The organism is Pseudomonas sp. GW821-FHT03C07, assembly GCF_059420925.1.
The window spans coordinates 1-115343 of sequence record NZ_JBWKUQ010000003.1; the positions used below are offsets into that span (position 1 = coordinate 1).

Annotated in this window: 104 protein-coding genes and 3 pseudogenes (1 of these 107 running past the window's edge); 36 read left to right on the forward strand and 71 right to left on the reverse strand. The window is 59.6% G+C overall.

Annotated features, from left to right (window positions below; all coding sequences use genetic code 11):
- Together AC07VG_RS06170 and AC07VG_RS06175 are read left to right on the forward strand one after the other, a co-directional pair.
- Positions 1–387 (forward strand): annotated as a pseudogene (locus AC07VG_RS06170) (ethanolamine permease); the annotation flags it as partial.
- A gap of 121 nt (positions 388–508) precedes the next feature.
- On the forward strand, positions 509–676 hold the full coding sequence (locus AC07VG_RS06175; protein ID WP_494999865.1) for a DUF2897 family protein: 168 nt from the start codon (positions 509–511) through the stop codon (positions 674–676).
- Between the two features lie 17 nt (positions 677–693).
- Here AC07VG_RS06175 and AC07VG_RS06180 read toward each other — a convergent pair whose 3' ends face one another.
- Together AC07VG_RS06180 and AC07VG_RS06185 are read right to left on the reverse strand one after the other, a co-directional pair.
- On the reverse strand, positions 694–1545 hold the full coding sequence (locus AC07VG_RS06180) for an urea carboxylase-associated family protein (RefSeq protein WP_495020658.1): 852 nt from the start codon (positions 1543–1545) through the stop codon (positions 694–696).
- 15 nt (positions 1546–1560) lie between these two features.
- Positions 1561–2214, reverse strand: coding sequence for a GntR family transcriptional regulator (locus AC07VG_RS06185; RefSeq protein WP_495020659.1), 654 nt, complete (start codon positions 2212–2214; stop codon positions 1561–1563).
- A 163-nt stretch (positions 2215–2377) separates the two neighbouring features.
- On the opposite strand from AC07VG_RS06185, the gene AC07VG_RS06190 reads away from it, so the two are divergent.
- A complete protein-coding gene (locus AC07VG_RS06190) occupies positions 2378–2938 on the forward strand; it encodes a TetR/AcrR family transcriptional regulator (RefSeq protein ID WP_495020660.1) in 561 nt (186 codons plus the stop codon).
- Between the two features lie 65 nt (positions 2939–3003).
- Here AC07VG_RS06190 and AC07VG_RS06195 read toward each other — a convergent pair whose 3' ends face one another.
- The 5 genes from AC07VG_RS06195 to AC07VG_RS06215 all read right to left on the reverse strand — a co-directional run bounded on the left by AC07VG_RS06195 (position 3004) and on the right by AC07VG_RS06215 (position 8572).
- On the reverse strand, positions 3004–3342 hold the full coding sequence (locus tag AC07VG_RS06195; protein ID WP_494999861.1) for a ComEA family DNA-binding protein: 339 nt from the start codon (positions 3340–3342) through the stop codon (positions 3004–3006).
- Positions 3343–3455: 113 nt separating this feature from the next.
- The gene (locus AC07VG_RS06200; protein ID WP_495020661.1) at positions 3456–5450 is read right to left on the reverse strand and encodes a polysaccharide biosynthesis protein; all 1995 of its coding nucleotides are present in this window, start codon (positions 5448–5450) and stop codon (positions 3456–3458) included.
- Between the two features lie 78 nt (positions 5451–5528).
- Positions 5529–6548 carry an MraY family glycosyltransferase gene (locus tag AC07VG_RS06205; RefSeq protein ID WP_495020662.1) on the reverse strand — a complete coding sequence of 340 codons (1020 nt, stop codon included), beginning with the start codon at positions 6546–6548 and terminating at the stop codon, positions 5529–5531.
- A 205-nt stretch (positions 6549–6753) separates the two neighbouring features.
- Positions 6754–7599: an NAD-dependent epimerase/dehydratase family protein gene (locus AC07VG_RS06210; RefSeq protein WP_495020663.1), complete on the reverse strand. Its 846-nt coding sequence runs from the start codon at positions 7597–7599 to the stop codon at positions 6754–6756.
- Between the two features lies 1 nt (position 7600).
- Positions 7601–8572: a glycosyltransferase family 2 protein gene (locus AC07VG_RS06215; protein WP_495020664.1), complete on the reverse strand. Its 972-nt coding sequence runs from the start codon at positions 8570–8572 to the stop codon at positions 7601–7603.
- 282 nt (positions 8573–8854) lie between these two features.
- Here AC07VG_RS06215 and AC07VG_RS06220 point away from each other — a divergent pair, with 282 nt between their 5' ends.
- The 13 genes from AC07VG_RS06220 to AC07VG_RS06280 all read left to right on the forward strand — a co-directional run bounded on the left by AC07VG_RS06220 (position 8855) and on the right by AC07VG_RS06280 (position 25486).
- Positions 8855–9673 carry an ABC transporter permease gene (locus tag AC07VG_RS06220; protein ID WP_495020898.1) on the forward strand — a complete coding sequence of 273 codons (819 nt, stop codon included), beginning with the start codon at positions 8855–8857 and terminating at the stop codon, positions 9671–9673.
- Positions 9663–11015 (forward strand): ABC transporter ATP-binding protein, encoded by a 1353-nt coding sequence (locus AC07VG_RS06225; RefSeq protein WP_495020665.1) that lies wholly within the window; start codon positions 9663–9665, stop codon positions 11013–11015. The genes AC07VG_RS06220 and AC07VG_RS06225 overlap by 11 nt, the downstream gene beginning before the upstream one ends.
- Positions 11016–11055: 40 nt before the next feature.
- On the forward strand, positions 11056–13503 hold the full coding sequence (locus AC07VG_RS06230) for a glycosyltransferase (protein WP_495020666.1): 2448 nt from the start codon (positions 11056–11058) through the stop codon (positions 13501–13503).
- A gap of 51 nt (positions 13504–13554) precedes the next feature.
- On the forward strand, positions 13555–15972 hold the full coding sequence (locus AC07VG_RS06235; protein WP_495020667.1) for a phospholipid carrier-dependent glycosyltransferase: 2418 nt from the start codon (positions 13555–13557) through the stop codon (positions 15970–15972).
- 3 nt (positions 15973–15975) lie between these two features.
- Positions 15976–16998 carry a glycosyltransferase family 2 protein gene (locus AC07VG_RS06240; protein ID WP_495020668.1) on the forward strand — a complete coding sequence of 341 codons (1023 nt, stop codon included), beginning with the start codon at positions 15976–15978 and terminating at the stop codon, positions 16996–16998.
- Positions 16999–17030: 32 nt separating this feature from the next.
- Positions 17031–17786 (forward strand): class I SAM-dependent methyltransferase, encoded by a 756-nt coding sequence (locus AC07VG_RS06245; RefSeq protein ID WP_494999852.1) that lies wholly within the window; start codon positions 17031–17033, stop codon positions 17784–17786.
- On the forward strand, positions 17783–18190 hold the full coding sequence (locus tag AC07VG_RS06250; RefSeq protein ID WP_495020669.1) for a GtrA family protein: 408 nt from the start codon (positions 17783–17785) through the stop codon (positions 18188–18190). Before AC07VG_RS06245 ends, AC07VG_RS06250 begins: the two co-directional genes overlap by 4 nt.
- Positions 18187–19476, forward strand: coding sequence for an NAD-dependent epimerase/dehydratase family protein (locus tag AC07VG_RS06255; protein WP_494999850.1), 1290 nt, complete (start codon positions 18187–18189; stop codon positions 19474–19476). Before AC07VG_RS06250 ends, AC07VG_RS06255 begins: the two co-directional genes overlap by 4 nt.
- Positions 19466–21040, forward strand: coding sequence for an FAD-dependent oxidoreductase (locus AC07VG_RS06260; protein ID WP_495020670.1), 1575 nt, complete (start codon positions 19466–19468; stop codon positions 21038–21040). Before AC07VG_RS06255 ends, AC07VG_RS06260 begins: the two co-directional genes overlap by 11 nt.
- A gap of 295 nt (positions 21041–21335) precedes the next feature.
- Positions 21336–22445 carry a non-hydrolyzing UDP-N-acetylglucosamine 2-epimerase gene (wecB, locus tag AC07VG_RS06265; protein ID WP_495020671.1) on the forward strand — a complete coding sequence of 370 codons (1110 nt, stop codon included), beginning with the start codon at positions 21336–21338 and terminating at the stop codon, positions 22443–22445.
- Positions 22436–23575 (forward strand): glycosyltransferase family protein, encoded by a 1140-nt coding sequence (locus AC07VG_RS06270; protein ID WP_495020672.1) that lies wholly within the window; start codon positions 22436–22438, stop codon positions 23573–23575. The genes wecB and AC07VG_RS06270 overlap by 10 nt, the downstream gene beginning before the upstream one ends.
- Before the next feature lie 63 nt (positions 23576–23638).
- Positions 23639–24238 (forward strand): adenylyl-sulfate kinase, encoded by a 600-nt coding sequence (gene cysC / locus AC07VG_RS06275; protein ID WP_494999846.1) that lies wholly within the window; start codon positions 23639–23641, stop codon positions 24236–24238.
- Positions 24239–24361: 123 nt separating this feature from the next.
- Positions 24362–25486, forward strand: a complete 1125-nt coding sequence (locus AC07VG_RS06280; protein ID WP_495020673.1) for a DUF4915 domain-containing protein — start codon at positions 24362–24364, stop codon at positions 25484–25486.
- Positions 25487–25510: 24 nt separating this feature from the next.
- Here AC07VG_RS06280 and AC07VG_RS06285 read toward each other — a convergent pair whose 3' ends face one another.
- Together AC07VG_RS06285 and AC07VG_RS06290 are read right to left on the reverse strand one after the other, a co-directional pair.
- Complete coding sequence (locus AC07VG_RS06285; protein WP_494999844.1) at positions 25511–26602, reverse strand: hypothetical protein; 1092 nt, start codon at positions 26600–26602, stop codon at positions 25511–25513.
- Entirely contained in the window at positions 26568–28154 is a 1587-nt protein-coding gene (locus AC07VG_RS06290; protein ID WP_494999843.1) for an MBOAT family O-acyltransferase, read from the reverse strand. The genes AC07VG_RS06285 and AC07VG_RS06290 overlap by 35 nt, the downstream gene beginning before the upstream one ends.
- 220 nt (positions 28155–28374) lie before the next feature.
- Between AC07VG_RS06290 and AC07VG_RS06295 the strand changes: the two genes are divergently transcribed.
- Entirely contained in the window at positions 28375–29520 is a 1146-nt protein-coding gene (locus AC07VG_RS06295; protein ID WP_495020674.1) for a hypothetical protein, read from the forward strand.
- 184 nt (positions 29521–29704) lie between these two features.
- On the opposite strand, the gene ihfB is transcribed toward AC07VG_RS06295, so the two are convergent.
- The 10 genes and pseudogenes from ihfB to mtnA form a co-directional block, all read right to left on the reverse strand.
- The gene (gene ihfB / locus AC07VG_RS06300; protein ID WP_121138149.1) at positions 29705–29998 is read right to left on the reverse strand and encodes an integration host factor subunit beta; all 294 of its coding nucleotides are present in this window, start codon (positions 29996–29998) and stop codon (positions 29705–29707) included.
- Positions 29999–30120: 122 nt separating this feature from the next.
- On the reverse strand, positions 30121–30402 hold the full coding sequence (locus AC07VG_RS06305) for a hypothetical protein (RefSeq protein ID WP_494999841.1): 282 nt from the start codon (positions 30400–30402) through the stop codon (positions 30121–30123).
- Positions 30403–30589: 187 nt separating this feature from the next.
- On the reverse strand, positions 30590–32281 hold the full coding sequence (rpsA, locus tag AC07VG_RS06310) for a 30S ribosomal protein S1 (RefSeq protein ID WP_100939090.1): 1692 nt from the start codon (positions 32279–32281) through the stop codon (positions 30590–30592).
- A 120-nt stretch (positions 32282–32401) separates the two neighbouring features.
- Positions 32402–33091 (reverse strand): (d)CMP kinase, encoded by a 690-nt coding sequence (gene cmk / locus AC07VG_RS06315; RefSeq protein ID WP_218224151.1) that lies wholly within the window; start codon positions 33089–33091, stop codon positions 32402–32404.
- Positions 33092–33096: 5 nt separating this feature from the next.
- A pseudogene (locus tag AC07VG_RS06320) lies at positions 33097–34047 on the reverse strand (prephenate dehydrogenase/arogenate dehydrogenase family protein); the annotation flags it as partial.
- Positions 34040–35152, reverse strand: coding sequence for a histidinol-phosphate transaminase (gene hisC, locus AC07VG_RS06325; RefSeq protein WP_494999840.1), 1113 nt, complete (start codon positions 35150–35152; stop codon positions 34040–34042). The pseudogene AC07VG_RS06320 and the gene hisC, both read right to left, overlap by 8 nt.
- Positions 35153–35163: 11 nt before the next feature.
- A complete protein-coding gene (pheA, locus tag AC07VG_RS06330) occupies positions 35164–36258 on the reverse strand; it encodes a prephenate dehydratase (protein ID WP_017129662.1) in 1095 nt (364 codons plus the stop codon).
- A complete protein-coding gene (gene serC / locus AC07VG_RS06335) occupies positions 36258–37343 on the reverse strand; it encodes a 3-phosphoserine/phosphohydroxythreonine transaminase (protein ID WP_495020675.1) in 1086 nt (361 codons plus the stop codon). The genes pheA and serC overlap by 1 nt, the downstream gene beginning before the upstream one ends.
- A gap of 197 nt (positions 37344–37540) precedes the next feature.
- A complete protein-coding gene (gene gyrA / locus AC07VG_RS06340; protein ID WP_495020676.1) occupies positions 37541–40186 on the reverse strand; it encodes a DNA gyrase subunit A in 2646 nt (881 codons plus the stop codon).
- Positions 40187–40513: 327 nt separating this feature from the next.
- On the reverse strand, positions 40514–41590 hold the full coding sequence (gene mtnA / locus AC07VG_RS06345; RefSeq protein WP_495020677.1) for an S-methyl-5-thioribose-1-phosphate isomerase: 1077 nt from the start codon (positions 41588–41590) through the stop codon (positions 40514–40516).
- Between the two features lie 110 nt (positions 41591–41700).
- Between mtnA and AC07VG_RS06350 the strand changes: the two genes are divergently transcribed.
- The 5 genes from AC07VG_RS06350 (at position 41701) to AC07VG_RS06370 (ending at position 46623) form a co-directional block, all read left to right on the forward strand.
- Positions 41701–43032 (forward strand): TRZ/ATZ family hydrolase, encoded by a 1332-nt coding sequence (locus AC07VG_RS06350; RefSeq protein WP_495020678.1) that lies wholly within the window; start codon positions 41701–41703, stop codon positions 43030–43032.
- 89 nt (positions 43033–43121) lie between these two features.
- On the forward strand, positions 43122–43820 hold the full coding sequence (ubiG, locus tag AC07VG_RS06355) for a bifunctional 2-polyprenyl-6-hydroxyphenol methylase/3-demethylubiquinol 3-O-methyltransferase UbiG (protein ID WP_100939083.1): 699 nt from the start codon (positions 43122–43124) through the stop codon (positions 43818–43820).
- 3 nt (positions 43821–43823) lie between these two features.
- On the forward strand, positions 43824–44495 hold the full coding sequence (gene mupP / locus AC07VG_RS06360; protein WP_494999835.1) for an N-acetylmuramic acid 6-phosphate phosphatase MupP: 672 nt from the start codon (positions 43824–43826) through the stop codon (positions 44493–44495).
- Between the two features lie 185 nt (positions 44496–44680).
- A complete protein-coding gene (locus tag AC07VG_RS06365; RefSeq protein WP_495020679.1) occupies positions 44681–45421 on the forward strand; it encodes a YciK family oxidoreductase in 741 nt (246 codons plus the stop codon).
- A gap of 275 nt (positions 45422–45696) precedes the next feature.
- On the forward strand, positions 45697–46623 hold the full coding sequence (locus tag AC07VG_RS06370) for a GGDEF domain-containing protein (protein WP_495020680.1): 927 nt from the start codon (positions 45697–45699) through the stop codon (positions 46621–46623).
- Between the two features lie 171 nt (positions 46624–46794).
- Here AC07VG_RS06370 and AC07VG_RS06375 read toward each other — a convergent pair whose 3' ends face one another.
- From AC07VG_RS06375 to AC07VG_RS06405, 7 genes are all read right to left on the reverse strand, one after another.
- Positions 46795–47559 (reverse strand): iron-containing redox enzyme family protein, encoded by a 765-nt coding sequence (locus AC07VG_RS06375; RefSeq protein WP_494999880.1) that lies wholly within the window; start codon positions 47557–47559, stop codon positions 46795–46797.
- Positions 47560–47638: 79 nt separating this feature from the next.
- Complete coding sequence (locus tag AC07VG_RS06380) at positions 47639–50098, reverse strand: EAL domain-containing protein (RefSeq protein WP_494999832.1); 2460 nt, start codon at positions 50096–50098, stop codon at positions 47639–47641.
- A 213-nt stretch (positions 50099–50311) separates the two neighbouring features.
- Entirely contained in the window at positions 50312–52192 is a 1881-nt protein-coding gene (locus AC07VG_RS06385) for an ABC transporter ATP-binding protein (protein WP_494999831.1), read from the reverse strand.
- Positions 52122–52724 (reverse strand): DsbA family protein, encoded by a 603-nt coding sequence (locus tag AC07VG_RS06390; RefSeq protein ID WP_494999879.1) that lies wholly within the window; start codon positions 52722–52724, stop codon positions 52122–52124. The genes AC07VG_RS06385 and AC07VG_RS06390 overlap by 71 nt, the downstream gene beginning before the upstream one ends.
- Before the next feature lie 36 nt (positions 52725–52760).
- Positions 52761–53699: an oxygen-dependent tRNA uridine(34) hydroxylase TrhO gene (gene trhO, locus AC07VG_RS06395; protein ID WP_494999830.1), complete on the reverse strand. Its 939-nt coding sequence runs from the start codon at positions 53697–53699 to the stop codon at positions 52761–52763.
- A 117-nt stretch (positions 53700–53816) separates the two neighbouring features.
- On the reverse strand, positions 53817–54113 hold the full coding sequence (locus tag AC07VG_RS06400) for a BolA family protein (protein ID WP_494999829.1): 297 nt from the start codon (positions 54111–54113) through the stop codon (positions 53817–53819).
- A 12-nt stretch (positions 54114–54125) separates the two neighbouring features.
- Positions 54126–54650, reverse strand: coding sequence for a DUF2059 domain-containing protein (locus AC07VG_RS06405; protein ID WP_494999828.1), 525 nt, complete (start codon positions 54648–54650; stop codon positions 54126–54128).
- Positions 54651–54840: 190 nt separating this feature from the next.
- Between AC07VG_RS06405 and AC07VG_RS06410 the strand changes: the two genes are divergently transcribed.
- On the forward strand, positions 54841–56235 hold the full coding sequence (locus tag AC07VG_RS06410) for a class II fumarate hydratase (protein ID WP_494999827.1): 1395 nt from the start codon (positions 54841–54843) through the stop codon (positions 56233–56235).
- Positions 56236–56384: 149 nt separating this feature from the next.
- Here the strand turns inward: AC07VG_RS06410 and AC07VG_RS06415 are convergent, their stop codons facing one another.
- Positions 56385–57347, reverse strand: coding sequence for a DMT family transporter (locus AC07VG_RS06415; protein WP_494999826.1), 963 nt, complete (start codon positions 57345–57347; stop codon positions 56385–56387).
- Positions 57348–57558: 211 nt separating this feature from the next.
- Here AC07VG_RS06415 and AC07VG_RS06420 point away from each other — a divergent pair, with 211 nt between their 5' ends.
- A complete protein-coding gene (locus AC07VG_RS06420) occupies positions 57559–57768 on the forward strand; it encodes a DUF6316 family protein (RefSeq protein ID WP_494999825.1) in 210 nt (69 codons plus the stop codon).
- A 185-nt stretch (positions 57769–57953) separates the two neighbouring features.
- On the opposite strand, the gene AC07VG_RS06425 is transcribed toward AC07VG_RS06420, so the two are convergent.
- Positions 57954–59138: a thiolase family protein gene (locus tag AC07VG_RS06425; RefSeq protein ID WP_494999824.1), complete on the reverse strand. Its 1185-nt coding sequence runs from the start codon at positions 59136–59138 to the stop codon at positions 57954–57956.
- Between the two features lie 108 nt (positions 59139–59246).
- Positions 59247–60755: a polyphosphate:AMP phosphotransferase gene (pap, locus tag AC07VG_RS06430; protein ID WP_494999823.1), complete on the reverse strand. Its 1509-nt coding sequence runs from the start codon at positions 60753–60755 to the stop codon at positions 59247–59249.
- Positions 60756–60895: 140 nt separating this feature from the next.
- Here pap and mnmC point away from each other — a divergent pair, with 140 nt between their 5' ends.
- Positions 60896–62908: a bifunctional tRNA (5-methylaminomethyl-2-thiouridine)(34)-methyltransferase MnmC2/FAD-dependent 5-carboxymethylaminomethyl-2-thiouridine(34) oxidoreductase MnmC1 gene (gene mnmC / locus AC07VG_RS06435; RefSeq protein ID WP_495020681.1), complete on the forward strand. Its 2013-nt coding sequence runs from the start codon at positions 60896–60898 to the stop codon at positions 62906–62908.
- Between the two features lie 20 nt (positions 62909–62928).
- Here the strand turns inward: mnmC and AC07VG_RS06440 are convergent, their stop codons facing one another.
- From AC07VG_RS06440 to AC07VG_RS06450, 3 genes are all read right to left on the reverse strand, one after another.
- Positions 62929–67794, reverse strand: a complete 4866-nt coding sequence (locus tag AC07VG_RS06440; protein ID WP_494999821.1) for an NEL-type E3 ubiquitin ligase domain-containing protein — start codon at positions 67792–67794, stop codon at positions 62929–62931.
- Between the two features lie 15 nt (positions 67795–67809).
- On the reverse strand, positions 67810–71700 hold the full coding sequence (locus AC07VG_RS06445) for a dermonecrotic toxin domain-containing protein (RefSeq protein ID WP_495020682.1): 3891 nt from the start codon (positions 71698–71700) through the stop codon (positions 67810–67812).
- A 219-nt stretch (positions 71701–71919) separates the two neighbouring features.
- Positions 71920–72744, reverse strand: a complete 825-nt coding sequence (locus AC07VG_RS06450) for a DNA/RNA non-specific endonuclease (protein ID WP_495020683.1) — start codon at positions 72742–72744, stop codon at positions 71920–71922.
- A 174-nt stretch (positions 72745–72918) separates the two neighbouring features.
- Between AC07VG_RS06450 and AC07VG_RS06455 the strand changes: the two genes are divergently transcribed.
- Positions 72919–73146, forward strand: coding sequence for a YheU family protein (locus AC07VG_RS06455; protein ID WP_248802340.1), 228 nt, complete (start codon positions 72919–72921; stop codon positions 73144–73146).
- Positions 73147–73149: 3 nt separating this feature from the next.
- Here AC07VG_RS06455 and csrA read toward each other — a convergent pair whose 3' ends face one another.
- The 7 genes from csrA to AC07VG_RS06490 form a co-directional block, all read right to left on the reverse strand.
- On the reverse strand, positions 73150–73350 hold the full coding sequence (gene csrA, locus AC07VG_RS06460; RefSeq protein ID WP_494999818.1) for a carbon storage regulator CsrA: 201 nt from the start codon (positions 73348–73350) through the stop codon (positions 73150–73152).
- Positions 73351–73518: 168 nt separating this feature from the next.
- On the reverse strand, positions 73519–73851 hold the full coding sequence (locus tag AC07VG_RS06465; protein ID WP_495020684.1) for a YnfA family protein: 333 nt from the start codon (positions 73849–73851) through the stop codon (positions 73519–73521).
- A gap of 65 nt (positions 73852–73916) precedes the next feature.
- Positions 73917–74732, reverse strand: a complete 816-nt coding sequence (locus AC07VG_RS06470) for an SDR family oxidoreductase (protein WP_495020685.1) — start codon at positions 74730–74732, stop codon at positions 73917–73919.
- Between the two features lie 214 nt (positions 74733–74946).
- Positions 74947–75822: a polyamine aminopropyltransferase gene (gene speE / locus AC07VG_RS06475; protein ID WP_494999815.1), complete on the reverse strand. Its 876-nt coding sequence runs from the start codon at positions 75820–75822 to the stop codon at positions 74947–74949.
- A gap of 177 nt (positions 75823–75999) precedes the next feature.
- Positions 76000–76188, reverse strand: a complete 189-nt coding sequence (locus tag AC07VG_RS06480) for a hypothetical protein (protein WP_191488733.1) — start codon at positions 76186–76188, stop codon at positions 76000–76002.
- Between the two features lie 245 nt (positions 76189–76433).
- Positions 76434–76628, reverse strand: a complete 195-nt coding sequence (locus AC07VG_RS06485) for a PLDc N-terminal domain-containing protein (RefSeq protein ID WP_494999814.1) — start codon at positions 76626–76628, stop codon at positions 76434–76436.
- A gap of 88 nt (positions 76629–76716) precedes the next feature.
- The gene (locus tag AC07VG_RS06490) at positions 76717–77247 is read right to left on the reverse strand and encodes a hypothetical protein (protein ID WP_494999813.1); all 531 of its coding nucleotides are present in this window, start codon (positions 77245–77247) and stop codon (positions 76717–76719) included.
- A 272-nt stretch (positions 77248–77519) separates the two neighbouring features.
- Here AC07VG_RS06490 and AC07VG_RS06495 point away from each other — a divergent pair, with 272 nt between their 5' ends.
- The 7 genes from AC07VG_RS06495 (at position 77520) to AC07VG_RS06525 (ending at position 84462) form a co-directional block, all read left to right on the forward strand.
- Positions 77520–78296 (forward strand): ABC transporter substrate-binding protein, encoded by a 777-nt coding sequence (locus AC07VG_RS06495; RefSeq protein WP_494999812.1) that lies wholly within the window; start codon positions 77520–77522, stop codon positions 78294–78296.
- Between the two features lie 90 nt (positions 78297–78386).
- A complete protein-coding gene (locus AC07VG_RS06500) occupies positions 78387–79076 on the forward strand; it encodes an ABC transporter permease (protein ID WP_494999811.1) in 690 nt (229 codons plus the stop codon).
- 13 nt (positions 79077–79089) lie between these two features.
- The gene (locus tag AC07VG_RS06505) at positions 79090–79788 is read left to right on the forward strand and encodes an ABC transporter permease (RefSeq protein WP_494999810.1); all 699 of its coding nucleotides are present in this window, start codon (positions 79090–79092) and stop codon (positions 79786–79788) included.
- A 9-nt stretch (positions 79789–79797) separates the two neighbouring features.
- Positions 79798–80910: a succinylglutamate desuccinylase/aspartoacylase family protein gene (locus AC07VG_RS06510; protein ID WP_495020686.1), complete on the forward strand. Its 1113-nt coding sequence runs from the start codon at positions 79798–79800 to the stop codon at positions 80908–80910.
- 19 nt (positions 80911–80929) lie between these two features.
- Positions 80930–81694, forward strand: coding sequence for an ABC transporter ATP-binding protein (locus tag AC07VG_RS06515; protein ID WP_494999808.1), 765 nt, complete (start codon positions 80930–80932; stop codon positions 81692–81694).
- A 123-nt stretch (positions 81695–81817) separates the two neighbouring features.
- Complete coding sequence (locus AC07VG_RS06520) at positions 81818–82726, forward strand: MurR/RpiR family transcriptional regulator (RefSeq protein ID WP_495020687.1); 909 nt, start codon at positions 81818–81820, stop codon at positions 82724–82726.
- A 1295-nt stretch (positions 82727–84021) separates the two neighbouring features.
- Positions 84022–84462: a hypothetical protein gene (locus tag AC07VG_RS06525; RefSeq protein ID WP_495020688.1), complete on the forward strand. Its 441-nt coding sequence runs from the start codon at positions 84022–84024 to the stop codon at positions 84460–84462.
- Here the strand turns inward: AC07VG_RS06525 and AC07VG_RS06530 are convergent.
- Complete coding sequence (locus AC07VG_RS06530; protein WP_100939051.1) at positions 84389–84907, reverse strand: ankyrin repeat domain-containing protein; 519 nt, start codon at positions 84905–84907, stop codon at positions 84389–84391. The genes AC07VG_RS06525 and AC07VG_RS06530 overlap by 74 nt on opposite strands.
- Before the next feature lie 326 nt (positions 84908–85233).
- On the opposite strand from AC07VG_RS06530, the gene AC07VG_RS06535 reads away from it, so the two are divergent.
- Positions 85234–85509 (forward strand): DUF3509 domain-containing protein, encoded by a 276-nt coding sequence (locus AC07VG_RS06535; protein WP_494999806.1) that lies wholly within the window; start codon positions 85234–85236, stop codon positions 85507–85509.
- A gap of 78 nt (positions 85510–85587) precedes the next feature.
- On the opposite strand, the pseudogene AC07VG_RS06540 reads toward AC07VG_RS06535, so the two are convergent.
- The 6 genes and pseudogenes from AC07VG_RS06540 to aroC form a co-directional block, all read right to left on the reverse strand.
- A pseudogene (locus AC07VG_RS06540) lies at positions 85588–85767 on the reverse strand (helix-turn-helix domain-containing protein); the annotation flags it as partial.
- A gap of 427 nt (positions 85768–86194) precedes the next feature.
- Complete coding sequence (mtnC, locus tag AC07VG_RS06545; RefSeq protein WP_494999805.1) at positions 86195–86878, reverse strand: acireductone synthase; 684 nt, start codon at positions 86876–86878, stop codon at positions 86195–86197.
- A gap of 29 nt (positions 86879–86907) precedes the next feature.
- Positions 86908–87453 (reverse strand): 1,2-dihydroxy-3-keto-5-methylthiopentene dioxygenase, encoded by a 546-nt coding sequence (locus AC07VG_RS06550; protein ID WP_494999804.1) that lies wholly within the window; start codon positions 87451–87453, stop codon positions 86908–86910.
- 101 nt (positions 87454–87554) lie between these two features.
- The gene (locus AC07VG_RS06555) at positions 87555–88175 is read right to left on the reverse strand and encodes a methylthioribulose 1-phosphate dehydratase (protein ID WP_494999803.1); all 621 of its coding nucleotides are present in this window, start codon (positions 88173–88175) and stop codon (positions 87555–87557) included.
- Positions 88172–89332 (reverse strand): MFS transporter, encoded by a 1161-nt coding sequence (locus AC07VG_RS06560; protein ID WP_495020689.1) that lies wholly within the window; start codon positions 89330–89332, stop codon positions 88172–88174. The genes AC07VG_RS06555 and AC07VG_RS06560 overlap by 4 nt, the downstream gene beginning before the upstream one ends.
- On the reverse strand, positions 89332–90423 hold the full coding sequence (gene aroC, locus AC07VG_RS06565) for a chorismate synthase (RefSeq protein WP_494999801.1): 1092 nt from the start codon (positions 90421–90423) through the stop codon (positions 89332–89334). Before aroC ends, AC07VG_RS06560 begins: the two co-directional genes overlap by 1 nt.
- Positions 90424–90547: 124 nt before the next feature.
- Here aroC and AC07VG_RS06570 point away from each other — a divergent pair, with 124 nt between their 5' ends.
- On the forward strand, positions 90548–91504 hold the full coding sequence (locus AC07VG_RS06570) for an alpha/beta hydrolase (RefSeq protein ID WP_494999800.1): 957 nt from the start codon (positions 90548–90550) through the stop codon (positions 91502–91504).
- Positions 91505–91625: 121 nt separating this feature from the next.
- The gene (locus AC07VG_RS06575; RefSeq protein WP_494999799.1) at positions 91626–92420 is read left to right on the forward strand and encodes a hypothetical protein; all 795 of its coding nucleotides are present in this window, start codon (positions 91626–91628) and stop codon (positions 92418–92420) included.
- Between the two features lie 54 nt (positions 92421–92474).
- Here AC07VG_RS06575 and AC07VG_RS06580 read toward each other — a convergent pair whose 3' ends face one another.
- From AC07VG_RS06580 to AC07VG_RS06700, 25 genes are all read right to left on the reverse strand, one after another.
- Positions 92475–92867 carry a DUF2802 domain-containing protein gene (locus AC07VG_RS06580; protein ID WP_495020690.1) on the reverse strand — a complete coding sequence of 131 codons (393 nt, stop codon included), beginning with the start codon at positions 92865–92867 and terminating at the stop codon, positions 92475–92477.
- Positions 92868–93350 carry a chemotaxis protein CheW gene (locus tag AC07VG_RS06585; RefSeq protein WP_040069887.1) on the reverse strand — a complete coding sequence of 161 codons (483 nt, stop codon included), beginning with the start codon at positions 93348–93350 and terminating at the stop codon, positions 92868–92870.
- Between the two features lie 73 nt (positions 93351–93423).
- The gene (locus AC07VG_RS06590; protein WP_495020691.1) at positions 93424–94317 is read right to left on the reverse strand and encodes a CheW domain-containing protein; all 894 of its coding nucleotides are present in this window, start codon (positions 94315–94317) and stop codon (positions 93424–93426) included.
- An 84-nt stretch (positions 94318–94401) separates the two neighbouring features.
- Positions 94402–95190 carry a ParA family protein gene (locus tag AC07VG_RS06595; RefSeq protein ID WP_177092543.1) on the reverse strand — a complete coding sequence of 263 codons (789 nt, stop codon included), beginning with the start codon at positions 95188–95190 and terminating at the stop codon, positions 94402–94404.
- A 51-nt stretch (positions 95191–95241) separates the two neighbouring features.
- On the reverse strand, positions 95242–96129 hold the full coding sequence (gene motD, locus AC07VG_RS06600; protein ID WP_494999796.1) for a flagellar motor protein MotD: 888 nt from the start codon (positions 96127–96129) through the stop codon (positions 95242–95244).
- A 10-nt stretch (positions 96130–96139) separates the two neighbouring features.
- The gene (locus AC07VG_RS06605) at positions 96140–96880 is read right to left on the reverse strand and encodes a flagellar motor protein (protein WP_494999795.1); all 741 of its coding nucleotides are present in this window, start codon (positions 96878–96880) and stop codon (positions 96140–96142) included.
- Positions 96880–98013, reverse strand: a complete 1134-nt coding sequence (locus tag AC07VG_RS06610) for a protein-glutamate methylesterase/protein-glutamine glutaminase (RefSeq protein WP_495020692.1) — start codon at positions 98011–98013, stop codon at positions 96880–96882. The genes AC07VG_RS06605 and AC07VG_RS06610 overlap by 1 nt, the downstream gene beginning before the upstream one ends.
- Before the next feature lie 52 nt (positions 98014–98065).
- On the reverse strand, positions 98066–100342 hold the full coding sequence (locus tag AC07VG_RS06615) for a chemotaxis protein CheA (protein WP_495020693.1): 2277 nt from the start codon (positions 100340–100342) through the stop codon (positions 98066–98068).
- Positions 100343–100356: 14 nt separating this feature from the next.
- Entirely contained in the window at positions 100357–101145 is a 789-nt protein-coding gene (locus AC07VG_RS06620; RefSeq protein WP_494999792.1) for a protein phosphatase CheZ, read from the reverse strand.
- Positions 101146–101167: 22 nt separating this feature from the next.
- Positions 101168–101539: a chemotaxis response regulator CheY gene (locus tag AC07VG_RS06625; protein WP_003183998.1), complete on the reverse strand. Its 372-nt coding sequence runs from the start codon at positions 101537–101539 to the stop codon at positions 101168–101170.
- 172 nt (positions 101540–101711) lie between these two features.
- Positions 101712–102452, reverse strand: a complete 741-nt coding sequence (gene fliA, locus AC07VG_RS06630) for an RNA polymerase sigma factor FliA (RefSeq protein ID WP_177092549.1) — start codon at positions 102450–102452, stop codon at positions 101712–101714.
- The gene (gene fleN / locus AC07VG_RS06635) at positions 102449–103282 is read right to left on the reverse strand and encodes a flagellar synthesis regulator FleN (protein WP_040069867.1); all 834 of its coding nucleotides are present in this window, start codon (positions 103280–103282) and stop codon (positions 102449–102451) included. The genes fliA and fleN overlap by 4 nt, the downstream gene beginning before the upstream one ends.
- Positions 103283–103403: 121 nt before the next feature.
- Positions 103404–104732 (reverse strand): flagellar biosynthesis GTPase FlhF, encoded by a 1329-nt coding sequence (gene flhF, locus AC07VG_RS06640; RefSeq protein ID WP_494999791.1) that lies wholly within the window; start codon positions 104730–104732, stop codon positions 103404–103406.
- An 11-nt stretch (positions 104733–104743) separates the two neighbouring features.
- Entirely contained in the window at positions 104744–106873 is a 2130-nt protein-coding gene (gene flhA, locus AC07VG_RS06645; RefSeq protein WP_495020694.1) for a flagellar biosynthesis protein FlhA, read from the reverse strand.
- A gap of 159 nt (positions 106874–107032) precedes the next feature.
- The gene (gene flhB, locus AC07VG_RS06650; RefSeq protein WP_495020695.1) at positions 107033–108172 is read right to left on the reverse strand and encodes a flagellar biosynthesis protein FlhB; all 1140 of its coding nucleotides are present in this window, start codon (positions 108170–108172) and stop codon (positions 107033–107035) included.
- A gap of 3 nt (positions 108173–108175) precedes the next feature.
- On the reverse strand, positions 108176–108958 hold the full coding sequence (gene fliR / locus AC07VG_RS06655; RefSeq protein WP_495020696.1) for a flagellar biosynthetic protein FliR: 783 nt from the start codon (positions 108956–108958) through the stop codon (positions 108176–108178).
- A gap of 1 nt (position 108959) precedes the next feature.
- Positions 108960–109229, reverse strand: coding sequence for a flagellar biosynthesis protein FliQ (fliQ, locus tag AC07VG_RS06660; RefSeq protein ID WP_100939027.1), 270 nt, complete (start codon positions 109227–109229; stop codon positions 108960–108962).
- A gap of 15 nt (positions 109230–109244) precedes the next feature.
- A complete protein-coding gene (gene fliP, locus AC07VG_RS06665; RefSeq protein ID WP_495020697.1) occupies positions 109245–109997 on the reverse strand; it encodes a flagellar type III secretion system pore protein FliP in 753 nt (250 codons plus the stop codon).
- On the reverse strand, positions 109997–110428 hold the full coding sequence (fliO, locus tag AC07VG_RS06670) for a flagellar biosynthetic protein FliO (RefSeq protein WP_495020698.1): 432 nt from the start codon (positions 110426–110428) through the stop codon (positions 109997–109999). The genes fliP and fliO overlap by 1 nt, the downstream gene beginning before the upstream one ends.
- Entirely contained in the window at positions 110429–110896 is a 468-nt protein-coding gene (gene fliN / locus AC07VG_RS06675) for a flagellar motor switch protein FliN (protein WP_495020699.1), read from the reverse strand.
- 56 nt (positions 110897–110952) lie between these two features.
- The gene (gene fliM, locus AC07VG_RS06680) at positions 110953–111921 is read right to left on the reverse strand and encodes a flagellar motor switch protein FliM (protein ID WP_494999786.1); all 969 of its coding nucleotides are present in this window, start codon (positions 111919–111921) and stop codon (positions 110953–110955) included.
- Between the two features lie 9 nt (positions 111922–111930).
- Positions 111931–112437, reverse strand: coding sequence for a flagellar basal body-associated protein FliL (gene fliL, locus AC07VG_RS06685; protein ID WP_494999785.1), 507 nt, complete (start codon positions 112435–112437; stop codon positions 111931–111933).
- A 255-nt stretch (positions 112438–112692) separates the two neighbouring features.
- Positions 112693–114180, reverse strand: coding sequence for a flagellar hook-length control protein FliK (locus AC07VG_RS06690; RefSeq protein ID WP_495020700.1), 1488 nt, complete (start codon positions 114178–114180; stop codon positions 112693–112695).
- A gap of 116 nt (positions 114181–114296) precedes the next feature.
- Positions 114297–114641: an Hpt domain-containing protein gene (locus tag AC07VG_RS06695; protein WP_494999878.1), complete on the reverse strand. Its 345-nt coding sequence runs from the start codon at positions 114639–114641 to the stop codon at positions 114297–114299.
- Positions 114642–114682: 41 nt separating this feature from the next.
- Positions 114683–115343 carry the 3' portion of an ATP-binding SpoIIE family protein phosphatase gene (locus AC07VG_RS06700; RefSeq protein WP_495020701.1) on the reverse strand. It continues 1046 nt past the right edge of the window, so 661 of the gene's 1707 nt are visible here — the last part of the coding sequence; its start codon lies beyond the right edge, outside the window; its stop codon occupies positions 114683–114685.

Here is a 115343-nt window from a genome sequence, read left to right on the forward strand (position 1 = left end):
CGCGCCATCATCGCCGGCGGCGTGGTCGGCATCGCGGCAATCTACAGCGATGGCCTGGTCAACCTGCAGGGCATGAGCCTGACGGCGGCGATGATCACCATGTCGGTATTCGGTGCCATCGTGATGTACATCATCAGCATGCTGAGCCTGTTCAAACTGCGCAAAACCGAGCCGAACCTGGAGCGCAGCTTCCGCGCGCCGGGCTACCCGATCGTCCCGGGGATCGCGCTGGTATTGGCGGTGGTGTGCCTGATCGCGATGGCCTGGTTCAACACCCTGATCGGCCTGATTTTCCTCGGTTTCATGGCGCTGGGCTTCATCTACTTCCAGTTGACCGGGCAACTACGTGCCGCCGCACCGGCCGATGCGATGCTGACCGGGCTTTAAGGGCTATTCAGGCGGATCGGGCTTACAATGGAACCACTGAGAAATCTTTTGACTCAAAGTGGTAAGGGCCAACGTTGCGGATGAAATGCTCATCCGCAAACGGCCCCTCAAGGAGAACCTTATGCCCTGGTATGCCTGGCTGATCATCGTCATCGCCATCGGCTCCATCGTCGGCAGTCTGATGATGTTGCGCGACACCGCGAACAAAGTGGAACTGACCGACGAACAGCGTCGGCGCATCCAGGAACGTAATGCCGAGATGGACGCCCAGGACGCGAAAGATCGCTGATCGTCCATTCCCGCCGGTTATTTCTCCCAGGCCGCCTTGGCGATATGCAAACCATGCTGGCCTTTGTAGGCCGCTCGCTCGGGCGAGCTCCAACCGTCGAGCAATGACGGCTCCAGCCGATAGACCTCAACCCCCAACGGACGACAGACACTGAGCGGGTCCTGCGCCTCGGGCCCCCACATCGGCAGCGAGAGGTCACCGCCCGGACAGGTCGACAGCGCACACAGCAGATCGATCTCGGCGAAGAACTCCAGGTAATCGCCCTGCTGTGCCGGGCAGGCCTTCATGAAATACATGTCATCGTGATTGAGCCCGGTGCACTGGAAGATATTCAACACGTCGTGGACATCGAACTCGGTCAAGCCATGGGGCAGGACGGCACGGGTCAGATTCGAGTGGCAGTGATGGTGGAAGTCCTCCCCGGTCAGCATCTTGTTCACATAGGGATCACAGCGCGTTCCCAGGAGATCGTGCAAACGCCCGCCATGCTCGTCGATCCCGTAGCCGGCCAGACTGTCGTCGGTGATGGTCACCAGCGGCCGCAGGAACGGCAGGTTCGACCAGAGCCGGTCATGGGTGCTGACATGGGCCCCTTGCAACTGACGGGTGCGAGCCGCCCAAAGGCGCTCGCGCGGGTCGTTGGCATTCCAGACGTTGAAGTCGCCGACCTGCGGGCCGACTGGCGTGGTCACCCGGAACACATGACCGGCCGGCACCTTCCAGGCGCGCCCGGTACGAATCGGCACCTCGAACTGTTCGATCAGCGTACGCCCTGCTTTTTCCTCGCGGATGCGCTCATAAAACGCAGTGTCCACCTGCAAGGCCGAGCCTTTGCTGACCTGATAGGCGGCGGGATAGTCTTTATACATGCTCAAGATCCTCGATCAGTGATGGGGAGAACGGCTTAAAAAGTCGAGCAGCATCTGCTCGGAATCGTCGAGGTAGAGGCTCATCGCCTCCCCGGCGGCGCGCTTGTCCCCCTCGACGAGCAGGTCGTGGATATAGCGGTCTCGCGCCAGCCAGGGCGCTTGAAAACGCTGCTCATCGGGGGCCGCGCAAAACACCAGGCGCAACTGCGCGACGATGTTGGTGAAGAACTCATCGAACAGCGGGCTGTGCATCAAGCCGACGATATGCTGGTGAAATGCCAGGCTGTGGGTGCCCAGGGCTCGCCAGTCCTCGCGCTCGCGGGCCAGCTCGGCGGCCTCGATGGCTTCGAGCATGCGGTCGGACTGATATTCGCGCAGGGGCTTGCTGAGGCTGATGGCCTGCTGCTCCAGGGTGCGACGGACCTGAAACAGATCGCGCACCTCATCGAGGCCCAGGCGGCGCACCATCACACCCTTGTTCCGGACGTAACGGGCCAGGCCTTCCTGGCCGAGCCGATGGAGCGCCTCGCGAATCGTGTTGCGCGAGGCGTTGTAGGTATTGACCAGGTCGCTCTCGACCAGCGGCATACCCGGCAGCAGGCGGCCGCCGATAATGTCGGCGCGCAACTCCAGGGTAATCTGGTCGGCCAGGGACAACTCTGCACTCATGATCATCGCCTTGGATTGTTCAACAATCGTAGATAAATGGGTAATCATTATTCATGCCAAGTCTTCGCTTCCCACTCCGATTAGTCATTCCTCCCCCGGAAAAAACATGACGAATCGTCTATAAGTCACGGTTATCATGGCTTAATGATTTGGAGAGCCCGCCATGCGGTATTCGCAAGACCACAAAGCCCAAACCCACGAACGCATCATCAAGGAGGCTGCCGCACGCTTCCGACGTGATGGTATTGGCGCTACCGGCCTGCAACCACTGATGAAGGCGCTGGGGCTGACCCATGGCGGCTTTTACGCGCATTTCAAATCCAAGGACGAGCTGGTGGAAAAGGCGCTGCAGGAAGCCGCGGCCGAGCTGGACGTGCATTGCGATACGCTGTTCAGCCAGGACAAACCGCTGCAAGCCTTTATCGACAGCTATCTGTCCGAGTGGCACCTGACCACCCCGGATCACGGCTGCCCACTCCCGACCATGTGCCTGGAACTGGGGCAACGAGGGGAACCGAGCTCGACGACGGATACAGTGATCGAGTCGCGACTCAAGCAGGTAGAAGACGCCCTGGGGTCAGGGCCGGATGCACAGAATCAGAGCATTGTCATGCTGGCGACGCTGGTGGGGGCGCTGGTGCTGTCCAGAAGCGCCGAGGACGAGGCGTTGGCGCAGAAGATATTGGCGGTGACAAAGGCGCACCTGAAGAATCAGGTGGAGTAAACCGCGGCCTTGCGCCTGGAGAAGAGACCGATCACGGGAAAGGCCTCCTCTGCCGACGGCCGTATTCAGTTGATATCAAGCTTGTCGCGATTCTTGTCGAGCAGCGACTTGCCGATGCCCTTGACTTCGAGCAACTCGTCCACTGAAGAGAAAGGGCCGTTCGCTTCACGATAGGCCACAATGGCCTGGGCTTTTGCCTCACCTATACCTGAGAGCTGGTGCTGGATGGCTTGAGCATCGGCGGTGTTGAGGTTGAGCTTGTCGGGCTTGGCGGCTGCCGCCGCCGAGCTTGAAGCGGGAGCCGCCGGGTCGGTCTTGGCGGTCGCGGCCGGCGCCGCATTGACCACACCCGTGATGCCCAGTAGCAGGGTGAACGCGAGGGACGAGAGAAAGCCTGTGTGCATAAGTGACACTCCATGACATCGTGAGAGGAAAGCAGCTTTTCCGAAGCTGCTTTCCAAACCTAGATGATGGGGCTCTCCTGTCAAAAATCACGTCATTACCAAGTGTGTAGCGATCAGGGGTCCATCCGCCGCTGCTGGTAAATCCAGTCGACAATCTCACCGTCGGGAGCGTAACCGCTTACGGTATCGCGCAACACTTGCCGTACGCGTACGTAATCATCGTTTTCAACGGCAGCCGTCAATTCATGCAGCCTGGACTTGAGCGCATCCCATGAAAGCATATCTTCGCGGGCACTCATGATCATCGGGTGCTGGGTCGCAGCGACGTTGTCACCGATCAGCAATTCTTCGTAAAGTTTTTCACCAGGCCGCAACCCGGTGAACTCGATCGCGATATCCCCATGAGGACTCTTGTCCGTGCGCACACTCAGGCCGGAAAGATGAATCATCTTTTCCGCCAGCTCGACGATCCTGACAGGCTCGCCCATGTCCAGAACAAAGACGTCGCCACCCTGCCCCATCGAACCGGCCTGAATGACCAATTGGGCGGCCTCTGGAATCGTCATGAAGTAACGCGTGATCTTCGGGTGAGTAACGGTCAGTGGTCCGCCTGCTTTTATTTGCTTGTGGAACAGCGGAATGACCGAGCCCGATGAACCAAGCACATTGCCAAAGCGAACCATGGTGAAGCGGGTCTTGTTTACCCGCGATACCTTGGCCTGATCGCCAAACAGCACAGGTGCAAGCTCACGACTGAGCGCCTGGAGCGTCATTTCGGCCAGGCGCTTGGTACTGCCCATCACGTTGGTTGGACGTACGGCCTTGTCGGTGGAAATCAGTACAAAGTTGGCAACACCCGCCTGCAAGGCAGCTTGTGCAGTATTCAAGGTACCGATCACATTGTTCAGTACGCCCTCGGCGATATTGTGCTCAACCATCGGCACGTGCTTGTAGGCCGCCGCATGGTAGACCGTCTCGACATGCCAGGTTTTCATGACCGACAGGAGTTTGTTCTGATTGCGCACGGAACCCAGGATCGGTAGCAAACGCAACGACAACGACTCTCGAGCAATACGCTGCTCAAGCTCGGAGAGGATACTGTAGAGATTGAACTCACTGTGCTCGTAAAGCAGAAGCATGGTAGGACGAAGCGCCAGAATCTGTCGGCAAAGCTCGGAACCGATTGAACCGCCGGCCCCGGTCACCAGCACCGAACGCCCGCTGATGCAGCGTTCAAGCAGCTCCTCCTGAGCGGGAACCGTATCGCGCCCAAGCAAATCCGCGATATCGACTTCCTGAATATCGTCGACCTTGACCCGCCCACTGGCCAGATCCATGAAGCCCGGCACACTTCGCACATGGAGCGGATAGCGTTCCAACAACGCCAGTATTTCACGGCGCCGGCCACGCGAAGACGACGGGATCGCCAGGAGTATCTCCTGCGCCCCCGTGGCATCGATCATCTGCTGGATATGCTTGGGCTTGTAGACCTGCAAGCCCGCGATATTGCGCTCGGCAATACCGCTGTCGTCATCGATAAAAGCCACAGGCCGCATGGCACGCCCCATGCGCAACGCGGCAACCAGTTGATTCCCCGCCGAGCCGGCGCCGTAAATCGCGACTTTGGGCAAACCATCATCACGATTGCTGAACGGCATATGCTGCGCGGTACCAAACCAGTCACCCAGGAAGTACTGACGCATCGCAAGCCGCAGACCGCCCACCATGACCAGACTCAGCCACCAATAGTTGAAAATGATCGAGCGCGGAACAACCACTTGGTGGTTGCTGTAGAGATAGACCACCACCCCCAGGATCAGCGACGAAAGGCTCACCGCCTTGGCAATGGTGATCAACGCATCATTGCCGAAATAACGCATCACCGCTCGATAAAGACCGAACCGAATGAAAAGTGGAATTGCGACAACCGGAGCGGCAATAAATAGCCAGCGGTGCTGGGTAAATGGATTGATCAGGTCGTCCACCCCCAAGCGCACGACAAACGCCATCCACAGTGCCAACCAAACCATGACGATATCGGTGAGCACCTGCAAAACGCGCTTCTTTCGACGTGGCAGACTTACCAAATAGGCTCGTATCTTATCCATAACCCCTCTATAGCTTACCTGCACAATGTCGTCGTCCTGGATCGACCATCAGCCAAACCTGTCCCAGGTCACGACAGATTAACCAACTCTCTCCAACTCACCCGCATGAAATCTGACCGCGATAAACACCAAAGGGACGTAAGCCAGCAGCATACCGGTGAAACCGTCCAGGACAGACAAGCCGACACACAAGCCGATGGGCAGCAACCAGACGACATTGATCCCGAGCACAGCCAGGGTCACGGGTAAATGACGCCCCACCTGACGCGAGGCAAATTGATAGGCGTGGCTACGGTGAGCTTCATACACCTTGTCTCCACGAAGCAGGCGCCGCCCCAGTGTAAAAGTCGCATCGACGATAAATACGCCCAGCAGAATCAACCATACCCACAGCAAATGGGGCGCCTGCCAAGCGGCTTGGAGCGAAAGCCCTCCCAGCATGACGCCCAGAAAACCGCTGCCCGCATCGCCCATGAAAATGCGAGCGGGTGGAAAGTTCCAATAAAGAAAGCCGGCAACGGCCATTGCCAGGCACAGCGGAGCCCAGAGCAAGCCCTCATACCCTCCCAGCTCATAGACAAGACAAGCACCGAGACATACAAAAATAGCCTCGATACTGGCAATCCCATCAATTCCGTCCATGAAATTATAGAGATTGAGCATCCACACCAAGTAAAAAGCCGCCAGGATATGACCCAGCCAGCCCAAATTGACCTCTGCTCCGAACAGATTGAAGGCTGGCGCGCCTCCCAGACAAAGCAGGATCCAAAAAGAGGCGAAAAAGTGCGCCAATAGGCGCCAACGAGCGGCTATATGTCCATGATCATCGAGAAATCCCACTATCGCGACAACAGCACCGGACGCAAAAAATGCCCCGAACACCGGCCCTGGCAGCAGGCCCGCCCAGGCTAGAACCGGCAAAGCGATCAAGAAACCGAGCACGATCGCTACACCACCACCACGCGGCGTAGCAACAGAATGAGAACTACGCCCATTGGGGACATCCATCAAACTGCGCGCCAATGCATATCGGCGTAACACACCGGTCAACAATAATGAGCAGACCAGTACGAACGCACACAGCAGCAAAATCATCATCTAGTTCAAAATTCCTGAAACATTGGCCACCCACAAGCCAAGGCAAAGAGCAAAGCCCGCGAACGCAGTCGGCTATTCTACGCAACATCGCAATAGCGCGTCAGGCTCTGTCTGCCAGCAGAAAGCATTGGAATGCTCGCGGCCGGTATCGAGTCATCCGCCGTCCGGTGATGAAGCCAGCCTGGTCATGAGCCGCTGGCGAGTCTCAAGGCAAGTCTGTATCGCTCAACTCAAAGGGGCGGGGCAGGAAATCGAATTGGCGTTGAGCCTCGGCATGATCAAACACCAGATCCTCAACCATTCGCGAAGCCATGGCGGTGGATAGATGTCGATAACGAGGCAGACAACGCACCACCGAAATGGCCAGGCGCAGAAAAACCACGGGAATACTGACAACACGCACCGGCAACCGTTGCGCCTCAAAGATACGTACCACCATCGCCCGATAAGAAAGCACTTCTCCCCCGGACAGGTTGTAGCCTCCCGCAACGACAGCGGGTGCGGTCAAGGCCCGCAAGCAGACCTGTACCACATCCTCGACATGTATCGGCTGACGCAACCCCATACCACCGCCAGCCAGCGGAAAAAAACCAAATCGACGAATGAAGCGGGCCACTTCAAAAATATTCTTGTCCCGCCCCAAGCCATAAATCATGGTGGGACGTAACACGATCCACTCGACCCCATGATCTCGAGCCCAATGCTCCAGCAACGACTCACTCGCCGCCAGGCGATCAGCCAGCTCACGTTCGGCAAGGTCCGGTGATTCGCACTTGGTATATCGACTGGTTGAGGAGAGCGCAACGATACGTGTGACCTTGCTTCGAGCAAGATGCCGCAGATACTCGGGAAGGACCCAGATCGGCGCCAGGGAAACAAGGGCGTCAAACTTCAGGTGTGGCCAATCATCAATGTGCCGCCACGGCACCAACGAGGAGGAAAGTCGGGAACGGTCACGCGTAAAGGGGGTCACCTCAAAACTGGACTGCTGCAACAACGGAATCAGCCGCTCCCCGAGAAAACTCGCCCCCCCCAAGATCGCGACACGCACGTTATGCGTCTTTTTTCTGTTTAAAAAAGGCGACCACGCTCATGACCAAATGGCGAACAACCACCAAACTGAAGCGTAGCCAGACGCCAGCCGCCACACCCACCCACAAAATCCCGGGATATTGGCGACGGAAAAATTTTTGATAAAAACGCAGCATTCCACGATGTTTGTGCCACTCCACAAAATAGGGGCGACTACGGCTACACGCGCCAAACTGATGGCTTACCTTGGCACTCGGCACATACAAGACATCCCAACCCGCCTGCCGAAAACGCATGCACCAATCCAGATCCTCGCAGTGGAGAAAATAGCCCTCATCCCACAGCCCTACATCCTTGATGGCCTCACGCCGAACAAGCATGCAGGCACCGGAAATGGCCTCCACCACCACAGGTTGGCGTGGCAACGGTTGCTCGTGCAGCAAGAAGTCGGAAAATGAAGCCGGCAGGAACTTCGAAAACCGAGAGAGCCCGAATGCCCGCAACAAAGCCCTCTTGGGCGTCGGGAAAACGCGCCGGCCACCGGGCTGCTCCGTACCATCAGGGTTGCAGAGGAAGCCCCCCACCATCCCCGAATGCGGATAACTCACCAAGGCCTGAATCATGCCATTCAACGCATCGGCAGCCAGCACACAATCCGGATTGAGAAATAACACATAAGGGGCCGATGTATGGTGGGTACCGATATTGCAAGCGGCAGAAAACCCGAGATTGGAGGCATTGCGCACAACGTGCAACTCTCCCCCCTGAACCGGCATCAAGGTGTCCAAGCTGCCATCCTTTGAGGCGTTGTCCACCACAATGACGCGGGAAGCGCCTGCCCGCCATGCGGACAAGACACTTTCAGAGAGAAATTCGCCTGCATTGTAGTTGACAATAACAACATCGCAATTATTGCCTAACGGTGCAGGCGACATTTCTGAAGAGCCCGACTCAAATGAAGCCAGCTCACGGCGGGTCAATAGAGAGTTCAAAACAGTTCAAATCCATATTCGACAGAGTAACAATTCCGATACCCACCTGTTACCTACTGCTAAAATCGTCGGCACGACGGTCAATGCGAATACTTCCCTGCAACCACAGTCCAATATATAGTAGCCACAGGCCTTGAAAATAGCTAATGGTCGATAGATAAAGTGCATCGCCACTGAAATGACGCCACCGGAATGGCACCACAAAAAAAATAAACATTTCAACATCGACCCATAAACGCATCCCCCATGAGTCGATGCTTGATCACGCGAGACACCAGCCTGATGCAGTCGTTCAACTCGTCCCCCCTCTCAATGCTGCGCAGCATTTTGAACAACAAGAGCCTGATCCGAGCGCTCATTTTCCGAGAGGTCACGGGTCGTTATAAAGGTTCAATATTCGGCCTTTTCTGGTCTTTCGCCACCCCGTTATTCATGTTATTAGTTTATACATTTTTCTTCAGTGTGGTCTTCAAGACCCGCTGGTCAGGAGGAAGCGACTCGAAGAGCGAGTTTGCACTGGTACTGTTTGCCGGCCTGCTACTCTTCAATCTGTTCTCCGAGTGTGTAAACCGTGCACCTGGCCTGATCTTGAGCAACCCCAATTACGTCAAGAAAATTGTCTTCCCCCTGGAAATCCTCCCGATCGTATCGCTCGGTGCCGCCTTATTTCACACCGCCATCAGCCTTCTGGCCTGGCTGCTTTTCTATGTCGTGCTGTTTGGCACGCCGCCTGTGACAGCCCTTTCACTACCGCTGATCATTTTCCCATTGAGCTTATTGATACTCGGGCTCAGTTGGTTCCTCGCAGCCCTGAGCATATACCTGCGTGATATTAGCCAGCTGATCGGCATCCTGACCACCGCGCTGTTGTTTATGTCACCTATTTTTTATCCTTTATCAGCACTCCCTGAAAATTATCATATCTTTCTCAAATCCAACCCCCTGACTTTTCCGGTGGAAATGGCCCGCAATGCTCTATTCTGGGGAACGTGGCCGCACTGGGAAGGCCTGGCAATCTATTATGTCGTCACATTCCTGGTGGCTTGGCTAGGTTTCGCCTGGTTTCAAAAAACACGAAAGGGTTTCGCTGATGTCATCTGAAATGGCGATCAGTGTTGAAAACCTATCAAAGCATTATCACCTCTATGAAAAACCCTTTCACCGTTTGCTTCAAATGTGTGCGGGTCGACGCAAACAGTATTTCAAAGCCATTCCGGTCCTGGATGATATTAGCCTTCAAATAAAGAAGGGTGAAACCGTCGGCATCATCGGTCGCAATGGCAGTGGCAAATCCACCTTGTTACAAATAATTTGCGGCACACTCAACCCCAGCAGCGGCAGTATCAAAACTCATGGCCGTATCGCTGCACTGCTGGAGTTAGGAGCTGGTTTCAATCCCGAATTCAGCGGACGTGAAAATATTTATCTCAACGGCATCATGCTGGGTTTGAGTGTTGAAGAGATCGACGAAAAATATGCCGCCATAGAAGCTTTCGCCGAAATTGGCGACTACATCGAACGACCGGTAAAAATGTATTCCAGTGGCATGTATGTCCGCCTGGCGTTTGCCATCCAGGCCAATATTGACCCCGAAATACTTGTCGTCGATGAGGCCCTTGCCGTTGGAGACGCCTTTTTCATTCACCGATGCATGGACCGCCTGCATCAGCTGCAGGAGCGCGGAACCTCCATCCTGCTGGTGACCCATGACAGCCTGCTGGTCAAGCGTTTTTGTAACCGCGCCATCTGGTTGGAGCAGGGTCGGATTCGCGCCATAGGCGCCTCCAGTCCGGTAGTGGATGAATATTTGACCTCACTGTTCCAGATTCAAAAGCCCGTGGAACCACCCTGCGCAGAACTGGCACACACGGCATCCGGTGTGGACATTGAAGAACACATCCCCAATCTAGGTCGACGCCTGGGGGACCAGAAATGCCAGGTCGTCGGTGCCCGGCTTTACGATAACCACAGAAATCCGATCGATAACGTCCAAGGAGGCTCGGATGTCATCCTCAGATTCACGGTGGCCAACGTAAGCCTCACACCCGAGAATCAGCTGGTCTTCGGCTACATCGTCCGGAACATTCGAGGCGAGGAAATCGCCTCGACCAATACCCGTCTGGAGCAGATGGTACCGATGTCTTTTACCTCAATGCGCGAACGGATGACGGTGGAAGCCCGTATCCACATTCCGCTGCTTTATCCAGGCGATTATGCCCTCAGTGTGGGAGCCTCCTATGCGCCAGACACCAGAGCGCCACTGATGGTTGCGGACCGTATAGTCAATGCCATCATCTTCAACGTAAGCTGCCATAAAGAAATCTGCACACCAACCTATTTCGATACCACCTTCAGCATCGACCGGGTACTGTCGCCGGCCCTCCCCGACTGGCCAGAAAACACACATAAAAAGAAGACTCCAGGCTGTCGATCCAATGAATAGGCGCTCAGATCGACCGTTTTGCCCACTGGGAAATGAAAGCATGGAACAGATTGATCGCCTTCTCGAACGTATCGACAGGCTGACTTGCGCGGTAGAGCGTAAATCAGGCGAAAACGCGCAATTGCTCAAGGGCATCGAAAGCCGCGACCAGGCCATTGACCAGCTCCGCGTCGAGAAAAAGCGGCTCGATGATTGCCTGTCAGAGTTGGCGCGGCTGGCTGGGCACATAGAGCACAGCCAGCAACAGGCGCAAGCGGCATCGCAGAAACTCAAGAAAACCGAGAGGCTGCTCCAGGAGCAAAAAGCTCAAGCCCAGGCGCTGTCGGAGCAAGTCGCCAACCTGCATCACCAACTCGCGTCAAAGCAAACCGAATTACTAAGTCTCTCAGACTGGGCAATCACCATGGACCGTGCGCCGCTACGCCATCTGGTATACAAGCTTCTGTTTAATTCAGCTCGTTTTGTCTACATCCATCTACCACTTGCACACAGCAAGAAGAGTAAATTGGCCCATAGGGTCCGCCGCTGGCTGAAAGGCAACGCCGGGGCAATGACTCAAAACCGACCGTTTTCAACGCTGATGGCGACACCCGCGAACAGCCCTGAAGCGGCGTTTTGTGAACCGCAGGCCACCGTCCTAATTTTTGGGGTCATTGACTGGCATTTTCGTATCCAGCGTCCACAGAACCTGGCCAAAGAGCTGGCACGAACCGGCCAGGTGACGTTCTACATTTCCAATCAATTCATTGATAACGACAGCCCCGGTTTCGAAGTTGAACCCCTTGAAGGCGTGAGTGGACTGTTCCAGATCAAATTGAATGTATTGGGCGCGCCGGCCATCTACCACGCTCCGCCCACCCGCACCGCGATAAAACAACTACGCCTGAGTCTGGCAGAGTTGATGCAGTGGGCAAACGTCGGGAGGGCGCACTGCATTGTCCAACACGCCTATTGGTTTCCGCTCGCAAGATGCGTTCCGAACTCCACCCTGATCTATGACTGCATGGACCATCACGAGGGGTTTGGCAATGTCGCCCAGGAACTACTGAACCTGGAAAAAACCTTGATGCGCCGGGCAGACCTGCTGGTTGCCACATCGACCTGGATCGAACAGCACGGCAAACGCGAAAACCAGAACGTCAGCGTGATACGCAATGCCGCGGAGTACAGCGCTTTCTGTCAACCGCCAGAGCGGATTTATCGGGATCCGCAAAACAGAAATATCATTGGCTACTACGGAGCGATCGCGGAGTGGTTCGACCTTCAACTGGTCAAACAGCTCGCCCAAGCCTTTCCCCAACACCTGTTACTGCTCATAGGCAGCGATACGGTCAATGCAAAAAAATACTTCAAGGACTGCCCGAACATTATCATGCAGGGCGAAGTTCCCTATGCATCCCTGCCGTATTATCTTCATGCGATGGATGTGTGCCTGCTGCCGTTCAAGATCATTCCCCTGACACTGGCGACCAACCCGGTGAAAGTGTATGAGTACCTGAGCGCCGGCAAGCCCGTGGTATCGGTCAAGCTACCGGAACTGGATCAGTTCGGTAACCTGGTCAACACCGCTGAAAACCCGACGGCGTTTATTGCCGCCGTTCGAAGCGTCTTGGAACAGCTCCCCGAAACCTCCTTGGCGCGCTTGGCTCGCCAGCAGTTTGCGCAAGCCCAGACCTGGGAACATCGAGCCATCGCCCTGCGTCAGGCGATCGACAGTTTACCTGCGCCAAAAGTCAGCGTCGTGGTACTGACCTATAACAACCTGGAGTTGACCAAGGCCTGCCTCAACAGCCTGGTAAACGAAAGCGACTACGCAAACCTCGAAATCATTGTCGTCGACAACAACTCCACTGATGACACACCGGCCTTTCTGAGCGAATGGGCCGAGGCCGGTCCCGACCGCATTACCATTCTCAACCAAGATAACAAAGGCTTCGCCGCCGGCAACAACCAGGGGTTGGCAGCCGCCAATGGAGACTATCTGGTCATACTGAACAATGACACGATTGTAACGGCAGGCTGGATCAAGGGCCTGATGCGCCATCTGATCGATAATGAGGATATTGGTATTATCGGCCCCGTCACCAACAATATTGGCAATGAGGCGCGCATTACCACACGCTATACCCACCTGGCGGCCATGCACGCCGAGTCCAAGAGCATTACCCGCAAACACATGGGGCAGTGGTTCGAAATCAATACGCTGGCCTTTTTCTGCGTGATGATACCGCGCTCACACTATGAGCAAATCGGCGGTTTATGTGAAGATTATGGATTAGGCTTTTTCGAGGACGATGACTATTGTCGTCGTATTCAACAACAGGGGCTACGCGCCGTCTGCGCCGAAGATGTCTTTGTCCATCATCACCTGTCAGCATCTTTCAACAAACTCGGTGCAGAAACAAAACAGGCACTGTTTGAAAAGAACAAGGCAATTTATGAAGGCAAGTGGGGAGCCTGGATCCCCCATCGATATCGTGATGCATGAAAATATGCATCCGCCAGCCCTTCTGAATCTGCTGCCTACAAGAGAGACCTCATGTTGTTTAGACCCCCCATCCAACGCCTGCTAATAACGGCTGTCGTATTAGCCACCATCGCAGTCAGCTGGCACGGCCTCTCAACCCTCAGCTACCCGGCAGTGGACAACAGCATACGTTTCGTATTGTTGTTTGCCTTGAGCACAGCAGTGCTTTCGGCGTTACGCAAGGTGTCGCCGCTAATAATGGGTGCTGGCTTGATCGTGGCCATCACCCTGGCTTGCGGCCAAGCGTGGCCCATGCTCGTGGTTCTTCTGTTCGGCCTGTCTTCAAGCGTCTTGGGCCATAAGATTCTGGGGCGCTGGAAAAACAGCGAATGGTCGGTGCGGCTACTGCTCGGTGGCGGGATACTAGGCACCCTCACGGGGCTGGCGGCGCACTTCCCCATCAACTACCCCGGGTCATATACAGCGTTATTATTACTGCCCTTTCTAGTAAACAGCCAACACGCAAAAGAGCTTATCCGCCAGTTTTACAATGAAGCCGTAAACTATCGCCCAGCCTCGATATCTTGCAACGCTCTGGATATCGCTGCCTGTAGCCTGGCGGGCCTGTATGTCACTATTGCCTTCATGCCGGAAATTGGCTATGACGCACTGACCATGCACCTGTTTATTCCCGCTCATCTGGCACAGCAACACCAGTGGGGCTTCAATGCAGAACTTTATGTATGGGCCCTATGGCCCATGCTCGGTGATTGGATATATAGCCTTGTGTACATGCTCGCCGGCGAAACGGCAGCACGCCTGATCAACACGAGTTTTATACTGCTCGTGGCCTGCCAAATTCGTGAATTCGTAATATGGGCAGGAGGCAGTGCTAATCAATCTCGATGGGCCGCACTTATTTTTTTATCGACACCCATCGTATTTGCCGAGAATAGCAGTTTATTTATTGAGTCGGTCTGGACAGCGTTCACCATGGCGGGGACGCTATCGCTATTGAAAGTCTCTAGCAGTACACCTGACGAGCAAGACAGGTATATCCATCTGATGCTGGCCGGCGCACTGCTGGGCTTTGCCCTTGCCGCAAAAGCCGTGACGTTCAGCGTACTGCCCATTCTCATGTTGGTACTTTTATTACAATCCAAAGCCTGGATGAAGTCGGGTTTGCGCCCCTATCTGCTCTTGGGGCTTTTCTGCTTTCTACTGGTAGGCGTCATACCTTACGCCTACTCCTGGTACTCAACTGGCAACCCGGTCTTTCCTTTTTTTAATACGCTATTCCACTCCCCTCTGTGGCCCAGCACCGACTTTCAGGCACCGACAGCTTTTGAAAAAGGGGTCTCATGGGACACGCTCTACAGCATGACATTCTCGTCCAACCGCTACATCGAAGGGAAAGTCGGGGCAGCAGGATTTCAGTGGCTACTCATACCTGCCGCGATCATGATTTTGCTGTGCCGAAATCATAAAAAGGCACTCGGTATTTTACTGATAGCCATCGGTGCACTGGTCATGACCTACCATTCCACCGCTTATTTACGCTATGTGCTGCCCTCTTTTGCCATGATCAGCGCAGCACTGGCACTGTCTTTCTCGGGCGCATCGTGGCGGGCAAAAGCCTCGAGCGCTACGGTTGGAGGCATGCTACTAATCCTCAACCTCTGGTTTATCCAATCATCCACTTATTACGGGCAGCTACTCCTCTCCCCCCTATTCAGCACAGAGGGGCGAGATATCTATTTAACAAATATCCGCCCCACCCGAAAAATTATTGAAATGGTGAATATACTCAACGGCGCACGGCAGCCAGTTGCCCTCTTTGCCAATCCCTACAGCGCCGGTTTGAAAGGTGATGCTCTTTACCCGTCATGGTATAACTTGAAGTGGAGCACTGAATATAATGCGACCACCACCGAAAGCGCATTGGCTGACGCTTTTCTGAAAAGAAATGTCGAGTGGTTGATTATAGAACCTTCGATGCTTAAAGCCGAAAAACTACAGGCGCTGCTTAATATTTCAATCCCCATAGCAAAAGTTGGAGACGTGGAACTGAGAAGACTCAATGATGCGTATCGATACACTCAGGAAACGTTGAAAAACAGTGACCTTTCAAACCTGGAAGGATGGAATCTAAGCGCCCCCTCGAACTATGACCCTATCAACAAAATTTTTAATGTTGATGTAAAAAGCCCGGCCACTCAAGCCGTCAGCATAGAGGCCGGACGAAGCTATAAAGCGATCATTTCCGCTCGCTGCTCGACACAATCTACAAAAGGGCGAATTCAAGTCAACTGGATTAACGCTCAAGGCATTTTTATCACAACAAACATAGAGACCTATGAGTGCAGCAACGATTGGGTCACTCACGAAATGATCGTGACCGCACCAAAAGATGCAACAACGGCAATCATTTACGCTTCCGGCCACACGGAAACGCCGCTGGCGTTCAAGTCCGTCTCATTTAGAAAGTAGACAATGACCTCCATACCCCCAAAAATAGAGTTTTTCAGCGACGAAGAACGTGTTGCGGTAGTCATTCCTTGCTTCAAGGTGGTCGCTCACATACTGGAGGTCATCCGTGGCATAGGTCCCGACATATGGCGTATCTATGTCGTGGATGATGCCTGTCCGGAGAGCTCCGGCGCCCATGTGACAATGCACGCCAGTGACCCCCGCGTCCACGTATTGACTCATGAGTTAAATAAAGGTGTTGGTGGCGCGGTAATGACCGGCTATGCCGCGGCCATTGGCGACGGCGCAAGTATCATTGTCAAAATCGATGGCGACGGTCAGATGGACCCGCGTTTAATTCCGCTATTCATTGACCCCATCCTGGCGGGAGAGGCCGACTACACGAAAGGCAATCGGTTTTTCGATCTGGAACAAGTACAATCCATGCCCAAGGTACGCCTCTTTGGCAATGCTGTACTTTCCTTGATAGCCAAACTATCCACCGGCTACTGGGACCTGTTCGACCCCACCAATGGCTATACCGCCATACATCGTGACGTGGCCAAGCTATTACCCTTCGACAGAATCAGTCAGCGTTATTTTTTTGAAACCGACATTCTTTTCCGTTTGAACACGTTGCGCGCCGTTGCGATTGATGTGCCAATGGAAGCAAAGTACGGAAATGAGGTCAGCAACCTTAAAATATCCAATATAATCGGAGAGTTCCTGTTCAAGCATGCACGAAATTTCACAAAACGAATTTTTTATAACTATTACCTGCGCAATATGTCGTTGGCATCCATAGAACTCCCGGTGGGTATCCTTTTGCTATTGTTTGGTATCCTGTTTGGGGGACATCACTGGCTACAATCACTCTCCGATGGCCTTCCGACATCTGCGGGCACGGTCATGCTGAGCGCCCTTCCGGTACTCACCGGAATACAATTGATCATGGCATTCCTCGGTTACGATATTGCGGCAGTACCGAGCCGACCAAGGCACCTCAAGCGACGTAGAGCACAAGCGACAGGCGGCAAAACCCAGTGAGTATTATCAGGAATTTTTTAACCGATCCCACCTTGAAAAAGCTGGATATCGACGGTGCTGAACGTCTGGATCTGCATCAAAAAGTGCTGCAGCAAAAACCCATGCTGCGAGAAGTATTTAGCGACTTCCATCGTACCTTCAAACAGCTGGCAGAACGCTACCTTTACGCTGAAGGACTGGAAATCGAACTCGGTGCAGGGATTGCCCCCATGCGAGAGTCCTACCCGGGGGTTCTGGCTACAGATATCGTTTTCTCGCCCTCTTTGGACAAAGTACTAAATGCAGAAGCGATGGATATCGAAGACCACTGCACCCGGGTTTTTTATGGACAAAATTGCTTTCATCACTTCCCCCACCCCGATCTTTTCTTTGCCGAACTCAATCGCACACTCAAGCCAGGCGGCGGCGCTATTTTGATCGAGCCATTCTACGGCCCATGCTCCAGATTTCTTTATAAAAGGCTCTTCAAATCTGAAGGCTTCGACCCGCATTATAACTCTTGGGAAACGCCAGTCAGCGGCCCCATGAACGGCGCGAACCAGGCACTTAGCTATATTGTTTTCGTACGAGACAGGGAAGAGTTCGAGCGCAAGCATCCTGGACTTGAGATTGCGCACATGGCGGTATGTAACAACTACATTCGTTACCTGACATCCGGTGGTTTGAACTTCAGGCAATTACTCCCCGATGCGCTGACACCAGCACTCAAACTTATTGAAAAACTACTTTACCCAGCACGCTATCTTTTCGCGCTACACCACATCATCGTCATCAGGAAAAAGCCTTGACCTTTCTCCGCTATGCCATCATCCAGGTTCTGGCCTACGCGCTGGATATGGGGGTCTTTATTTTTCTGGTCTTTATATTCAAGGATGAACTGGTACTCATGAATATCACTGGAAAAGTAATTGCCGGCATTTTTGCTTTTTTTCTACACCGTCACTTCACCTTCGAATCAACACAAGGTAGTAAAAAAACTCAAGCGCTGCGCTATTTCTCCCTACTGACCATCAATATCCCATTCTCATCAGCTATATTTACAATTGGCTTGCATTTCCTCGATCATCCGACGCTGGTCAAATTCATCTCAGACGTCCTTTGCGTGATGTTGACCTACTGGATAAGTAAGCTATTTATCTTTCGCCTTGGAGCGGCTGATCGCTCCAGCCCCAACAGGACTGGAGAGTCATGAGCGTGAAGCTTCTGATTACCGGGGCAACAGGCTATATCGGCCGAGAGCTGGTGGCCCAGGCAAGGCGTGAGGGAAGTCAGATCATCTGCGCGACACGAACAGCATGCCCCCCCGAATACACGTGGCTTGCTTATGACCTGCACGGCCCCGCACCCGATTTCCCAGCCGATGTCGACGCAGTCATCCACCTGGCAGCGGACACCTCGAAGAGTATCGACTCGTCCCTTGAGTACGAAATAGAAGCGGCCAGAAGCCTGCTCGATAAGACGCTCAAGGCAAATGCGAGATTTATCTTCATCTCCAGTCAGACCGCGAGTCCGACAGCCCCCAGCGCCTATGGCCAGATAAAATGGCGTATTGAACAAGAAGTATTGAAGTCTTCGGGGATTGTCATCAGGCCGGGCCAGGTTTATGGCGGCCCGGAACGGGGATTATTCGGTCTGTTGGTGAACCTGGTCAGGCGCGTTCCGGTCATCCCGGTGTTCTTGCCAACGGCCTGGGTACAACCGATTCACGTCGAAGACTTGACCAGCGCCATACTGAGTATTGCCAACCGTGATGATATCCAGGGAGAAATCATCAGCCTGGGAGCAATACAGCCGATACCGTTTACTCGTTTTCTCAAGTCGATTGCTGCTGACAGACTCAACAAGTTTCGTCTGCCACTCCCCCTGCCGACCGGCCTCATCAAGCTACTGGGATGGCTACTCGGCCGCTCCCTGAGCGAGAGATTCGGGCTTGATCGAGTGCTCTCGCTGATCAAACTCCCCTCCCTGCAGTGCGAAGAGTCCTTGCAACGAACCCATCTTGTACTCCGTCCTTTGGCACAAGGCATGCACGGTGGGGGTCATAATAAACGCAGGCATCTACTTCGAGAGGGGACTACCCTCTTGAGCTATCTGCTCAAGACGGCCCCGAAACCCAGCTTGGTGCGACGTTACGTCTACGCCTTAGAACGCGCGGGCAAACGTGAAAGGCTGTTTTGTTCAAGCTTGATAGCACGCTGGCCGATACTGCTGGGGCTGCTGGACAACCCTGCCAACCTTCGACACCCACAAAACCAGGAACTTGCGCTGCGCCTGCAATATGCAATCCAGATTGCCGAGGCCAGTCCACAAGGCGCGCGAGTGTTTTTAGATCCCCAGCAACAGGGTGGGGCCCTGAGGGCGTTGTCTGCACTGGCAATAACGGCTTTCAAGGAACTCGTCTGGCGCTTGTTCGCAATGCTCTGTAAACCCTTTGCCCGTCAACTATTTATGGGAAGCGAGAGCAGGCGTGAAAGATAAATTCGACGTCATTATCGTAGGCAGCGGCCCAGCGGGAACCTCGGCCGCCTATCCACTCGTCCAATCCGGGTTGCGAGTGCTCATGGTGGACGCCCAGTGTGCATCTGACTCACCCGCGGCCCCGGATAGCCCATATATTCTCAATAGAGAACGCAATGAGCAGCAGTGGAAATGGATGATTGGCGAACGCTTTCATGCGTTTGAAAAGCTGGAGGCTGTTTCACCCAAGCTGAGAACGCCAACCCACGCTTATGTATTCGACAACTACAACACGGCCAACCTTATCCGCGCACAGGGTTTCATCGTGGTCGGTTCACTGGCCACCGGCGGTCTATCCAACGCCTGGGGATGCGGGGTTGCACGTCTTTCTGCCAGCGAATTCTCCGGTCTGCCCATTCCATACAAAGAAATGGAAAAATCGTATGAAACGGTCTCTCGGCGGATGGGCATCAGTGGCAATGCAGACGATGATCTTTCTGACTACTTCGGCCTTGACGAGTGGTCGCAGCCAGCCCTGCCCTTGGATAAACTCCATCAACGGCTCTATCAAAACTACAGCAAGCTCCCGGCACGCCTGCCAACGTCGGGCTTTCGTCTTGGCCGCTCAAGGGTGGCGGTTTTAAGCAAGGACCTGGATGGGCGAAAAGCCTGCGACTCACTGGGTAACTGTCTGTGGGGCTGTCACAACCAATCCCTCTACAGCGCCTCCCAGGAACTTGCAAAGCTCAAGCAATATCCTGGTTTTCAACACAGACAGGGAATGCTGGTGCATGATTTTTTCAAAAGCGACGATTTATGGACAATCACGGATAAACACGCCACCCAACAATTTTCTGGGCGACGCTTGCTACTAGCGGCAGGCACACTGGCGTCTACGCGATTAACGCTCAAGCGGCTTGGACACACATCACCTCTACCGCTGCTCTCCTCCCCCACTGCCGCTTTTCTCCTGTGGCTGCCGAGAATGCTCGGAACGCCAAGAGTCTCAACATTTGGCCTGGGTCAACTCTCCTTTGCGCTCGATCTTACAGCCGATATCACTGCTTTTGGCTCGACGTTCAGCACGACAGGTCTTCCCATCTCCGAGTTTGTCAGCCGACTGCCCATGAGCAAACGCTACAGCATTGAACTGTTGAAAAATCTGCTCAGTTCTTGCCTGGTAGGCAACCTGTTCTTGCCTGGCCACCTATCTGACAACACCGTAGAACTGGGGAACGATGGCGCTTTATTGGTCAAAGGAAAAGAACGGCAAGAGACAGTTTCGATCATGAACATGGCGCAGGAAAAATTACGCAAACACTATTTAAAAATGGGCGCCCTGTTAATGCCGATGAGTTTCAGTATTGGGAAGCCCGGAGCGGATATCCACTATGCAGGAACACTTCCGATGCACGCAACCCCTCAAGCAGGGCACACCAATATATTAGGTGAAGTGGCTGGCCTTCCCGGTGTCCATTTGATAGATGGTTCTTGCCTGCCAAAAATCACGGAAAAGTCTCACACACTCACTATTATGGCCAACGCTGATCGAATCGGACGAAAGCTGGCTTTAGTGCCATATTAAACAGGCGTAAAGATCTGTTATGCTTTATGGATAAATAACGCCACCCTGCCGACAGCAGCTAAGAAGCCGTCAACATAAGGGACGACGAATGTTAAATACAAGGAGGCGCGCGCGGCGCAGAGCTTTTGGGTATTTATGGTCGTCGCTATGACAGAGACCCTGCCCCAACGCCTCGGAGGGTAACGCTTGATGTTCAGTCCTGCTAAAGCGCCAGCAAGATTTTAGTCCAATAGCCTGCCCCTTTGTACAACGCACCTCAGCAACTCGCCATACGCATAACAGGATCGATAAAGTAATGACTCAGAAGGTACTCTGCATTATCGGTACACGTCCTGAGGCCATTAAAATGGCTCCAGTCATCAAAGCATTGCAAGCAGAAGCCAGCATCAACTGCCGAGTCCTCGCCACGGCCCAGCATCGCCATCTGCTGGACCAGGTCCTCGGGTTTTTTGACATTATTCCGGATCTGGACCTGGACATCATGCGTCCCAACCAATCCTTGGCAACATTGACCGCACGCCTGCTGGAAGGGCTCGATAAGGTACTGCTTGCCGAAAAGCCAGATGTCGTACTGGCTCAAGGCGATACCACGACGGTCATGGGGGCCGCACTGGCTTGCTTCTACCAACGCATTCCATTTGGACATATTGAGGCCGGATTGCGCACTGCCGACCTGTACAACCCATTCCCCGAGGAAGCGAACCGGGTCATCGTTGGCAAGCTGGCACGCTGGCATTTTGCGCCAACTCGGGGAGCCGTGGAGAACCTGTCGAAGGAGGGTATTGCCGCGACGGCGATCACCATGACAGGAAACACCGTCATCGACGCCTTATTGATAGCGGCAGCCAAGCCTCTTGCCCTTGATATGGAACTGGACGAGAGCAGACGCCTGGTGCTGGTGACCGCCCACCGTCGCGAGAACTTCGGCGAACCCTTCCGCTCGATATGCCAGGCACTCAAGACGATCGCTGAAAGAAACACCGATGTTCAGATACTTTACCCTGTGCACCCCAATCCCAACGTCAAGGATGTCGCTTACGAAATACTGGGCCAGACGCCCAACATTATTCTTTGTGAGCCCCTGGACTATGCACAGTTCGTCGCAGCCATGAAACGCGCCTATTTGATCATCAGTGACTCCGGTGGTGTCCAGGAGGAAGCTCCGGCCCTCGGTAAACCCGTACTGGTGCTGCGGGAGGAAACCGAGCGCCCCGAAGCCGTCGAGCTCGGGGTGGTAAAACTGGTCGGTGCCGCTCAGCAGAACATCATCGGACAGGCTCAGCGATTGCTTGACGATCCCGCGGCCTATAGAGCCATGGCACGAGGCGTTTCGCCTTACGGGGATGGCCTCGCGGCCGGACGTATCGTCGAGGTTCTGGTACGGCATTTCCAAACATGCGCATGATCTATCTTTCCCCTGTCCCCTGGGCCAGCTTCAGCCAGCGCTCGCATCACTTCGTGGCTTGGTATCACGAGCAAACACAGGCGGAGGTACTGTGGATAGACCCCTATCCCACGAGACTGCCAAGACACTCTGATTTCAGACGCAGCCCCACTGTTCCAAGCGAAAAAGAGGTGCTGTTTCCTCAATGGCTTAAGGTCGTCAAGCCCAAGTTCCTGCCCATCGAGCCTATTCCGGGCTCGGGCTTGCTGCAAACGCTGCTCTGGCGCGAGGTCATCAAGAAAGCCCTGGTCTTCGCTGCGCAAGATTCCTGCATGATTTGCGTCGGCAAACCTTCGGCACTTGCGCTGCTGCTACTTGAGTGCCTGCCCGAAAGCTATTCGGTTTACGATGCCATGGACGATTTTCCGGCCTTCTATCAAGGGCTGTCTCGCCGCTCCATGGCCGCTTGCGAGCGATTGCTTGTAGAACGGGTATCGAAAATCCTGGTTTCCTCCACCGCCATCAGTAAAACGCTGGGTGCCCTGGCCGACAAGGTGGAGTTGGCAATGAATGCTTGTGACATACAGAAACTGGCCCCCATCGAATCGCTGGTGCTGGATACCAAACAACAATTGCTGGGCTATGTGGGAACGATTGGTAGCTGGTTCGACTGGGACCTGACCATCGCGTTGGCACAAGCCAACCCTGAAAACCGGATTCAACTGATTGGCCCCATATTTACCCGCCCTTCTTGTCCGCTACCCGGAAATATCGAATTATTACCTGAACGCCCCCATGCCGAGGCCATTGCCGCCATGGCGACGTTTTCGGTTGGCTTGATCCCATTCAAGCTCAATCGCCTGACAGCATCCGTCGATCCGATCAAATACTACGAGTACCGCTCGCTTGGCCTACCGGTGATCTCCACTCGCTTCGGTGAAATGGCATGGCGCGATGAGGAGACAGCGGTATGGTTGATCGATGAAAATAGTGATCTGCGCCAGACGAGCCGGCAAGCGCTCGGCTATCGCTGCGACTTTTCAAGGATCCAGGCGTTTCGCCAGGAAAATCTGTGGAGCACACGCTTTTCATCAACCCGCCTGCTCTCAGATGCCCGTGCAGGTAGCCCCCTGCCTCAGGTCACTGACTGATTGCAGTATCTTGCCACCTGGCCGATATAAAATTTCATAACGTGTTCAACGGACCGCTCCTTTATGACCAACGCACAACCTCCACTTGTGATGTGGCACGCCAGTCAGGTGACAGAAAAAGACCGCCAGCAGTTGCTGGGGCAGAAGCCGATCACACTCTGGTTGACCGGCTTGAGCGCCTCGGGGAAATCGACCCTGGCCTTTGCATTGGAACGGCGCCTGCTGGATAAGGGGCAACTGTCTTTCGTTCTCGATGGCGATAATGTTCGCCATGGCCTTAATAGCAATTTGGGCTTCAGCGCCGAGGATCGCGCGGAAAATATCCGCCGCGTGGCAGAAGTGGCGAAATTGATGAACGATGCGGGGCTCATCGTCATCGCAGCCTTTATTTCCCCCTTCACCCAGGATCGCGCACTGGCCCGAACAATTATTGGCGCCGAGCACTTTCGCGAAGTCCATGTCAGTACCTCATTGGGGGTCTGCGAATCCCGTGACCCGAAAGGTATGTACAACAAGGCCAGATCGGGCAGCCTGCCGAATTTCACCGGCATTTCTTCACCTTATGAAGCCCCCGAACAGCCACACTTGAGCATCGACACCCACAACGTGAGCCTGGGTGCCGGGGTGGATCAATTGCTTGCCTTGATCGAGCGCCCCTATTAGTCAGCTCTGCCGCTATCTGAACAAGGACGTGTAGGTAAACACCGTCGTTCGCGATCACTTTAGAAATCCAGAAGTGCTCGATGACAGCATTTTCGTCATTTTTGGTTGCAGGTACCGAAACGCATGCACTACCTATTTGATAATTTACTGGTTTCCTCGCCCAATGGAGGTGGGCTTTTATTTATTCATCAGGACCAGGCATTCCATCTGGACACGATCAACACCACGGGCATCAGCCTGAACGGGAGTACTCTACTAAGAGGTTTACAACCCCAAGGGTTGGTGCTTTATAAAAATCATCACGTTGAACAACACGATGTTCCTGACATTCATGATATTCATGATGTCCTGATCGCGGAGCCCTTCCTTTACACCGTCGGCACTACGGCCAATGAAATTCTGCAACTGGATGAACAGGTAAAAGAGGTTCGTCGCTGGACATTTGCTGGGGGACAAGATGCGAAACACCTCAACTGCCTGACACTCTGGAATCAACGTATCGTCTTTTGTGCCTTTGGTGATTTCACCGAGCCTCGTCAGTACAAGGGCAATACCGAACTAGCCGGTTTTGTTCAGGACCTGCACACCGGCGAACGTCTTATCAATGGTCTCTCACAGCCTCATAGCCTGTGCTCCGTAGGCGAGCACTTGTTACTGGCCAACTCCGAAAGCAAAGAGTTACGTGAATATGACCGCCGCGGACTACTCTTGCGAAGCAAGGTCCTGAAAGGTTATACCCGTGGCATTTGCGTGCAGAATGGCAAGATCTATATAGGACTGAGTCGCTCACGAAATATTGACAGCGATGGCTTGTCAAGCGCCCGCCTGGTCGCACTGGACAGTCAATCCTGGCAAGAGCTGGGCTATATTGACTTACCCGTGCCGGAGGTTTATTCGATTCATGGAATCGAAAACCCGGATGTTGTGCCTGCCTTGCTGGCAGGTATCAGCCAACATGCATCGACCCTGTACCAACACTCGATAAACGAGCGCGACATTAAACTTCAGACGCTCGCAGAATGTAGCGCACAACAGGAACGGCTCATTGCATCACTTGCACAACAACTCAACCAGCAAAATGAACAGCATCATCATGCCTTCTCTCTGTTGGCGGAGCGGGATGCGGAGCTGACGACAATGAGCCAGCGGTACGAGGAAGTCCGCCATCAATACGGGCAACTTCTAAGCAGCAACTCCTGGCTTCTGACCCAGCCGATAAGAAATATCCGTCGTTGGTTGAGATGGTAGACGAGCGTCTTCAAGGCCTCTGAGTCAGGGGCAGCCCTTTTCTGACGAAGTGCTCGTCGCACAAAAGAGCTGCTCGAACAAGAGTTTGCTCAAACGAGCATTACCCTTGATCCCAACATGGTCATGGTCGGCGATCTCATCATCCGCAAAGCCGAGCTCGTTCATATACAAGGTTCGAGCCCCTGTCTCACGCTCGATAATGCCATGCGGAATTCGCAGGTGCTCCAGGGGGGCAGCCTCAACGACGAAGATCGGTGTCTTGTTTTCCATCCTGACCCTATCGGCCAGACCATTCAAAAAGCGCAACACCGCAGGTTGCAAATCCGCCGCCTGCTGATCACGCCAAGTGACTTGCGCCTGTCTCGCCGGGTAGTTGTCAGGAATAATCAAACCATCACCATTGCGGAAGACCGCGACCCAACGCCGACTGTAGCGCAACAACATAAGCCCCCGCGCATCCTCACAAAGCCCCAAGCCTCGGGCAGCCTGAAGTTCGTTGAGCGGTGAGCGCCTGCTATTTTCATTACAGGGGTCATAATGTACATCGGGAAAGGTTTCACTGAACAATGCATTGATCGGCAAGGGCTCAAGCCACTCAATGAGAGATAACCCCTGCAAACAGGCCGGCGCCTGCTCCGCATAGAATGCCATGTCCGTCAACGTCCATCGCAGCGGGCAGCCTACAGCGCCGAGAAGAATCTCGGCGGGAATACTGATCACTACGGTTTTTTCAGCCGCTTTGGCTGCCTGCCGCACCATAAACGGAAAGTCCCAGGGCAGAATGCCTGGCGTTCCCAGGTTAAATACGCGATGCCCGTTTTGCTTGAAGTACTCGGTATTGAAGTGATTTTGTACTCTGGAAGAGCCTACCAACACCACTTCTGGCGCCGACTCCTGGGTATCCAGCAATAGCCCTTTCCAGACTTTACCTTCCTGCCAAAAACCTCGCTGAATAAGCAGTTTTGCAAATTCCACGCTGAACAGGTTAGCCAGAATCGTCAAAAGAGCCGCTATCGCAAGGAGCCATAGAACCGAACGTCGAAAACGGATGTAAAGAGCTGGCGCCAAAGGAGTAATCACTTCAGTAATGATAATAGTTAAATGGGCTTGGCGCATTGGACAGTACGCGCAACAAGGTCAATGCCAATAAACAGGACAGTATGAGCAGCCAGCCAATACCCGGTGTGACCAAGGGTAAACCCGCTATCCGCACGCCGGATAGTTTGGGGATCGTGCCCTGACGAAGTAAATTCGTCGAATCAAGCATGGGCCGATAACGCCCCAATAGCTGCATGGAATTAGGTGCAAACAAGCAGATCGACCAGGCCAGGAAAATCAGGCCCAGCGCCTCGATGGTTCCCGGCAGTGCCGATAGACTGTCAGGTGGGCTCATCCCCAGCAGGACCGCGGTGCCATTCAACCAGGTGGGGTGAAAACTCGAGGGCAGAACAACCTCCTGGGTACTACCGCCAAAACCGAACAAGGCGACCAGCACCTCCCATGCGCCCCCGAGTGTCTGCGTCTGAAAAATACATCCCAGGCAAATCAACAGCAGTTGAGTCTGCCCCCAACTCAATAACCGCCTTCCCGCCGGCAGATTGCGTGGTGGCGGGGTGCGGAACACCAGGCGACGGGCATGTTGGTAAGTCACAATGGCTCCGTGCAATGTCCCCCAGAGCAGATAGTTGAACGTAGCACCGTGCCAGAAACCAGCAACGATCATCGTTAGGGGCAACGCTGCCAGATGTCGCCAGATCACCAATCGCTTTCCCGCCAAAGGACGAAATACGTGTTCACGGATGAACTGTGTCACCGTGATATTCCAGCGATTCCAGAATTCATCCATGCTCACCGCCTTCAACGGCGAATAGAAATTCAACGGAAGGCGTATACCGACGATCAACGCCAATCCACATGCCATATCGGAATAGCCGGAAAAGTCGAAATAGAAATTCAGGAAACCGGCCAGTGCGGCGATCCATGCGTTGAGCATATCCAATGCTTGCCCGCTGTCTGCGAGGCCGAAAAGACGGTGCGAATACGCTCCCAATGGATCGGCCAACAAGACTTTCTTGCTTAAACCAATAATAAACAGACTGGTTCCCGCAAACACATTGGCGGAACGCAACGCAAAGGTACGCGGCCAATTGAGCTGTTTAAGCATATCCCGATGGCGGACCAGAGGGCCGGCGACAAGGTGCGGAAAGAAACAAATGACAAACGTGTAATCCGCCGCTTTGGCCTTGCTCCCCGTGCGGTAGAGCGACACCAGGTAGGCTATTTGCTGAAAGGTAAAAAAAGAAATCCCCAGTGGCAGTGGGCGCTCGACAGGAACAGGCAGTCTCTGCCATTCGAGGCTCAGCAGGCTCAGGGCGTTTGAACCGACCTTGAACCAGATCAACAACAGCAAATTCGCACAGATACCAATGCCCAACAGCATAGCCCGCTGGTGCCCTTGCACTTTTGACAGCCCTTCCCCTATCACCCAGTTTGTACAAAGGGACAATAGCAACACCGGTATATCGGCTGGGTTCCACAATGCATAGAAGCCCAAGGACGCGAAAATCAGGAAATACTTGGGAGGCTGAGTACCCAACCGGTGAAGCAGGAGTGTGATGACGAGTACAAGGGAGGCAAGCGCCATAAAAGGCAGGCTGTTAAACAACATATACAGTCTCTGAAATCGGATGTTTGACGCCAATAAACCGAATACCGACCACTCTCACTTCGTCGATCTTTTCCAGCATAAAAGCAAGATGCCACTATCGCCTATTTGCCATATCGAATCTATGGAATAGACTGCTTCATATGGCCCGATAGATAATTTTTTTGCATGGATGCGAAGCATAGACCCTATTCATAAAAATACGTCGCCCGGGGATTCCTAGATGGTTGGTACCGAAAATGTTGTTCGTGAAGGCGCAAGCCCCCACGATTTTTTCAGTTATTTACGCAAACACGTCCTGCCCATCCGCCCCTCCCAGTACGATCTGTCCAATACCTGCAACCTGGTTTGCGAGGGCTGCCTGTTCTTCGCCGGCTCCGACCATGAAGGCCATGTCCCGATCACGGATCTGGAGCAGATCGATCGTTTTTTTGCAAAGGAGGCAGCTCGTGGCATCAACTATGCGGAAGTAGCCGGCGCTGAACCCTCACTGGTGGAAAGCAAGCTGGTGGTGATGGCTCGCCACATACCACGTGGGGTTATTTATACCAACGGCACCAAAAAGCTGACAAAGGAACTGAATTACCGGCTGCAGATCTCGTTATGGGGCCTTCCCGAAGAAAGCGCCAAGCTGAGGGGGGCGGATATTTTTGCCAAGCAGGTGCGCAACTATGGCAACGATCCCAGGGCTATTTTCGTTTTTACCATTACCCGGCAAAACCTGACCAATATTCCCGAAATAGCCAGGCTCTGTGCCGACAAAGGTTTACGTCTGAGCTTCAATCATTACAGCCCGACAAGCGACTACCTGAATCGCCTGCACGAAGATCAGCCGGACCGCACAGACTATTTCCGCTTCAGCCAGGGCGACGACAATCTACTCCTCGGCCCCGATGAGCTCGCACGCTCACAGGCATTGATCGCGGAGGCCATGGAGAATTACCCCCACTCAATCCTCTACAATCATGACTTCAACAAGTGGGTGCATAAGCCGGACGGGTTGTACGATATCGATCCCGCCACGGGCAATGCTACCAACTGCGCAGCCCGCGTCACCTCCCACTACCGGCACTTTCATGTGGACCTGCAGGACGCCGGAGAAGTCAAATGCTGCACGCCCAACATCGATTGCCGCGCTTGCCGGCTCTACGCACAGTCCCTGGGAAGCGCGTTGCAAAGACAGACCGGCCGAACACGCAAAGGCGCTGACTTCGAGGCCTGGATGCAGTTGTGGCGGCTCTGGCATCTGTTGTTCTGGGGAGAACTCCCGGCCGAATTTGCTCAGGATGATATGACGAAGAGTCGTTTTTTGTCCGTGCGAACGTTGGACAGCTCTTTTGAGCAACAACGAAAATCGATAGTCGGCTGACGGCAAACAGCCAGTTGATCGGATCGCGGCAGGAATGGCAGTCATCTGCCTCCTCGCGCAGATCCGTATCTGCGGAATTACCGTATACAGTTCCTGCCTTGGATGTTGACGCCGAATTGAGTGATGGGAGAAGAATGTATCGGCGACTCACACCGACAGGGGATGAATATCCTCCCGTTGTGACTCACCCCTCTTCCTCATCCTCATTCACCCGATCCCTCAGTTCCTTCCCCGGCTTGAAATGCGGTACGAACTTCCCATCCAGACTCACCGACTGCCCGGTCTTGGGGTTTCGCCCGACCCGCGGAGCGCGGTAGTGCAACGAAAAACTGCCGAACCCGCGGATCTCGATGCGGTCGCCGGTTGCCAGGCATTGGGACATTTGCTCAAGCATGGTCTTGATGGCCAGCTCCACATCCTTGGATGAAAGCAGCCCCTGATGGGTGACAATTCGTTCGATCAGCTCCGACTTCGTCATATTTTTCCCTTCTTTTTCAAGCAGCTAGGAAAGTACTTCGAAGGTTTTAGCATGAGCGGAGGGTTTTGAACAGCCCATCTATTGACTTATCTGCACGCAGAAGAAACGAAGGACAGGATCACCTAATTACAAATCACCAGCATGGTGCGCGTGACAGCACCGGCCGGATTCCAACCGAAAAGATACCCATCCCCCTCATCCTTGGCATCACTGGACCGGGTGACGACCTTATAGCCCTGAGCCTTGCACTCCCGGGCCGCCCGCTTGTAGCACTTGTCCCAATCCGACCCAAGCCCCGAGCAGTCGATCGCGATACCGCTCACACCATGCCTGGCGTGAGTCCTCGACTGGGTGATACACCCCGCAAGCAACAACAACGCGAGGACAACCATTAGCTTGCTCATTCCTTTCCTTACTGACGCGCTCCCTGACCCGCTCAAGGAGCACAAATCCATCGATCCTGACGACAAACGTTTTTACACCGATAAATAAGACCATCACCACCCCGAATTCGTTTCAGACCTTGAACGTCAAATTGCGGGCACAAAAAAGGGCGACCGAAGTCGCCCTTTTTCTATGGTCTGACAGAACTTAGTTCTGTTTTTCCATCTGTGCACGCAGCAGAGCACCGAGAGTGGTGTCGACTGGAGCATCCGAAGCAGCTGGCTTGTCGCGCAGGCTCTGGATGGCTTCTTTTTCGTCTTCAACGTCTTTCGACTTGATCGACAGCTGGATCACGCGGCTCTTGCGGTCAACGCTGATGATCTTGGCTTCTACTTCTTCGCCTTCTTTCAGAACGTTGCGCGCGTCTTCAACGCGGTCACGGCTGATTTCGGAGGCTTTCAGAGTCGCTTCGATATCGTCGGCCAGAACGATGATGGCGCCTTTGGCGTCAACTTCTTTCACGATGCCTTTAACGATGGCGCCTTTGTCGTTAACCGAGACGTACTCGGAGAACGGATCGCTTTCCAGCTGCTTGATACCCAGGGAGATGCGCTCGCGCTCTGGGTCAACCGACAGGATAACGGTGTCCAACTCGTCGCCCTTCTTGAAACGACGTACGGCTTCTTCGCCCACTTCGTTCCAGGAGATGTCGGACAGGTGAACCAGACCGTCGATGCCGCCGTCCAGACCAATGAAGATACCGAAATCGGTGATCGACTTGATGGTGCCGGAGATCTTGTCGCCCTTGTTGAACTGGCCAGAGAAGTCTTCCCATGGGTTCGACTTGCACTGCTTGATGCCCAGGGAGATACGACGACGCTCTTCGTCGATGTCCAGAACCATGACTTCCACTTCGTCGCCGACTTGTACGACTTTCGAAGGGTGGATGTTCTTGTTGGTCCAGTCCATTTCGGAAACGTGTACCAGACCTTCAACGCCTTCTTCCAGCTCAGCGAAGCAGCCGTAGTCGGTCAGGTTGGTAACACGAGCGGTGACGCGAGTGCTTTCTGGGTAACGGGCTTTGATAGCGACCCATGGATCTTCACCCAGTTGCTTGAGGCCCAGGGAAACACGATTGCGTTCGCGATCGTACTTCAGAACCTTGACATCGATCTCGTCGCCAACGTTGACGATTTCCGATGGATGCTTGATGCGCTTCCAAGCCATGTCGGTGATGTGCAGCAGGCCATCGACGCCACCCAGATCGACGAATGCGCCGTAATCGGTGAGGTTCTTGACGATACCTTTGACTTGCTGACCTTCCTGCAGGGATTCCAGCAGAGCTTCACGCTCGGCGGAGTTCTCGGCTTCCAGGACGCTGCGACGGGAAACGACAACGTTGTTGCGCTTCTGGTCGAGCTTGATGACCTTGAACTCGAGCTCTTTGCCTTCCAGGTGCGTGGTGTCGCGCACTGGACGGACGTCAACCAGAGAACCTGGCAGGAACGCACGGATGCCGTTAACGTCGACAGTGAAGCCGCCTTTAACCTTACCGTTGATAACGCCCTTGACCACTTCTTCGGCTGCGAAGGCTGCTTCCAGAACGATCCAGCATTCAGCGCGCTTGGCTTTTTCACGGGACAGCTTGGTTTCACCAAAGCCGTCTTCAACCGAATCCAGCGCCACGTGAACTTCATCACCGACGTTGATGTTCAGCTCGCCAGCATCGTTGTAGAACTGTTCCAGCGGGATCAGAGCTTCAGACTTCAGACCGGCGTGGACAGTGACCCAACGAGCTTGGTAATCGATATCAACGATAACACCGGTGATGATCGAACCAGCCTGAAGATTAAGGGTCTTCAAGCTCTCTTCAAAGAGTTCCGCAAAGCTTTCGCTCATTTTAATTCCTGTTGATAAGGGCGAAGAATACGCCCATCTGCCACACCCCAGACGGTGTGGGTTACGTTCATATGAAAGAAGCCATGCAGGACTATGACTGGTCCCCTGCACACCTCTTGGTCACCCGGCGATATCGCGAATGGCGATCTCGCTCATGATGCGTTCCAACACCTGCTCGATGGACAATTCCGTGGAATCCAGCTGTATGGCGTCAGCCGCCGGTTTGAGCGGGGCTACCGCTCGCTGGGTGTCACGCTCATCACGTGCACGTATCTCATCTAGCAGACTCGACAGACTAACATCATCGCCCTTGGCCTTCAACTGCAAGTACCGGCGACGAGCCCGCTCTTCGGAGCTGGCAGTCAGAAAAATCTTCAGCGGCGCATCGGGAAACACCACCGTGCCCATGTCCCGGCCATCGGCCACCAGGCCCGGCGGCTCCTGGAACGCCCGCTGGCGTTGCAGCAAGGCCTCACGCACCGCCGGCAACGCCGCCACCTGGGAAGCCCAGGCGCCGACCTGCTCGTTGCGGATATCCTCGGTGACGTCGTCGCCCTCAAGAATGATCCGCGCGGCACGATCGCTGGTCGCACCGACGAACTGCACGTCCAGATGGGCGGCCAGGGCCTTGAGGAGCTCCTCGTTGGTCAGGTCGACGCCATGGTTGCGCGCGGCGAACGCCAGCAACCGATACAGCGCGCCGGAGTCCAGCAGGCACCAGTTCAGGCGCTTGGCCAGGATCCCGGCGACCGTGCCCTTGCCCGAACCGCTCGGCCCGTCAATGGTGATAACTGGAGCTTGAATATTCACGACCGTGCCTCTTTGTGATCATCATTGGCGTTCAGGGTGCCCTTGCGGGCCCGGCGGGCCAGGATTCTGCCGAAATGCTCGCGCGCCGCTTGCGCACGCTGGAAGACCTCCAGCAACTGAGGCCCATCCCCGGCATCGACCGCATCGCGCAAGACATCCAGGTCACCGCGAAAACTATCCAGCGCACGCAGCACCGCTTCCCGGTTGGCCAGGAAGATATCGTGCCACATCACCGGATCGCTGCCAGCTATTCGCGTGAAATCGCGGAATCCGCCAGCGGCGTAGCGAAAAATATCCAGGTTTTCGTTGCGTTTGGCCAGCGAGTCCACCAGGCCGAAGGCCAGCAGGTGCGGCAGATGACTGGTCGCCGCCAGCACTTCGTCGTGGCGCTCGACCTGCATATGCTCGACATCCGCCCCCAGGGCCCGCCAGAGCGCATCGACTGTCGCGAGCGCCGACGGATCGGTCTCGACCAACGGCGTCAGGATCACCTTGTGCCGACGGAACAGCGCGCTGTTGGAAGCCTGCACGCCACTCTGCTCGGATCCGGCAATCGGATGCCCCGGGACAAAACGCGGCGGCATGCCGCCAAAAGCCTGAGTGGCGGCGCGCACGACATTGCCCTTGGCGCTGCCAACATCCGTAAGGATCGCCTGGCCCAGATCCATGCCCGCCAGCAAGCCGAGCATTTTCTCCATGGCCAGGATCGGCACCGCCAGCTGAATCACATCGGCGCCCTGGCAAGCCGTCGTCAGGTCGGCCTCGCAATGATCGACCACACCCAGCTCGACCGCGAGTTCACGCGATAATGGATCCAGATCAACGCCGACCACTTCCCGACACAGACCGCTTTCCCGCAGTCCCTTGGCGAAGGATCCGCCGATCAAACCCAGGCCAACCACCACAAGGCGGCCGATCATAGGCTTCACAGGTTGCATCGACATGACATCAACCACGGGCCATGACCTTGGCCAGCGCCTCCAGCAAACGACTGTTCTCGCTGGCCAGGCCAATGCTGACCCGCAGGTGCCGCGGCAGGCCATAGCCGGCCACCGGACGCACGATCACACCTTCACGCAACAGGCCCTGATACACGGGAGCGGCCTCACGACCGACATCGACCGCGATGAAGTTGGCCTTCGAGGGAATCCAGCTCAGCCCCAACTGGCGAAAACCTTCTTCCAGTTGTTGCATGCCGGCTTCGTTCAAGCGCCGGCTCTGGGCGACATAGTCGACATCGTCGAGTGCCGCACGGGCCGCGACCAGCGCCAGGCTGTTGACGTTGAACGGCTGGCGAACGCGATTGAGGATGTCCGCCACGGCGGGCGACGACAGCGCATAACCGACGCGCAAGGCCGCCAGACCATAGGCCTTGGAAAAAGTCCGCGAAACCAGCAGGTTCGGGTAGCTCGCCAGGTAGTTCAGGCCATCCGGCAGATCGACGCCTCGGGCGTACTCGATATAGGCCTCGTCCAGCACCACCAGGACATCCTGCGGCACCGCAGCGAGAAACGCCTCCAGCGCCTGCGGGCCGAACCAGGTGCCGGTCGGGTTGTTCGGGTTGGCGATAAACACCACCCGGGTGTTTTCGTCGATGGCTGCGAGCATCGCCGTCAGGTCATGCCCCCAGTCCTTGGCCGGCGCTACACGGGCCTCGGCATTCACCGCCTGGGTAACGATGGGATAGATCGCAAAGGCGTGCTCACTGAACACCGCGTTCAACCCCGGCGCCAAGTAGGCACGGGCGACCAGCTCGAGAATGTCGTTGGAACCGTTGCCCAGGGTCACCTGGCTGGCCTGCACCCGGCACAGCTCGGACAGACGCTGCTTGAGCTCGAAACCATTGCCATCCGGATAACGGGTCAAATCCGCCAGGGCAGCGTGAATCGCCGCCAGGGCCTTGGGACTCGCCCCCAGGGGATTCTCGTTACTCGCCAGCTTGATGATCCGTGCCGGATCGATATCCAACTCACGGGCCAGTTCATCCACGGGCTTGCCCGGAACGTAAGGCGACAGTTGTTGCACGCCCGGCTGTGCCAGTGCGAGGAAGTTACCGCTCATGATCAACGCCTTTACAGAACCGCTTTCGGGTAGGAGCCCAGCACCTTGAGGGCCACTGCTTCCTGACTGATCTTCTCCAGCACACCCTTGACCAGCGGATCACGGTGATGGCCGACGAAGTCGATAAAGAACACATACGTCCATTTACCACTGCGCGAAGGTCGGGTCTCGATACGCGTCAGGTCAATCCCGTTGTCGTGGAACGGCACCAGCAGCTCGTGGAGCGCGCCAGGCTTGTTGCTCATGGAAACAATGATCGAGGTCTTGTCGTCGCCGGTAGGCGGCACTTCCTGGCTGCCGATCATCAGGAACCGCGTGGAGTTGTCCGGACGGTCCTCGATTTTCTCGGCCAGGCGGGTCAAGCCATACAGGCCGGCCGCCATGTCGCCGGCAATCGCCGCCGAATTCCACTCGCCCTTGACCCGCTTCGCCGCTTCGGCGTTGCTGGAAACCGCCACGCGCTCGACGTTCGGGTAATGGGCGTCCAGCCACTTGCGGCACTGGGCCAGGGACTGGGCGTGGGAGTAGATGCGACTGATGCTGTCGGTCTTGGTGTTTTCACCCACCAGCAGGTGGTGGTGAATCCGCAGCTCGACCTCACCGCAAATCACCATGTCATGCTCGAGGAAACTGTCGAGGGTGTGGTTGACCGCACCCTCGGTGGAGTTTTCCACCGGCACCACGCCGAAGTTCACCGCGCCGGCCGCCACTTCACGGAAGACTTCGTCGATCGCCGCCATCGGCTTGCTGATCACCGCATGGCCGAAATGCTTCATGGCCGCAGCCTGGGTGAAGGTACCTTCAGGACCCAGGTAAGCCACTTTCAGCGGCTGTTCCAGGGCCAGGCAGGAAGACATGATCTCGCGGAACAGCCGCGCCATTTCTTCGTTGCCCAGCGGTCCCTGGTTGCGTTCCATGACCCGCTTGAGCACCTGGGCTTCACGTTCCGGACGATAGAACACCGGCACTTCGCCCTCGGCCAGCGAGGCCATTTTTACCCGCGCGACTTCCTGGGCGCAGCGTGCGCGCTCGCTGATCAGTTCGAGAACTTTCTCATCGAGGCTGTCGATACGCAGGCGCAGTGCCTTGAGTTCTTGCTCGGACATTAGCCGTGTTCCTTCTCGAACGCTGCCATGTACGCCACCAGCGTGTTCACCGCGTTGATGTCGACGGCGTTGTAAATGGAGGCGCGCATGCCACCCACCGAACGGTGGCCCTTGAGGTTCAACAGACCCCGCTCTTCGGCACCGACCAGGAACGGTTTGTCCAGACGGTCGTCGGCCAGGCGGAACGGCACGTTCATCCAGGAGCGGTTGGTCTTGTTGATCGGGTTGCTGTACAGGCCGCTGGCGTCGATGAAGTCATACAGCGTGCGCTGCTTGATTTCATTGAGTTTGCCGATGGCCTCGACCCCACCCTGCTCCTTGAGCCACTCGAAAACCAGGCCCGACAGGTACCAGGCCAGGGTCGGCGGCGTGTTGTACATGGAGCCGTTGTCAGCCGCGACCTTGTAGTCGAGCATGGTCGGGCAGATCGAACGGGCGCGACCCAGCAGGTCCTCACGCACGATATTGACGACGATGCCACTCGGGCCGATGTTCTTCTGTGCACCGGCGTAGATCATGCCGAAGCGGGAAATATCCACCGGACGCGAGAGGATGTCCGAGGACATATCGGTGACCAGCGGTACATCGCCAGTTTCCGGAATCCAGTCGAACTCCAGGCCGCCGATGGTTTCGTTCGACACATAGTGAACATAGGCCGCGTCTTTCGACAGCTTCCATTCGTTCTGGCCGGGAATGGCAAAATAGTCGTAAGGCTTGGCGCTGGCGGCGACATTGACGTTGCCGAAACGCGAAGCTTCCTCGATGGCTTTCTTCGACCAGATACCGGTCTCGATGTAGTCGGCCTTGCCGCTTTCAGGCAGCAGGTTCAACGCCACCTGGGCAAACTGCTGGCTGGCGCCGCCCTGCAGGAACAGCACCTTGTAGTTCGAGGGAATATCCAGCAGGTCACGCAGATCCTGCTCGGCCTTGGTGGCGATGGATACGAACTCATCGCTGCGATGGCTCATTTCCATGACCGACAGGCCCTTGCCATGCCAGTCGAGCAGCTCGGACTGGGCACGCAACAGGACAGCTTCAGGCAGCGCAGCAGGACCCGCGCAGAAGTTATAGGCTCGTTTGCTCACATCCACTCTCGCTATGCTTTTCAATACACACCAGCCACTCTACGCCACACGCCTGCAGGAGCGAGCTTGCTCGCGATAAACGCAAGGGCATTTAGATCCCCCTGGCACAACGAAGCGGCCCAACAACGACCGCTTCGCGCTCGATCGCGAGCAAGCTCGCTCCTACAACAACAGCAGCGACTGGCGCAGACGCTTAATTACTCTTGCGGCTCAGCTTCATCGGTTACAGCGTCAAACGGCTGATCGTCGTTCAACACGTCGCCGTCAAACTCGACGTCCACCTCACCTTCCAGCTCCTCGCCTTCGACTTCCGATGGCTCCTGGACACGCTCCAGGCCCACCAGCGTTTCATCGCTGGCCAGCTTGATCAGCGTCACGCCCTGGGTATTACGCCCCAGGCTGGAGACTTCATCGACACGGGTCCGCACCAGCGTGCCCTGGTCGGAAATCAGCATGATCTCCTCACCATCAAGCACCTGCACCGCACCGACCAGACGACCGTTACGCTCGTTGCTGACCATGGCGATCACACCCTGGCCGCCACGCTTGTACTCGGGGAACTCGCTGATCGCGGTGCGCTTGCCGAAGCCGCGCTCGGAGGCCGTGAGAATCTGGCTGCCTTCTTCCGGGATGATCATGGAGATCAGCTTCTGCCCTTCGTTCAGGCGCATACCCCGCACACCGCGGGCCGTACGGCCCATGGCACGGACATCGGACTCTTTGAAGCGGGTGACCTTGCCAGCGTCGGAGAACAGCATGACCTCACGCTCGCCATCAGTGATCGCGGCGCTGATCAGCACGTCGCCTTCATCCAGTTCCAGGGCGATCAGACCGACGCTGCGCTGGCGACTGAAGGCTTCCAGCGGAGTCTTCTTCACCGTACCGTCGGCGGTCGCCATGAAGATGAAGTGACCTTCGGTGTATTCCTCTACCGGCAGCATGGTGGTGATGTATTCACCCTCATCCAGCGGCAGCAGGTTCACCAGCGGACGACCACGGGCGGCGCGGGAAGCTTCGGGAATCTCATAGGTCTTGAGCCAGTACACCTTGCCCTTGCTGGAGAACAGCAGCAGCGTGGTGTGGCTGTTGGCAACCAGCAGGTGGGCAATGTAGTCCTCGTCCTTGACGCCGGTCGCCGACTTGCCTTTACCACCACGGCGCTGGGCCTGGTAGGCCGCCAACGGCTGGGTCTTGGCGTAGCCACCGTGGGAGATGGTCACCACGCGCTCTTCTTCCGGGATCATGTCACCCAGGGTCAGGTCCAGACGGGCATCGAGGATCTCGGTACGACGCACGTCACCGTACTCGGCACGAATCACTTCCAGCTCTTCGCGGATCACTTCCATCAGGCGCGTGGCGCTGTTGAGGATTCGGATCAGCTCGCCGATCTGGTTGAGGATCTCCTGGTACTCGGCCAGCAGCTTCTCGTGCTCCAGGCCGGTCAGGCGGTGCAGACGCAGCTCCAGAATGGCTTGCGCCTGTTCCGGCGACAGGAAGTACTTGCCGTCACGCAGGCCGTATTGCGGGTCCAGGGTTTCCGGACGGCACGAATCGGCACCGGCACGCTCGACCATCGCCACAACCGCGGACGACTCCCAAGCCATGCCGATCAGCGCTTCCTTGGCTTCCGACGGCGTCGGCGAAGCCTTGATCAAGGCGATCACCGGATCAATGTTGGACAGTGCAACAGCCTGGCCTTCGAGGATATGACCACGCTCGCGAGCCTTGCGCAGCTCGAACACGGTACGCCGGGTCACGACTTCGCGGCGGTGACGGACGAAGGCTTCCAGCAGGTCCTTGAGGTTGAGGATCCGCGGACGACCGTCGATCAGCGCAACGATGTTGATGCCGAACACGCTCTGCAACTGGGTCTGGGCATAGAGGTTGTTGAGAATCACCTCTGGCACTTCGCCACGACGCAGTTCGATGACCACGCGCATACCGTCCTTGTCGGACTCGTCGCGCAGCTCGGTGATACCTTCGAGCTTTTTCTCTTTCACCAGCTCGGCGATCTTCTCGATCAGGCGGGCCTTGTTCAACTGGTACGGCAGTTCGGTGATGACGATCTGCTGGCGACCACCGACCTTGTCGATGTCCTCGATGGTCGAACGGGCACGCATATAGATGCGCCCACGACCGGTGCGATAGGCCTCGATAATGCCGGCACGGCCGTTGATGATCGCGGCGGTCGGGAAGTCCGGCCCCGGGATGTACTGCATCAGGTCATCGACGCTCAGCTCGGGGTTGTCGATGAGGGCCAGGCAACCGTCGATGACTTCACCGAGGTTGTGCGGCGGGATGTTGGTCGCCATGCCCACGGCGATACCGCTGGAGCCGTTGACCAGCAGGTTGGGGATACGGGTCGGCATGACCGCCGGGATCTGCTCGGTGCCGTCATAGTTCGGCACCCAGTCCACGGTTTCTTTATGCAGGTCGGCCAGCAGCTCGTGCGCCAGCTTGGTCATGCGCACTTCGGTGTATCGCATGGCCGCGGCGTTGTCGCCGTCCACCGAACCGAAGTTACCCTGGCCATCGACCAGCAGGTAGCGCAGGGAGAATGGCTGCGCCATCCGAACAATGGTGTCATAGACCGCGGTGTCACCGTGCGGGTGATACTTACCGATCACGTCACCGACCACACGGGCAGATTTCTTGTACGGCTTGTTCCAGTCGTTACCCAGTTCGCTCATCGCAAACAGCACACGCCGGTGCACGGGCTTCAAGCCATCGCGCGCATCAGGCAGTGCCCGCCCGACAATCACGCTCATCGCGTAGTCGAGGTAGGACTGTTTCAGCTCGTCTTCGATATTGACCGGGAGGATTTCTTTGGCCAGTTCGCCCATGAGAAGCCTGATTCCTTTTTCTGGTGAAACTTCGTCACATCCATATGGGACGAACGAAGCTCGCCGCCGCGGGCCTGATGCCCTGCAACGACTTACGACAAATCAACGAGTTATGCCTTGGATCTGCGCAGTGAAGGCAGCCGGTTCGGGCTGCCCTGGAAACCGTCGGATGTTATCACAATCGCCGCCACGCACCTACCCCGGCATAGGCAAGGAAGTAGACGGGCGGCCGCTGTAACCGACCGAGAGCGCGCCGAGAGGGGCTTAGAGGCAAGATGAGCGCGGCCAGGGCGCGCCAAATACTGCTTGGCCTGGGACAAAAGCCGGTCAATGCAGGCGTTTGCGGCACATCAACTGCGCCATCTTCGCGGTGTCCGGACGCTCGACGATGCCTTTTTCAGTCACGATGACATCGATCAGGTCCGCCGGCGTCACATCAAAGACCGGATTGAACGCATCGACCTCGGCCCCGACCCGATGCCCGCCGACACTCAACAGCTCGCTGCCGTCGCGCTCCTCGATCGGGATATCGTCGCCGCTGGCCAACTCCATGTCGATGGTCGAACTCGGCGCCACCACCATGAAACGCACGCCATGGTGCATCGCACAGACCGCCAGCTGATAGGTGCCGATCTTGTTGGCCACATCGCCATTGGCGGTGATGCGGTCGGCCCCGACGATCACCCAGGTCACGCCCTTGGTCTTCATGATATGCGCGGCGGCCGAGTCGGCATTCAAGGTCACCGGAATGCCTTCGTTGGCCAGCTCCCAGGCGGTCAGGCGCGAGCCTTGCAGCCAGGGCCGGGTTTCATCGGCATAAACCTGCTCGACCATGCCCTCCAGGAAGGCGCCGCGAATCACCCCCAGCGCCGTACCGAAGCCGCCGGTGGCCAGCGCGCCGGTATTGCAGTGGGTCAGGATCGCCTGGGCATTGCCCTGGTGCTTGCGGATCAGGTCGACCCCCAGTTGCGCCATGGTCAGATTGGCCTCGCGATCGCTGTCATGGATGGCCACCGCCTCGGCCTCCAGGGCCGCCAGCGGATCGGCGCCATCCTTGACCCGCTCCAGACGCTCACGCATCCGATCCAGGGCCCAGAACAGATTGACCGCGGTCGGCCGCGAGTTCGCCAGCTGGGCAAAATCGGCTTCCATCGCCGCCACCCAGTCGCCGCCCTCCGCCAGTCGCGCCCGCGCCGCCAGCACTACACCATACGCAGCGCTGATACCAATGGCCGGCGCACCACGCACCACCATCGAGCGAATCGCCTCGGCGACCCCCGCGGCATTGTCGTAGGCCAGCCAGGTTTCCTCGAACGGCAGAATGCGCTGATCAAGCAGATACAAGGCACCATCACGCCAATCGATGGCCTTCACTTTTTCCGCAGCCAACAGTCGATTGCGCATGATTCACCCCACACACTGGAACAAAAGCCGCCGATTATAGCGATCCCCCGGTGAGGACGCTCGGGTATACTTCGCCATTATTTCAGATTAAAGCCCGGAAGCTGTCCACGATGCCGAATACCGCCGCCCCGCTCGATCTTCTCCTGCTGCCGACCTGGCTGGTCCCTGTCGAACCCGCCGGCGTGGTACTCAAGGAGCATGGCCTGGGCATTCGTGACGGACGTATCGCCTTTATCGGCCCCCGGGCCGAGGCCTTGAAACTCGGCGCCAAGGAAGTCCGCGAGTTGCCGCAGATGCTCCTCGCCCCCGGCCTGGTCAATGCCCATGGCCATGCCGCCATGACGCTGTTTCGCGGCCTGGCCGACGACCTGCCACTGATGACCTGGCTGGAACAGCATATCTGGCCCGCTGAAGCCAAATGGGTCGACGAAGCCTTCGTCCGCGATGGCACGGACCTGGCCATCGCCGAGCAACTCAAGGGTGGCATCACCTGTTTCTCGGACATGTATTTTTTCCCTAAAATCGCCAGCGAACGCGTGCACAACAGCGGCATTCGCGCACAGATCGCCATTCCGATCCTCGATTTCCCGATCCCCGGCGCCGCCAGCGCCGATGAGTCGTTGCGTCAGGCCGTCGAGCTGTTCGGCGACCTCAAGCACCATCCACGGATCAAGATCGCCTTCGGTCCCCATGCACCCTACACCGTTGGCGACGAAAATCTGGAAAAAATCCGGGTTATCGCCGAAGAACTCGACGCCGCGATCCACATGCACGTGCATGAAACCGCCTTCGAAGTGCAGCAGTCGCAGGAACAACGCGGCGAACGCCCGCTGGCACGCCTGGGCCGCCTGGGCTTGCTCGGCCCACGCTTCCAGGCCGTTCACATGACCCAGATCAGCGATGACGACCTGGCACTGCTGGTAGAAAGCAACACCAGCGTGATCCACTGCCCGGAATCCAACCTGAAACTGGCCAGCGGCTTCTGCCCGGTGGAGCGCTTGTGGCAAGCCGGCGTGAACGTGGCCGTGGGCACCGATGGCGCGGCGAGCAACAACGACCTCGACCTGCTCGGCGAAACCCGCACCGCCGCCCTGCTGGCCAAGGCCGTCGCTGGCTCCGCCACCGCCCTGGACGCCCACCGCGCGTTGCGCATGGCGACGCTCAATGGCGCACGTGCCCTTGGCCTGGAACAGGAGATCGGCTCGCTGGAAGTCGGCAAGGCCGCGGACATTGTCGCCTTCGACTTGTCCGGCCTGGCCCAGCAGCCGATCTATGATCCGGTGTCGCAACTGATTTACGCCAGCAGTCGCGACTGCGTGCAACATGTCTGGGTCGGCGGCAAGCCACTGCTCGAAGACCGGCGCCTGACCCGCCTGGATGAACAGCAGTTGGGCGCCACGGCCCGGGCCTGGGGCCAGCGCATTGGCGCTCAGGCACACTGATTGACGCGCCATAGAGCGCATTGAATTGAAGATGACGCAACGCCCGGCGGGCGGCATCAACCCGATTTCCAAGCTTTAGAGGATAGTCCATGAGCAACGTCGACCACGCTGAAATCGCCAAGTTCGAAGCCCTCGCCCATCGCTGGTGGGACCGTGAAAGCGAGTTCAAGCCGCTTCACGACATCAACCCGCTGCGGGTCAACTGGATCGACGAGCGGGTCAAGCTTGCCGGCAAGAAGGTCCTCGACGTCGGTTGCGGCGGCGGCATTCTCAGCGAAGCCATGGCCCAGCGCGGAGCCACCGTCATGGGCATCGACATGGGCGAAGCCCCCCTGGCCGTGGCCCAGTTGCACCAGCTGGAATCCGGGGTCAGCGTCGAGTATCGGCAGATCACCGCCGAAGCCCTGGCCGAGGAAATGCCCGAGCAGTTCGATGTGGTGACCTGCCTGGAAATGCTCGAACACGTCCCCGACCCGTCCTCGGTGATCCGCGCCTGCTTTCGCATGGTCAAGCCCGGCGGCCAGGTGTTTTTCTCCACCATCAACCGCAACCCCAAGGCCTATCTGTTCGCCATTGTCGGCGCGGAATACATCATGGGCCTGCTGCCACGCGGCACCCATGACTTCAAGAAATTCATCCGCCCTTCCGAGTTGGGCGCCTGGAGCCGCGAGGCGGGACTGGCGGTCAAGGACATCATCGGCCTGACCTACAATCCTCTGACCAAGCACTACAAGCTGGCGGCGGACGTCGACGTCAACTACATGATCCAGACCCTGCGCGAGGAGTAACCGATGCGCTTGAGAGCGGTTCTCTTCGACATGGACGGCACCCTGCTCGACACAGCGCCGGACTTTATCGCCATCTGCCAGGCCATGCTCGCCGAGCGCGGCCTGCCACCGATTGCCGACCGGTCGATTCGCGACGAGATCTCCGGCGGTGCCCGCGCCATGGTCGCCGTGACCTTCATGATGGACCCCGAGTCGCCGGGCTTCGAGGCTTTGCGCCAGGAGTTCCTTGAGCGCTACCTCAAGGCCTGCGCCGTCCATAGCCGCCTGTTCGACGGCATGGCCGAGTTGCTGGCCGATATCGAGAAGGCCAATCTGCTCTGGGGCGTGGTCACCAACAAGCCGCTGCGCTTCGCCGAGCCGATCATGCAACAGCTGGGGCTGGCAGAGCGCTCGGCGCTGCTGATCTGCCCGGACCATGTGACGAACAGCAAACCCCACCCGGAGCCGCTGATCCTCGCGTGCAAGATGCTCGACCTCGACCCGGCCAGCGTCTTGTTCGTCGGCGACGACCTGCGCGATATCGAATCCGGACGGGACGCCGGTACCCGCACCGCGGCGGTGCGCTACGGCTACATCCACCCGGACGACAACCCCGATCACTGGGGCGCCGATGTGGTGGTCGATCATCCGCTGGAACTACGCAAGGTATTGGATAACGCGCTGTGCAGCTGTTGACCGATGATCTGGCAAACACCGCGCCTACGCATCTCTGTAGGCGCGAGCTTGCTCGCGATGGTGGTTCAGGCACCGCGGGGTATCAGACGCCCCGCGCTATCGCTGACGTCCATCGCGAGCAAGCTCGGCGCCTACAACGTGCGCGGTGAGCCGCCTATCTGTTTTACATTTGTAGAGGTTTAACCATGTTCGATTATTCCGCCCGCCCCGACCTGCTCAAGGACCGCGTCATCCTGGTCACCGGTGCCGGCCGTGGCATCGGCGCCGCTGCCGCCAAGACCTTCGCCGCCCACGGCGCCACCGTACTGCTGCTGGGCAAGACCGAAGCCAACCTGAGCCAGGTCTATGACGAGATCGAAGCCGCCGGCCACCCTCAACCGGCGGTGATCCCCTTCAACCTGGAAACCGCCCTGCCACACCAGTACGACGAACTGGCGGCCATGATCGAAACCGAGTTCGGCCACCTCGATGGTCTGCTGCACAACGCCTCGATCATCGGCCCGCGTACGCCACTGGAGCAGTTGTCCGGGGAAAATTTCATGCGGGTCATGCACATCAACGTCAACGCCATGTTTATGCTGACCAGCACCTTGCTGCCCCTGCTCAAGCTGTCCCAGGACGCCTCGGTGATCTTCACTTCCAGCAGCGTCGGCCGCAAAGGCCGCGCCTACTGGGGCGCCTACGGCGTATCCAAGTTCGCCACCGAAGGCCTGATGCAGACCCTGGCCGATGAGCTCGAGACAGTCGCACCGGTGCGCGCCAACAGCATCAACCCCGGCGCCACCCGCACCAGCATGCGCGCCCAGGCCTATCCTGGCGAGAACCCGGAGAACAACCCGACGCCGCAGCAAATCATGCCGGTCTACCTGTACCTGATGGGGCCCGACAGCAGCGGCGTCAACGGCCAGGCTTTCGACGCCCAATAACCCCCTCCGCGTCATCCCGCCGCACGCGCCGGAATACCGGCGCACAGTGAAATAATTCAAAAAAGCCATCAGCGCAAGTCAAACAACTGCCGCCCCTGTCGGCTGCTGGCGCTCGCCCCGAAAAATCAACACCCTGAATTCAAACGACTTTTATTCGGTTGAAGCGATTGGCACGACTTTCGCTCTAACTTCTTTAATCACGCAGCGCGAGAGCGGCCCCAAGCCGCTCTCGCCCACCCTGTAAGACCGTATGCTGTGCTTAGGGGCTTGCCACCATGAAAACGCCGACCCAGACCAACGCAATTGATTTTGATCGCGCCAGATTGCAACGTCTGGGCTTTGGCCAACTCCCGTCCAGCCAACAACGCCCCATCAGCTTGGCTCAACTGCGCCATCAACTGGCCCAGCAGTTGCAAACCAGCCTGGAGCCTGAGCGTATCCTGGACATCTTCTTTCGCGAGATCCAGCGCGTGGTGCCCCTGGACGCCTTGAGCTACCTGCACCCGGGCAGCGACTTGCGCCTGGAGTTCGGCCATCGCGGCCATCACTCGATCAGCTACAGCCTCAGCCATGAAGGTGAGCATCTGGGCGAACTGATATTCCGCCGTGGCACCCGCTTCAACGAACAGGAACTGGGCAATCTGGAATCGTTGCTGGCAAGCCTGTTGTACCCGATGCGCAACGCCCTGCTCTATCGTGCCGCCACGCGCTGCGCACTGCGCGACCCGCTGACTGAAACCGGCAACCGTATCGCCATGGAGCTGGCCTTGCAGCGGGAGTTCGAGTTGGCGCGTCGCCATGGCCAGCCGATCTCGGTGCTGATGCTCGATATCGATCACTTCAAACAGATCAATGACAACCACGGACACTGCGCCGGCGACAAGGTGCTCAAGATCGTCGCGGCCTCGATCAAGGAGCAACTGCGCAATGTCGACCGGGTATTCCGCTATGGCGGCGAAGAGTTTTTGATCCTGCTGTCCAATACCCATCGCGAGGCCGCGGCAATGGTCGGTGAACGCCTGCGCTATGCGGCGCAAGCCCAGGACCACGACTGCGATGGCCAACGGATCAATCTGACGGTGAGCCTGGGTTGCGCCACGCTGTTGCCGGGCGAATCCACGGAAAGCCTGCTGCGCCGCGCGGACAACGCGCTGTATGTGGCCAAGCGCGAAGGTCGCAACCGCCTGGCAATGGCGGGCTGAACCCACGACACAAACCGGAAATTCAAGACTGCACGCAATCCCTGTAGGAGCCAGCTTGCTGGCGATGAGGCCAGTGAGCCTTGCATCGCCTGATCGGCCGCTATCGCCGGCAAGCCGGCTCCCACAGTGACTGCATCGAACTCAGGATCGAGGTGCTACCCACATGACCAGTCAACCCTCGGCGAGAGCGGCCTGGCGCTCACGGGCGACCGGAGCCTTTTCCGCGTGCTCCAGTTGCATGCACCGTTCGAGGAACAGGTACATGTAGTCGTAGCTCTTGCAGATCGCCTGCCGTAGCTCGACCTGCAAGGCCTTGGCGGGATTGTTGCCGGCCAGGGTGCAGATGATCTCCAACGCTTCCCACGGATGGGCATCATCGTACTGAGCGTGCATCTTCAACCATTTCATCGCACGCTTGCGGTCTTCATCCGCAAATGCCGCGGCATAGACCCCCGTCGAACAGACCAGCGCCGACCACTCGCCAGTGGCTCCTTCGATCGCGTAGTTGGTCGCGGCAATCGCCACGATCAGTGGATCGGCCGAACTGGTATGCCAACACCAATGACTCAACGCATGCAACTCGGGCGCTACCAACTGCGCCTGCAGGTCCTCGAGGGTCACGCCGTGAGCGCGGCTCCAATGCAACCAATAGTCGGCGTGATTCAGCTCCACACGGATATTGCGCATCAGCCAACGCCGCGCCATGTCCTCGCCGGGATGACGGGCAAAACGGGTCTTGGTGAGGTTCTGTGCCATGTATAACGCAAACTGTTCAACCACCGGCCAGCCGCCAATCAGATAGTGGCGCATGGTTTTCGCGCTCAGCCTGTTGTCGCGCATCCGCTGGTAAAGTTCGTGTTCGACAACCCGGCGCTTGCTCTCGCTACAGTCCTGAATGAGCTGCTGCGCCCACACGGGGTAGCTGGAGGCCTCCATAAGCGGGCCGGTTCTGCTGAAAATGTCGATCACTGTCGGGCTCCTTCTGAGTGGTGATTTAAGCAGATCAGCAAAGGTTTCAGCGGAATGTGCCAGGCGCCTTGAACAGCAGAGGCCGAGGTCGCGCGGGTCGACACAACAGACTGTCACAGGTGAACAACTGCGGTCGCTCGATAATGTAGCCCTGAGCATAGTCGACACCGATCTCGAACAGGGCCTGCTCGATCTGCGGTGTTTCAACGAATTCAGCAATCGTTCGCTTCCCCATGACATGGCCGATGTGATTGATCACCTCGACCATGGCGCGGTTAATCGGGTCGTCCAGCATATCCTTTACGAAACTTCCATCGATCTTCAGGAAGTCTACAGGCAAATGTTTGAGATAAGCGAACGAAGACATTCCCGCACAAAAGTCATCGAGGGAGAACCGGCAGCCCAAGTTCTTGAGTTCATTGATAAATCGGATAGCGCTGCCAAGGTTGGAAATGGCGCTGGTTTCAGTTATTTCGAAACAAATCATATCCGGCGGAATGCCGTGCTGCTTGAACTGCTCATGCAGGAAGCCGAGGAAACCCTCGTCGCCAATGGTGGTGCCCGACAGATTGATCGCGCACATCGCCATCGCCCCCTCGCGTTGCTGGGCAATGCATTCGGCGATGACCTTGAAGACGTTCTGCACCACCCAGCGATCGAGCTGGGTCATCAGACCATAACGCTCGGCGGCCGGGATAAAGCTGTCGGGCAGGATCATCCGCCCGGCCTCGTCGTGCAAACGCAGGAGGATTTCCACATGGCCACCGCTGTGATCGGCGTGCCCCAGCGCGGCGATTTCCTGGGCGTACAGGCAGAAACGATTTTCCTCCAGGGCCATGTGCAAACGCTGGACCCAGGCCATCTCGCCAAAGCGCAAGGACAGCTCCGAATCGTCCGCGTGATAGACCTGAACCCGGTTGCGGCCCTTTTCCTTGGCCATGTAGCAGGCCATGTCCGCCGCCCGCAGCGAGGCCTCCAGGGTGGCCGGAGCCTGGGCGATGTGCACCAGGCCGATACTGACCGTGGTCACGAACGGGCGCCCCTTCCAGACAAAATGCAGGTTCTGCACGGTCTGTCGCAGGCCTTCGGCAATTTTTTCCGCCGCCTCCGACGGGCAATTTTCCAGCAATATGCCGAACTCGTCACCGCCCAGGCGGGCCAGGGTATCGCCCTCGCGCAACCCCGATTGCAGCAAGGCACAGATGTGCCGCAGCAATTCATCGCCGGCCGCATGACCACAGGTGTCATTGACCAGCTTGAACTGGTCCAGATCGAGGAACATCAACGAATGACGGGCCGGCTGGCGGCTCAGGTTATACAGCGCCTGTTCCAGGCGATACTCGAATTCGCGCCGGTTGGCCAGGCCCGTCAAGGCATCGTGGGTGGCCTGCCAGGACAGGTTGGCGATGTACTGTCGCTCCTGGGTCATATCGTGCAACACCAGCACCGTGCCACTGACCTTGCCGGCGTTGCGGATCGGCGCCCCCACCAGGGTCACCGACACGGTGCTGCCGTCCAGGCGCTGGATCAGCTTGGAATGCTCGCTGCCACCGCTCAGCCGGCCACTGAGAATATGTTCGATCAGGGTAAAACCTTCGTCCTGGGCATTTTCGTCGAGCAGGTTGAACAGCGCCGCCAGGGGTAAGCCATAGGCCTGCCCGGCTTTCCAGTGGGTCAGGTGTTCGGCGGCCGGATTCATATAGGCGATGGCGCCTTCCACATCGGTGGTGATGACCCCGTCGCCAATCGACTCCAGGGTGATCTGCGCCCGCTCTTTTTCCAGCTGCAAGGCATCGGCAAAGGCATGGCGCTGGGCCAGCAACTTGTGTGTGCGCAGCAAGGCCAGGGCAATCAGCCCCAGGGCGGTGGCCAGGTTGGTGATCAACAGCAAGCGCAGGATGACCCGTGAACCTTCGCCCAGGGCGTCGCTGAAGGCTTTCGCCGCTGGCGTCACGCCATCATTGATGGCAAAGATCTGGCTCTTCCAGCGCTGGATATCGCTATTGCTCTCCTGGTTGACGGAGATCGCCCGGTGCATCTGCTGGGCGACACTGTCCAGCCGCACCAGATAAGTGTCGCCCACCGTCCATTTTTCAATGGCCCGCTCCAGATAGCTGAAGTGTCGGAAGTTCAGGTACAACCAGATGATGCTGGAGACATCGTCGGGGTGGTTGCCGCCTTGCAGGATTCCACGCCGAGCGGCCGCCAGGTCCGGAGTCGGCGCATCCAGGGCGATCCGCAGGTCGTGGCCGCCCTGGGGCACGGCAATCGCCTCCTGGTATTTGCGGAAAATCGTTTCGTCGCGGCTGTCGGCGTACAGGTTGAGGTAATAGATAGCGTCCTTCTGGCCTTTGGACCAGAGGCTCTCGCCCGCCACATAACCGCGCACGGCGGAAAGTACATACAAGCTCAGGCCACCCAGCAAGGCCTGAAACAGGACAACAGCGATAAATGGCCAGACGATGCCCAACAGCCGTGGCGTTCCGAGAGTCCGCGTTTGCTTCATGAGATCCCTTGCATCAGCACTGCCAGATGAGCACTCGAGAGAAATCCACTCCTGATAGCACAGACTAGGCTAATTTCCACGATATCGAAGGGATCAGCGCCGCCCTTCCAGATATCTGGATATCAATCCATCGCTCGCACGCACAGAGAAAAAAGTATTTCCGTCAGCCAATTCAATCACTAAGCACAGAAAACCCGGCAAAACTCAAGTGCGTCAAATTTTTTGCAGATGCCCGTACAGCTTGGCGTATAGACCACCATCGGCAATAAGCTGCTGATGATCACCATCCTCGGCGATCCGCCCGCCATCGAACACCAGCACCCGATCCGCTTGTTTCACCGCGGACAGGCGATGGGCAATGATCAACGTTGTACGACCACTGAGAAACCGGCCCAGGGCCTGATGCAGGTTGTACTCGGTGGCCGCATCCAGCGCCGAGGTCGCTTCGTCGAGGATCACCACCTTGGGCTCGGCCAGGACCATCCGGGCAATCGCCAGGCGCTGACGCTGGCCACCGGACAAACGCACCCCGGAACGCCCGACAATGCTGTCCAGGCCCTGCGGCAACACTTTGATCGTAGCGTCGAGCTGGGCAATTTCCAGTGCCCGCCAGCAAGCTTCATCCGTGCGCTCGCGGCCCATGGTGAGATTGGCGCGGACCGTATCATTGAACAGCGCCGGGTGCTGCAATACCACCGCGACGTTCTCGCGCACGGTGTCCAGGCCGATATCGGCCTGGGACGCGCCACCGAAGCGAATGGTCCCGGAGCGGGGGGTGTACAGCCCCAGCAGCAGTTGCACCAGGGTGCTTTTGCCGCCGCCGCTGGCCCCGACGATCGCGACCTTTTCACCGGGAGCGATGGACAGGTCCAACTGATCGAGCACCGGCTCCTCGCCATAGGCAAAACTCAGGGCCTGTACCTCGATACCCACGGTGTCGCGCCCAGCGAAGGGGTCGACGCCACCGGGGTACTGCGGCTCGTCGGCACGCGCCAGCAGTTCGTTGATCCGTTCAAGCGCACCGCCGGCGGCATAGAAGGCATATTGCAGGTTCAACAACTGCTCCACCGGCCCGATCATGAACCAGAGGTAACTGAACACCGCGAGCATCTGGCCGATGGACAGGTCGGAGAACAGCACCGTGAGCATCGCCGCCGCGCGGAAGATATCGATGCCGAACTGGAACAGCAGCCCCGTGGCCCGGCTCGAAGCATCGCTTTTCCATTGCGAAGCCACCGCGTAGTCACGTACTTCCCGGGCCCGGGTACCCAGGCGGCCGAGGAAAAAGCCCTGGCGATTGCCGGCGCGGACTTCCTGGATCGCATCGAGGGTCTCGGTCAGGGCCTGGGTAAAACGCGAGGTGCTGTCGTTTTCCAGTTTCTTCAGGTGCTTGACCCGCTTGCCCAACTGTACCGTGGCATAGATCACCAACGGGTTGAACAGCAGGATCAGCAGCGCCAGCTTCCAGTGCATCCAGACCAGGATCGCCGAGGTGCCCAGCAGCGTCAGCATCGCCACCAGAAAGCGGCTCAGGGTTTCGCCGACGAACTTGTCCAGGGTGTCCAGGTCGGTCACCAGGTGCGTGGTCACGGTGCCGCTGCCGAGGCTTTCGTACTCGCCCAGGGAAATGCGCTTCAAGCGTTCGATCAAGCGGATACGGATGCGGTAGACAATGTCCTTGGCCAGCCCGGCGAACAGCCGCGCCTGCACCACGTTGAACACCAGGGCCCCACAGCGCAGGGTCAGGGTCACCAGCAACATCAGGCCGATATAGCCGACGGCGCGCTGCCAGGTGTCGGGCAGCAGGTGGTTCATCACCTTGAGTGCGGCATCGCCGTGCCCTAGCAGGACCTCGTCCACCAACAGCGGCAACAGCAGGGGGATTGGCACGCTGCACAAGGTCGCCAGCACGGCCACCGTGTTGGCGATCCACAGCGCTTTTTTATGCCGCAGCGCCAGCAGCCGAATTTCGGCCCAGCTCAGGCGGTCCGCAGGTGGTTTGACGGCTTCAGGGGCGGGCGGCTCAAGCACAGGCCGCGCGCTCCAGCCAACGGCCGAGCAGCGGAGCAAGTTCAGCCAGTGGCTGGTAGCCATTGGTCAGCAGCGCCAACTGGCCATTACGCTCGGCCAGCAAGGTCGGGAAACCGGCAATCCCCAGGTCCTGGACCCAGGTAAAATCGGCGGCGGTGGCCGCATGCTGCTCGGCCGTGTCGAAGGCACCGGCAAACTCGATGCGCGGTAAACCGGCTTGCTCCGCCAGCTCCACCAGCACACTGGCTTGGGTGACATCCCGTCCCTCGACATAAAAGGCCCGCTGGATCAGTCCCACCAACGTCCACGCACAGTCCGGCGCCAGGCTACGGGCGGTGATCACGGCCCGACAGGCCGGCTCGGTGTCGTAGACAAAACCGTCGGGCAAGGCACCCTCGAACTTGAACGGCTGGCCGCTGGTCTCGGTGACTGCCTGCCAGTGTTCGAGGATATAACGCCGGGTCGTCGGCTCCAGCGCGGCGCCGCTGCCGGTGCGCAAGCCGCCCATCACCAGGTGCAGTTCGACACCCGCCGCCTGCGCCTGCTTGACCAGTGCCTCGGCCACCGGGGCAAACCCCCAGCACCAGGAACACATCGGGTCCATGATATACAGCAGGCGCGCGGACATGATTCAGCCCTCGGAAGATTGACGGTAATTGTAACCAATCGGGTGCGGCTGGTTACGCGCCTTGGCCAGTTCGATCTGCTTCTGGCGGTCAATGGCGCTGCGACGGGTTTTCTCGCTCAAGGTGTCCCAGCAATGTGGGCAACTGATCCCGGCCACATAGTGCTCCGAGGCACGCTCCTCGACGCTGATCGGTGTACGGCAGGCATGACATTGATCGTAGTCGCCTTCGCTCAGGTCATGGCGCACGGTAACGCGATTGTCGAAGACAAAGCAGTCGCCCTGCCACTTGCTCTGCTCCTGGGGCACCTCTTCGAGGTACTTGAGAATCCCGCCCTTGAGGTGATAGACCTCGTCGAAACCCTGGCTGAGCATATAGCTGGAGGCCTTTTCGCAGCGAATGCCACCGGTACAGAACATCGCGACTTTCTTGTGCCGGGACGGGTCGAAATGGGCTTTGATGTAGTCGGGAAATTCGCGAAAGCTGGTGGTTTTCGGGTCGATGGCGCCTTCGAAGGTACCGATCGAGACTTCATAATCGTTACGGGTGTCGATCAGCAGCACTTCCGGATCGGCGATCAGCGCATTCCAGTTCCGCGGATCGACATAGGTGCCGACCTGCTTGTTCGGGTCCACGCCCTCGACGCCCAGGGTGACGATTTCCTTCTTCAGCTTGACCTTGGTCCGATAGAAGGGCTGATCGTCGCAATAGGATTCCTTGTGGTCGATGTCGACCATCCGCGGATCCAGCTTGAGCCAGGCCAGCAGGCCGTCGATACCTTCGCGGCTACCGGAAACGGTACCGTTGATGCCCTCTTCGGCGATCAGCAGGGTGCCCTTGATGCCGTTGTCGACCATGGCCTGCAACAGTGGCTCGCGCAGGGCAACGTAATCTTCCAGAGTGACGAACTTATAAAGTGCCGCCACGACTATGGGTTGAGTCATGGGTGATGCTCTCCAGGTGGCTGCCCTCGCAAAGGGCGAACCGGGTGCAAAAAAAACGCGCCGACAGTGCGGCGCGTTGCGGATTCTAGCAAAAAAACACCGGTCAAAAAACCAGCATCAATGCCCTCCGCCGGCGCAGACCGGCGATGCCGGGGCCGCGCCGATTTTCACCCACTCTTCAGGGGTGTAGGTATGCAGGGCCAACGCATGGAATTCGCTCATCAGATCACCCAGGGTGGCGTAGACCTTCTGGTGGCGCTTGACGCTGTTCAACCCGACAAACTGTGCGCTGACCAGCACCGCCTTGAAGTGGGTCTGCAACCCACGGCTGTGCATATGGCTTTCGTCCAGGACTTGCAGATGCTCGGGTTGCAGGGCGCTCAGTGCGGTTTCGATACGTTGCTGCATGCTCATTTCAGGCTCCGCTTACGGCTTTTTCTTGACCGCAGGTGCTGGCGCCTTCGGCGTCAGCTCGTTGGTCATGTCTTCCAGCAGCTTGTTCACCACCGGTACCGCGCTTTCCAGCTTGGCCTGGGTCATCTGGGCCGATTGCTGGGTCAACTGCGGCATTTTCTCCAGGACCTTCTTGCCCAGCGGCGACTGGTAGAACGCGACCAGGTCCTTGAGTTCGGATTCGCTGAAGTTGTCGGTGTAGAGCTTGACCATGTCCGGCTTCAGCTTGTTCCAGCCGATGGCCTGGTCCAGGGCGGCATTGGCCTTGGCCTGGTAGGTGTCGAGCAACGGCTTTTTCGAGGCCGGTGCCTGGGTCTGCTCGAAACGCTGGGCAAACATTTGCTGCACTTGCGCGTAGACCGGGGTTCCCAGCTTGTCGGCATGGGCCAATGTCAGAAAAGCTTCGGCACTGGCATTGTGGCTGGCGGTATCGGCGAAAACCTGGCCGCTGGCGCATACCAGAGCAACCGCGGTACAGATGGCACGAAGACGGGTCATCGGGTGTCCTTTCTAAACAGGCGAGGTAAAACCCCAAGGGCGACCATTCTGCGCCTAACAAAGTGTGTCACTCAACCCCGTGGCAAGCGCGGGGTGTCCAACGGTCGCGAAGAGAGTAAAACCTGGAAGGGAACCCAAGCGTTCGATCAGGACCTAAACTGCGCTAACCCGCCATCAGGAGTGAAACCGCATGAGTCGCATCGAAACCGACAGCCTGGGTCAGGTGGACGTACCGGAAGAGGCCTACTGGGGCGCCCAGACCCAGCGTTCGCTGATCAACTTCGCCATCGGCACGGAAAAAATGCCCCTGGCGGTCATGCATGCCCTGGCACTGATCAAGAAGGCCGCGGCCCGGGTCAACAACCGCAATGGCGACCTGCCCGCCAATATCGCCCGACTGATCGAACAGGCCGCCGACGAAGTGCTCGCTGGCAAGCATGACGACCAGTTCCCGTTGGCGGTCTGGCAGACCGGCAGTGGTACCCAGAGCAACATGAACGCCAACGAAGTGATTGCCGGACGCGCCAATGAGCTGGCCGGCAAGGGCCGCGGCGGCAAGTTGCCAGTACACCCCAACGATCACGTCAACCGCTCCCAGAGCTCCAACGACTGTTTCCCTACCGCCATGCACATCGCCGCCGCCCAGGCGGTGTATCAGCAGTTGCTGCCAGCGATTACCGAACTGTCCGGTGGGCTGGCGGAACTGGCGGCACGGCATATGAAGCTGGTGAAGACTGGGCGCACCCATATGATGGATGCCACGCCAATCACCTTCGGCCAGGAGGTCTCGGCCTATATCGCCCAACTGAACTATGCCGAGCGGGCGATTCGCTCGGCATTGCCGGCGGTCTGCGAACTGGCCCAGGGCGGCACCGCCGTCGGCACCGGGCTCAATGCGCCCCATGGTTTTGCCGAAGCGGTTGCCGCCGAACTGGCGGCGCTGTCCGGCTTGCCGTTCATCAGTGCACCGAACAAGTTCGCCGCCCTGGCCGGCCATGAGCCCTTGACCACGCTCTCCGGCGCCCTGAAAACCCTCGCCGTGGCCCTGATGAAAATCGCCAACGACCTGCGCCTGCTCGGCTCCGGGCCCCGTGCCGGGTTTGCCGAGGTCAAGTTGCCGGCCAACGAACCGGGCAGTTCGATCATGCCCGGCAAGGTCAACCCGACCCAGTGCGAGGCGTTGTCGATGCTGGCCTGCCAGGTCATGGGCAATGACGTGACCATCGGCTTTGCGGCCAGCCAGGGTCATCTGCAACTCAATGTCTTCAAGCCGGTGATCATCCATAACCTGCTGCAGTCGATCCGCCTGCTCGGGGATGGTTGCAGCAACTTCCAGCAGCACTGCATTGCCGGACTGGAACCCGACCCGGTGCAGATGGCCGCGCACCTGGAGCGTGGCCTGATGCTGGTGACCGCGTTGAATCCGCATATCGGCTACGACAAGTCGGCACAGATCGCCAAGAAGGCCTACAGCGAAAACCTCACCTTGCGTGAGGCGGCGTTGGCCCTCGGTTACCTGACCGATGCGGAGTTCGACGCCTGGGTCCGACCGGAGAACATGCTCGAATCCGGAAAGAACGGCTAATGCCGAACGCGCGCGCCCTCTGTAGGAGCGAGCTTGCTCGCGATGATAACCGGAGCACCGCGAACCATCAGGATTCCCGCGTCATCGTCGACGACCATCGCGAGCAAGCTCGCTCCTACAGAAGGGCGCAAATACCTGCAACGGGGTCGTTATGGATTCACCGCCTGGCGCACACGCCGGGCCTTGAGCCCGGCCATCAGCGACGGCCCCAACGCCACCAGCGCCGAGCCCAGCACCACCAGCAACGCGCCGCCATACCCCAGGCCATTGATGTCTTCGGGCTGCACGAACCCGGGCCACAGCCAGGCCGCCAGGGCCACCGCGGCAAAGGTCACCAGGGGCGTGATCGCCAGGGTCGCGCTGACCCGCGAGGCTTCCCAGTGCGCCAAGGCTTCGGCAAAGGCGCCGTAGGCCACCAGGGTATTGAGACAGCAACCGAGCAACAACCAACCCTGCAACGGGCTCAATTGCAAGACTTCAACCGGGTGCACCCAAGGGGTGAGCAACAAGGCGCAAAACAGGTAGATGACCATCATCACCTGCAACGAATTCCACACCGTCAGCAGTTGCTTCTGGCTCAAGGCGTAGAAGGTCCAGACCGTGGACGCCAGCAACACCAGCAGCACCCCGGCGGTATAAGTCCCCAGGGACGTCAGCAATTCACCCAGGCGCTGGTTGAAAAACAGACCAAAGCCGAACAGCAGCACCAGCAAGCCGATCCCCTGCCCCAGGCTGAAGCGTTCCTTGAACACGAACAGGCTGGCGATCAACAGGAAGATCGGCCCCATCTGCACCACCAACTGTGCGGTGCCAGGACTGAGCCGATTCAAGCCCATCAGGTAAAACACGTAGTTGCCCACCAGGCCGAGCACCGCCATCAGCACCAGCCAGCCACCTCGCGGCCCGAGGACCTGGCGGCTGGGCAAACGCCGGGTCGTCGCCAGATAGACGAAAAGACAGCCCCCCGACACGATCAACCGGTACCAGGTCACGGTCACCGGGTCCATCACCTGCAACACCTGCTTGAGCTTGATCGGCAGGATGCCCCAGAGCACCGAGGTCAGCAGCGCCAGGAACAGACCGTAACCCCAGCGACCGGATGAGATGTGCATGAAGAGTCCTGTGGACGTGTGGGGGAAGTCGTCATTCTAGGCCGTGCAGGGGCGGCAACACAGCTGGGGAAGGCCGCTCGATGCGACCTTGAGCGTGCCAGAAGCGGCGCCAATAAAATGGCCTCGACCATTGATCGGACGATCAGGCGCGCTATCTTCATAAGTTTTATGCTGGATTTCTGACAGCCACGTTCATCAGCGAGATTTCGCCATGTTCGGCAAACGCGCACAAGACAACACCGAGGCCACCCATTTCCGCAGTCATCGGGTGACGGCCATCAACGGCCAGTTTTTTTTCAGCACCCGGGAAAACACCCTGGAAGGGCCGTTTTTTACCCGAACCGATGCCGAGCGTGAAACTCAGTCGTATGTAAAACGCATGCAACTGACCAAGGATATCAAGGCCAGCCAGCCCCTGTAGCCAGCGACGGCAGGTCTATCCCTTGGCGTTGCATTGCCCTTGCGGCCGCCATCGCCAGCAAGCCGGCTGCCACAACCGCCGAGGTGAGACGGTATTGCGCGGTGAAACTTCGTCCTGTAGGAGCCGGCTTGCTGGCGATAGCGACGGCACATCTTGCATCGCTATCGCTGGCAAACCCTTGCGCCTCAGAGCAACGCTTCGAACAATCCCGTCGCGCCCATGCCACCGCCCACGCACATGGTGACGATGCCATAACGCAGCTTGCGTCGTTGCAGCTCGCGCACCAGGTGCCCGACCTGGCGCGAGCCGGTCATGCCGAACGGATGGCCGATGGAAATCGAACCGCCGTTGACGTTGTACTTGGCGTTGTCGATGCCCAACCGATCACGGCTGTACAGGCACTGCGAGGCGAACGCCTCGTTCAACTCCCACAGATCGATGTCCGCCACATTCAGGCCTTTGGCCTTGAGCAGCCGCGGTACCGAAAACACCGGGCCGATCCCCATTTCGTCCGGTTCACAGCCGGCCACGGCAAAACCGCGGAACAAGGCCTTGGGCGTAAGCCCCAGTTCCAGGGCCTTTTCCAGGCTCATCACCAGGGTCATCGAGGCGCCATCGGACAGTTGCGAGGAGTTGCCCGCGGTCACCGAACCGTCTTCGGCAAACACCGGCTTCAAACCGGCCAGGCTGTCCAGCGTGGTGTCCGGACGATTGCAATCATCACGCTCCACCACCCCCGCCAGGCGCTGAATCTGCCCGCTGGCCTTGTCCTCGACCGCATAGGTCACGGCCATGGGCACGATTTCATCATCGAACAGCCCGGCGGCCTGAGCGGCGGCGGTGCGCTGCTGGCTTTGCAGCGCGTAAAGGTCCTGCTGCTCGCGACTGACGCCGTAGCGACGGGCGACGATCTCGGCGGTCTGGCCCATGGGGAAATAGATCCCCGGCACCTGCTCCTTGAGCAGCGGGTTGATCAGGTTGTCGGTGTTGACGCTTTTCATCGTCAGGCTGATGGACTCGACGCCACCGGCAACGATGATGTCGCTGCAGCCGGAGGCGATCTGGTTGGCGGCAATGGCGATCGCCTGCAAGCCCGACGAGCAAAAGCGATTGAGGGTCATGCCGGCGGTGCCACTGCCCAGCTTCGACAACACCGCAACGTTGCGCCCAATGTTGTAGCCCTGGGCCCCCTCGTTGGAGCCGGCACCGACAATGCAGTCTTCGACACTGGCCGGGTCGATACCGTTGCGGCTGAGCAAGGCATTGACGCAATGGGCCGCCATGTCGTCCGGCCGGGTCTGGTTGAATTTGCCGCGAAAGGACTTGGCCAAGCCTGTCCGCACGCTGTCGACGATCACCACTTCACGCATGGCCCACCTCATTGATTGTTGTTGTCGGTTGGAAAGATCAAGCGAGCATAAGCCCACCCGATTCCCGACCGCGACAATCATTCATCCGGCGTATGCGCGGCCATCGTCCTACTTCGCCTTGCCCTTCTTACCACGCTTTGCGAAGGCCGCCTCGACGGCCAGATTGATCGTGCGCAGCACCTTGACCCGGGCCCAGCGCTTGTCATTGGCTTCCACCAGCGTCCAGGGTGCCACTTCGGTGCTGGTCCGGTCGACCATATCGCCGACGGCGTCGCGGTACAGGTCCCATTTCTCGCGGTTGCGCCAATCGTCTTCGGTGATCTTGAAGCGCTTGAACGGAATATCCTCGCGTTCCTGGAAGCGCTCCAGTTGGGTCTGCTTGTCGATGGCCAGCCAGAACTTCACCACGATCACCCCGGCTTCGCTCAGTTGCTCCTCGAAATCGTTGATTTCACTGTAGGCGCGCATCCAGTCAGCCTGGCTGCAGAAGCCTTCGATCCGCTCCACCAGCACACGGCCATACCAGGAACGGTCGAACACGGTGAACTTGCCGCGCATCGGGATATGCCGCCAGAACCGCCAGAGATAAGGCTGGGCGCGTTCATCCTCGGTGGGGGCGGCGATAGGAATGATGCGGTACTGCCGCGGATCGAGCGCCGCCGCGACCCGGCGGATCGCTCCGCCCTTGCCCGCCGCGTCATTGCCTTCGAACACCGCCACCAACGCGTGCCGACGCATGCGTTTGTCCCGCAGCAGACCAGCCAGCCGCGCCTGCTCGGTAATCAACTGTTCTTCATAGTCGTCCTTGTCCAGGTGCTGGCTCAGGTCCAGGCTGTCCAGCAGGCTGAGTTCGTCCACCCCTGAAAGCAGCGGCGCGGCATTGCTCGGGCGCGGCTTGGCATCCCGGGTCTTGAGCGCGGTCTGCAAGCCTTCAAGGAGGATTTTGCCCACGGTCAGGCTGCGATAGTGGGGATCGACCCCTTCGATTACATGCCAGGGTGCATAGTCGTTGCTGGTACGACGCAACACCCGCTCGCCGAAATGCACGAACTGGTCGTAAGTCTCCGACTGCTGCCAGTCCAGCGGGCTGATACGCCAGCTGTGCAGGGGGTCATCCTGGAGTGATTTGAGACGGGCCTTCATCTGCTTCTTGGACAGATGGAACCAGAACTTGAAGATCAGCGCGCCTTCGTCGCAGAGCATTCGCTCCAGGCGTTCGGCACCATTGATCGCCTGGTCCAGCACCGCATCCTTGAAGTGACCGTGCACCCGGCCCTGCAACATCTGGCTGTACCAGTTGCCGAAGAACACGCCCATCCGCCCCTTGGCCGGCAGTTGCCGCCAGTAGCGCCAGGCCGGCGGTCGGGCCAGTTCTTCATCGGTTTGCTGGTCGAAGGTGCGGACCTCGATCAGGCGCGGGTCCATCCATTCGTTGAGCAACTTGACCGTCTCGCCCTTGCCCGCCCCTTCAATGCCATTGATCAGCACAATGACCGGAAAGCGCTTTTGCTGCTGGAGTTCGAACTGTGCCTCCAGCAAGGCTTCACGCAAGGCAGGGACTTCGGCGTCGTAGGTGTCTTTGTCGATGGCGTGACCGATTTCGGCGGATTCAAACATGGGCGACTCCCTTCCAAGATGGGGCAAGACTAACGGATCGGACCACGCGGTGTGGCGGGAAATCCCCAGGCCTTGCCGTGGATCAATCCGGCGTCCGGCAATGGGCTAGAATAGTCCCCTTGTTACCGTCGAGTGGCCCCATGACCTGCGTATCGCCCAATCCTCCCACCCATGCCCAGATCGACTGGGATGACCAGGGTCGCCCGCACTCGCGGGTCTTCGACGACGTGTATTTCTCCGATCAGTCGGGCCTGGACGAAACCCGCTACGTGTTTCTCGAACAGAATCGCCTGCGGGAGCGCTTTGCCGCCCTGGGGTCGAACGAGCGGCTGGTGATCGGCGAGACCGGCTTCGGTACCGGACTGAATTTCCTCTGCGCCTGGCAGTTGTTCGAGGACTGCGCGGTGCCGGGCGCCCGGTTGCATTTCGTCAGCGTGGAAAAATACCCGCTAAGCCGCGCCGACCTGCAACGCGCCCTGACCCTCTGGCCCGAACTGGCCAGGTTCAGCGCGCCATTGCTCGGGCAGTATGTCGCCATTCACCAGGGCTTCCAGCGACTGCTGCTGGACAATGGCCGGGTAACCCTGACGCTGCTGGTCGGCGATGCCCTGGAACAACTGCCGCAACTGGACGCCCAGGTCGACGCCTGGTTTCTCGACGGTTTCGCCCCGGCCAAGAACCCCGAGATGTGGACGCCCGAGCTGTTCGCCGAACTGGCGCGGCTGGCGGCCCCCGGCGCGACCCTGAGCACCTTCACCAGTACCGGTTGGGTCCGCCGCTCACTGAATGCCGCGGGCTTCAAAATGCGCCGCACACCGGGCATTGGCCACAAATGGGAAATCCTGCGCGGCGAATTTATCGGCTGGCCCGCGGACACGACTGTACCGCCTGCCGCCAAGCCATGGTTCGCGCGCCCAGCGACGCCCAGCGGCGAACGCCGGGCCCTGGTGATCGGCGGTGGCCTGGCCGGTTGTGCCAGTGCCGCGAGCCTCGCCGCCCGTGGCTGGCAGGTCTGCCTGCTGGAGCGCCACGACGCCCTGGCCCGGGAAGCCTCGGGCAACCCGCAAGGCGTCCTCTACCTCAAGCTGTCGGCCCATGGCACGGCGCTGTCGCAACTGATCCTCAGTGGTTTCGGGCATACCCGGCGCTTGCTCGAACAGTTGCACAGAGGCCTCGACTGGGACGACTGCGGCGTCCTGCAACTGGCCTTCGACGAGAAAGAAGCCGAGCGCCAGGCCCAGTTGGCCAGCGCCTTCAGCCCCGAGTTGCTGCAGATCCTCGATCAAGCCCAGTCCCAGGCCCGCGCGGGCGTGGCCCTTGAGCACGGCGGACTGTTCTTCCCGGAGGGCGGCTGGGTCCATCCGCCAGCCTTGTGCCAGTGGCAAGCCGGCCACCCGAACATTGAAGTACGCGCCCATAGCGACGCCGTCGAGCTGCGCCGGGTCGACGGCCAATGGCAGGCGTGGGGCGCCGACAGCCTGCTGGGCAGCGCCCCGGTGGTGATCCTCGCCGGGGCCGCTGAAGTGAAACGCTTCGCCGCCAGCGCCGCGTTGCCACTCAAGCGCATTCGCGGGCAGATCACCCGTCTGGCGCAAACCGTCGGCAGCAGCGCCTTGAACACCGTGGTCTGCGCCGAAGGTTATGTCGCGCCGGCGCGCCTCGGTGAACATACCCTGGGCGCCAGCTTCGATTTCAAGAGCGAGGACCTGACCCCCACCACCGCGGAGCATATCGGTAACCTGGCATTGCTACAGGACATCTCGCCTGACCTGGCCATCCGCCTGAATGCCGCTGAACTCGCCCCGGAGCACCTGCAAGGCCGGGCCGCCTTTCGCTGCACCAGCGCGGACTATCTGCCGATCGTCGGACCGCTGGCGGACCCGAAGCCTTTCGCCGAGGCCTACGGCATCCTCGGCCGGGATGCCCGGCAGATACCGCAGGTCCCCTGCCCCTGGCTCGAGGGGTTGTATATCAACAGCGGCCACGGCTCGCGCGGTCTGATCAGCGCGCCGCTCTCGGGCGAATTGCTCGCCGCCTGGCTGGAGAACGAGCCGCTGCCATTGCCACGTAGCGTCGCCGAGGCCTGTCATCCGAATCGCTTCGCCTTGCGCAGCCTGATCCGCGGCCAGGGCAAGCCTCAGGCCGGTGCCTGAGGCCGCGCCGCTATGCCGACTCAGAACGGGGCGGGATGTTCATCCATTTCGTGCTGGGTCAACGCCTCGAGAAAGGTCTGCTCCTCGGCCATGCGGGTCTCCATCAACGTCGACAAGCGCCGGGCATAGCTGGCGCTGAGCATCTCCGGGGAGTGGGTCAGCAACTGCTCCTCCTGGTCATGAAAGGGCTTGTTGAAGCGGGTAAAGTCACGCGGGTATTTCTTTTTCAGGTAATCAATCCAGAAATCGCGCGAAGCAATAAAAGTCTTCAGGGCCGGCGTGCTCTCCGCCAGGCGGATATTGCCTCGGGCCGCGAGGATCTGCTCCTCGGTGACATTGGCAATGGATCTGAAGAACATCTCCTTCGGCTGCCCGGGCAAATACAGCGAACGCCCCAGGCCGACCCGATAGGCCAGATGCACTTCGACCTCATCGACCGCGTTCGATGACGCTATCTCGGGATCGCCGTGCAGGGTCTTGACATGATCCCGAGCGATATCGTCGATGCGCTCCAGGCGAAACAGTCCGCGCGCCAGCTTCAGCAGTTCCGCCGGCTCATTGCTCTTGGCCGCCAGGGTCCTGGCCCTGGCCAGCAACACCAGGACTTCCAGATGGCTGAAGTTTCGCGCGGCGCTGTCGACGCAGGTCAGCGGATCGGCCGCCAGGTCGAACAGTTCATTGCGCAAGGTTGTGTTCTCGGCCGCGTCCGCCAGCACGCCCCAGACCCGGCGCGTCAGGTCCGCGCGAATCTTCAGATACTCGGCACTGCCCCCCAGTCGCCCCAACAACACAAAAAACTCCTCGGAACCCGGCTCCTGCCGCAAGCTCTGCCACAGGTTCTCCAGCGTTTCACGGCGCGCGCCCGCCTCGAGATCGGCCAGCCAGCGTTGACGCGCACTGTACTCGTCCAACTCCAGCTCCGTATCCGGAATACCGAAAGTGATACCGGTACGTGTCCGATAGGCGGCCAACAGGTTCTGATGGTCAACCGTGAAGGGGTTGTTACGCAGGATGATCCGCCGATTGATCGGCGAAGGCGCGGTGTAGGCCTCGCTCGGCATGGTCTGGATCTGGTTGTCGCGCAGGTCCGCTTCGTACAGACGCATCCGCGTCAACAACCCCGTGGGCAAGCTGTCGATTCCCGTTCCCCGCAGGTGCAAACGGCGCAAGTGCGGCATCTGGCCGACGTCCAGCAGACGGACATCGAAGTTGCCATTCAGGTTCAGGACTTCAAGATGGTGCAAGCTCGACAGTACGTTGATCGAGCCCTGGGTCAGCGTGATCCGGTTGTCCTGCGCGTGCAGCTCCCTGAGCTGGCTCATATCGGCAATCGCGTTCGGCAGGGCCTCCAACCGATTGTTGTTCAACTCCAGTCTGCGCAGATTGGAAAAATGCTCGAGAAAGTCTTCGGGAATACGCTTCACATTCATGTTCTTCAACGACAGTTCAGTGACATGATCGAAGCTGATGCCGAAGGGCAAGCTCGGCAAGCTGTCGACGCGCAACCCCGCCAGACTCAGGCTGCGGCCTATGACCACGCCATTCTCGTCATAGGTCCGAGGCGTTTGCCAGCGCCAGCAACGCTCGATGATCTCGGCCGCCTGCTCGCGACTTTCATCGACACCACCCAGCCAGGCATGTGCCCGCTGAATGCTCCCCTCCGCCCCTCGCCAATTGCGTAGCGTCAAACGCAACTGCTTGAGTTCCTCCTCGAGCCCCTCAAGCTGGCTTCTGACCTGGAGCGGATCGTCACCCAGGGAAACATACAAATTGCGCACTTCCGCCGCACAGAGATCGGGATACAGTCGGCTCAACCGGCGCAATCCTCGGTGCGACCCATAGACACCGCCACGCCTGACTCGCAGGCAGGCCTGCATCTCACTGTCGCGCCAGGCCAGCGAGCGGTATCCGGGCTTGCGCGGAGGGAAGCCGAGGGTCTCTTCGAGCTCGACACGTGGTCGCTCCATCAACTTGGACATCAGCAGCTTGTGCAGCAAGTCGGCTTCGTCCAGCTTGACCCCCATCGCCCCACGCTCGACCAGTCGCAAGCCGCTCAATACCGCACCGCTCAGGGCGTGGCGCCCCTTGATCAGTGGCCCCAGGCTCAGGCCCTCGTCATCAAAGGCCTGATATCCCTGCGCGGTCCTGACCAACACCCGGCGCCGAGGCCAATCGTCATCGCCCATCTTGCTCAACAGAGGACCATCGAAACGTTGCTGGCGAATCTCCACACGCAGATCCGGCGGCCACCCGCCCATGGTTTTCAGCATGGACAACTGCAACCTGACAGTATCCAGGTTGCCGGGGTTATTGAGAAAGCCACTGTCCAATGCGTGGTTGAGGCGAATCTCACGCAGGTTCTCGTTCGCCTCTTCAATCAGCTGCAAGGGCAGGCGATCGCCGGAGCCCAATCGCCCTTTCAGCAGCGCATTCGCCTGCTCCAGGGTTTCACGCAAAACCCCGTCCGGCAAATCGGCGAAGCCGCGCCTCAAGCCCACGGGTAATCCGGCATCGGTCAGGCAACACAACCTGTAGAGACGCGCGAACACCGCCGTGCGCTGCTCGTGCACATGCGTGCGCAGCACGCCCTCCAGCAGCATCGACGCCTGGTCGGGATCCGCCCCCGGTCCGAGCAGTTCCCGGCGTTCCAAAAGCGTCAGTTTGTTCAAGATCACCGCCAGGCCATCCGTTTCGATGTCCTTGGCCCGCAACACTATGCTCTGCGGCTGCGATGTCAGGTCCACCCCGTATTCACGCAGCGGTTTGCCCGTCCCGTCCAGAAGCATGAGTGCGCGATCCCGCGGCCAGCCCTTGAGGCTGGGCAGAATCTGCAGTTTCAAGTCGAGCAGGCGAGCGGCGGCCGACGCCGGTGCAGTATCAGGCGCGAGCAGCCAATTCAACTCGTTATCCAGTCGGAAACGCCCTATCGAGTCAAGCAGGGATGCCGGGATCTTTGCATGGCTCATATGGATCCGCCGCAACTGCGACTCGTCGAGGCGTTGAATCGAGAGGATTTGCTCTATCGTTTCATCACTCAAAAAGCGCACGTCAGGGCCCAGGCGCCGAAACAGGTAAACCGGATCGTGCCATTGCAAGGGCCATTCGTGGACCAACCTCCAGGCCCCGGCGCCATTGTGCTCAAGCACTGGCTCGTAGGCTGACTCGCGAAGAGGATGCCGCAGGCGCCAGGCCCCGACGGACTCATCCCGGTAAACCCGGTAAGGCTCACCGGCGATATCCAGGTATCGATGTCCGTCGTCCGCTTCGTCCGCCTGATAGAACCCCTCGTGGTCCAGCGCCCGGCCCGCCAGTCCGGGATCGTCATGGCGATAGGCATACAGATCGGGCTGCCATAGCCGATAGCGACCATCGCTCGAGCGGACTGGCAGCAGGTCATCAAAAAAATCCGAGTGCCGTTGGAAGAATCCCTTGAGCGCCTTGCCTCCCCAGTGCATGGCCACGCCCAGGGCAACCATGGTCACAATATCCTCGGCCACCGACATCATGTGCGAAATGGCCTCGTCGCGCTCACCGCGCCGCCAATCCTGATAGCCCTCATAGGTTTCCGCCAGCAGTTGCCCGACCGCCACGCCCATCATCAACAAGCCCAGCCAGGGGTTGGCGAAAGCGGCCAGGTTGAGCAGGCTCATGCCCAGGCTCAAGTGAGACAGATACCTGGCCTGGCGGGCATCCTGATCGACGTCCTCGGTGGGCACCGCGACGACCCGCGCGTCGTCCTGCAGCCGCAGGATCTGTTGCCGGTAGAGCTGAAAAGACAACTCGCCACTCAGTACCTCCAGCTTCAGTTGCAAATCGGCCGTCGGGTTCAGCGATATCCTGACCTTGTCATCGGCGTCACGGGTTTCCAGGGTCAGGCTCTTCCTCAAGCGCGCCAGGAATCCCGGCAGTTCGCGCTGACTGACAAAACCACAGAAGAACTTCTCGTACTCGGGTTGCCAAAGTCGGCGGCGCAGCTCGGCGTGGAACGCCTCAAGCGAGGCATAGCGTTTGAATCGCGTGAGCGGATCGTTGGGAATATGCACCAGCACCCGGTTTTTCAGGCCGTCCTTGTCGGACTGCGGCACATTGTCCAGCGTGAACAGGCATACACCAGACAACCTGACCCCGAGCATCAACAGATTGTGGGCCATCATCTTCGTACCGTCCGCGGCAACGGCGACATTCAGCTCGATCAATTTACAGACCTGTCGATAACTCGCCTCATCGAGGTCCTTTTTCAGATAGGCAATGCAGGCATCCACCAACCTATCGGCTTTCTTTTGCCGCACGATGGCGGACTCGATACGAAATCCGCTGTCTTCCGCACTCTCCTCGTCACTTTCCGGAAGATGAAAAACCTTACACAGGTGATATTGATAGAGCCTTCCCAGATCGAGCTGGCGGACCAGTTCGACAAAATCCTCCACGGCGATTTTTGCCACCCGTTTCTGGTCGCCGCTCAGTCTGATATGAGACAGCGGAGGAAGGCGCTCGTCCGCCGCGAAGTTCTGCATGGCCGCTTCCAGCAAACTGCGACGGGTATACGTCATCGGAAAGAAATGAGTCGACCCGGTCGGCGGCGGCAGTGAGGGCCAGCGATTGGCGATATTCAGCTGGTCGCGGTGGATATCCAGCCCCGGGCCGAATCGACTCTGCAGTGCGTGCTCCAGCACCGGCCCGCAAAAACCCAGGACGGTTTTCAGATCCTTGAGCCATTCGGACACTTCTTCCTTGAAAAAAAGACTGCGCCGCAGGTATTCGCGCAGGCGTGCGATATCTTCAGCGCGAGCTGCCAGCAACCAGGGCGGCGCATTGGCATTGATCACGTCTTCGTTGGCACTGTGTTCGTCGAGAACAGCGGTTACAAGATGGGTAGTGGCTGACATTTTAAATATCCTTTTTTAAAAGTTCGCCGCCGCGATCTGGGTTTCCAGGGCTGCGACCACCGTTTCCAGACTCTCGATGCAGCTGTATGGCCCGTCGGCATAGCTGAACAGTGCTTCACGCAGGAGCCTGTCCTGGCTAGCGGCCTCGACGATCGACCAGACCCGTCGGGCAGTCTCCTCTCGCCTCTGCCGGTTCTGCTCCCGCGACCACAGGTGCAGGCGCCAAAACAGCAGGAAACACCCCTGCGCCATAGGTTCGGCACGCAAGCGCCGCCACTTCAACCGCTGTGCCGCCAGCCGCTCCTGGCAGGCCGCCGTTGCCAGTACCTGCGGATCGAAGGACTCGATCCAGGCATCCTCTTCCTCTTGCTCGCTGCCACGGCTCGGAAGTGGCGCCACGCTCAGGCTGATCCCCGCGTTCTGCTTGAGCGCCGCCAACCGATCAAGGCTGTCTTCGGACAAGGGATTGTTCTGCAAGCCGATATAACGGGTCACCGCAGCGGGCGCATTGAACAGTTCAGACGGTATCGAGGCGATGCGGTTATCCCGCAAATCCAGTGCCTCCAGGGCCAACCGCGTGAACAGCCCATTCGGCCAGCGATCAATGCCCGTATTGCGCAGCATCAGTTGCCGCAAGGCCGGCAAGCCGCTCAGTTCTGGAAGCTCGGCGAGGGGATTGCCATTGAGGTTGAGTGTTTCCAGAGAGGCCATGTCCGTCAGCAGCGCCGCACTGTGTACCGTCAGGGAAATCCGATTGCCTTGCAGGTACAGATGGGTCAGGTGTTCCATATCGCACAAGGCGTCCGGCAAGGCGGTCAGTTGGTTGTCGCTCAGATCCAGCCGGCGCAGCCCGGTGAAGCCGGTGAAAAAACCTTGGTCGGCATCCGTCAAGGCCATATCCCTGAGGATCAGGTCGCTGACGTGACTGAAGTCGATATCCCCGTCCAGCTCCGGCAAACGGCCCGCGCGCATCCCTTGCAGGTCAAGCGTCACCCGCAGCGTTTTACCTGATAGACACCACGCCCCCTGCTCCCAGGCCCGCTTGATCGAATACGCCAGTTGCTTTCGGCTTGCCGCGGTGCCCCCGGTGGCGGAGAGCGGGTCATCAACCGCAACGGCCGCTTCGACCCAGGCCCGTAATTGCGTCTTGAGCCGTTCGTGCTCCTGTTCACGCGATTCCAACACAAGGGCGGCCTGCTCCGCAGTCCCCAACGATTGCAGATACACGCGGATCTGCACCATCGATAACAACGGGTAGAGCCGGTTCACCCGGACGATCAAGGCGTGCCATCGCGCGTCGCCAGGGACGCTGTCGAACAACGGGTAGCCTGGGTACTCTTCGGGTAGCGCGAGCCGTGGCGGGGCACATAAACGCGCCGCCTGGTGGCGATGCTTGAGCCCCAGCTCGACCAGCGCCTCGCGCAATGGCCCGGGCTGGGTGGCGTTGAAGCCCAGGGCCGTGCGTTGCTCCGGCAACAGTGCCAGAAGCACCGCTTGTACCAGACTGGAGGCCGAGGCCAGCGGTTTGTTGGATGCGTCCTGGACAAGGTAGTCATCGTTGCGTTGCTCGCTGACGGACAGGCGCCGCTGCAACTGGGCGGACTCACGGCCGAGGGCGAAGGTGGTGCTCCCCAGTCCGGCCTTGCGCACGTAGTGCAATTCCAGTCGCAGGTTATCCGGCCAGCCCGGCAAGCGCTCGAGCATATGGAACGCCAGGCAGTCGGTTTCGAAGGAGGTGCGGTCATTGCGGAGGAAATCGGCGTTGACACGATTGACCGTCAGTTCCAGCCGCTTTCGCAGGGCGGCCTCGGACAAGGCCAGGGGCATCTGCCCCTGAATCAGCAGCCGCTGCCGCTGCACATCGTTGGCCTCGGCAATCAGTTCCTGCTCCACCCATGCCGGTAATTCGGGAAAAAACTGCCGGGGCCCCGGCTCGACCACCGCGTCGGGCAGCACCTCGGCGGCGGCACCCGGCGCCTCACGCTGGCGGAATCGCCGGACACTTTCGTTAAACACCCGCGGCACGGGCATCAAATCGATATGCAGCCGGCGCAGCACAGCGGCATCGGTGCCTGTGACCCTGAGCACCTGCCGCACCACCGCATCGGACAACCCTTCGGCAATCGGCCCCAGGCGGCGAAACAGATAAATTTCATCCGACCATTGCGCGGGATTCTCGAAGGCAAACCGCCAGGCGCCTTCGCCGTTGTGCAAAACCAGCGGCGAATAGGCACCCGCACGGGTCGCATGCTTGAGACGCCAGCGCCCGTCGAATGCCTGCTCGTCCAGGCGATAGACTTTCGTGTCGATCCGCACATAACGCGCTTCACCGTCGCTCAGTACCCCTGCGGCATCCGACTCGCCGAGGAACATGGCCCGCCGGTGCTCGTAGGGATGCGCGTCGGGATTCCACAGGCGCAAGACACGTTGCTCGCCCATGATTGCGATCAGTCCGGCACAGAAATCCGACTCCTGCGGCCGACCGCGCTCCCAGAACACCTGTTCACGCTCGTCCGGGTCCAGGTCGAGCAGATTGATGGCCTGCGCCATCAGCGAATCCACCAGCCCTACGCGGTCCCTCGCCCGCCAATCCCGCCAGCCTTCGTAAAACAGATCGAACAAGGTTCGGGAGCGCCCGCCCAACACCAGTTGCCCCGGCTCCGGCAGGCCATAGACCGACAATTGCGCCGCCGACACCCCACACTCGTGCCAACGGCGCAAGCGGGCCAGGCGTGTCGTCCGATCCTCGGTCCCGGTGGGAACGGCCAGCGCCCGCGCATCGTCGACGAGCTTGCCCAATTGCAGGTGCACCAGTTCGCTGAACAAGTCCGCGGCCGCGGGCCGAAGGGCGAACGACCAGCACGCCCCCGCACGCGAATGCTCGGCGGCCTGCTCAAACAGCGCCTTGTCGAATTCGGGTAGCACGCGGTAATCCACCAGGCGAGCGATGAAATACCGATATTGCGTACCGATGCCGATCTTTTCCGCCAGCCAGGCGGAAAATGCCGTTATCGATGAATGTTCCCGGAACGGGCAAGCGGGTTCGTTCGGCAGATACACCACACATGCCCGTCCCTCTTGAGTCAGGGCATCAGCGGCGGCAAACAGCAGCACCCCTTCCAGGGCGGTGCCGAGCATCGACAAATGGCTGGCCTGAACCACCTGGCCATCCCAGTTGACCGAACGTTCCAGATTCAACACCCGAACCAGCATTTCATAGGCGGGCCGTTCGATATCGCTGTTCAGGTAGGCGATATGGGCATCGAACAGCATGCAGGCTTGACGATGCCGCTCCAGCAGAAAAGACAACCGCGGATCGCGCCTCGACACAGGCTCCTCTCCCGGACGCCGCGGACAATAAAAAACACTCCGCAGGTGCGCCTGATAACGACCGCCCAGGTCCAGCTCACGAAAAATCCGCGCCAGCCTGTGCGGCTCGACCTCATGCACCCGGTATTCGCCGCTCGCCAGCGGGCGGCGGACGCCACTGCCCGCGGGAAAACCCGAGGCTACCGTCTCGACACGATCAAAGCCCTGCAAGGCGCTGTCGAGCAGAGAGAGCGCTGGAATGTCCGTCTCCCCGCCGTCGGCGTCAGCGCTTGGCGCGATGAACAAACAATCCCGACGCGGATCCAGGCGACCCAGGCCGTTATCCGCCAACGCCCGGGCCACCAGCAGCCCGGCAAATTGCCCCAGGGGCTGGTACTGACCAAGCGCAGTGTCTATTTCATCACGGTAATACTCGCTCAATCGCATGCTTTCGCCCAAGGCGGCCCAGAGGTTGTACTCGGCGGCCCTGCGCCGCAGATAACGCGGGGTGTTTTGAGCAAAGACGCTCTGGCGGCGAAAACTGCGCTGTTCTTCCGGCATCAAACGTTGTTCGCCGGCACTCAATCCTTTCAACATGCGGAAATACCCTTGATCGTCCATGTTCACCGAGGGTATCAGCCTGACGCGGCTTGAAAATCACAAAAAACTTATTGTTTATCAGTAAGTTAAATCTTAAATCCAAATCCTTTGGATAGCCCGATAGCACCTGTCCATGCAACGCGGCGAGGCACCGAAACCCACCCGGCGACCGCGCCATTTTTTATAACGATTGGATATGAAAAGTTTCAGGTCCGCTTAGCCCAAGTCACAGTTGGGGGGCCTGGGCCAGGTACGTGCGGGTTTCTGTGCCTTGACCTCGTCGCTCGCCTCGATAGCTATGCTGTCCGCTCCCAGCAACGCCTCCAGTTCGGCGATGCTGCGAATGTAGCGGTCCAGCGGTTCCAGCTTTGCCTGATTGGGGATGTACCAACTGATGGCCTGGGCCTGGCCATCCGCACCGGTGGTCAGGACGGTTTTCCAGAAGGCATCCGGGGTGCGGATGCCATGGGACTCGAGGAAGAAGTCGTTCTCCGTGTCGCCATAGACCACGCCGCCATGAACCTGCACCGGCGCCAAGTCGCGATAGCATTCGGAGACCTCCTCCGTTTGCACCCAGATCCCCTGGTTGAAGCGCGCGGCCTGGGGCACGATATTGCTCATGTAGTGGGCCTGGCGAATCGCCAGTTCGCTGTGGTCCATCTGATTGGAGGGCACCAGATGCCCGCGGTCCCAGCCGGGCACGGCGCCGTAGCCTTTGGCGGACAGTTGCCCCGCGCACCCGTCGGGCAGGTCCGGATCCAGTTCGAAACCCTTGGGTCGTTTGACATTGCCCATGTCCGCGGTGAGCCGATATTCGTACCTGAGCGCCGTGCGCTTTGCACAGTCATAGGTCAGGGTAAAACCCTCCCGAAGCAGGGTGATCTGCCCAGGGCTCGGCACCGGGCTGGGTAATGGCGAGGCACAGCCGCCCAGGCCCAGCAGCAGTCCCCACAAGAGTCCCCGGCGGCCAGCGGCACCACGGATATGGGTCAGGGCCGGGCGCAATGCCGGCCTGAGGTGATGTACTACGAGATGATTCATTCGGTCGTTCCTGATTCGCGTGATCTGCCCTTGGCAGCCCACCCGAAAGGGAACACCTTCTGTGCTACCGGTGTCTGTCAGAACACGGCGAAATGCGCGCGAGACCTGTCATTAGGTAGCCCGACACGCCCTGGCACAGTAGCATCAGGCCCCATAGCCGCAAGAGACGATTCCATGCTGATTCCCTACGAACAACTTGAACCCGATACCCTCACCCGCCTGATCGAAGATTTCGTCAGCCGCGACGGCACCGACAACGGTGATGACACGCCCCAGGAAACCCGCGTGCTGCGCGTGCGTCACGCCTTGAGCAAGGGCCAGGCGGTGATCTTCTTCGATATCGAAAGCGAGCAATGCCAGTTGCTGCCCAAGCACGCGGTGCCGAAAGAGTTCTTTGACTGACCGCTAGACAACGGAGTCGCTGGCCGGCTCCGGCTCACCCAGCTTGGTCAGGATCCGACGGTAGATTTCCGCCCGATGCACATTGACGTGCTTCGGTGCCTCGACACCAAAACGAACGTGATTACCGTTAACAGCGAGAATTCGCACGGTGATGTTATCGCCGATGGAAATCATCTCGCCCACGACGCGGCTCAGTACAAGCATGGCAGTCAATCCTCAAGGGTTAATGAGCGCCCAAGACTGCCCGCCCCGCTGAGCACCTTCAATGCACGCGCCGCAAATCAGTCGGCCCTGACCGACAGGGTCGATTCGCCCTACAGAATCAGATTGCTTACTTGGCAAAGTCGGAGATTTTACCGATGAGGAGCCGGCTCAGGCCTGTGAAAAGCGCGGCCCCAGCAGGATGACGCTCGCGCCAAGGACGCAGAGGGCGGCGCCCAACCAGTCCGAGCCCAGCGGGCGGATACGTTCGATCAGGCCCAACCAGGCGATGGAGGCCACGATGTAGATGCCGCCGTAGGCCGCGTAGACCCGACCGGCGTAGGTCGCCTCGACCTTGGTCAACAACAGCGCAAACAGCGTCAGGCTCAACAGCGCCGGGGCGACCCACCAGGCGCTCTTGCCCAGCCGCAGCCACATCCAGAAGGCATAACAACCGGCTATTTCAAACAGCGCGGCGAGAAAGAACCACAGATAGTTGATCACGATAAACACCCGTCAGGATTGCCCGTTGCAGGCAACCCTAACCAGCCGTCGATCCGTGGGCAAGCTCAATGCGGGACTTGTTTGGCCTTGGCCCGCATCTTGTCGGCCATCAGGGTCATTTCGTCATAGAGCAACTGCGGATTCTTCTGCTTGAGGGCCCAGGCCATGCGCCCCTGCTCGTGGGGCAGAATCATGAACTCGCCCAGGCCGACCTGGGTGTAGATGTAGTCGGCGATATCGCTCGCGCTGATGGGCGAGCTTTCCAGCAGCTTGCCGACCTGGGCCTTCATCGCCGGCGTAGGCCCGCGGAAAGAGTCCAGCAGATTGGTCTGGAAAAACGACGGGCAGACCACGTGCACACCGACTTCCTGCTGCGCCAGTTCGATCAACAGGCTTTCCGACAACGCCACCACACCGGCCTTGGCCACGTTGTAGTTGCTCATGGCCGGTCCCTGCATCAGCGCCGCCATGGAGGCGATATTGATGATCTTGCCCTTGCTCTGTTCCAGCAGCGGCAGGAATGCCTTGCAGCCCTTGACCACCCCCATCAGGTTGATCGCGATCTGCCAGTCCCAGTCTTCCAGCGACAGCTCGCTGAAGAACCCACCCGAGGCGACGCCGGCGTTGTTGACGATCACATCGATGCCGCCGAACTTGACCTCACAAGCCTGGGCAAAAGCCGTCAGCTGGCTGTAGTCACGCACGTCACAGCGCTGGGTGAAACCGTCGCCGCCGGCTTCGCGCACCAGCCGGAGGGTTTCCTGCAGGCCCGGATCGCTGACATCCGACAGCGCCAGGCGCCAGCCTTCGCGGGCCCAGCGCAGTGCGATTTCGCGGCCAAGACCGGAGCCGGCGCCAGTGATCATGATGCGATTGTGCATAGCAGATACCTTGTGGGTTCTGAGGACGATGGTCGGCAGTGTAGCGAAGGACGCCCAAAGGCCCATGCACCATCAGATTGCTGAATGCTCCAGGCAAAGTGGCGACCGAGGATGGTCCCAGGGGGGGGCTGGACAGGATATGAACATCCCGGGTTGACGCCGGTTCGCGATGGCCGGGTTGACGGTCATCGCGAACCCACTGGCTGGCGCAGTATCAGTCGTTGCTCGGCTTGTTCACCGCCTGCAACACGTATTGCGGCAAGGCAAACGCGCCGATATGGATCTCGGGGTTGTAGTAGCGAGTGACAATACCGCTGCCGGCAAAACGCTGGCGCAGGGTTTCCAGCGACAACTTGCGCGACGCGGTGTTGGTCGCGCCCCAGGCGAAGGTCATGGCACCGCCGATGTAGGTCGGTACCGCGGCCTGGTAGAAATGCCAGTCCGGGAACAGGCTACGCAGGCGTCCCGCAGTGGTCTGCACTTCGGACAACTGCATGAACGGTGTGCCATTCTGGGTCACCAGAATGCCACCTTCGTTCAGGCAGCGCCGACAGGCCTGGTAGAAGTTTTCGGAGAACAGCACTTCCCCGGGACCGATCGGATCGGTGGAATCGGAGATGATGACGTCGAACTTTTCCTCGGTGGTGGCGACAAAACGCATGCCGTCGTCGATCACCAGGTTCAGCCGTGCGTCGTCGAACGCGCCCTTGGAATGCTCCGGCAGGAACTGCTTGCACATGTCGACCACGGTGGCGTCGATCTCGACCATGGTGATGTGCTCGACGCCGCGGTGCTTGGCCACTTCACGCAGCATGCCGCCGTCGCCACCGCCAATGATCAGCACGCGCTTGGCGCTGCCATGGGCGAGGATCGGCACATGGGTGAGCATTTCGTGGTAGATGAATTCGTCGGCTTCGGTGGTCTGGATGACACCGTCCAGGGCCATGACCCGACCCATGCGGGCGTTTTCGAAAATCACCAGGTGCTGGTGCTCGGTGCGCACTTCGTGCAGCAGCTTGTCCATGCGAAAGCGCTGGCCGTAGCCTTCGTAGAGGGTTTCCTGGTAGTGGGTTTCAGGCGTATTGCTCATGGGAAGTGCTCCGGTGAATGCGAGTGACAACGGACGGTTACCCGCCCATGGCGGGCTATCGAACAAGCAACGGGCGCTAATGGCCATTGCCGCGATAATCCGAGAAAGGCGCGCATTCTACGTTGCGAACGATGACAGGTCGAACCTTCGCTGGGCACAGGTCGTCGGCTTCTGCACTCAAGGAACGAGATATTTGATCAGCAATGCGGTAACCGTCGACACGGTACCGACAAAGCCAACGGCAATCGCGACCGGGTACCAGAATGTCTCACGTGTCATCTTCCCCGCCTCGGCATTGAGCTTGCGTTGCTCGGCGATAAGCTTGGCAATCTCGACATGGGTTTTCTCAAGCTGGGCCTGTTCCATACTCATCTCCTGCATGGGCTAATCCTTTAGCGTAGGGTTTCGGGTCAGCTCCTCCCTTGAATCCAGGAGGGGCCAGGGGGCAAAGCGTCCAAGCTTTTTTACCCTGCTCAAAACCTAGGACTTCATCCGTGTAAACGCCATCAGCCCCCTACAACAAAAGGCGTAGGCAATTTCCGAAACGCCATCGAGAGGTGCCACAACCCTCTCCCGGATCGACACCAGGCTCAAGCCTGCCTTCAGGGCCACTAGCGTAGATTGAGATTGCCACGCGGCCCGGCGATCGCCCAGATGATCAGGCCGAGCACCGGTAGCAGGATGATCAGCAAGATCCAGAGGATCTTCATCCCGGTTTCGGCAGTGCTTTTCAGCACATTGAGGATGGCCCAGATATCCAGCGCCAGGATGATCAGGCCGATCAGGCCGTTGAAAGTGGAACCCATGGTCTTGCTCCTTGATGAGGATCTGCCCCCATAGGATAGCCGGCCTGTGCCAGGGTTCACTTTATTGCCGATCCCTCGCGGCGGGGGCTCAGACGTGCAGAGCGACCCGCAGGGCTTCCAGGGACGGCGCGGCGACAATCCCGACTTCCTCGCACAGGGCCAGTACCCGCGGCAGGTCATTGCCGTAGACCAGCACCGCCTGGAGTTCGTCGTCGAGCAACTGACTGAAATTCACCAGCACGTAGCCACCCATTTCCGGGCTCATGCTGCTCAGTTGAACCTGGATGCGGTTCAACGCGGTCAAGGCTTCGACCTTGGCCAGCTGCTTGGGCTTGATGTTGAAAGGCACATCCTTGCCGAAGGACTCGACGATCCTGGCGAACAGATCCATGTAGGTGTCGGCCTGGAAAAGAACGGTCTCGGGCAAGCTGCCGACCACCACCCACTCGCCCAGGGGCATCGGAAAGCTGTCGTCGTAGTTGATGTCCGGGTTGGCCGCCAGGAAACCGGCCGTGTCGGCATAGGCCTGGGCGGCTTCATCGGCGATCTGCAGGATTTCGGCCTCGCTCATGCAGCCGGAGCTGATTTTACTGATGAGTTCGACGAGGGCGGTTTTCATGGGCAGGTCCTGCAGCGGAGAAAATGACGGCCGCGAAGGATACACCAATTCCCCCTGGGGCCGGACCGTCCGCGCCTGAATCCCTGCTGGCGCGCCTGCGGACGGCATTGCCGGGCCAGAATCTGGCATTATTTTTTTCATAAAATTGATTTATGAAATAAAACGTGTCATTTATAGCCACGACAAAATCCTGCGGGCCCACCCGCTACGCCAGTCCGGACGGCACCTCGCTCACGTTTCAGAACCGCCCCCCAACAACAGGAGTCAACAATATGAACAAGACAGGACTTCTAGGTGCCCTGGCCCTCTGCGCCTTCAGCATCCTGGCCCATGCCGACGAGGACAGTCTGCGTATCGGTATCGAAGCCGCCTACCCGCCCTTCTCCTACAAGACCCCGGAAGGCAACCTCGGGGGTTTCGACTACGACATCGGCAATGCCCTGTGCGCCGAGATGAAGGTCAAGTGCCAATGGGTGATCCAGGAATTCGACGGCATGATTCCCTCGCTCAAGGTGCGCAAGATCGATGCGGTGCTGTCGTCGATGTCGATCACCGACGACCGCTTGAAGTCGGTCGACTTCAGCAAAAAGTACTACCACACACCGGGTAAGTTCGCGATGAAGGCCGGCAGCCTGATCCACGATCCGTTGGTGGATCTCAAGGGCAAGAAAGTCGGCGTGCAACGCGCCTCCACCTACGACCGTTTCGCCACCGAACAACTGGAGAAAGCCGGGGTCGAGATCGTCCGCTACTCCTCGCAGAACGAAGCCTTTCTTGACCTGGCCTCGGGTCGTCTGGACGCCACCCTCGCCGACATCGTCAACACCGACGAGAGCTTTATCAAAACGCCGGCAGGCAAGGGCTTCGCCCTGGTCGGGCCAGATATCAACGAGCCGAAATACTTCGGTCGGGGCGCCGGTATCGCCCTGCGCAAGGGCGATACCGCGAACGCCACGCGCCTGAACGCGGCCATCGATGCCATCCGCGCCAACGGCCAGTATCAACAGATACAGGCCAAGTACTTCGCGTTCGATATCTACGGCGAGTAAGCCTCCCCGTGACCTGGCGCCCGCTTGATGCGGGCGCCCTTCTCCCGCTTGTCCCGCGCGCCATCGGCGTTTCGGGCGAGGAACTTCATCATGCTCCACGGCTACGGATCGAGCATTCTCGAAGGTGCCTGGCTGACCATCAATCTGGCCCTGAGCGCCATGGCCATGGCCATTGCCCTGGGTCTGATCGGTGCAGCGTTTCGTTTATCACCGCTCAAATGGCTGGCGCGGCTCGGCGAGGGCTATACCACCCTGATCCGCGGTATCCCCGACCTGGTACTGATTCTGCTGATTTTCTATGGCGGCCAGGACCTGGTGAATCGCCTGGCCCTTGCGCTCGGCTACACCCACTACATCGACATCGACCCGTTCATGGCCGGTGTCTGCACCATGGGCTTCATTTTCGGCGCCTATCTCTCGGAAACCTTTCGCGGCGCCTTCATGGCCATTCACAGCGGCCAGGGCGAAGCCGGGGCGGCCTATGGCATGAGCGGCCCGCAGGTGTTCCGGCGGATTCTGCTGCCACAGATGATTCGCTTCGCCATTCCCGGCTTCACCAACAACTGGCTGGTGCTGACCAAGTCCACCGCACTGATCTCGGTGATCGGCCTGCAGGACATGATGTTCAAGGCCAAGAACGCCGCGGATGCGACCCATGAGCCCTTCACGTTCTTCCTGGCCGTGGCGGCGCTCTACCTGATGCTGACCAGCCTGTCGCTGCTGGTACTGCGCTACCTGGAAAAACACTATTCGGTCGGCATCAAAGCCGCCGAGCTGTGAGTGGAGAACACCGATGATTCTCGATTACAACGTGATCTGGCAAAACCTGCCGCTGTATCTCGGCGGTGCCTTGTTGACCCTCAAGCTGCTGCTGATTGCCCTGGGCCTGGGCCTGATGCTGGCCATCCCGCTGGCGCTGCTGCGGGTTTCCCGCTCGCCGCTGCTCAACTTCCCGGCCTGGCTGTACACCTATGTGATCCGTGGCACGCCGATGCTGGTGCAATTGTTCCTGATCTACTACGGCCTGGCGCAGTTCGAAGCGGTCCGTCAGAGCCTGCTCTGGCCCTACCTGTCGAGTGCGACCTTTTGCGCCTGCCTGGCCTTTGCGATCAATACCAGCGCCTACAGCGCCGAGTTGCTCGCCGGCAGCCTGAAGTCGACGCCCGGCGGCGAAGTCGAGGCCGCCCGGGCCATGGGCATGTCACGCATGACCCTGTACCGGCGCATTCTCCTGCCCTCGGCCTTGCGCCGGGCGCTGCCGCAGTACAGCAACGAAGTGCTGATGATGCTGCAAACCACCAGCCTGGCGTCGATCGTCACCCTGGTCGATATCACCGGCGCGGCGCGCACCGTCAGTGCACGCTTCTATTTGCCGTTCGAAGCTTTTATCACCGCCGGCCTGATCTACCTGGCCATGACCTTCGTCCTCGTGCGTCTGTTCAAGCTGGCCGAGCGCCATTGGCTGGCGTATCTGGCGCCACGCAAGCACTAAGGAATCCCCATGCAGCCGATTAACTACGTCCTGCCCTGGAGCGCCACGGGCACCGAACGCCGACTGTCGCTGTTTCGATTCGGCAGCGGCTCGCGCAAGGCTTACATCCAGGCCTCCCTGCACGCCGACGAACTGCCGGGCATGCGCGTCGCCGTCGAACTCAAGCGCCGTCTGCGCGAACTGGAAGATCAGGGGCGCCTGACCGGGGTCATCGAACTGGTACCGATGGCGAACCCCATCGGCATCGGGCAGATGTTCCAGGCCACCCATCAGGGCCGCTTCGAGTTCTCCAGCGGGAGCAACTTCAATCGCGACTTTGTGCAACTGACCGATGCCGTGGCCCAACAGCTGGAAGGCCAGCTGGGGGCAGACGCCGAGACCAATGTCAGGTCGATTCGGGGCGCCATGCTCAAGGTCATCGAGCACCTGCCGCCGGCGACCTCGGAACTCGACGGATTGCGGCGCCTGCTGTTGCGCCATGCCTGCGATGCCGATGTGGTGCTGGACCTGCACTGCGACTTCGAGTCGATCATGCTGCTCTACGCCCTGCCGCAAAACTGGTCACGCCTGCGTTCCCTGGCCGCGCGCCTGGGAGCCGGCGCCGCCCTGCTGGCCGAGGATGCCGGCGGCAATGCCTTCGATGAAGCCTGTGCCAGCCCTTGGGTGCAACTGGCCCAACGCTTCCCGTGGGCTAATATCCCGCTTGCCTGCGTCGCCTCCACCATTGAGTTACGGGGCATGGCCGACACCGATCGCGCGCCCTGTATCGCCAGCGCCGAGCAGATCCTCGGCTACCTCGCCGAACAGGGCCTGATCAGCGGTCAATGGCCGGCCGCGCCAGACTTCTGCTGCGAAGCCACCCCGTTCGCCGGGGCGCAATATGCCTATGCGCCGCACCCGGGCGTGGTCAGTTTCCTGCAGCCATTGGGCGCACAGGTCAAGGTCGGCGACCCGCTGTTCGAAGTCATCGACCCACTGACCGACCAGCACAGCGTAGTGACCGCCAGCACCGACGGCATCCTCTATGCCCGCGAACGCCTGCGTTTTGCCCAACCCGGCTTGTGGCTGGCCAAAGTCGCCGGCCGTACCCCGATTCGCCAGGGTCGCTTGCTCAGCGACTGACTTCAGCAGAGTGGACAACATGAACAAACTTGAAATTCAGGACCTGCACAAAAGCTACGGGGACCACGAGGTGCTCAAGGGCGTGTCGCTGGAGGCAAAAGCCGGGGATGTGATCAGCCTTATCGGCTCCAGCGGCTCCGGAAAAAGCACCTTCCTGCGCTGCATCAATCTGCTCGAACAACCCAATGCCGGGAGCATCCGCCTCAATGGCGAACAGCTCAAGCTGGTGGCCAATGCCTCGGGCGGGCTCAAGGCCGCCGAGCCAAAGCAGCTGCAACGCATGCGCTCGCGACTGGCGATGGTGTTTCAGCACTTCAATCTCTGGTCACATATGAGCGCCGTTGAAAACGTCATGGAGGCCCCGGTGCAGGTCCTCGGCGTGCCCCGCAAGGAGGCCCGGGAAAAGGCCGAACACTACCTGAACAAGGTCGGCGTGGGGCACCGCCTGAACGCCTATCCGGCCCACATGTCCGGCGGCGAACAGCAGCGCGTGGCGATTGCCCGGGCCCTGGCCATGGAGCCGGAAGTGATGCTCTTCGACGAACCGACCTCGGCGCTCGACCCGGAGCTGGTCGGCGAGGTGCTCAAAGTCATGCAGGACCTGGCCCTGGAGGGACGCACCATGGTCGTGGTCACCCATGAAATGGGCTTTGCCAGGGAAGTCTCCAACCAGTTGGTATTCCTCCACCAGGGCCAGGTCGAAGAACGCGGCAACCCGCGCGAAGTGCTGCTCACGCCCCAGTCCGAACGTCTCCGGCAGTTCCTCTGTGGCAGCTTGAAATAACCCTCGCCTCACGCCCCGACCGTTGCCGTGCCCTGCACGTCGACGGTCGGCTTCGGCTACACTGGCGCCCACCTTATGCCCAGGCACCCTGCCTTCCAACCCCCCGAACATGTTGAGCCGGATATGCCGACCCCCTCGAAGAACACCACGGTCTATGCCGCACCGGTGATGCGCAAACTGGCGGAAATCGTTGCCGACCTGCAGCCATCGCTACGCAAGGTAGCCGACTTCATCCTGCGCCACCCCTTGAAAGCCGCGACCCTGACCATCGAAGAGATGGCGCAGGCCACCGCCACCTCGCCCGCCGCGGTCAATCGCCTGGCCAAGGCGTTGAACCTGGGGGGCTACACCGGCATGAAGGCCGAACTGGTGGCGACCTTGCAGCAGATGGTGTCGCCGGTGGACAAACTGCGCAACGAACTGGCCCATCGCCCCAGCGGCGCCTTCGGCCTGCATGAACAGATCGAGAGTGCGATCAGCAACCTTGGCACCGCGGGTACCAACAACCACCCCGACACCTTTGAAGCTTTTGTCACCTGCCTGACCCAGGCCCGCAAGATCTACATCCTCGGGTTTGGCAACAGCGTCTATATGGCTGGTCTCGCGGCCTCGACCCTGATGCCCTTCTGCGCCGACGCCAGCGCCATCAGCATGGAGGGCGGTAACGAAAACGCTGCTTATCGACTGGCGGCCATCACCGACCAGGACGTTCTCCTGGCGATCTCGTTGCCGCGCTATTCCCTCGACACCTTGCAGCTCTCGCGGTTTGCCCATGAGCGTGGCGCCAAGGTGCTGGCCATCACCGACTCCCCGGCCTCGCCGCTGACCGGCATCGCCCAGCACGTGCTCTTTGCCCCGGCCGACCACGCCGTGTTGACCAGTTCCAACATCGCAGTCCTGGCCTTGATCGAAGGCCTGGTGGCCGGGGTGATGGCGCGCAACAAGGAAGCCGTGAAACTGGCGACCGAACTGACTGAAAGCGTGATGTCCTACCTGCACCTACCCGGCAGCAACAAACCGTCAAAGAAGTGAGCGTTCAGCGTCGAACGCAAGTTTTGCGTATCCCACCAACCTGAGCCGGGCTTGTCGGGACGTCGCAGCGCAGCGAACGGGCCCGTGAGATCGCCAAAAGCTTCGCTGGCACGCCATGCGCTTTCAAATCAGTAATTTCAGATCTTTATAAAGACCATTCCTACCTGCTGAATTTTTACCAGTACGCACCGAATCCGGCGGGGTGGGTTGACCCACTAGGCCTGACCAACAACCCTATTAGCGGCACCCCATTAGGCGAAATACTGGAGCGTGCATCTTTTAGGACAGGGAAAACCTATCAAGGCCAGCAAATATTTAAAATGACGGAAAAAGCGACAGTTGATAGTGTTAAATTCAAGTCTGGCGACTACTATTACATGGATGGCATGCACAAGGATCACATAGAAACATTTTCATCGAAAAACTCATCAAAAGGAGTGTTTAATTTTGACGGGACGTACAATACAGAAAAGTCTGCCAAAGCAACAAAGAGAACCGGGCCTGGCTGCTGACAAACTCAAGGATTTACCTTTATGAATGCACTAGAGAATGAAATTCTAAAAAACAAGGACGACCTTATTGCTGGAACATTCTGCTTCGAATTATTCGAAGAGCAAAAATTCAATGCAGACTCACTCAACAAACTCGTGGACGATATAGAAAAAGTACTAAAAAATCCTACTCCGAAACCATCGAACGAATTCAAAGAGTTCTTAGTCTGGTTTGTCATGGGGACCTTGCGCTGCGTCATATGTCACAACGACAGCAACGACTCGTACACAATACAAAATTTCTCTATGGAAAAATGGCACGAAATATACGAAGCAAAACTAAACCACGTCCTTATAACACTCGTAAAAATTTAAATTCACCCTATGAAGCAAAGCCCCTCGAACGTCAGGAACATCGAATAACTAAAGAAATTAACGTAAATATTAGAGAGGCAAGTAAATAGGGTAACTCGTCAGCACCTCGCTTTGTCACGAAAAATCCCACAACTCAATCCTATATTTCCCTCGCACCTCAGCCGTGGGAGAATATTGCGTGCGCCAAAAGCGGGGGCTAGAGTTTGACCGTCGCTGCAAATTCAGCGACACGGGTGTGGAAACTCGTAAAGGAATCGGCGCACATGGCCGCATAAGCGGCTTTTTTGTCTTCGCTTTATGGCGGGCTGTGCGTGGGACACCTATGGTGTGCCGGGTTCCTATTCTCCGGTTTTCCACCCCGCGCACAGTTCGCCACCCTTCGCGTGGAAACGAAATGGCGAACTCCTAAATTTGAATAGGGAGGTCACCATGACCAAGAAAATTACCCCCGATCCGCCGACTGTTCGCACCGCCTCCAGCACTGCCGACAGAGATCTGTACCTGCGTAAAGTCCTTGAAGCCCCTTCAAACAAGGCTGAGTCAGATCCGACAAACACGCACCGTTTGCTCGATGCCCTCATGCTCACCTGCTCCAAACCCGTCATCCCCGAAGATCCCTGCAAGCCCACGCTGTTCGACATCCAACCGGGCATCAATGCCCATGACGCGCTGACCTACGTTTCACGTTTGCTCGAAACGGCGGAACTCAATGGCGATGAAATCAGCCTGCCCCCACCACCCTGTGCGAGACAGCGGAGTGCCGAAGACAGGGCTAGACCTCCGGTGTTTCACAGCATCAGCCAAGGATCTTCTGCAACTGCGCCGCCGTGTCCTGCGCGCCCATGGTCTGTGCCGCGGCCAGTGCGGTGACACCGTTGGCGTCCTGGGCCCGGGGATCGGCGCCCTGGCTGAGCAGGTAATCGACGATCGTGGTGCGATTGAACATCGCCGCCATCATCAGCGCCGTGCGACCGTCCTTCGACGTCCCCTCGACCTGGGCCCCGCCTTCGATCAGCAAGCGAACCATCTCCAGGTCGCCCTTGAAGGCCGCACCGGCAATCGGGCTCTGACCATTATCGTTTTGTATCTGCGGGTCAGCCTTGTGCTCCAGCAATACACGCACCGCATCGGCATGCCCGTGATAACTGGCCAGCATCAACAAGGTGTCGCCCTTGTGGTTACGCAGGTTCGGCGGCAGGCCTTTGCTCAGCAGCGCCGCGAGCATCGGCGCATCGCCCTTGCGCGCCACGTCGAACACCTGCTCGGCGAACTCGGCGGCTTCATCTTCGGTCATTTGTCGGGCCTGGTCGGACATGGGCTTCTCCTTGGCGTGGCTGGACAGAGCATTAAAGGCCTCCAGTTTCCCGAGCCCCCCGCTCGCTGTCATGCCTTATTTTTCAAGCGCTTCCATAGAAACAATCAATAAACGCAAGCGGGCCGTCCGATATCAGGGCCACGCTGAACGGCCGAACATCGGCAAAATGCAGGATGCACGATGGCCCATCTTGCAAAATGCACGACCGAGCAACCCCAACAAAAACCTAACCGATTGTTTTATAAGTAATTTTTAAAAACTCCATACTGGCACAATCACTGCACCTACGACTCTATGCCCTTCATGAGCTAAAGGAGTCCATAGACATGAGCCTGATCCAGGAAAAATTCGCTTCGGTATTTTCCAACCACAAGGTCACGACCCAACCGCGTCCGGACGGCGGCATTCTGCTGACCCTGCTGGCCAGCGACGGCAAGCAATTCAGGCGCTCGGTTTCCTACGCGCAATTGCACACCGCGGAACAACTCACCTGGGTGATCAGCGCCATTCGCCGTGATCTCGCCAGCGAGCCCGGTGAACTGCCGTCGATCACACTGTTGCAAAGCCAGAACCGCTTTGCACTGCCGACCTATCAGGTTTAAACCAGCCGCTACAAGCAAGCCGGGGCAAGGCGGAGACTTCGGCTTGCAGTATCAAGCGTGCAACTTGCCGCAGCCCCGTCAGACCAATCCACGATTCACCGCCTCCCCCACCGCATGGGCCCGATTGCTCACTCCCAGCTTGTGATAGATATTGCGCAGATGAAACTTGACCGTTGCTTCGGAAACATCGCGGATAACGCTGATTTCCCAGACGGTCTTGCCCGCCCGCGCCCAGCGCAATACTTCCAGTTCCTTTTCGCTCAAGGTCTTGCTCTTTGACAGTCGGCACCGACGGGGCTTGCCCAGCGCCGGTAGGACGACGACGTGGGCCGACTCCTTGTCGCCGGGAGTAAAATCCTGTTTATGCCGCACTCGCGAATCGGCAATGTCGACCACCCTGTACGACACCCTGTGCACGGCATCAGTACCCAGCTTCTCGGAAACCCTCATCATTGTTTCTCCCTCTGGTTTCAATAGATCGCCCAGCTGTTACCCAGTCTTATTGGCCACAGACAAACACCCATCAAAAAACAGAGAGTTACACAGAAAGGGGATTTAACAAGCAACCACAAACACAAACAGGGATGCCCGACATTTCAATAGGCATTTTCCTACAACTTAAAGCACACAAGACCGACTCAAGTTTTAATCAAGTCGGCCGCTCAGCCGCTGTTTAACGCCCGGACTAGAGTGTCGCCAGATCGATCTCGGCAAAGCTGCTCACGTTCGGGTGGCCGGACAACTCTCCCCCCTCGCGTACCAGGCCGCAGGTGAGCATGCCGGCCTGCCGCGCGGCGTCGAGTTCTTCGACGATATCCGAGAGGAACAGGATCTGGCTCGCCGGGCAACCGATGGCTGCGCTGATATGCCGATAGGACTGGGCTTCGCGCTTGGGGCCGGAGGTGGTATCGAAATAGCCGTTGAACAAGGGCGACAAGTCGCCGGCCTCGGAACAACCGAAGATCAACTTCTGTGCCTGGATCGAGCCCGAGGAATACACGTACAGCGCATATCCCTGCCGGTGCCAATCCCGCAGCGCCTGGACCGCATCCGGGTACACATGCCCCTTGAGCTGGCCGGCCGCATACCCCTGCTGCCAGACCATGCCTTGCAAGGCCTTGAGCGGCGTGGCCTTGCGGTCTTCGGCGAGCCAGCCGAGGAGAATCTCGATCAGCCGTTCGACATCCGCCGCCGGCTCACCGCTGTCGAGCCGCACCGCCCCCAGTTGCACCGCCACGTCCGGGCGCTCGGCATGTTGCCGGACAAACTCCGGCAGATGCCTGGCCGCGTAGGGAAACAGCACGTCGAAGACGAAGCTCACTGCACTGGTGGTGCCTTCGATATCCGTGAGGATGGCTTTGATCGGCATGTCGGGTCCTTCTGGGTGGGGTGGCGGGTTCAGTCTTCGAGACGCGGGAAACGCTGGGCGATGTCCTCGCCGGTGAACTGGGCGACCCAGCCTTCGGGGTTGTTGAACAGGCGAATGGCCACGAAGTGCGGCTGCTCACCCATGTCGAACCAGTGCGGGGTGCCGGCCGGAACCGAAATCAGGTCGTTCTTTTCACAAAGCACGGCATAGACATACTCGCCGATGTGCAGGGTGAACAGACCACGGCCGGCGACGAAGAAACGCACTTCGTCCTCGGCATGCCGGTGCTCATCGAGAAACTTGGCGCGCAGTTCGGCCTTCTGTGGGTGATCGCTGTTCAGGCTGACGACATCGACGGTGATGTAGCCGCGCTCGGTCATCAAACGGTCGATCTGCACCTGGTAGGCCGCGATCACGTCTTCCTGGCTGGCACCGGGTTGGATTGGCGCGGCGGCTTGCCAACGGTCGAAGCGTACCCCTTGCTCGGCCAGGGTCGAGCTGATGTCGTCGAAGTGGGTCAGGACCTTGTTCGGGAGGTCCGGGGATGAAACGTGGTAAACGGACAGGCTGCTCATGGGACTCTCATTCCTCACTGGGTCAACGTCGGCCCGCTCTAGCGGCCGCTCCGACGCACCGGATAATCAGACAATCAACAGGCTCGTGCACAAACCGCTATTCAGCAAGACCGCAGCGAACGGACTTTCAACTCACATTCAAAGAGAAACTCGAAAGCTTCGATCTGACGCAGGGTGTCACTCATCCGTGCCCCCCAGGTGTAGAGACCGTGCCCGCGGATCAGGTAGCCGACGCAATCGGGATGCGCGTCGAGCCAAGGCTGCACCTTGGCCGCCAACCGCGCAATATCCTGGTCGTTGTCGAAGATCGGCACCCGCACCCGGGACTCATGGGTCGTGACCCCGGAGAAGGCCTTTTGCAGCTCATAGTCTTCGAATTCGATGAACTCACCGGGGGTCATTCGCGACAGCACCGTGGCATTCACCGAATGGGTGTGCAACACCGCGCCAATCTCCGCCCGCCAGGCATAGAGCTGGGTGTGCAGCAGGGTTTCGGCCGAAGGCTTCTTGCCCGGCTCCAGGCTGTTGCCCGCCAGGTCAGTGGCCAGTACATCGTCCGCGCCCAACTGGCCTTTGTGCTTGCCAGACACCGTCAGCAGCACCTGGCTGGCCGACAAGCGGGTCGAATAGTTGCTGCTGGTGGCCGGCGACCAGCCGCGACCATACAGAAAGCGCCCGGCCTCGATGATTTCCAGGCTCAATTGTTCACGGGTCAGGCTCATGGCCGCTCCTCTTGCATGCGTGTGGCAATGATAATGGCCGCGGCCAAGGCCGCGAGGCTGGCGATGCTGAAGGTCCAGGTCGGCCCCAGGCTGCTCCAGCTGTAGCCGGCGTACAACGCGCCCAAGGCTCCGCCGGTACCGGCCAGTGCGGCGTACAACGCCTGCCCCTGGCCTTGCTGGCGCGCGCCGAAGCTACGTTGCACGAAATGGATGGCCGCGGCGTGAAAGCTGGCGAAGGTCGCCGCGTGCAGCACCTGCGCGAATAGCAGCGCCACCAGGTGATCAGCCAATGCGCCCAGCAACAGCCAGCGCACGGCGGCCAGGAGGAAACTCGCCAGTAACACCCGACGGACCGAAAAGCGCGCGAGGATCCGACTCATGGCCAGGAACATCAGCACTTCCGCCACCACCCCCAACGCCCACAACAGACCGATCAGCCCGCGCGTGTAGCCAAGGCTTTCCAGGTGCAGGGTCAGGAAGGTGTAGTACGGACCATGGCTCATCTGCATCAGCGCGACACAGGCATAGAACGCCAGTACCCCGGGGCTGCGCAGCTGGCACAGGAAGCCTTCGCCGGGCACGCGCGGGTCCTGGCTCGGCGGCTGGGCGTTGGGAACCCAGGCGCTGCTCAGGACGATACCGGTCATGATCAGCACGATCGCCACCGGGTAGATATCCAGGCTCAGCGCCTCGAACAGGCGCCCCAGCGCCACCACCGTGAGGATGAAACCGATGGAGCCCCACAAGCGGATCTGGCTATAGCGCGCCGCCTGTCCCTGGACCTTCAGATGGGCCAGGGTGATGACCTCGAACTGCGGTAGCACCGCATGCCAGAAGAACGCATGCAGGGCCATGACCAATGCCAGCCAGCCATAGCTTTTGTCAACGAAGATCAGCGAAAACGCGAGCAGGGTGCAGACCGCGCCGAAACGCACGATCGCCAGACGCCGACCGCTGTAGTCGCCCAGCCAGCCCCAGATATTCGGCGCCACGCAGCGCATCAGCATGGGAATCGCCACCAGTTCGCCAATCCGCGCCGGGGCAAACCCCAGATGGTGGAAGTACAGCGCCAGAAACGGCGCCGTCGCTCCCAGCAACGCGAAGTAGAACAGGTAGAAGCTGGACAACCGCCAGTAAGGGAGCGACGCCCCCGGCATTACAGCTGGCCCAGTACCGGGGTGCTGACCCGCACGTCCGCATTCTGCCCGCGGTGGCGCAACAGGTGGTCCATCAACACGATGGCCATCATCGCTTCGGCGATCGGGGTGGCACGGATGCCCACGCAAGGGTCGTGACGGCCCTTGGTGATCACGTCCACCGGGTTACCGTGAATATCGATGGAGCGGCCCGGCGTGGTGATGCTCGAGGTGGGCTTGAGGGCCAGGTGCGCGACAATCGGCTGACCGGAAGAAATCCCGCCGAGAATGCCGCCGGCGTTGTTGCTGAGGAAACCTTCAGGGGTCAGCTCGTCGCGGTGTTCGGTGCCACGCTGGGCCACGCAGGCAAAACCGGCGCCGATCTCGACGCCCTTGACCGCGTTGATGCTCATCAACGCATGGGCCAGTTCGGCATCCAGGCGGTCGAAGATCGGTTCGCCGAGGCCAGGCATCACGCCTTCGGCGACCACGGTGATCTTCGCGCCGACCGAATCCTGGTCCCGCCGCAGCTGGTCCATATAGGCTTCCAGCTCGGGCACCTTGTCCGGATCGGGGCAGAAGAAAGCGTTCTGCTCCACCGAGTCCCAGGTCTTGAACGGAATTTCGATAGGGCCCAGCTGGCTCATGTAGCCGCGGATGACGATGCCCTGGCTGGCCAGGAACTTCTTCGCAATGGCGCCGGCCGCCACGCGCATGGCGGTTTCCCGGGCGGAGCTGCGACCGCCACCGCGATAATCGCGCTCACCGTATTTGTGGTGGTAGGTGTAGTCGGCGTGGGCTGGGCGGAACAGGTCCTTGATCGCCGAGTAGTCCTTGGACTTCTGGTCAGTGTTACGGATCAGCAGGCCGATGGCGCAGCCGGTGGTGCGGCCTTCGAAAACCCCCGAGAGGATTTCCACCTCATCGGCTTCCTGGCGCTGGGTGGTATGGCGACTGGTGCCCGGCTTGCGCCGGTCGAGATCGCGCTGCAGGTCGTCCAGGGACAGCTCCAGGCCCGGAGGGCAGCCGTCGACAATGGCGACCAACGCCGGGCCATGGCTTTCGCCTGCGGTGGTGACAGTGAACAGCTTGCCGTAAGTATTGCCGGACATGCAGGGCGCTCCGCGAATCGAGTCTAGATCAAGCGTGCCAGTATACGCGGGCTATCCCCGTAGTTCATCCTCGAACCTTATCCTCGGTTGCGAGTCGAACCGACACTCTGTAAATGATGGCGTGATGATGCTGCGATTGATTCTGCTGGCCCTGACCCTGTTCACCGGTTTTGCCCAAGCCTCCGTGCTGCTACAACAACCGATCACCCTGGACACCGGCAGCGGCGAGCTGTTCGGCTCATTGCTGCTGCCCCGCTCGGACGCACCGGTGCCGGTGGTACTGATCGTCGCCGGCTCCGGGCCCACCGACCGCGATGGCAACAACCCCGACGGCGGTCGCACCGACAGCCTCAAGCGCCTGGCCTGGGTGCTGGCCAGTCACAATATCGCCAGCGTGCGCTTCGACAAGCGCGGCGTGGCCGCCAGCATGGCCGCCGCCCCCGACGAGCGCACCCTGAGCATCGAAGGCTATACGGCGGATGTCGTGGCCTGGGGCGAAAAACTCAAGGCCGACCGGCGATTCGGCCCGCTGATCCTGCTCGGCCACAGCGAGGGCGCGCTGATCGCCACCCTGGCGGCCGCCAAGCTGGACGCCGCGGCATTGATCAGTGTCGCCGGCAGCGGCCGTCCGGTAGACCGCGTGGTACGCCAGCAACTGGCCAATAACCTGCCGCCAAGCTTGATGCTACGGGCCAATAAACTGCTCGACAGCCTGAAGGCCGGGCACCTGGACAACAATATCCCGGCGCCGCTGATGCCGATTTTCCGCCCCAGCGTCCAGCCTTACCTGATCAGCCTGTTTCGCCAGGACCCGGCGGCAGCCTTCGCCCACCTGAAGATCCCCGCGCTGATCGTCCAGGGCCGCAACGACATCCAGGTCGGCGTCGGCGACGCGCAGGCGCTGAAGGCCGCCAAGCCGGACGCGCAGCTGGTGCTGATTGGCGGCATGAACCACGTGCTGCGCATTGTCCCCGACGACCTCAAGAGCCAGTTGGCCTCCTACAAGGACCCGCAACTACCCCTGGCCGCAGAGCTGGGCAGCCAGATCCTGGCCTTTATCGACGGGCTGACGCGCCACTGACACCCGCCCCTGCCGGGTCGGCCGATGGCTCGCACCTACAGTCCTGTCGAAAACGGCCGATAAGCCATTGCCGGTACCGATATTGTGACCGGCAAGCTGGATACGGACAGGATCTTGCCGAATGACTGAGCCCAAAGCCTCAACCGAAAACACCGCCGAAGCCGCCGAGACCCCGCCAGTGGAACTGCCATGGGCAGACGTCCAGGCCGAGCACTTCAAGTTGCTGCGCCTGGCGCCCCTGCCCACCGAGCGCAGCACCGGTGCGCGCCCACTGCGTTTTGTCCAGTTCGGCTACGCCGAGCGCCATAGCAAGGAGCGCAGCCTGCTACGCCTGGAGATCCAGCTGCCGGGACAACGGGTGCGCAAGGAACAGAACCACTTGGACATGTGGGTCGACCACAGCACCAAGCGCGTACATTTCGGGCCGGAAAGCGGCTTGCAGGTCGAACCCGCGAATCGCGGTATCGGACGTTTCCTGGCCGCTCAGGCGGCGATCTGGGCACAGAAGAAGGGGGCACACTACGTTGTCGATGGCGCCACCTTGCAAAACAAGGACGCTTTGAATGAAGACACCCGCCTGCGCCGCGATCACTTCCTGAAAGTCCAGGGTTACGAAGTGCTGTATGCCGATGCCCCCCTGCACCTCAAGGGCAGCGTCAAGGACGTGCAGGTCGGCGAACTGCGCATTCAATGGAACACCGAAAAGCTGCAATTCGTCGAAATACTGGAAGCGGCGCAGATGCTGCAAACCGCCGAGCAGAACCTGCTGGAACAGGAAGTGAAACTGCGCCAACAGGAAGAACGCGTCAGCAAGTTCAAGCGCGAAGACACCGGCCTGCGCTTCACCATCACCTGCCTGGTGGCCTTTGCGATGTTCCAGGCCGGCCTGCTGATCTGGATCGCGACCCGTCACTGACAAGTCCCGTGGCGCCCACCCAAGGGCGCCAGGGTCAGGCAGACAGCGAACGCCTCACACCCGGTGCAGCTTGCTCATCAGCTCCGCTTCGGCCTGGGTCAGGCCGCAGGACTGCGTCAGTTCATCGACGCTCGCGCCCATCCCCACCAACCGCGCCGCCTGGGCGAAAGACAGGCTCGACGGATCACGCTGCTCCAACTGGGCAAGCTTTTCCGGCAAGGGTGCGACGACGGCCCGCAGCTCGTGCAGGTCCTCGCCCATGCGCACGGTGCCGTTCTGGAAGTTATCCACCCGCCGCGCCAGTTCCTTGATGCGCTGGTCCCGCAGCGCATCGCCTTCGGCCTGCTGCGCGGCAATCAACCGCTGGTTGCGCGCGTAGAGCACAAACATCCCGACGGTCCCGACCCACAACAGGGCCAGGAGAATAACGGCGACCTCAAGAATCAATCAGATGCTCTCCAGCTCGGACCATTCTTCTTCGCTCATCATCTTGTCCAGCTCAACCAGAATCAGCAGTTCGTTGTTCTTGTTGCACACGCCCTGGATGAACTTGGCCGATTCGTCGTTGCCCACGTTCGGTGCGGTTTCGACTTCCGACTGGCGCAGATAGACCACTTCCGCCACGCTGTCGACCATGATGCCGACCACTTGCTTGTCGGCCTCGATGATCACGATCCGGGTGTTGTCGTTCACTTCGGTCGGCATCAAGCCGAAACGCTGGCGGGTGTCGATCACGGTGACGACGTTGCCGCGCAGGTTGATGATCCCCAGCACGTAGCTCGGGGCACCCGGTACCGGGGCGATCTCGGTGTAGCGCAGGACTTCCTGGACGCGCATCACGTTGATCCCATAGGACTCGTTATCCAGCTTGAAGGTTACCCATTGCAGGATCGGATCTTCGGAACTCTGTGCGGACGACGACTTATTCATACCCCTGACCCTCAATGACCGTTGATACGGTGTGTGCTCTGGCGAACCTCGCGGGGGGACCGCGAGGCCGCCGTTATTTGTTCGTTGGTTTGCTGGCTGATTTATTCGTTTGCAGGTGTTTCACCGCTCCGCTGGCGATCAGTTCGGCCAGTTCGGAGACGTCGAGCAATGCACACATGTGTTCGATGACCGTGCCCGCCAGCCACGGCCGCTGCCCACGATGGGTACGCCATTTGATTTCGTTGGGGTCCAGGCGCAAGGAGCGGCTGACCTGATGCACCGCCAGCCCCCATTCGTAGCCCTGGACCGAGATCACATATTGCAGCCCCTGGCGGAAGTCGTCGCGATAGCGGTCCGGCATCACCCAACGTGCGGTATCCAGCACTTTCAGGTTGCCGGCCTGGCTCGGCAGGATCCCGAGGAACCATTCCGGTTGACCGAACAGCGGCGTCAGCTCGTGCCCCGCCAGCGAATAGATCGAACCCAGGCACACCAGCGGCACCGCCAGGGTCAGCCCGGCCACGTCGAACAGCAGGCACTCGAAAGGCTCGGCCGCCCAATGCGGACGCTCGTCGCCCTGCACCGGCGGCGGCGGGATATTCGCGGCGGGCGGCAGATGCACCTCGACCACCGGTTCCACCACCACCACCGGGGCGACCGGCACCACCTGCGGTATCACCACCGGCACTTCCAGCACCCGCGGGGCCGGGGCCGGAGCTGGCGCCGTCACCACTGCTGCGGCGGCCATGGCCGCCGCCAAGGCATCGCGGGCCTGTTCTTCGAGCACGGCGGCCTGGAACTCGTCCAGTTCGCTGATCGGGCTCGGTTCCACCGGCACCGATACCGGCACCTCGACAGTGGCGGCGATTTCCACCGGCAACTCTTCGGTCGCCTCCTGCAACAGTGCATCCAGGTAGGATTGCAGCGCCACTTGCGGCCGTGTGGTGATTTCGACAGGACGGATCATGTGTATGCCCATGGAGATGTCCCGTTACAGTAACCTGTAAAGGGTATCGGCTGGACAGGCAGGTGACTTGAGGACTGGGTCACGTCAGGCCACCTGCGGAATGAGTTGCTGGGTCAGCAAGTGCTTGAGCAGGGCTCGATAGGCCAGCACGCCACGGCTCTTGCCGTCGAACTGCGACGGTGTCACACCGGCGCGGCTGGCATCGCGCAGGCGCGTGTCGACCGGAATATAGCCTTCCCAGATGGTCTCCGGGAACTTGTCGCGCAAGACCCGCAAGGTGCCCATGGAGGCCTGGGTCCGGCGGTCGAACAGGGTCGGCACGATGGTGTAGGGCAAGGCCTGCTTGCGCGAACGGTTGATCATCGCCAGGGTGTTGACCATCCGCTCCAGGCCCTTGACCGCCAGGTGCTCGGTCTGCACCGGCACCACCAACTGCTGGCTCGCCGCCAGGGCATTGACCATCAACACGCCGAGCAATGGCGGGCTGTCGATCACCGCGTAATCGAAGTCCTGCCACAACTGCGCCAAGCTCTTGGCGATCACCAGGCCCAGGCCGCTCTGGCCCGGCGAAAGGCGCTCGAGGGTCGCCAGGGCGGTACTCGACGGCAGCAGGGAAATCCGTTCGTCGCTGGTGGACAACAGCAATTGGCCGGGCAAGCCCGTGGGCACCGTGCCCCGATGCTGGAACAGGTCAAAATTGCTGTGTTCCAGGGTATCGGGGTCATAACCGAAATAGCTGGTCATCGAGCCGTGGGGGTCGAGGTCGACCACGACCACGCGCTTGCCCGCCTCGGCCAGCAATCCGGCTAAAGCGATGGAGGAAGTGGTCTTACCGACGCCACCCTTTTGATTGGCTACTGCCCAGACTCTCATTCAGTGTATTCCTCCCGACCGGCATCAAGCCGGTCGAGAAATAGCGCCAAGTTATAGAGCAGGTGCCGGAGATTTGACGGCGTTCTCGCGTACCGCTTGCTTTATCGCTGGCGGTGCAGTTTGTGTGCCAGCACGCTTCAAGGCCGCGTCCGGTTTTGCATTGGCGGTGCCAGTCCCCGTCAGGCTGCGACGCACGTCGAGGTTACGCGACACCACCAGCACCACCCGCCGGTTGCGCGCCCGGCCTTCGGCGGTGGCATTGTTGGCCACCGGCTGGAACTCGCCATAACCCACCGAAGCCAGGCGACCGGGGTTGACCCCATCCATGGCCATCATCCGTACGATACTCGCCGAGCGGGCCGAGGACAGCTCCCAGTTGGTGGGGTATTGCGCGGTACGAATCGGTTGGTCGTCGGTAAAGCCTTCGACATGGATCGGGTTGTCGAAGGGTTTGAGGATCTTCGCCACCTTGTCGATGATGTTGAACGCCATGTCGCTGGGCATCGCATCGCCGCTGCCGAACAGCAGGCTGGAGTTGAGTTCGATCTCGACCCACAGTTCGTTGCCACGCACGGTCATCTGGTTGGAGCTGATCAAGTCGCCGAATGCCGCGCTGATATCGTCGGCGATGCTCTTCAGCGGATCCTTGGCGCCCTGGCCGAAGGCCGCGTCGGTCTGTTCGCTGTCCTTGATCAACGGGTCGGCCGGCTTGACCGTCACCGGGCGTTCGTCACCGATGGGAATCGGCTTGAGGCTGCGATCGACGTCGCTGAACACCCCGACCAGCGCCTGGGAGATCACCTTGTACTTGCCTTCATTGATCGAGGAAATCGAGTACATGACCACGAAAAAGGCGAACAGCAGCGTGATGAAGTCGGCGTAGGAAACCAGCCAGCGCTCGTGATTCACATGCTCTTCGTGTTGGCGACGTCTGGCCATGTCTACTCCATCAGTCCATGAAGCCTTGCAGCTTCAATTCAATGGAGCGCGGGTTCTCCCCCTCGGCAATCGACAGGATGCCTTCGAGGAGCATTTCCCGGTAACGTGACTGGCGCAAGGCAATCGACTTGAGCTTGCTCGCCACCGGCAGCAGCACCAGGTTGGCACTGGCCACGCCGTAGATGGTGGCGACGAAGGCCACGGCAATGCCGCTCCCCAGTTGCGAGGGGTCGCCGAGGTTACCCATCACGTGAATCAGGCCCATCACCGCACCGATGATGCCGATGGTCGGCGCATAGCCGCCCATGCTTTCGAAGACCTTGGCGGCCTCGATATCACGGCTTTCCTGAGTGTAGAAATCCACCTCCAGAATGCTGCGAATGGCTTCCGGCTCGGCGCCATCGACCAGCAGTTGCAGGCCTTTGCGCGAGTAGGTGTCGGGCTCGGCCTCGGCGACGCCTTCCAGGCCCAGCAGGCCCTCCTTGCGCGCCGTCAGGCTCCAGTTGACCACCCGCTCGACGCCGGCGGGCAGGTCGATGCGCGGCGGAAAGAGGATCCAGGCGAGAATCTGCATGGCACGCTTGAATGCACTCATCGGCGATTGCAGCAAGGCCGCGCCGATGGTCCCACCCAGCACGATCAAGGCCGCCGGACCGTTGGCCAGGGCCCCAAGGTGACCCCCTTCGAGGAAATTGCCACCAATGATGGCGACAAACGCCAGGATAATCCCGATAAGGCTCAACACATCCATCAGAGGCAGGCCTCGACCAGATGCTTGCCGATTTCATCCAGACTGTAGACCGCATCGGCCAGCTCAGCTTTGACGATGGCCATGGGCATGCCGTAGATCACGCAACTGGCTTCGTCCTGGGCCCAGATCGCACTGCCACCCTGCTTGAGCAGACGCGCACCTTCGCGGCCGTCGGCGCCCATGCCGGTGAGCACCACCGCCAGAACTTTGTCGCCATAGGACTTGGCCGCGGAACCGAAGGTGATATCCACACAGGGCTTGTAGTTCAGACGCTCATCACCCGGCAGGATTTTCACCGCGCCGCGCCCGTCGATCATCATCTGCTTGCCACCTGGCGCGAGCAAGGCCAGGCCGGGACGCAGGATGTCACCATCCTCGGCTTCCTTGACATTGATCTGGCAGAGCTTGTCCAGACGTTCGGCAAAGGCCTTGGTGAAGGCCGCCGGCATGTGCTGGATCAACACGATGGGCGCCGGGAAGCTGGCCGGCAACTGGGTCAGGACCCGTTGCAAGGCCACCGGACCACCGGTGGACGTACCGATGGCGACCAGCTTGTAGGCTTTGCGCTTCGGTGCCCCGGAAGTCGATACCGAAGCCTGTGTCGGGGCCGGGGCACGACTGGCCACCGGGGTGGTCCGCACGGGTGCCGGAGCCGGGCTGCCATAGCTGCCGGACGCCGGTGTCGGCGTAGCGGCCGGAGACGGCGCGGCGGCGGGAACACTGCTGAAGCGGCGGTTACTGCGCGAGATGCTGTGAACCTTCTCGCACAACAGTTGCTTGACCTTCTCGGGATTGCGCGAGATGTCTTCGAAATTCTTCGGCAGGAAATCCACGGCCCCGGCGTCCAGCGCATCGAGGGTCACTCGGGCGCCTTCGTGGGTCAGGGACGAGAACATCAATACCGGAGTCGGGCAGCGCTGCATGATATGCCGCACCGCCGTGATGCCGTCCATCATCGGCATCTCGTAGTCCATGGTGATCACGTCCGGCTTGAGGGCCAGGGCCTGATCGATGGCTTCTTTACCGTTGGTCGCCGTACCGACGACCTGGATGCTCGGATCCGCCGAAAGGATTTCCGAGACGCGGCGGCGGAAAAACCCCGAATCATCCACCACCAGGACCTTGACTACCATAAACACTCCGTTAGGCACGGCGGCGGACTTAAGCGCCGCCGCCGGTCCAGAATCAAATACGCCGTGCGGCGTAACGCTTGAGCATGCTCGGCACGTCGAGAATCAAGGCAATGCGACCGTCACCGGTAATGGTGGCGCCCGACATACCCGGAGTCCCCTGCAGCATCTTGCCCAGCGGCTTGATGACCACTTCTTCCTGGCCGACCAACTGATCGACGACGAAGCCGATCCGCTGGGTGCCCACTGAAAGGATCACCACATGGCCTTCGCGCTGCTCTTCGTGAGCGGCCGAGCTGACCAGCCAGCGCTTGAGGTAGAACAGCGGCAGGGCCTTGTCGCGGACAATCACCACTTCCTGGCCGTCGACCACGTTGGTGCGCGACAGGTCGAGGTGGAAGATCTCGTTGACGTTGACCAGCGGGAAGGCAAAGGCCTGGTTGCCGAGCATGACCATCAGGGTCGGCATGATCGCCAGGGTCAACGGGACCTTGATGACGATCTTCGAGCCCTTGCCCTTGGTCGAGTAGATGTTGATGGTGCCGTTGAGCTGGGCGATCTTGGTTTTCACCACATCCATGCCCACGCCACGCCCGGACACGTCGGAAATCTCGGTCTTGGTCGAGAAACCCGGGGCAAAGATCAGGTTGAAGCAGTCGGTCTCGCTCAGGCGATCGGCCGCATCCTTGTCCATCAGGCCCTTCTTCACCGCAATGCTGCGCAGCACGTCGGCGTCCATGCCCTTGCCGTCATCGGAGATCGACAGCAGGATGTGGTCGCCTTCCTGCTCGGCGGAGAGGATCACCCGACCGCTGCGGGACTTGCCCATGGCCTCGCGGTCGGCCGGTTCTTCGATACCGTGGTCGACCGAGTTGCGCACCAAGTGGACCAGCGGGTCGGCCAGGGCCTCCACCAGGTTCTTGTCGAGGTCGGTCTCTTCGCCCACCAGCTCCAGGTTGATCTCTTTCTTCAACTGCCGGGCCAGGTCGCGAACCAGGCGCGGGAAGCGGCCGAAAACTTTCTTGATCGGCTGCATGCGGGTTTTCATCACCGCGGTCTGCAGGTCGGCGGTCACCACGTCGAGGTTGGACACGGCCTTGGACATGGCCTCATCGCCACTGTTCAAGCCCAGGCGCACCAGGCGGTTACGCACCAGCACCAGTTCGCCGACCATGTTCATGATCTCGTCCAGACGCGCGGTATCGACCCGCACGGTGGTTTCCGCTTCGCTGGCGGCCGGCTTGTCACCAGCGGCGGCGGCAGGTGCCGGCGCGCGGGCCGGAGCCGGTGCAGCAGCCGGTGCCGGCGCGGCCTTGGCCGGGGCTGGCGTCGCCGCTGCCGGAGCAGGTGCCTTGGCGGCAGGCGCGGCAGCAGCGGCCGGTTTGGCCGCCACCGGCGTAGCCACCGCCGTGGTCGCGGCCACTTCGGTGAATTTGCCCTTGCCATGCAACTCGTCGAGCAGCGATTCGAATTCCTGGTCGGTGATCAGGTCACCGCTGGCGGCGCCTGTACTTTCAGCCGCCTGGGCCGAAGCCGCGGTGGTATCGAGCGCTTCGACCTTGAACGACCCCTTGCCATGCAACTGGTCCAGCAAAGCTTCGAATTCGTCGTCGGTAATATCGGTACTTTCCGGCGCACCGCTGGCGGCAGCTGGGGCTGCCGGCGAAGTCGGTGCCGCGACCGCATCCGGGGCGAACTGGCCCTTGCCGTGCAACTGGTCGAGCAGCGATTCGAACTCGGCATCAGTGATTTCATCGCCGCCAGCCTCGCCCGGCGCCGCCCCCACGGCCATGGCTTTTGGTGCCTCGGCTGCGGCCTTGACGCTGTTCAGGGAGTCGAGCAGCAATTCGAATTCATTGTCGGTGATGTCACCAGACTCGCTTTCAGCGACCGCTTCAGGCACCACGGCCTCGGCCACCGGCGCGGCCACGACTTCGGCAGCCGCCGGTTCCGCCAGACGCGCCAAGGCCGCCAGCAGTTCCGGGGTTGCCGCAGTGATCGGGCCACGTTCGCGCACTTCGCTGAACATGCCGTTCACCGCATCCAGCGCTTCCAGGACCACGTCCATCAGCTCCGAGTCGACACGTCGCTCACCCTTGCGCAGGATGTCGAACACGTTCTCGGCGATGTGACAGCACTCCACCAGCTCGTTGAGCTGGAGGAAGCCGGCGCCCCCTTTTACAGTGTGAAAACCGCGAAAGATTGCATTGAGCAGGTCCGCATCATCAGGCCGGCTTTCCAGCTCGACCAGTTGTTCGGACAGTTGCTCCAGAATCTCGCCGGCCTCAACCAGAAAATCCTGAAGGATCTCTTCATCGGCGCCGAAGCTCATGTGTTTGGGTGCTCCTAGAATCCAAGACTGGAAAGCAAATCGTCGACATCGTCCTGACCGGACATAACGTCTTCACGTTTATCGGCATGAATCTGCGGACCTACACCCTTGGCCAACTCATTTTGCGGATCTTTTTCGGCAAGGATGGCATCGTGATCATGCTCGATACCGGCAAAACGGTCGACCTGGCTGGCCATCAGCACCAGTTTGAGCAGGTTGCTTTCCACTTCGGTGACCATTTGGGTCACGCGCTTGATCACCTGACCGGTAAGGTCCTGGTAATCCTGGGCCAGCAGAATATCGTTCAGCTCGCTCGACACCGCGCGGGTTTCCTGCTCGCTGCGGGACAGGAACGTCTCGACCCGCCGCGCCAACTCGCGAAACTCCTGGGCACCGACTTCGCGCCGCATGAAACGGCTCCAGTCAGCGCCCAAGGCCTTGGCCTCCACGTTCAGGCCAGTGACCCTCGGGGTCGCACTCTCCACCAGGTCCATGGTGCGGTTGGCCGCGGCTTCCGTCAGCCTGACCACATAGGACAGGCGCTCGGTGGCGTCGGTGATCTGCGAGACTTCCTCGGCCTGCGGCATATGCGGGTCGATCTGGAAGTTGACAATAGCGCTGTGCAATTCGCGGGTGAGCTTGCCGACTTCCAGGTACAGGCCACGGTCACGGGTCTGATTCAGCTCATGGATCATTTGCACCGCGTCGCCAAATCGACCTTTTTCAAGGCTGTCGACCAGTTCGCGGGCATGTTTTTTCAGGGTTAGTTCAAAATCACCCAGTGAAGATTCGTTGTGCTCCATAGCGCCCCCGTGGTGGACTTCATCAGCCGATGCGTTCGAAGATTTTCTCGATCTTCTCTTTCAACGCCTGGGCCGTGAATGGTTTGACCACATAGCCGTTTACACCGGCCTGGGCAGCTTCGATGATCTGCTCGCGCTTGGCTTCGGCCGTGACCATCAACACCGGCAGGTGCTTGAGCTTTTCATCGGCACGCACGTGGCGCAGCAGATCGATGCCGGTCATGCCGGGCATGTTCCAGTCAGTGACCAGAAAGTCGATGCTACCGCTGTTGAGGACGGGAATCGCGGTAGTACCGTCGTCCGCCTCAACCGTGTTGGTGAACCCGAGGTCACGCAACAGGTTCTTGATGATCCGCCGCATCGTTGAAAAATCGTCAACGATGAGGATTTTCATGTTCTTGTCCAATTCGACCTCCAAGCAGTCTTAAACGCGTTCAGCACCTGGACGCGCTGTTCAATCAATTCGGCACAGCACTCAACGACTGCATGGAAACCTCATCCGGCCGAGTCTCCCACAGGGCGTCAAACGCCATGTCGGTCTCGTTCGCAGTGTTCCCGCACTGCCTTCAACGCGCTCGCCACTCCCCCAAACGCCCCCGCAAGCGGGCCGCGCACTGGCTGTGTAACTGGCTGACTCGCGATTCGCTGACCCCCAGCACCTCACCAATTTCCTTGAGGTTCAGCTCTTCGTCGTAGTACAGCGCCAACACCAGTCGCTCACGCTCCGGCAAATTGGCAATCGCATCCGCCAGCGCCGCCTGGAAGCGTTCATCTTCCAGATCGCGCGACGGTTCGAGATGAGCACTCGCGCCGTCCTCGTGCAGCCCTTCATGTTCGCCGTCCTGCAACAGGTCGTCGAAACTGAACAGGCGACTGCCCAAGGTATCGTTCAAAATCCCGTAATAATCGTCGAGACTCAATTGGAGTTCGGCTGCAACCTCGTGATCTTTAGCGTCACGGCCGGTTTTTGCTTCAATTGCACGAATTGCGTCACTGACCATGCGTGTATTGCGGTGCACCGAACGCGGTGCCCAGTCACCCTTGCGCACTTCATCAAGCATCGCGCCGCGGATACGGATGCCGGCATAGGTCTCGAAACTGGCACCTTTGCTCGCGTCGTACTTGGTCGAGACCTCCAGCAGACCGATCATCCCGGCCTGGATCAGATCCTCGACCTGAACGCTGGCCGGCAGTCGCGCCAGCAGGTGATAGGCAATACGTTTGACCAAAGGTGCGTAACGCTCGATCAGTTCATACTGGCTGTCACGTGACGACTTGGAATACATGCGATAGCCACTGGCAGTCATAGAACCGGTCCCGCACTCGTTTGATGCACCAGACGCTCGACGAAAAACTCCAGGTGCCCCCGAGGATTGGCAGGGAGCGGCCAGGTGTCGACCTTCTGCGCGATTGCCTTGAACGCCAAGGCGCATTTCGAACGGGGAAATGCCTCATAGACCGCGCGCTGCTTTTGCACGGCCTTGCGTACACACTCGTCATAAGGAACGGCGCCGACGTATTGTAGGGCCACATCCAGGAAACGATCCGTGACCTTGGTCAACTTGGCGAACAGGTTGCGGCCTTCCTGCGGGCTCTGGGCCATGTTGGCCAGTACGCGGAAGCGGTTCATGCCGTAGTCGCGGTTGAGCAGTTTGATCAAGGCGTAGGCGTCGGTGATCGAGGTCGGCTCGTCGCAGACCACCAGCAACACTTCCTGGGCCGCGCGGACGAAGCTGACCACCGACTCGCCAATACCCGCGGCCGTGTCGATCACCAGCACATCGAGGTTGTCGCCGATATCGCTGAATGCCTGGATCAGGCCGGCATGCTGCGCCGGGCTCAGGTGCACCATGCTCTGGGTCCCCGAGGCCGCCGGCACGATGCGAATCCCGCCCGGACCTTGCAACAGTACGTCGCGCAGTTCGCAGCGGCCCTCGACCACGTCGGCCAGGGTGCGTTTGGGGGTCAGGCCGAGCAGGACGTCGACATTCGCCAGCCCCAGATCCGCATCCAGCAGCATGACGCGCCGGCCAAGCTCAGCCAGCGCCAGGGACAAATTCACTGACACGTTGGTCTTCCCGACGCCACCTTTGCCGCCGGTCACCGCGATCACCTGTACGGGATGCATGCTGCCCATGTTCTCTTCTTACCTTGTCTTGCTTAGACGGAAGGCCACATAAGTGGCTGCGCGTTCACTTGTCGGAACAATGCGTGGCAGACCATCGATGTAGGTAATTTGCAACGTCTGAATACTCATCTCAGCCCACCCGCTTCGACGGGCTGTGGTAGATATCAGCGAACATATCGGCCATGGCTTCCTCGCTGGGTTCTTCCTGCATTTGCACACTGACCGCCCTGGACACCAGTTGATGCCGGCGTGGCAGGTGCAGATCATCCGGAATACGCGGCCCGTCGGTCAGATAGGCCACGGGCAGTTCGTGACTGATAGCCAGGCTCAGCACTTCGCCGAGGCTCGCCGTTTCATCCAGTTTAGTCAGGATGCAACCGGCCAGCCCGCAGCGTTTATAGCTGTGGTAGGCGGCCGTCAGCACCTGTTTCTGGCTGGTGGTAGCCAGGACCAGATAATTCTTCGCCTTGATCCCGCGTCCGGCCAGGCTTTCCAGTTGCATGCGCAACGCCGGGTCGCTGGCCTGCAGGCCGGCGGTATCGATCAGCACCACGCGTTTGCGCAGCAGCGGATCGAGGGCCTGGGCCAGGGACTGGCCCGGGTCGACATGGGTCACCGAGACATTGAGGATCCGCCCCAGGGTCTTGAGCTGCTCCTGGGCACCGATGCGGAAGCTGTCCATGCTCACCAGCGCGATGTTCTGCGCGCCGTACTTGAGCACGTAGCGCGCCGCCAGCTTGGCCAGCGTGGTGGTCTTGCCCATGCCGGCAGGACCGACCATGGCAATCACACCGCCCTCTTCCAGTGGCTCGATCTCGGGTGTGACAATCATCCGCGCCAGGTGCGCCAGCAGCATGCGCCAGGCCTGGCGTGGCTCGTCGATCCCGGTAACCAGTTCCAGCAGGTCGCGCGACAGCGGCCCGGACAGGCCGATGCGCTGCAGACGGCGCCAGAGGTTGGCCTGCTGCGGCTGACGGCCTTGCAACTGGTTCCAGGCCAGGGAGCCCAGCTGGACTTCCAGCAGCTCACGCAGGCCGTTGAGTTCCGAACGCATCGAGTCGAACACCCGCTGGTCCACCGCCGGGGCGTGCACCACAGGCGCTGGCGCCGGGCGCCGCGGCTCGTCGAAAGTCGGTTCGATCAGCGGCTCGGCGGCGGTCAGCGGCAGGCCGGCGAACAGTTGGCGATTGGTTGCGTTGTCGGTATCGCCGTCACTGCGCAAGCTCAGTTCGGCCTGGGCGGTGACGATACGCGACTGGGTCTTGCGCAGCTCGTCTTCGAGCTCCATGTTCGGCACCCGCGGCGACAGCGCCGAGAGCTTGTAGTCCAGGGCAGCCGTCAGCTCGACACCGCCCGCAATCCGGCGGTTGCCGATAATGGCCGCGTCCGAGCCCAGCTCATCACGCACGAGCTTCATGGCCTGACGCATATCGGCGGCGAAAAAACGCTTAACTTGCATAACCCACTACCTCAGCCGTTGGGCCCTACTGTCGCAACGATGGTCACTTGCTTGTTGTCCGGAATTTCCTGGTAGGCCAAGACATGCAAACTTGGCACCGCCAGTCGTCCAAACCGCGAAAGCATCGCGCGAACCGGTCCAGCTACCAGCAGGATCACCGGCTGCCCTTGCATTTCCTGGCGCTGGGCGGCGTCGATCAGCGAACGCTGGAGTTTCTCGGCCATGCTCGGTTCCAGAAGAACGCCTTCTTCCGAGCCTTGTCCGGCCTTCTGCAGACTATTGAGCAATATCTGTTCCAACCTGGGCTCCAAGGTGATCACAGGCAGCTCGGACTCAAGCCCCACAATGCTTTGGACGATTGCACGGGACAATCCGACGCGAACCGCGGCAACCATAGCGGCAGTATCTTGACTCTTGGAGGCATTGTTGGCGATCGCTTCGGCAATGCTGCGGATGTCGCGGACCGGCACGTGTTCGGCGAGCAAGGCCTGCAGCACCTTGAGCAGATGCGACAGGGAAATGATCCCCGGCACCAGCTCTTCGGCCAGCTTCGGCGAGCCCTTGGCCAGCAATTGCATGAGTTGCTGGACTTCCTCGTGGCCGATCAGCTCGCTGGAGTGCTTGTAGAGGATCTGGTTGAGGTGCGTCGCCACCACGGTGCTGGCGTCGACCACGGTGTACCCCAGGGACTGCGCCTGGGAACGCTGACTGACCTCGATCCAGACCGCCTCCAGACCAAAGGCCGGGTCCTTGGCGGTAATCCCGTTGAGCGGGCCGTAGACCTGGCCCGGATTGATCGCCAGCTCGCGATCCGGGTAAATCTCGGCCTCAGCCAGGGTCACCCCCATCAGGGTCAGGCGGTAGGCACTGGGTGCCAGGTCAAGGTTGTCACGAATATGCACAGTGGGCATCAGAAAGCCCAGGTCCTGGGAGAGCTTCTTGCGCACCCCCTTGATCCGCGCCAACAATTGCCCGCCCTGGTTGCGGTCCACCAGTGGAATCAGGCGATAACCGACTTCCAGGCCGATCATGTCGATGGGACTGACGTCGTCCCAGCCCAGCTCCTTGGTTTCCATGGTCCGTGCCGGCGATGGCAGCAGGTCCTGCTGGCGCTGGACTTCGGCCAGGGCCTGGACCTTGGCGACATTCTGTTTTTTCCAGAGCATATAAGCCATGCCGCCGGCCACGGCCGCCAGGCTGATAAAGGAAAAGTGCGGCATGCCCGGCACCAGGCCCATCACCGCCATCAGGCCGGCGGCGACTCCCAGGGCCTTGGGCGAGGCGAACATCTGCCGGCTGATCTGCTTGCCCATGTCTTCCGAACCGGAAGCCCGGGTCACCATGATCGCCGCGGCTGTGGATAACAACAGTGATGGCAATTGCGCCACCAAACCGTCACCGATGGTCAGCAAGGCGTAGACCTTGCCGGCGTCGGCAAAGCTCATGTGGTGCTGGAAGATCCCGACCGCCATGCCGCCGATCAGGTTGATGAACAGAATCAGCAGGCCGGCGACGGCGTCACCGCGGACGAATTTACTGGCACCGTCCATCGAACCGTAGAACTCGGCTTCCTGAGCGACTTCCAGGCGCCGCAGCTTGGCCTGTGGCTGATCGATCAGGCCGGCGTTGAGGTCGGCGTCGATCGCCATCTGCTTGCCGGGCATCGCATCGAGGGTGAAACGCGCGCTCACCTCGGAAATCCGTCCGGCACCCTTGGTGACCACGACAAAGTTGATGATCATCAAGATCGCGAAGACGACGATACCGACCACGTAGTTGCCGCCGATCACCACCTCACCGAAGGCCTGGATCACCTTACCGGCCGCGGCGTGGCCTTCCTGGCCGTGGAGCATGACCACCCGGGTCGAGGCCACGTTCAATGCCAGACGCAACAGCGTGGCGATCAGCAGGATGGTCGGGAACACCGCAAAGTCCAGCGGCCGCAGGGCATAGACGCAGACCAGCAGAACCACGATCGACAAGGCGATGTTGAAGGTGAAGAACACATCCAGCAGGAACGCTGGCACTGGCAACATCATCATCGCCAGCATGACCAACAGCAGCACCGGCACACCCAGGTTGCCCCGGCCGAGGCTGCTCAGGTTGCTGCGCGCCGAGTTGAGAAGTTGAGAGCGATCCACCGGTATTCCTCGTCACCTTGAAGCAAACTTTTGACGCCACGGGCGCCATAGGCCTGCCTCTGCAAGAAGCCTTCCAACTCTGTCGACGAGGTTTAAATGGATAGGTGATGGCGCACGCAAAAGTCGTATTTATACGGAGTAGCGCCAAAGGAGCACTGATCAGGTATCGCGGCGCAGATCCGGCGGAATCGGCAGGTCGCCCTTCAGAGGATCGGGGCGCTTGCCCTTGCCGGCGCGGTACTGGCGGATCTGGAAGACATACGCCAACACCTGCGCCACCGCCAGGTACAAGCCCGCCGGAATCTCCTGATCCAACTCGGTGGAGTAGTAGATCGAACGCGCCAGGGCCGGCGATTCGAGCAGCAGGATGTCGTGCTCGACGGCAATCTCACGGATCTTCAAGGCCAGGAAGTCGCTGCCCTTGGCCAGCAACACCGGCGCCCCGCCCTTCTCCGCGTCATATTTGAGCGCCACGGCATAGTGGGTCGGGTTGGTGATGATCACGTCCGCTTCGGGAATCGCCGCCATCATTCGCCGCTGGGACATTTCGCGCTGCAACTGGCGAATCCGCTGCTTGACCTCCGGCCGCCCCTCCTGATCCTTGTGCTCGTCACGTATTTCCTGCTTGGTCATCAGCAAGCGCTGGTGGGCTGTATAGAGCTGCACCGGCACATCCACCGCGGCAATGATCAACAGCCCCAGGGACATCCACAAGGTACTCCAGCCCACCAGCTGCAGACTGTGGATGATCGCCGACTCCAGCGGCTCATGGGCGATCCGCACCAGATCGTCGATATCCGAAGACAGCACCGACAGCCCCACGAACAGAATGATGGTGAACTTGCCGACCGCCTTGAGCAGCTCCATCACCGACTTGGCCGAGAACATCCGCTTGATCCCCGGGAAGGGATTCATCCGACTGAACTTCGGCGCCATGCTGCCGGGCGAGAACAACCACCCCCCGAGCGAGATCGGCCCGATCAGGGCGGCGGCCAGCGCCGTCAGCAGGATCGGCTGCACGGCCCAGATCGCAATTTCCCCGGAGCGCAGGAGAAAAATCCCCATGTAGCGTTGGTCGAGCACGACTTCCCGGCTCAGGGTGAAGTTCATGCGCATCAACTCGGCCAGATCCTGGGCCAGGGTGCCGCCGAACACCAGCAACGCACCGGCACCGGCCATCATCACGGCAAAGGTGTTGAGCTCCTTGGAACGGGCAACCTCACCCTTCTCCCGGGCATCTCTTTTCTTTTTGTCCGTGGGGTCTTCTGTCTTGTCCTGGCCACTCTCACTCTCTGCCATGGCTCAATGCACCCGTGCCAGTTCGCGTAAAAATTGCAGGGACTCGACGGCCAGCGGTTGATACTGGTTGAGAATGTCGCCCAGGCTGATCCAGAGGATCAGCATCCCCAGCACCAGGATCAGCGGAAAACCAATGGAGAAGATGTTCAGCTGCGGCGCGGCGCGGGTCATGATACCGAACGCGATATTCACCACCAGCAACGCGGTGATCGCCGGTAGCACCAACACCAACGCCGCTCCGAGCACCCAGCCGAGCTTGCCGGAGAGCACCCAGAAGTCCGTGGTCGACAGCCCGCTGCCCACTGGAAAGGTAGTGAAACTCTCGGTCAGTACTTCGATGACCACCAGGTGACCGTTCATGGCCAGGAACATCAGCGTCACCAGCATGGTGAAGAACTGCCCGATCACCGCCGCCGAGACCCCGTTGACCGGGTCGACCATGGAGGCGAACCCCATGCCCATCTGGATCGCGATAATCTGCCCGGCCACCACGAAGGCCTGGAAAAACAATTGCAGGGACAAACCGAGCAAGGCACCGAAGATGATCTGCTCGGCGATCAGCAGCAGCCCGCTCAGGTCCAGCGGATGCACCTCGGGCATCGGCGGCAGGCCAGGGGTGATGACCACCGTGATTGCCAGGATGAAATACATCCGGATCCGTCGCGGCAACAGGGTGGTTCCGAAAATCGGCATGGTCATGATCACCGCGCCGACCCGGAACGCCGGCAGCATGAAGCTGGCGACCCAGCTGCTGATCTGCGTATCGGTCAGCGCGAGCAGCGACATATCAGCCGATGACCTGCGGAATGCTGCCGTACAGCGACAGGATGTACTCCATGAACTTCTGCACCAGCCAAGGCCCGGCGACGATCAGGGTGACCAGCATCACCAGCATGCGCGGCAGGAAGCTCAGGGTCTGTTCGTTGATCTGGGTGGCCGCCTGGAAGATCGCCACAATCAAGCCCACAACCAGGCTCGGGATCACCAGCACAGCAACCATCAAGGTGGTCAGCCAGAGGGCATCACGGAATATGTCGACTGCGACTTCAGGAGTCATTGCACATCACTCGCTCTAGACACCGCCAAAACTGCTGGCCAGGGTGCCGATGATCAATGCCCAGCCATCGACCAGCACAAACAACATGATCTTGAACGGCAGGGAGATAATCAGCGGCGACAGCATCATCATCCCCATGGCCATCAGCACACTGGCCACCACCAGGTCGATAATCAGGAAGGGAATGAAGATCATAAAGCCGATCTGGAACGCGGTCTTCAATTCCGACGTCACGAAGGCCGGCACGATAATGGTCAGCGGCGCCTGGTCGGGCGTGGCGATGTCGGTGCGCTTGGACAAGCGCATGAACAGTTCCAGGTCGCTGCTGCGGGTCTGCGCCAGCATGAAGTCCTTGATCGGCCCCTCGGCCTTGAGCACCGCATCCTGGGCTGACATTTTGTCGGCCAGGTAGGGCTGCAGGGCATCATGGTTCACCTTGTCGTAGACCGGCGCCATGATGAACATGGTCAGGAACAGCGCCATGCCGGTGAGAATCTGATTCGAGGGGGTCGATTGCAGGCCCAGGGCCTGGCGCAGGATCGAGAACACAATGATGATCCGGGTGAAGCTGGTCATCAGCATGACGAACGCCGGGATAAAACTCAGCGCCGTCATGATCAGTAGGATTTGCAGGTTGACCGAATATTCCTGCTGGCCGTTGGCCCCGGTGCCGAGGGTGATCGCCGGGATCGACAATGGATCGGCCGCCAGCGCCAGAGGCGCCGCCAGCAGCAAGGCCAACGTCAAGACAAACCGCAAAGCGCCCATCACTTCTTATCCTTACCCAGCAATTCCATCAGGCGTTGAGCGAACTCAGGTGTGGCCTGCTCGCCGCTCGGCACCTGGACCGGTTCCTTGAGCACATGCAGCGGGGTGATGGTGCCCGGCGTCAGCCCGAGCAGGATCTGCTCATTGCCGACCTGCACCAGCACCAGGCGATCACGCGGGCCGAGGGCGCGCGAGCCGATCAGTTCGATGACCTGCCGCCCCTTGGCCCCCGGCCCCACTTGTTGCACCCGGCGCAACAACCAGGCGAGGACAAAGATGATCCCCAGCACCAGCAGCAGGCCGAGCACCAGTTGCGTCAACTGCCCGGCCATGCTGCCCGGTGCGCTCGGCGCGGCCGCCGCCGTGGCCAGCGGCTCGGCCGCCCAGGCACTGAGCGGCGACAGCAGCAAGAGGCCGAGAAGCCTGCTCATTCAGCGCAACTTCTTGATGCGTTCGCTCGGGCTGATCACGTCGGTCAGACGGATACCGAACTTCTCGTTGACCACCACCACCTCGCCGTGGGCGATCAGCGTGCCGTTGACCAGCACGTCCAACGGCTCGCCGGCCAGGCGATCGAGCTCGATCACCGACCCCTGGTTCAATTGCAGCAGGTTACGGATGTTGATATCGGTACTGCCGACTTCCATGGAGATCGACACCGGAATATCCAGGATCACTTCCAGGTTCGGGCCGTCGAGAGTCACCGGCTCGTTGTTCTTCGGCACACTGCCGAACTCTTCCATCGGCAGGCGGCTTCCGCTCGACGAATTGCCGGAGTCAGCCGCCAGCAAGGCATCGATATCGGACTGGCCGGCATCGCCGGTTTCTTCCAGCGCGGCCGCCCACTCATCGGCGAGGGCCTGGTCGTCGGCGGAAGTCATATCGTTATCATTAGCCATCAGTTGTCCTCGGCAAGCAGAAATTCAGTTAACACAGCGCATTCCTGATCGGCACCCTAGCGGCGCCCGATCGCCTCAATCACTTGCAGTGCCAGATTGCCCTTGTGGGAACCCAGCTTGACCTTGAACGATGGCACGCCGTTGGCGCGCATCACCATCTCATCCGGCAGCTCCACCGGAATCACATCGCCCGGCTGCATGTGCAGGATGTCCCGCAGGCGCAACTGGCGACGGGCGACCGTGGCACTGAGCGGCACGGCCACGTCGAGGACGTCCTCGCGCAAGGCCTTGACCCAGCGTTCGTCCTGATCGTCCAGGTCCGACTGGAAACCGGCGTCGAGCATTTCCCGCACCGGCTCGATCATCGAGTACGGCATGGTCACGTGCAGGTCGCCGCCACCACCGTCGAGTTCGATATGGAAGGTCGACACCACCACCGCCTCGCTGGGCCCGACGATGTTGGCCATGGCCGGGTTCACTTCCGAGTTGATGTACTCGAAATTGACTTCCATGATCGCCTGCCAGGCTTCCTTGAGGTCGATGAACGCCTGCTCCAGCACCATGCGCACCACCCGCAGTTCGGTGGGAGTGAATTCACGACCTTCGATCTTGGCGTGGCGGCCATCGCCACCGAAAAAGTTGTCCACCAGCTTGAACACCAGCTTGGCGTCGAGGATGAACAGGGCGGTGCCGCGCAGCGGTTTGATCTTCACCAGGTTGAGGCTGGTGGGAACATAGAGCGAGTGCACGTATTCGCCGAATTTCATCACCTGCACGCCACCGACCGCCACATCGGCGGAACGGCGCAGCATGTTGAACATGCTGATACGGGTGTAGCGGGCGAAACGTTCGTTGATCATCTCCAGGGTCGGCATGCGTCCGCGGACGATGCGATCCTGGCTGGTCAGGTCGTAGCTTTTGACACTGCCAGGCTCGGCAGCGGTTTCGGTCTGCACCAGACCGTCATCGACGCCATGCAAGAGGGCGTCGATCTCATCCTGGGACAGCAGATCCTGCACGGCCATGTCGTGATCCTACTGCAATACGTAGTTAGTGAAGAGCAGCTGTTCGACCACCACTTTGCCGACTTCCTTCTGTGCCACTTCCTGCACGCTGGCAGTGGCTTTCTGGCGCAGCAGTTCCTGGCCGACCGGGGTCGCGAGAGTTTCGTAGGTCTGTCCGGAAAACAGCATCACCAGGTTGTTGCGGATCACCGGCATGTGCACCTTGAGGGCCTCCAGGTCAGCCTGGTTACGCGCCAGCAAGGTGATGCTCACCTGCATATAGCGCTGGCGGCCGCTGGCGTCCTTGAAGTTGGTGACAAAGGCCGGGGCCATGGGCTCGAAGATCGCCGGCTGCTTGCCGCTGGTGGCGGCTTCGACCGGTGCCGGAGCCGGTTTGCTCTGGGCACTGTGCATGAAGTACCAGGTCGCGCCCACCGACAAGCCGATGGCCAGCAGCACGCCCAGCACAATGACGATGATCAGCTTGAGTTTGCTTTTACTGCCGGGTTCTTTTACCGCTGCTTCGCTCTTCGCCATGCCAATAATCCGTCACTATTCGATTTTTCATAGTCGCACGGCAAGGCTGGAGCAAGTGTTATGCCAGATTGGACATAAGGGAAATACAGTCTTTGAAATACCAGGGAACCTGTGGGAGCCAGCTTGCCGGCGATGGCGCCAGGATGAACGCCGCAAGGCTCAAGGGCCTCATCGCCGGCAAGCCGGTTCCCACAGTGACCACGCTGAACGCAATGGCGCGTCAAGGGCCAAGACCGATCTACAGTGCGTCTGGGATCAGGCGTAGTAGTCGACCGCGCTGGAGCCCACCACCACGCTGGAACTGACCGCCGCCGCCTCGCTGGCCGCGGCAATCGACAGGTCATCCTGGCTGTCGCCACCGAGGCTACCGCCACTGCCGCTACCTTTGTGCGCCTGCTGCTGTTGCTGCTGCGCACCCTGGCCCTGGCCGGCCCAACCACGAGCCTGGTCGGAAACGCTGACATCGGCCTGCCCCAGGCCTTGCTGCTGCAACATGTCGCGCAGACGCGGCATGTTGCCTTCGAGCGCATCGCGTACCCCGGCGTGGGCACTGATGAAACTGATCTGCGTCGGCTGGTCGGCCGACATGTTCACCTTGATATCCAGGCGCCCGAGCTCGGCGGGTTGCAACTGGATTTCCGCCGACTTGAGGTTGGCGCTGGAAAGGTACATGACCCGATTGACCACTTCCTCGCTCCAGCCGCTCTGGTGCATCGCCAACGGCTGGTTGACCGGCAGCGCATTCGCGCTCTTGGGCGTGGGCGCCTGGGTCAGGGCCGCCAGACGATTGGCGAAGTCATCGACCCGGGTATCGCTGGAAGCGCTCTTGATATCCTTGAGACCGTCATCGATCAGGGTCTTGAAGGATTTGTCGCCCCCCTGGTCGCTGCTGCCGGGATCGCTCTTCTGATCCAGCATCGTCACGACGTTATTGGCCTGGTTCTGCGCCAGCGTCGAATCAGTGGCGTTGGTGTTGCTGTTGCTGTTGTCGCTGGACTTCGCCGCTGTCTGGCTGCCGCTCGAGACGTGACCGCCCTGCTCCATGGCCAGGCGTACCGCTGGCAGATTGTCCAGCGGGTCCGCGGCCGGATCGAAATCATCGCCCGCGGTCGAGGCCTTCGCGTTAGCCGGTGCGGTCGCGGCGCTGACCGCTGCCGCCAACGGCGCCTGGACCACTGCCGGATCGACCGCTGCCGCCGCGGCGGGAGCCGGAGTCGGCGGGGTCGCGGCAGCCTGGAGCAGCGCCGGGTCCAGGCTCGGGTCCGGCGTCGCCACGGCGACCGGAGTATCGGTCGTGGTGCTGGCGTCAGCGCTGGAAGCGGTCTTGTCATCGGACTTCGAGGTATCGGTCGAGGCCGTCGTGCCGTCGGTCGCGGTCGCGGTCTTGTCAGAAGCGCCCTTGTCATCGGCGGACGCCGTCTTGCCATCTACCTTGGTGGATTTGTCGGCAGGCAAGGATTTGCCGCTACCGGCAACCGGCGACTGCGCGGCGGCATCCTGGTTGTTGGCGTTACTGGCCGGCGCGTCCGGCTTCGACGGCTGCACAGGGGCCTTGTCCGCCGTCGACTTGAGCGGATTGAAGGCGACCTTGACCGGATTGCTCTGGGTGCTCTGGTAGACCTGCGCAAAGCTGAAAGCATTGTCCTTGGGCGGCGCGAAAGCGGTCGGCGCAGGCATGACAGGGTCTGCCTGCGGCTTGACGGCAGCATTGGCCTGGAGGAGCGAATTAGGGACGAGTGACATTATACGGTCTCCGCTGCACAGGGGTCGTAAGTACAGTGCAAGGAGCAATAGCAAGGTTCGGGCCACATTGCCCGGACGGGTCAGATGCAACCCATCCAGGCACCGGGCCCATGCGGCTAAGGCCGGACCGGAAAGCGCTCGCGCTCGGTTTCGTAATAACGGCGCACCAACTCATATTCATGGTCGATCTGGTGGATCAGTTCTTCGACACCCACCAGCGGCAATTGCCCGGCAAGCTGTTCCAGTTGACGACAAAGCTCGGCCAGGCGCAGCGCGCCCATGTTGCTGCTGCTGCCCTTGAAACTGTGGGCCGCCGCTCCGAGGTCCACGGCATTGCTCGCCTGGTGCAACTGCCCCAGACGTTTTCTCGAATCGTCGAGAAAGGTATCCAGCAACAGCGGATACTCATCCTCCATGATGTCCTGCAATGCACTGAGTGCATCACGGTCCAGATGCTCCATATCGTTGTCCACTTGATCGCTCCCTGCTCCTGACCTGCGAATTATGCCTGAGCCTCCCACGAAAACTCCACGTGGGCACTGCGCCCATTGTCCGACCAGCAGGCATTGCGACCGAGCTGGCGCACCAGCCCGACACCACGCCCGGACAGCCGGTCGACCGCCACGGGACGCTCCATCACCTTCGCCACGTCAAAACCATTGCCACTGTCATCGACCTGTACGCTCAACCGCCCGCCCGCCCCCAGGGGGATCACTTGCAGGCGCACCCGCACAAAGCCTTCCTCCAGCTCGAGCAGACGCCGATTGCGCTGTTCATAGTATTGCGCAAATCCCTTCACATCGCGCTTGAGGCTCGAATCCAGGCCGAGCACACCATGTTCCAGGGCGTTGGAGTAGAGCTCGGCGAGCACGCTGTAGAGCGCGCCGCTCTGCGTACGCAAGCCATGCACTTCCATCAGCAGTTGCAGCATGTAGGGTAATGGATTGAAGCGCTTGAGGCTGGCCGCGCGGAACTCGAAGCTCACCGACCAGTCCAGCGGGCAGGACTCACCGCTGTCGGAGTAGACCATGGCGTTCGGCAACTGCCGCGTCGGTGCCGGCAGGCTGACCTGGACCATGCTGACATCGTCGCGAGCCTCGCCGCGAAAGCGGTGCAAGGCCTCCTGGATATCCTCGAACAGGCGATCCGGCTGCCGATTGGCC

Bases quoted from the DNA above. Each gene is read 5' to 3' on its own strand.
- AC07VG_RS06190 (WP_495020660.1), top strand. From the start codon at position 2,378: ATGCGGTATTCGCAAGACCACAAAGCCCAAACCCACGAACGCATCATC.
- AC07VG_RS06480 (WP_191488733.1), bottom strand. From the start codon at position 76,188: ATGGAACAGGCCCAGCTTGAGAAAACCCATGTCGAGATTGCCAAGCTT.
- flhF (WP_494999791.1), bottom strand. From the start codon at position 104,732: ATGCAAGTTAAGCGTTTTTTCGCCGCCGATATGCGTCAGGCCATGAAG.
- AC07VG_RS06510 (WP_495020686.1), top strand. From the start codon at position 79,798: ATGCAGCCGATTAACTACGTCCTGCCCTGGAGCGCCACGGGCACCGAA.
- AC07VG_RS06385 (WP_494999831.1), bottom strand. From the start codon at position 52,192: ATGGCTACCAGCCACTGGCTGAACTTGCTCCGCTGCTCGGCCGTTGGC.
- AC07VG_RS06240 (WP_495020668.1), top strand. From the start codon at position 15,976: ATGACCTCCATACCCCCAAAAATAGAGTTTTTCAGCGACGAAGAACGT.
- AC07VG_RS06625 (WP_003183998.1), bottom strand. From the start codon at position 101,539: ATGAAAATCCTCATCGTTGACGATTTTTCAACGATGCGGCGGATCATC.
- aroC (WP_494999801.1), bottom strand. From the start codon at position 90,423: ATGTCCGGCAATACTTACGGCAAGCTGTTCACTGTCACCACCGCAGGC.
- AC07VG_RS06530 (WP_100939051.1), bottom strand. From the start codon at position 84,907: ATGTCCGACCAGGCCCGACAAATGACCGAAGATGAAGCCGCCGAGTTC.
- AC07VG_RS06205 (WP_495020662.1), bottom strand. From the start codon at position 6,548: ATGATGATTTTGCTGCTGTGTGCGTTCGTACTGGTCTGCTCATTATTG.
- AC07VG_RS06195 (WP_494999861.1), bottom strand. From the start codon at position 3,342: ATGCACACAGGCTTTCTCTCGTCCCTCGCGTTCACCCTGCTACTGGGC.
- AC07VG_RS06620 (WP_494999792.1), bottom strand. From the start codon at position 101,145: ATGGAGCACAACGAATCTTCACTGGGTGATTTTGAACTAACCCTGAAA.
- fliQ (WP_100939027.1), bottom strand. From the start codon at position 109,229: ATGACTCCTGAAGTCGCAGTCGACATATTCCGTGATGCCCTCTGGCTG.
- AC07VG_RS06425 (WP_494999824.1), bottom strand. From the start codon at position 59,138: ATGCGTGAAGTGGTGATCGTCGACAGCGTGCGGACAGGCTTGGCCAAG.
- AC07VG_RS06280 (WP_495020673.1), top strand. From the start codon at position 24,362: ATGCACTACCTATTTGATAATTTACTGGTTTCCTCGCCCAATGGAGGT.
- AC07VG_RS06410 (WP_494999827.1), top strand. From the start codon at position 54,841: ATGAGTCGCATCGAAACCGACAGCCTGGGTCAGGTGGACGTACCGGAA.
- AC07VG_RS06415 (WP_494999826.1), bottom strand. From the start codon at position 57,347: ATGCACATCTCATCCGGTCGCTGGGGTTACGGTCTGTTCCTGGCGCTG.
- AC07VG_RS06450 (WP_495020683.1), bottom strand. From the start codon at position 72,744: ATGAATCATCTCGTAGTACATCACCTCAGGCCGGCATTGCGCCCGGCC.
- AC07VG_RS06455 (WP_248802340.1), top strand. From the start codon at position 72,919: ATGCTGATTCCCTACGAACAACTTGAACCCGATACCCTCACCCGCCTG.
- pheA (WP_017129662.1), bottom strand. From the start codon at position 36,258: ATGTCCGAGCAAGAACTCAAGGCACTGCGCCTGCGTATCGACAGCCTC.
- wecB (WP_495020671.1), top strand. From the start codon at position 21,336: ATGACTCAGAAGGTACTCTGCATTATCGGTACACGTCCTGAGGCCATT.
- mupP (WP_494999835.1), top strand. From the start codon at position 43,824: ATGCGCTTGAGAGCGGTTCTCTTCGACATGGACGGCACCCTGCTCGAC.
- speE (WP_494999815.1), bottom strand. From the start codon at position 75,822: ATGAGCAATACGCCTGAAACCCACTACCAGGAAACCCTCTACGAAGGC.
- fliA (WP_177092549.1), bottom strand. From the start codon at position 102,452: ATGACTGCCAGTGGCTATCGCATGTATTCCAAGTCGTCACGTGACAGC.
- AC07VG_RS06270 (WP_495020672.1), top strand. From the start codon at position 22,436: ATGCGCATGATCTATCTTTCCCCTGTCCCCTGGGCCAGCTTCAGCCAG.
- AC07VG_RS06570 (WP_494999800.1), top strand. From the start codon at position 90,548: ATGATGCTGCGATTGATTCTGCTGGCCCTGACCCTGTTCACCGGTTTT.
- pap (WP_494999823.1), bottom strand. From the start codon at position 60,755: ATGTTTGAATCCGCCGAAATCGGTCACGCCATCGACAAAGACACCTAC.
- AC07VG_RS06505 (WP_494999810.1), top strand. From the start codon at position 79,090: ATGATTCTCGATTACAACGTGATCTGGCAAAACCTGCCGCTGTATCTC.
- AC07VG_RS06550 (WP_494999804.1), bottom strand. From the start codon at position 87,453: ATGAGCAGCCTGTCCGTTTACCACGTTTCATCCCCGGACCTCCCGAAC.
- AC07VG_RS06520 (WP_495020687.1), top strand. From the start codon at position 81,818: ATGCCGACCCCCTCGAAGAACACCACGGTCTATGCCGCACCGGTGATG.
- AC07VG_RS06295 (WP_495020674.1), top strand. From the start codon at position 28,375: ATGGTTGGTACCGAAAATGTTGTTCGTGAAGGCGCAAGCCCCCACGAT.
- AC07VG_RS06490 (WP_494999813.1), bottom strand. From the start codon at position 77,247: ATGAAAACCGCCCTCGTCGAACTCATCAGTAAAATCAGCTCCGGCTGC.
- csrA (WP_494999818.1), bottom strand. From the start codon at position 73,350: ATGCTTGTACTGAGCCGCGTCGTGGGCGAGATGATTTCCATCGGCGAT.
- AC07VG_RS06585 (WP_040069887.1), bottom strand. From the start codon at position 93,350: ATGAATAAGTCGTCGTCCGCACAGAGTTCCGAAGATCCGATCCTGCAA.
- hisC (WP_494999840.1), bottom strand. From the start codon at position 35,152: ATGAGCGGTAACTTCCTCGCACTGGCACAGCCGGGCGTGCAACAACTG.
- rpsA (WP_100939090.1), bottom strand. From the start codon at position 32,281: ATGAGCGAAAGCTTTGCGGAACTCTTTGAAGAGAGCTTGAAGACCCTT.
- AC07VG_RS06400 (WP_494999829.1), bottom strand. From the start codon at position 54,113: ATGAGCATGCAGCAACGTATCGAAACCGCACTGAGCGCCCTGCAACCC.
- AC07VG_RS06525 (WP_495020688.1), top strand. From the start codon at position 84,022: ATGACCAAGAAAATTACCCCCGATCCGCCGACTGTTCGCACCGCCTCC.
- flhB (WP_495020695.1), bottom strand. From the start codon at position 108,172: ATGGCAGAGAGTGAGAGTGGCCAGGACAAGACAGAAGACCCCACGGAC.
- ihfB (WP_121138149.1), bottom strand. From the start codon at position 29,998: ATGACGAAGTCGGAGCTGATCGAACGAATTGTCACCCATCAGGGGCTG.
- AC07VG_RS06305 (WP_494999841.1), bottom strand. From the start codon at position 30,402: ATGAGCAAGCTAATGGTTGTCCTCGCGTTGTTGTTGCTTGCGGGGTGT.
- motD (WP_494999796.1), bottom strand. From the start codon at position 96,129: ATGGCCAGACGTCGCCAACACGAAGAGCATGTGAATCACGAGCGCTGG.
- fleN (WP_040069867.1), bottom strand. From the start codon at position 103,282: ATGGGCAGCATGCATCCCGTACAGGTGATCGCGGTGACCGGCGGCAAA.
- mnmC (WP_495020681.1), top strand. From the start codon at position 60,896: ATGACCTGCGTATCGCCCAATCCTCCCACCCATGCCCAGATCGACTGG.
- AC07VG_RS06560 (WP_495020689.1), bottom strand. From the start codon at position 89,332: ATGCCGGGGGCGTCGCTCCCTTACTGGCGGTTGTCCAGCTTCTACCTG.
- AC07VG_RS06440 (WP_494999821.1), bottom strand. From the start codon at position 67,794: ATGTCAGCCACTACCCATCTTGTAACCGCTGTTCTCGACGAACACAGT.
- AC07VG_RS06420 (WP_494999825.1), top strand. From the start codon at position 57,559: ATGTTCGGCAAACGCGCACAAGACAACACCGAGGCCACCCATTTCCGC.
- AC07VG_RS06370 (WP_495020680.1), top strand. From the start codon at position 45,697: ATGAAAACGCCGACCCAGACCAACGCAATTGATTTTGATCGCGCCAGA.
- fliN (WP_495020699.1), bottom strand. From the start codon at position 110,896: ATGGCTAATGATAACGATATGACTTCCGCCGACGACCAGGCCCTCGCC.
- AC07VG_RS06695 (WP_494999878.1), bottom strand. From the start codon at position 114,641: ATGGAGCATCTGGACCGTGATGCACTCAGTGCATTGCAGGACATCATG.
- AC07VG_RS06230 (WP_495020666.1), top strand. From the start codon at position 11,056: ATGGAACAGATTGATCGCCTTCTCGAACGTATCGACAGGCTGACTTGC.
- AC07VG_RS06255 (WP_494999850.1), top strand. From the start codon at position 18,187: ATGAGCGTGAAGCTTCTGATTACCGGGGCAACAGGCTATATCGGCCGA.
- gyrA (WP_495020676.1), bottom strand. From the start codon at position 40,186: ATGGGCGAACTGGCCAAAGAAATCCTCCCGGTCAATATCGAAGACGAG.
- AC07VG_RS06175 (WP_494999865.1), top strand. From the start codon at position 509: ATGCCCTGGTATGCCTGGCTGATCATCGTCATCGCCATCGGCTCCATC.
- mtnC (WP_494999805.1), bottom strand. From the start codon at position 86,878: ATGCCGATCAAAGCCATCCTCACGGATATCGAAGGCACCACCAGTGCA.
- fliP (WP_495020697.1), bottom strand. From the start codon at position 109,997: ATGGGCGCTTTGCGGTTTGTCTTGACGTTGGCCTTGCTGCTGGCGGCG.
- AC07VG_RS06605 (WP_494999795.1), bottom strand. From the start codon at position 96,880: ATGGATGTGTTGAGCCTTATCGGGATTATCCTGGCGTTTGTCGCCATC.
- AC07VG_RS06375 (WP_494999880.1), bottom strand. From the start codon at position 47,559: ATGGAGGCCTCCAGCTACCCCGTGTGGGCGCAGCAGCTCATTCAGGAC.
- AC07VG_RS06225 (WP_495020665.1), top strand. From the start codon at position 9,663: ATGTCATCTGAAATGGCGATCAGTGTTGAAAACCTATCAAAGCATTAT.
- fliO (WP_495020698.1), bottom strand. From the start codon at position 110,428: ATGAGCAGGCTTCTCGGCCTCTTGCTGCTGTCGCCGCTCAGTGCCTGG.
- fliL (WP_494999785.1), bottom strand. From the start codon at position 112,437: ATGGCGAAGAGCGAAGCAGCGGTAAAAGAACCCGGCAGTAAAAGCAAA.
- AC07VG_RS06495 (WP_494999812.1), top strand. From the start codon at position 77,520: ATGAACAAGACAGGACTTCTAGGTGCCCTGGCCCTCTGCGCCTTCAGC.
- AC07VG_RS06285 (WP_494999844.1), bottom strand. From the start codon at position 26,602: ATGCGCCAAGCCCATTTAACTATTATCATTACTGAAGTGATTACTCCT.
- AC07VG_RS06500 (WP_494999811.1), top strand. From the start codon at position 78,387: ATGCTCCACGGCTACGGATCGAGCATTCTCGAAGGTGCCTGGCTGACC.
- AC07VG_RS06405 (WP_494999828.1), bottom strand. From the start codon at position 54,650: ATGACCCGTCTTCGTGCCATCTGTACCGCGGTTGCTCTGGTATGCGCC.
- AC07VG_RS06185 (WP_495020659.1), bottom strand. From the start codon at position 2,214: ATGAGTGCAGAGTTGTCCCTGGCCGACCAGATTACCCTGGAGTTGCGC.
- AC07VG_RS06515 (WP_494999808.1), top strand. From the start codon at position 80,930: ATGAACAAACTTGAAATTCAGGACCTGCACAAAAGCTACGGGGACCAC.
- AC07VG_RS06535 (WP_494999806.1), top strand. From the start codon at position 85,234: ATGAGCCTGATCCAGGAAAAATTCGCTTCGGTATTTTCCAACCACAAG.
- trhO (WP_494999830.1), bottom strand. From the start codon at position 53,699: ATGACTCAACCCATAGTCGTGGCGGCACTTTATAAGTTCGTCACTCTG.
- AC07VG_RS06610 (WP_495020692.1), bottom strand. From the start codon at position 98,013: ATGGTAGTCAAGGTCCTGGTGGTGGATGATTCGGGGTTTTTCCGCCGC.
- AC07VG_RS06180 (WP_495020658.1), bottom strand. From the start codon at position 1,545: ATGTATAAAGACTATCCCGCCGCCTATCAGGTCAGCAAAGGCTCGGCC.
- mtnA (WP_495020677.1), bottom strand. From the start codon at position 41,590: ATGCGCAATCGACTGTTGGCTGCGGAAAAAGTGAAGGCCATCGATTGG.
- AC07VG_RS06470 (WP_495020685.1), bottom strand. From the start codon at position 74,732: ATGCACAATCGCATCATGATCACTGGCGCCGGCTCCGGTCTTGGCCGC.
- AC07VG_RS06235 (WP_495020667.1), top strand. From the start codon at position 13,555: ATGTTGTTTAGACCCCCCATCCAACGCCTGCTAATAACGGCTGTCGTA.
- AC07VG_RS06220 (WP_495020898.1), top strand. From the start codon at position 8,855: ATGCAGTCGTTCAACTCGTCCCCCCTCTCAATGCTGCGCAGCATTTTG.
- AC07VG_RS06380 (WP_494999832.1), bottom strand. From the start codon at position 50,098: ATGAAGCAAACGCGGACTCTCGGAACGCCACGGCTGTTGGGCATCGTC.
- AC07VG_RS06690 (WP_495020700.1), bottom strand. From the start codon at position 114,180: ATGTCACTCGTCCCTAATTCGCTCCTCCAGGCCAATGCTGCCGTCAAG.
- fliM (WP_494999786.1), bottom strand. From the start codon at position 111,921: ATGGCCGTGCAGGATCTGCTGTCCCAGGATGAGATCGACGCCCTCTTG.
- AC07VG_RS06595 (WP_177092543.1), bottom strand. From the start codon at position 95,190: ATGAGAGTCTGGGCAGTAGCCAATCAAAAGGGTGGCGTCGGTAAGACC.
- AC07VG_RS06590 (WP_495020691.1), bottom strand. From the start codon at position 94,317: ATGATCCGTCCTGTCGAAATCACCACACGGCCGCAAGTGGCGCTGCAA.
- AC07VG_RS06575 (WP_494999799.1), top strand. From the start codon at position 91,626: ATGACTGAGCCCAAAGCCTCAACCGAAAACACCGCCGAAGCCGCCGAG.
- cysC (WP_494999846.1), top strand. From the start codon at position 23,639: ATGACCAACGCACAACCTCCACTTGTGATGTGGCACGCCAGTCAGGTG.
- AC07VG_RS06290 (WP_494999843.1), bottom strand. From the start codon at position 28,154: ATGTTGTTTAACAGCCTGCCTTTTATGGCGCTTGCCTCCCTTGTACTC.
- AC07VG_RS06485 (WP_494999814.1), bottom strand. From the start codon at position 76,628: ATGGGTTCCACTTTCAACGGCCTGATCGGCCTGATCATCCTGGCGCTG.
- AC07VG_RS06390 (WP_494999879.1), bottom strand. From the start codon at position 52,724: ATGTGTTCCTGGTGCTGGGGGTTTGCCCCGGTGGCCGAGGCACTGGTC.
- AC07VG_RS06365 (WP_495020679.1), top strand. From the start codon at position 44,681: ATGTTCGATTATTCCGCCCGCCCCGACCTGCTCAAGGACCGCGTCATC.
- AC07VG_RS06555 (WP_494999803.1), bottom strand. From the start codon at position 88,175: ATGAGCCTGACCCGTGAACAATTGAGCCTGGAAATCATCGAGGCCGGG.
- AC07VG_RS06350 (WP_495020678.1), top strand. From the start codon at position 41,701: ATGCCGAATACCGCCGCCCCGCTCGATCTTCTCCTGCTGCCGACCTGG.
- ubiG (WP_100939083.1), top strand. From the start codon at position 43,122: ATGAGCAACGTCGACCACGCTGAAATCGCCAAGTTCGAAGCCCTCGCC.
- AC07VG_RS06445 (WP_495020682.1), bottom strand. From the start codon at position 71,700: ATGTTGAAAGGATTGAGTGCCGGCGAACAACGTTTGATGCCGGAAGAA.
- fliR (WP_495020696.1), bottom strand. From the start codon at position 108,958: ATGTCGCTGCTCGCGCTGACCGATACGCAGATCAGCAGCTGGGTCGCC.
- AC07VG_RS06200 (WP_495020661.1), bottom strand. From the start codon at position 5,450: ATGGATAAGATACGAGCCTATTTGGTAAGTCTGCCACGTCGAAAGAAG.
- AC07VG_RS06615 (WP_495020693.1), bottom strand. From the start codon at position 100,342: ATGAGCTTCGGCGCCGATGAAGAGATCCTTCAGGATTTTCTGGTTGAG.